The sequence below is a fragment of the Parasphingorhabdus cellanae genome (assembly GCF_017498565.1).
Classification (GTDB): Bacteria; Pseudomonadota; Alphaproteobacteria; order Sphingomonadales; family Sphingomonadaceae; genus Parasphingorhabdus; species Parasphingorhabdus cellanae.
In genome coordinates this window covers 2,306,861-2,419,509 of record NZ_CP071794.1, presented here as the reverse complement: position 1 = coordinate 2,419,509, position 112,649 = coordinate 2,306,861, and the positions used below count along the sequence as shown (strand labels likewise).

The 112,649-nt window shown below is 53.1% G+C and carries 119 protein-coding genes, 3 tRNA genes and 2 pseudogenes (2 of these 124 running past the window's edge); 57 read left to right on the top strand and 67 right to left on the bottom strand.

Translation table 11 applies throughout. From position 1 onward, the window contains the following. Positions 1-184: the end of an HIT family protein gene (locus J4G78_RS11610; protein WP_207990651.1), read on the top strand. 248 nt of this gene lie to the left of the window's left edge; only the last 184 of its 432 coding nucleotides appear in the window; the start codon falls outside the window, past its left edge; its stop codon occupies positions 182-184. A 6-nt stretch (positions 185-190) separates the two neighbouring features. On the opposite strand, the gene J4G78_RS11605 is transcribed toward J4G78_RS11610, so the two are convergent. Further along, positions 191-943 carry a phosphocholine cytidylyltransferase family protein gene (locus J4G78_RS11605; protein WP_207986720.1) on the bottom strand — a complete coding sequence of 251 codons (753 nt, stop codon included), beginning with the start codon at positions 941-943 and terminating at the stop codon, positions 191-193. Between the two features lie 119 nt (positions 944-1,062). On the opposite strand from J4G78_RS11605, the gene J4G78_RS11600 reads away from it, so the two are divergent. Next, a complete protein-coding gene (locus J4G78_RS11600; RefSeq protein ID WP_207986719.1) occupies positions 1,063-2,394 on the top strand; it encodes a lipopolysaccharide biosynthesis protein in 1,332 nt (443 codons plus the stop codon). On the opposite strand, the gene J4G78_RS11595 is transcribed toward J4G78_RS11600, so the two are convergent. From J4G78_RS11595 to J4G78_RS11550, 10 genes are all read right to left on the bottom strand, one after another. Then, entirely contained in the window at positions 2,391-3,221 is an 831-nt protein-coding gene (locus J4G78_RS11595; RefSeq protein WP_207986718.1) for an NTP transferase domain-containing protein, read from the bottom strand. The two genes, J4G78_RS11600 and J4G78_RS11595, sit on opposite strands and share 4 nt — an antisense overlap. Next, on the bottom strand, positions 3,218-4,102 hold the full coding sequence (locus J4G78_RS11590) for an alpha/beta hydrolase (RefSeq protein ID WP_207986717.1): 885 nt from the start codon (positions 4,100-4,102) through the stop codon (positions 3,218-3,220). Before J4G78_RS11590 ends, J4G78_RS11595 begins: the two co-directional genes overlap by 4 nt. An 803-nt stretch (positions 4,103-4,905) precedes the next feature. Beyond that, positions 4,906-5,688, bottom strand: a complete 783-nt coding sequence (locus tag J4G78_RS11585; RefSeq protein WP_207986716.1) for a hypothetical protein — start codon at positions 5,686-5,688, stop codon at positions 4,906-4,908. 138 nt (positions 5,689-5,826) lie between these two features. Further along, entirely contained in the window at positions 5,827-6,132 is a 306-nt protein-coding gene (locus tag J4G78_RS11580) for a hypothetical protein (protein WP_207986715.1), read from the bottom strand. 167 nt (positions 6,133-6,299) lie between these two features. Then, complete coding sequence (locus J4G78_RS11575) at positions 6,300-7,070, bottom strand: phytanoyl-CoA dioxygenase family protein (RefSeq protein ID WP_207986714.1); 771 nt, start codon at positions 7,068-7,070, stop codon at positions 6,300-6,302. A gap of 83 nt (positions 7,071-7,153) precedes the next feature. After that, complete coding sequence (locus tag J4G78_RS11570) at positions 7,154-7,831, bottom strand: nitroreductase (protein ID WP_207986713.1); 678 nt, start codon at positions 7,829-7,831, stop codon at positions 7,154-7,156. Between the two features lie 117 nt (positions 7,832-7,948). Then, a complete protein-coding gene (rpsI, locus tag J4G78_RS11565; RefSeq protein ID WP_243457066.1) occupies positions 7,949-8,509 on the bottom strand; it encodes a 30S ribosomal protein S9 in 561 nt (186 codons plus the stop codon). Next, on the bottom strand, positions 8,509-8,988 hold the full coding sequence (gene rplM, locus J4G78_RS11560; protein ID WP_207986712.1) for a 50S ribosomal protein L13: 480 nt from the start codon (positions 8,986-8,988) through the stop codon (positions 8,509-8,511). Before rplM ends, rpsI begins: the two co-directional genes overlap by 1 nt. A gap of 157 nt (positions 8,989-9,145) precedes the next feature. Then, positions 9,146-9,469 (bottom strand): divalent-cation tolerance protein CutA, encoded by a 324-nt coding sequence (gene cutA / locus J4G78_RS11555; protein ID WP_207986711.1) that lies wholly within the window; start codon positions 9,467-9,469, stop codon positions 9,146-9,148. Next, positions 9,466-10,536 (bottom strand): COX15/CtaA family protein, encoded by a 1,071-nt coding sequence (locus J4G78_RS11550; protein WP_207986710.1) that lies wholly within the window; start codon positions 10,534-10,536, stop codon positions 9,466-9,468. Before J4G78_RS11550 ends, cutA begins: the two co-directional genes overlap by 4 nt. Before the next feature lie 291 nt (positions 10,537-10,827). Between J4G78_RS11550 and J4G78_RS11545 the strand changes: the two genes are divergently transcribed. From J4G78_RS11545 to dxs, 3 genes are all read left to right on the top strand, one after another. Then, positions 10,828-11,235, top strand: a complete 408-nt coding sequence (locus J4G78_RS11545) for a MerC domain-containing protein (RefSeq protein ID WP_243457065.1) — start codon at positions 10,828-10,830, stop codon at positions 11,233-11,235. A 377-nt stretch (positions 11,236-11,612) separates the two neighbouring features. Further along, positions 11,613-12,071 carry a Fur family transcriptional regulator gene (locus J4G78_RS11540; protein WP_207986709.1) on the top strand — a complete coding sequence of 153 codons (459 nt, stop codon included), beginning with the start codon at positions 11,613-11,615 and terminating at the stop codon, positions 12,069-12,071. A gap of 110 nt (positions 12,072-12,181) precedes the next feature. Further along, positions 12,182-14,113, top strand: a complete 1,932-nt coding sequence (dxs, locus tag J4G78_RS11535; RefSeq protein ID WP_207986708.1) for a 1-deoxy-D-xylulose-5-phosphate synthase — start codon at positions 12,182-12,184, stop codon at positions 14,111-14,113. 384 nt (positions 14,114-14,497) lie between these two features. On the opposite strand, the gene J4G78_RS11530 is transcribed toward dxs, so the two are convergent. Then, positions 14,498-16,843 (bottom strand): S8 family peptidase, encoded by a 2,346-nt coding sequence (locus tag J4G78_RS11530; RefSeq protein ID WP_207986707.1) that lies wholly within the window; start codon positions 16,841-16,843, stop codon positions 14,498-14,500. Positions 16,844-16,954: 111 nt separating this feature from the next. Here J4G78_RS11530 and J4G78_RS11525 point away from each other — a divergent pair, with 111 nt between their 5' ends. From J4G78_RS11525 to J4G78_RS11515, 3 genes are read left to right on the top strand one after another with little or no spacing between them, the layout of a single operon-like run. Beyond that, the gene (locus J4G78_RS11525) at positions 16,955-17,611 is read left to right on the top strand and encodes a pyrimidine 5'-nucleotidase (protein ID WP_207986706.1); all 657 of its coding nucleotides are present in this window, start codon (positions 16,955-16,957) and stop codon (positions 17,609-17,611) included. Positions 17,612-17,634: 23 nt separating this feature from the next. Beyond that, complete coding sequence (gene dapD, locus J4G78_RS11520; RefSeq protein ID WP_207986705.1) at positions 17,635-18,471, top strand: 2,3,4,5-tetrahydropyridine-2,6-dicarboxylate N-succinyltransferase; 837 nt, start codon at positions 17,635-17,637, stop codon at positions 18,469-18,471. Then, positions 18,471-19,934, top strand: coding sequence for a carotenoid oxygenase family protein (locus J4G78_RS11515; protein ID WP_207986704.1), 1,464 nt, complete (start codon positions 18,471-18,473; stop codon positions 19,932-19,934). The genes dapD and J4G78_RS11515 overlap by 1 nt, the downstream gene beginning before the upstream one ends. A 164-nt stretch (positions 19,935-20,098) precedes the next feature. Here the strand turns inward: J4G78_RS11515 and ruvB are convergent, their stop codons facing one another. Further along, positions 20,099-21,139, bottom strand: a complete 1,041-nt coding sequence (ruvB, locus tag J4G78_RS11510; protein WP_243457326.1) for a Holliday junction branch migration DNA helicase RuvB — start codon at positions 21,137-21,139, stop codon at positions 20,099-20,101. Between the two features lie 52 nt (positions 21,140-21,191). Here ruvB and J4G78_RS11505 point away from each other — a divergent pair, with 52 nt between their 5' ends. Beyond that, the gene (locus tag J4G78_RS11505; protein WP_207990643.1) at positions 21,192-21,506 is read left to right on the top strand and encodes a GIY-YIG nuclease family protein; all 315 of its coding nucleotides are present in this window, start codon (positions 21,192-21,194) and stop codon (positions 21,504-21,506) included. Positions 21,507-21,685: 179 nt separating this feature from the next. Here J4G78_RS11505 and ruvA read toward each other — a convergent pair whose 3' ends face one another. The 3 genes from ruvA to J4G78_RS11490 form a co-directional block, all read right to left on the bottom strand. Continuing rightward, entirely contained in the window at positions 21,686-22,291 is a 606-nt protein-coding gene (gene ruvA / locus J4G78_RS11500) for a Holliday junction branch migration protein RuvA (RefSeq protein ID WP_207986703.1), read from the bottom strand. 195 nt (positions 22,292-22,486) lie between these two features. Next, positions 22,487-22,957 (bottom strand): crossover junction endodeoxyribonuclease RuvC, encoded by a 471-nt coding sequence (ruvC, locus tag J4G78_RS11495; protein WP_207986702.1) that lies wholly within the window; start codon positions 22,955-22,957, stop codon positions 22,487-22,489. A gap of 10 nt (positions 22,958-22,967) precedes the next feature. Then, complete coding sequence (locus J4G78_RS11490; RefSeq protein ID WP_207986701.1) at positions 22,968-23,717, bottom strand: YebC/PmpR family DNA-binding transcriptional regulator; 750 nt, start codon at positions 23,715-23,717, stop codon at positions 22,968-22,970. A gap of 46 nt (positions 23,718-23,763) precedes the next feature. Between J4G78_RS11490 and J4G78_RS11485 the strand changes: the two genes are divergently transcribed. Continuing rightward, entirely contained in the window at positions 23,764-24,543 is a 780-nt protein-coding gene (locus tag J4G78_RS11485) for a CPBP family glutamic-type intramembrane protease (RefSeq protein ID WP_207986700.1), read from the top strand. On the opposite strand, the gene J4G78_RS11480 is transcribed toward J4G78_RS11485, so the two are convergent. From J4G78_RS11480 to J4G78_RS11470, 3 genes are all read right to left on the bottom strand, one after another. Beyond that, a complete protein-coding gene (locus J4G78_RS11480; RefSeq protein ID WP_207986699.1) occupies positions 24,540-24,860 on the bottom strand; it encodes a heavy metal-binding domain-containing protein in 321 nt (106 codons plus the stop codon). The two genes, J4G78_RS11485 and J4G78_RS11480, sit on opposite strands and share 4 nt — an antisense overlap. A 42-nt stretch (positions 24,861-24,902) precedes the next feature. Beyond that, positions 24,903-25,145 carry a DUF2312 domain-containing protein gene (locus tag J4G78_RS11475; protein ID WP_207986698.1) on the bottom strand — a complete coding sequence of 81 codons (243 nt, stop codon included), beginning with the start codon at positions 25,143-25,145 and terminating at the stop codon, positions 24,903-24,905. Positions 25,146-25,206: 61 nt separating this feature from the next. After that, positions 25,207-25,515, bottom strand: a complete 309-nt coding sequence (locus J4G78_RS11470) for a DUF1244 domain-containing protein (RefSeq protein ID WP_207986697.1) — start codon at positions 25,513-25,515, stop codon at positions 25,207-25,209. Positions 25,516-25,604: 89 nt separating this feature from the next. Here J4G78_RS11470 and pyk point away from each other — a divergent pair, with 89 nt between their 5' ends. Both pyk and J4G78_RS11460 read left to right on the top strand, forming a co-directional pair. Next, positions 25,605-27,056, top strand: coding sequence for a pyruvate kinase (gene pyk, locus J4G78_RS11465; protein ID WP_207986696.1), 1,452 nt, complete (start codon positions 25,605-25,607; stop codon positions 27,054-27,056). A gap of 163 nt (positions 27,057-27,219) precedes the next feature. Next, positions 27,220-28,809: an AbgT family transporter gene (locus tag J4G78_RS11460; protein WP_207986695.1), complete on the top strand. Its 1,590-nt coding sequence runs from the start codon at positions 27,220-27,222 to the stop codon at positions 28,807-28,809. Between the two features lie 16 nt (positions 28,810-28,825). Here J4G78_RS11460 and J4G78_RS11455 read toward each other — a convergent pair whose 3' ends face one another. From J4G78_RS11455 to galE, 3 genes are all read right to left on the bottom strand, one after another. Continuing rightward, positions 28,826-29,452 (bottom strand): HAD family hydrolase, encoded by a 627-nt coding sequence (locus J4G78_RS11455; protein WP_243457064.1) that lies wholly within the window; start codon positions 29,450-29,452, stop codon positions 28,826-28,828. A gap of 9 nt (positions 29,453-29,461) precedes the next feature. Next, positions 29,462-29,587, bottom strand: a complete 126-nt coding sequence (ykgO, locus tag J4G78_RS11450) for a type B 50S ribosomal protein L36 (RefSeq protein ID WP_011415100.1) — start codon at positions 29,585-29,587, stop codon at positions 29,462-29,464. A gap of 105 nt (positions 29,588-29,692) precedes the next feature. After that, the gene (gene galE, locus J4G78_RS11445; protein WP_207986694.1) at positions 29,693-30,697 is read right to left on the bottom strand and encodes a UDP-glucose 4-epimerase GalE; all 1,005 of its coding nucleotides are present in this window, start codon (positions 30,695-30,697) and stop codon (positions 29,693-29,695) included. Positions 30,698-30,846: 149 nt separating this feature from the next. Here galE and J4G78_RS11440 point away from each other — a divergent pair, with 149 nt between their 5' ends. The 8 genes from J4G78_RS11440 (at position 30,847) to J4G78_RS11405 (ending at position 39,285) form a co-directional block, all read left to right on the top strand. Beyond that, on the top strand, positions 30,847-31,449 hold the full coding sequence (locus tag J4G78_RS11440; protein ID WP_207986693.1) for a DUF4136 domain-containing protein: 603 nt from the start codon (positions 30,847-30,849) through the stop codon (positions 31,447-31,449). Beyond that, positions 31,446-32,579 (top strand): M14 family metallopeptidase, encoded by a 1,134-nt coding sequence (locus tag J4G78_RS11435; RefSeq protein ID WP_207986692.1) that lies wholly within the window; start codon positions 31,446-31,448, stop codon positions 32,577-32,579. Before J4G78_RS11440 ends, J4G78_RS11435 begins: the two co-directional genes overlap by 4 nt. A gap of 336 nt (positions 32,580-32,915) precedes the next feature. Beyond that, positions 32,916-33,989, top strand: a complete 1,074-nt coding sequence (gene gmd, locus J4G78_RS11430) for a GDP-mannose 4,6-dehydratase (RefSeq protein WP_207986691.1) — start codon at positions 32,916-32,918, stop codon at positions 33,987-33,989. Between the two features lie 14 nt (positions 33,990-34,003). Further along, positions 34,004-34,408, top strand: a complete 405-nt coding sequence (locus J4G78_RS11425; RefSeq protein ID WP_207986690.1) for a cupin domain-containing protein — start codon at positions 34,004-34,006, stop codon at positions 34,406-34,408. A 4-nt stretch (positions 34,409-34,412) separates the two neighbouring features. Then, positions 34,413-35,552: a DegT/DnrJ/EryC1/StrS family aminotransferase gene (locus J4G78_RS11420; protein ID WP_207986689.1), complete on the top strand. Its 1,140-nt coding sequence runs from the start codon at positions 34,413-34,415 to the stop codon at positions 35,550-35,552. A gap of 17 nt (positions 35,553-35,569) precedes the next feature. After that, the gene (locus J4G78_RS11415; protein WP_207986688.1) at positions 35,570-36,337 is read left to right on the top strand and encodes a class I SAM-dependent DNA methyltransferase; all 768 of its coding nucleotides are present in this window, start codon (positions 35,570-35,572) and stop codon (positions 36,335-36,337) included. Positions 36,338-36,376: 39 nt separating this feature from the next. Further along, the gene (locus tag J4G78_RS11410) at positions 36,377-37,369 is read left to right on the top strand and encodes a hypothetical protein (RefSeq protein WP_207986687.1); all 993 of its coding nucleotides are present in this window, start codon (positions 36,377-36,379) and stop codon (positions 37,367-37,369) included. Positions 37,370-37,575: 206 nt separating this feature from the next. Continuing rightward, positions 37,576-39,285 (top strand): hypothetical protein, encoded by a 1,710-nt coding sequence (locus J4G78_RS11405; protein ID WP_207986686.1) that lies wholly within the window; start codon positions 37,576-37,578, stop codon positions 39,283-39,285. A gap of 241 nt (positions 39,286-39,526) precedes the next feature. On the opposite strand, the gene J4G78_RS11400 is transcribed toward J4G78_RS11405, so the two are convergent. From J4G78_RS11400 to J4G78_RS11370, 7 genes are all read right to left on the bottom strand, one after another. Continuing rightward, positions 39,527-40,198 (bottom strand): class I SAM-dependent methyltransferase, encoded by a 672-nt coding sequence (locus J4G78_RS11400; RefSeq protein WP_207986685.1) that lies wholly within the window; start codon positions 40,196-40,198, stop codon positions 39,527-39,529. Beyond that, positions 40,195-40,350, bottom strand: a complete 156-nt coding sequence (locus tag J4G78_RS11395) for a hypothetical protein (protein ID WP_207986684.1) — start codon at positions 40,348-40,350, stop codon at positions 40,195-40,197. Before J4G78_RS11395 ends, J4G78_RS11400 begins: the two co-directional genes overlap by 4 nt. Before the next feature lie 157 nt (positions 40,351-40,507). Further along, entirely contained in the window at positions 40,508-41,599 is a 1,092-nt protein-coding gene (locus tag J4G78_RS11390; RefSeq protein WP_207986683.1) for a glycosyltransferase, read from the bottom strand. Continuing rightward, positions 41,592-42,881, bottom strand: coding sequence for a lipopolysaccharide biosynthesis protein (locus tag J4G78_RS11385; protein ID WP_243457325.1), 1,290 nt, complete (start codon positions 42,879-42,881; stop codon positions 41,592-41,594). Before J4G78_RS11385 ends, J4G78_RS11390 begins: the two co-directional genes overlap by 8 nt. A 99-nt stretch (positions 42,882-42,980) precedes the next feature. Next, positions 42,981-44,258: a nucleotide sugar dehydrogenase gene (locus J4G78_RS11380; protein WP_207986681.1), complete on the bottom strand. Its 1,278-nt coding sequence runs from the start codon at positions 44,256-44,258 to the stop codon at positions 42,981-42,983. A gap of 19 nt (positions 44,259-44,277) precedes the next feature. Further along, positions 44,278-45,333 carry an SDR family oxidoreductase gene (locus J4G78_RS11375; RefSeq protein ID WP_207986680.1) on the bottom strand — a complete coding sequence of 352 codons (1,056 nt, stop codon included), beginning with the start codon at positions 45,331-45,333 and terminating at the stop codon, positions 44,278-44,280. Between the two features lie 104 nt (positions 45,334-45,437). After that, positions 45,438-46,547, bottom strand: a complete 1,110-nt coding sequence (locus J4G78_RS11370) for a glycosyltransferase family 4 protein (protein ID WP_207986679.1) — start codon at positions 46,545-46,547, stop codon at positions 45,438-45,440. A 147-nt stretch (positions 46,548-46,694) separates the two neighbouring features. On the opposite strand from J4G78_RS11370, the gene J4G78_RS11365 reads away from it, so the two are divergent. Further along, positions 46,695-47,558: an NAD-dependent epimerase/dehydratase family protein gene (locus J4G78_RS11365; protein ID WP_207986678.1), complete on the top strand. Its 864-nt coding sequence runs from the start codon at positions 46,695-46,697 to the stop codon at positions 47,556-47,558. A 65-nt stretch (positions 47,559-47,623) separates the two neighbouring features. Here J4G78_RS11365 and J4G78_RS11360 read toward each other — a convergent pair whose 3' ends face one another. The 6 genes from J4G78_RS11360 to J4G78_RS11335 form a co-directional block, all read right to left on the bottom strand. Then, positions 47,624-48,178 (bottom strand): sugar transferase, encoded by a 555-nt coding sequence (locus J4G78_RS11360; protein WP_207986677.1) that lies wholly within the window; start codon positions 48,176-48,178, stop codon positions 47,624-47,626. 11 nt (positions 48,179-48,189) lie between these two features. After that, a complete protein-coding gene (locus tag J4G78_RS11355; protein ID WP_207986676.1) occupies positions 48,190-49,368 on the bottom strand; it encodes a hypothetical protein in 1,179 nt (392 codons plus the stop codon). Positions 49,369-49,447: 79 nt separating this feature from the next. Beyond that, positions 49,448-51,619: a GumC family protein gene (locus J4G78_RS11350; RefSeq protein ID WP_207986675.1), complete on the bottom strand. Its 2,172-nt coding sequence runs from the start codon at positions 51,617-51,619 to the stop codon at positions 49,448-49,450. A 33-nt stretch (positions 51,620-51,652) separates the two neighbouring features. Beyond that, positions 51,653-52,372, bottom strand: a complete 720-nt coding sequence (locus J4G78_RS11345; protein ID WP_207986674.1) for a polysaccharide biosynthesis/export family protein — start codon at positions 52,370-52,372, stop codon at positions 51,653-51,655. Positions 52,373-52,470: 98 nt separating this feature from the next. Continuing rightward, positions 52,471-53,922, bottom strand: a complete 1,452-nt coding sequence (locus tag J4G78_RS11340) for an O-antigen ligase family protein (RefSeq protein ID WP_207986673.1) — start codon at positions 53,920-53,922, stop codon at positions 52,471-52,473. Between the two features lie 807 nt (positions 53,923-54,729). Beyond that, positions 54,730-54,951, bottom strand: coding sequence for a conjugal transfer protein TraD (locus J4G78_RS11335; protein WP_207986672.1), 222 nt, complete (start codon positions 54,949-54,951; stop codon positions 54,730-54,732). Positions 54,952-55,024: 73 nt separating this feature from the next. Between J4G78_RS11335 and J4G78_RS11330 the strand changes: the two are divergent. Further along, positions 55,025-55,917, top strand: a pseudogene (locus J4G78_RS11330) (MobA/MobL family protein); the annotation flags it as partial. Between the two features lie 112 nt (positions 55,918-56,029). Here J4G78_RS11330 and J4G78_RS11325 read toward each other — a convergent pair. Both J4G78_RS11325 and J4G78_RS11320 read right to left on the bottom strand, forming a co-directional pair. Beyond that, positions 56,030-56,269, bottom strand: coding sequence for a polysaccharide biosynthesis protein (locus tag J4G78_RS11325; RefSeq protein ID WP_207986671.1), 240 nt, complete (start codon positions 56,267-56,269; stop codon positions 56,030-56,032). 116 nt (positions 56,270-56,385) lie between these two features. Further along, entirely contained in the window at positions 56,386-56,859 is a 474-nt protein-coding gene (locus J4G78_RS11320) for a nucleoside-diphosphate sugar epimerase/dehydratase (protein ID WP_207986670.1), read from the bottom strand. 411 nt (positions 56,860-57,270) lie between these two features. On the opposite strand from J4G78_RS11320, the gene wecB reads away from it, so the two are divergent. After that, on the top strand, positions 57,271-58,416 hold the full coding sequence (wecB, locus tag J4G78_RS11315) for a non-hydrolyzing UDP-N-acetylglucosamine 2-epimerase (RefSeq protein ID WP_207986669.1): 1,146 nt from the start codon (positions 57,271-57,273) through the stop codon (positions 58,414-58,416). A gap of 116 nt (positions 58,417-58,532) precedes the next feature. Beyond that, positions 58,533-59,831 carry a UDP-N-acetyl-D-mannosamine dehydrogenase gene (gene wecC / locus J4G78_RS11310; RefSeq protein WP_207986668.1) on the top strand — a complete coding sequence of 433 codons (1,299 nt, stop codon included), beginning with the start codon at positions 58,533-58,535 and terminating at the stop codon, positions 59,829-59,831. Positions 59,832-59,909: 78 nt separating this feature from the next. Here wecC and J4G78_RS11305 read toward each other — a convergent pair whose 3' ends face one another. Both J4G78_RS11305 and J4G78_RS11300 read right to left on the bottom strand, forming a co-directional pair. Beyond that, positions 59,910-61,058 (bottom strand): tyrosine-type recombinase/integrase, encoded by a 1,149-nt coding sequence (locus J4G78_RS11305; RefSeq protein WP_207986667.1) that lies wholly within the window; start codon positions 61,056-61,058, stop codon positions 59,910-59,912. Between the two features lie 154 nt (positions 61,059-61,212). Next, positions 61,213-61,304, bottom strand: a tRNA-Ser gene (locus J4G78_RS11300). 298 nt (positions 61,305-61,602) lie between these two features. On the opposite strand from J4G78_RS11300, the gene J4G78_RS11295 reads away from it, so the two are divergent. Next, positions 61,603-62,442 carry a DUF1134 domain-containing protein gene (locus J4G78_RS11295; protein WP_375140336.1) on the top strand — a complete coding sequence of 280 codons (840 nt, stop codon included), beginning with the start codon at positions 61,603-61,605 and terminating at the stop codon, positions 62,440-62,442. Positions 62,443-62,449: 7 nt separating this feature from the next. Here the strand turns inward: J4G78_RS11295 and J4G78_RS11290 are convergent, their stop codons facing one another. The 7 genes from J4G78_RS11290 to J4G78_RS11260 form a co-directional block, all read right to left on the bottom strand. Beyond that, the gene (locus J4G78_RS11290; RefSeq protein WP_207986666.1) at positions 62,450-63,064 is read right to left on the bottom strand and encodes a riboflavin synthase; all 615 of its coding nucleotides are present in this window, start codon (positions 63,062-63,064) and stop codon (positions 62,450-62,452) included. Between the two features lie 45 nt (positions 63,065-63,109). Then, positions 63,110-64,087, bottom strand: coding sequence for a bifunctional diaminohydroxyphosphoribosylaminopyrimidine deaminase/5-amino-6-(5-phosphoribosylamino)uracil reductase RibD (ribD, locus tag J4G78_RS11285; protein WP_259371336.1), 978 nt, complete (start codon positions 64,085-64,087; stop codon positions 63,110-63,112). Further along, the gene (locus J4G78_RS11280) at positions 64,081-64,485 is read right to left on the bottom strand and encodes a hypothetical protein (RefSeq protein WP_207986665.1); all 405 of its coding nucleotides are present in this window, start codon (positions 64,483-64,485) and stop codon (positions 64,081-64,083) included. The genes ribD and J4G78_RS11280 overlap by 7 nt, the downstream gene beginning before the upstream one ends. Positions 64,486-64,580: 95 nt before the next feature. Continuing rightward, complete coding sequence (locus J4G78_RS11275; RefSeq protein ID WP_207986664.1) at positions 64,581-65,252, bottom strand: energy transducer TonB; 672 nt, start codon at positions 65,250-65,252, stop codon at positions 64,581-64,583. A 169-nt stretch (positions 65,253-65,421) separates the two neighbouring features. Then, the gene (gene gltX / locus J4G78_RS11270; RefSeq protein ID WP_207986663.1) at positions 65,422-66,756 is read right to left on the bottom strand and encodes a glutamate--tRNA ligase; all 1,335 of its coding nucleotides are present in this window, start codon (positions 66,754-66,756) and stop codon (positions 65,422-65,424) included. Further along, a complete protein-coding gene (locus J4G78_RS11265) occupies positions 66,753-68,408 on the bottom strand; it encodes an NAD+ synthase (RefSeq protein ID WP_207986662.1) in 1,656 nt (551 codons plus the stop codon). Before J4G78_RS11265 ends, gltX begins: the two co-directional genes overlap by 4 nt. Positions 68,409-68,462: 54 nt before the next feature. Next, complete coding sequence (locus J4G78_RS11260; protein WP_207986661.1) at positions 68,463-69,020, bottom strand: DUF2306 domain-containing protein; 558 nt, start codon at positions 69,018-69,020, stop codon at positions 68,463-68,465. A 171-nt stretch (positions 69,021-69,191) separates the two neighbouring features. Between J4G78_RS11260 and J4G78_RS11255 the strand changes: the two genes are divergently transcribed. The 9 genes from J4G78_RS11255 (at position 69,192) to J4G78_RS11215 (ending at position 78,924) form a co-directional block, all read left to right on the top strand. Beyond that, positions 69,192-70,001 carry a LytTR family DNA-binding domain-containing protein gene (locus J4G78_RS11255; protein ID WP_207986660.1) on the top strand — a complete coding sequence of 270 codons (810 nt, stop codon included), beginning with the start codon at positions 69,192-69,194 and terminating at the stop codon, positions 69,999-70,001. Positions 70,002-70,112: 111 nt separating this feature from the next. Next, on the top strand, positions 70,113-71,048 hold the full coding sequence (locus J4G78_RS11250) for a ribose-phosphate pyrophosphokinase (protein WP_207986659.1): 936 nt from the start codon (positions 70,113-70,115) through the stop codon (positions 71,046-71,048). Positions 71,049-71,146: 98 nt separating this feature from the next. Continuing rightward, a complete protein-coding gene (hisN, locus tag J4G78_RS11245; protein WP_207986658.1) occupies positions 71,147-71,926 on the top strand; it encodes a histidinol-phosphatase in 780 nt (259 codons plus the stop codon). Then, positions 71,914-72,822: a helix-turn-helix domain-containing protein gene (locus J4G78_RS11240; RefSeq protein ID WP_207986657.1), complete on the top strand. Its 909-nt coding sequence runs from the start codon at positions 71,914-71,916 to the stop codon at positions 72,820-72,822. Before hisN ends, J4G78_RS11240 begins: the two co-directional genes overlap by 13 nt. A gap of 145 nt (positions 72,823-72,967) precedes the next feature. After that, the gene (rpmI, locus tag J4G78_RS11235; protein WP_108811566.1) at positions 72,968-73,168 is read left to right on the top strand and encodes a 50S ribosomal protein L35; all 201 of its coding nucleotides are present in this window, start codon (positions 72,968-72,970) and stop codon (positions 73,166-73,168) included. Positions 73,169-73,213: 45 nt separating this feature from the next. Continuing rightward, positions 73,214-73,576, top strand: a complete 363-nt coding sequence (gene rplT / locus J4G78_RS11230; RefSeq protein ID WP_207986656.1) for a 50S ribosomal protein L20 — start codon at positions 73,214-73,216, stop codon at positions 73,574-73,576. Between the two features lie 191 nt (positions 73,577-73,767). Then, positions 73,768-74,883, top strand: a complete 1,116-nt coding sequence (gene pheS, locus J4G78_RS11225) for a phenylalanine--tRNA ligase subunit alpha (RefSeq protein ID WP_375140335.1) — start codon at positions 73,768-73,770, stop codon at positions 74,881-74,883. Further along, positions 74,880-77,354, top strand: coding sequence for a phenylalanine--tRNA ligase subunit beta (pheT, locus tag J4G78_RS11220; protein WP_207986654.1), 2,475 nt, complete (start codon positions 74,880-74,882; stop codon positions 77,352-77,354). Before pheS ends, pheT begins: the two co-directional genes overlap by 4 nt. Before the next feature lies 1 nt (position 77,355). Continuing rightward, positions 77,356-78,924, top strand: coding sequence for a peptide chain release factor 3 (locus tag J4G78_RS11215; protein ID WP_207986653.1), 1,569 nt, complete (start codon positions 77,356-77,358; stop codon positions 78,922-78,924). Between the two features lie 254 nt (positions 78,925-79,178). Here the strand turns inward: J4G78_RS11215 and J4G78_RS11210 are convergent, their stop codons facing one another. From J4G78_RS11210 to J4G78_RS11200, 3 genes are read right to left on the bottom strand one after another with little or no spacing between them, the layout of a single operon-like run. Beyond that, complete coding sequence (locus J4G78_RS11210) at positions 79,179-79,445, bottom strand: Txe/YoeB family addiction module toxin (protein WP_207986652.1); 267 nt, start codon at positions 79,443-79,445, stop codon at positions 79,179-79,181. Further along, positions 79,442-79,690: a type II toxin-antitoxin system Phd/YefM family antitoxin gene (locus J4G78_RS11205; protein ID WP_243457063.1), complete on the bottom strand. Its 249-nt coding sequence runs from the start codon at positions 79,688-79,690 to the stop codon at positions 79,442-79,444. The genes J4G78_RS11210 and J4G78_RS11205 overlap by 4 nt, the downstream gene beginning before the upstream one ends. A 43-nt stretch (positions 79,691-79,733) precedes the next feature. Continuing rightward, on the bottom strand, positions 79,734-81,527 hold the full coding sequence (locus J4G78_RS11200; RefSeq protein WP_207986650.1) for an SLC13 family permease: 1,794 nt from the start codon (positions 81,525-81,527) through the stop codon (positions 79,734-79,736). Between the two features lie 163 nt (positions 81,528-81,690). Here J4G78_RS11200 and J4G78_RS11195 point away from each other — a divergent pair, with 163 nt between their 5' ends. Beyond that, positions 81,691-81,849: a hypothetical protein gene (locus J4G78_RS11195; RefSeq protein WP_207986649.1), complete on the top strand. Its 159-nt coding sequence runs from the start codon at positions 81,691-81,693 to the stop codon at positions 81,847-81,849. Positions 81,850-82,038: 189 nt separating this feature from the next. Then, positions 82,039-83,988 (top strand): S9 family peptidase, encoded by a 1,950-nt coding sequence (locus tag J4G78_RS11190; RefSeq protein WP_207986648.1) that lies wholly within the window; start codon positions 82,039-82,041, stop codon positions 83,986-83,988. A 5-nt stretch (positions 83,989-83,993) separates the two neighbouring features. Here the strand turns inward: J4G78_RS11190 and metW are convergent, their stop codons facing one another. Then, complete coding sequence (gene metW / locus J4G78_RS11185; RefSeq protein ID WP_207986647.1) at positions 83,994-84,584, bottom strand: methionine biosynthesis protein MetW; 591 nt, start codon at positions 84,582-84,584, stop codon at positions 83,994-83,996. After that, entirely contained in the window at positions 84,581-85,705 is a 1,125-nt protein-coding gene (metX, locus tag J4G78_RS11180; RefSeq protein ID WP_207986646.1) for a homoserine O-acetyltransferase MetX, read from the bottom strand. Before metX ends, metW begins: the two co-directional genes overlap by 4 nt. 113 nt (positions 85,706-85,818) lie before the next feature. On the opposite strand from metX, the gene hisC reads away from it, so the two are divergent. The 3 genes from hisC (at position 85,819) to J4G78_RS11165 (ending at position 89,230) form a co-directional block, all read left to right on the top strand. Continuing rightward, on the top strand, positions 85,819-86,925 hold the full coding sequence (hisC, locus tag J4G78_RS11175; protein WP_207986645.1) for a histidinol-phosphate transaminase: 1,107 nt from the start codon (positions 85,819-85,821) through the stop codon (positions 86,923-86,925). Next, the gene (locus J4G78_RS11170) at positions 86,925-87,833 is read left to right on the top strand and encodes a prephenate/arogenate dehydrogenase family protein (protein WP_207986644.1); all 909 of its coding nucleotides are present in this window, start codon (positions 86,925-86,927) and stop codon (positions 87,831-87,833) included. The genes hisC and J4G78_RS11170 overlap by 1 nt, the downstream gene beginning before the upstream one ends. Positions 87,834-88,351: 518 nt before the next feature. Beyond that, positions 88,352-89,230, top strand: coding sequence for an OmpA family protein (locus tag J4G78_RS11165; protein ID WP_207986643.1), 879 nt, complete (start codon positions 88,352-88,354; stop codon positions 89,228-89,230). Between the two features lie 90 nt (positions 89,231-89,320). On the opposite strand, the gene J4G78_RS11160 is transcribed toward J4G78_RS11165, so the two are convergent. From J4G78_RS11160 to ftsE, 4 genes are read right to left on the bottom strand one after another with little or no spacing between them, the layout of a single operon-like run. Next, entirely contained in the window at positions 89,321-90,010 is a 690-nt protein-coding gene (locus tag J4G78_RS11160) for a lysophospholipid acyltransferase family protein (protein WP_207986642.1), read from the bottom strand. Positions 90,011-90,013: 3 nt separating this feature from the next. Next, positions 90,014-90,547: a YdcF family protein gene (locus tag J4G78_RS11155; protein WP_207986641.1), complete on the bottom strand. Its 534-nt coding sequence runs from the start codon at positions 90,545-90,547 to the stop codon at positions 90,014-90,016. Between the two features lie 9 nt (positions 90,548-90,556). Continuing rightward, positions 90,557-91,483, bottom strand: a complete 927-nt coding sequence (locus tag J4G78_RS11150) for a cell division protein FtsX (protein ID WP_207986640.1) — start codon at positions 91,481-91,483, stop codon at positions 90,557-90,559. A gap of 10 nt (positions 91,484-91,493) precedes the next feature. Then, complete coding sequence (gene ftsE / locus J4G78_RS11145) at positions 91,494-92,204, bottom strand: cell division ATP-binding protein FtsE (RefSeq protein WP_207986639.1); 711 nt, start codon at positions 92,202-92,204, stop codon at positions 91,494-91,496. Between the two features lie 200 nt (positions 92,205-92,404). Between ftsE and J4G78_RS18285 the strand changes: the two are divergent. Continuing rightward, positions 92,405-92,500, top strand: a pseudogene (locus tag J4G78_RS18285) (MJ0042-type zinc finger domain-containing protein); the annotation flags it as partial. 11 nt (positions 92,501-92,511) lie between these two features. Here J4G78_RS18285 and J4G78_RS18165 read toward each other — a convergent pair. Beyond that, the gene (locus tag J4G78_RS18165; protein ID WP_243457352.1) at positions 92,512-92,835 is read right to left on the bottom strand and encodes a hypothetical protein; all 324 of its coding nucleotides are present in this window, start codon (positions 92,833-92,835) and stop codon (positions 92,512-92,514) included. Between J4G78_RS18165 and J4G78_RS18160 the strand changes: the two genes are divergently transcribed. Then, positions 92,825-93,238: a hypothetical protein gene (locus J4G78_RS18160; RefSeq protein ID WP_243457351.1), complete on the top strand. Its 414-nt coding sequence runs from the start codon at positions 92,825-92,827 to the stop codon at positions 93,236-93,238. The genes J4G78_RS18165 and J4G78_RS18160 overlap by 11 nt on opposite strands. Before the next feature lie 55 nt (positions 93,239-93,293). Here the strand turns inward: J4G78_RS18160 and J4G78_RS11135 are convergent, their stop codons facing one another. Then, a complete protein-coding gene (locus J4G78_RS11135; RefSeq protein WP_207986637.1) occupies positions 93,294-93,578 on the bottom strand; it encodes a hypothetical protein in 285 nt (94 codons plus the stop codon). A gap of 243 nt (positions 93,579-93,821) precedes the next feature. Here J4G78_RS11135 and J4G78_RS11130 point away from each other — a divergent pair. The 3 genes from J4G78_RS11130 (at position 93,822) to J4G78_RS11120 (ending at position 96,118) form a co-directional block, all read left to right on the top strand. Further along, a tRNA-Leu gene (locus J4G78_RS11130) sits at positions 93,822-93,910 on the top strand. Between the two features lie 431 nt (positions 93,911-94,341). Further along, positions 94,342-94,854, top strand: a complete 513-nt coding sequence (locus J4G78_RS11125) for a serine O-acetyltransferase (RefSeq protein ID WP_207986636.1) — start codon at positions 94,342-94,344, stop codon at positions 94,852-94,854. 34 nt (positions 94,855-94,888) lie between these two features. Further along, positions 94,889-96,118: a glycosyltransferase gene (locus tag J4G78_RS11120; protein WP_207986635.1), complete on the top strand. Its 1,230-nt coding sequence runs from the start codon at positions 94,889-94,891 to the stop codon at positions 96,116-96,118. Positions 96,119-96,561: 443 nt separating this feature from the next. On the opposite strand, the gene J4G78_RS11115 is transcribed toward J4G78_RS11120, so the two are convergent. Further along, a tRNA-Ser gene (locus tag J4G78_RS11115) sits at positions 96,562-96,649 on the bottom strand. A gap of 107 nt (positions 96,650-96,756) precedes the next feature. Between J4G78_RS11115 and J4G78_RS11110 the strand changes: the two genes are divergently transcribed. The 6 genes from J4G78_RS11110 to J4G78_RS11085 all read left to right on the top strand — a co-directional run bounded on the left by J4G78_RS11110 (position 96,757) and on the right by J4G78_RS11085 (position 102,117). Continuing rightward, a complete protein-coding gene (locus tag J4G78_RS11110; protein WP_207986634.1) occupies positions 96,757-97,866 on the top strand; it encodes a peptidylprolyl isomerase in 1,110 nt (369 codons plus the stop codon). A 272-nt stretch (positions 97,867-98,138) separates the two neighbouring features. Beyond that, complete coding sequence (locus J4G78_RS11105) at positions 98,139-99,146, top strand: peptidylprolyl isomerase (RefSeq protein WP_207986633.1); 1,008 nt, start codon at positions 98,139-98,141, stop codon at positions 99,144-99,146. Between the two features lie 88 nt (positions 99,147-99,234). Then, on the top strand, positions 99,235-100,359 hold the full coding sequence (ald, locus tag J4G78_RS11100) for an alanine dehydrogenase (protein WP_207986632.1): 1,125 nt from the start codon (positions 99,235-99,237) through the stop codon (positions 100,357-100,359). Between the two features lie 14 nt (positions 100,360-100,373). Next, on the top strand, positions 100,374-101,345 hold the full coding sequence (locus J4G78_RS11095) for an oxidoreductase (RefSeq protein WP_207986631.1): 972 nt from the start codon (positions 100,374-100,376) through the stop codon (positions 101,343-101,345). 14 nt (positions 101,346-101,359) lie between these two features. Further along, on the top strand, positions 101,360-101,575 hold the full coding sequence (locus J4G78_RS11090; RefSeq protein ID WP_310737205.1) for a DUF5818 domain-containing protein: 216 nt from the start codon (positions 101,360-101,362) through the stop codon (positions 101,573-101,575). A gap of 5 nt (positions 101,576-101,580) precedes the next feature. Next, positions 101,581-102,117, top strand: coding sequence for a GNAT family N-acetyltransferase (locus J4G78_RS11085; RefSeq protein ID WP_207986630.1), 537 nt, complete (start codon positions 101,581-101,583; stop codon positions 102,115-102,117). A 133-nt stretch (positions 102,118-102,250) separates the two neighbouring features. Here the strand turns inward: J4G78_RS11085 and rpoN are convergent, their stop codons facing one another. The 5 genes from rpoN to J4G78_RS11060 all read right to left on the bottom strand — a co-directional run bounded on the left by rpoN (position 102,251) and on the right by J4G78_RS11060 (position 106,719). Further along, positions 102,251-103,774, bottom strand: coding sequence for an RNA polymerase factor sigma-54 (gene rpoN / locus J4G78_RS11080; protein WP_207986629.1), 1,524 nt, complete (start codon positions 103,772-103,774; stop codon positions 102,251-102,253). A gap of 34 nt (positions 103,775-103,808) precedes the next feature. After that, positions 103,809-104,570, bottom strand: a complete 762-nt coding sequence (gene lptB, locus J4G78_RS11075; RefSeq protein ID WP_243457323.1) for an LPS export ABC transporter ATP-binding protein — start codon at positions 104,568-104,570, stop codon at positions 103,809-103,811. A gap of 247 nt (positions 104,571-104,817) precedes the next feature. Then, positions 104,818-105,363 (bottom strand): LptA/OstA family protein, encoded by a 546-nt coding sequence (locus J4G78_RS11070; RefSeq protein WP_375140368.1) that lies wholly within the window; start codon positions 105,361-105,363, stop codon positions 104,818-104,820. Positions 105,364-105,366: 3 nt separating this feature from the next. Then, positions 105,367-106,011 carry an LPS export ABC transporter periplasmic protein LptC gene (gene lptC / locus J4G78_RS11065; RefSeq protein WP_207986626.1) on the bottom strand — a complete coding sequence of 215 codons (645 nt, stop codon included), beginning with the start codon at positions 106,009-106,011 and terminating at the stop codon, positions 105,367-105,369. Positions 106,012-106,101: 90 nt separating this feature from the next. After that, positions 106,102-106,719 (bottom strand): ribonuclease D, encoded by a 618-nt coding sequence (locus tag J4G78_RS11060; RefSeq protein ID WP_207986625.1) that lies wholly within the window; start codon positions 106,717-106,719, stop codon positions 106,102-106,104. A 163-nt stretch (positions 106,720-106,882) separates the two neighbouring features. Here J4G78_RS11060 and J4G78_RS11055 point away from each other — a divergent pair, with 163 nt between their 5' ends. Together J4G78_RS11055 and J4G78_RS18345 are read left to right on the top strand one after the other, a co-directional pair. Next, a complete protein-coding gene (locus J4G78_RS11055; RefSeq protein ID WP_243457062.1) occupies positions 106,883-107,368 on the top strand; it encodes a DUF4870 family protein in 486 nt (161 codons plus the stop codon). A gap of 188 nt (positions 107,369-107,556) precedes the next feature. After that, positions 107,557-108,234 carry a cold-shock protein gene (locus J4G78_RS18345; protein ID WP_207986624.1) on the top strand — a complete coding sequence of 226 codons (678 nt, stop codon included), beginning with the start codon at positions 107,557-107,559 and terminating at the stop codon, positions 108,232-108,234. 127 nt (positions 108,235-108,361) lie between these two features. On the opposite strand, the gene J4G78_RS11045 is transcribed toward J4G78_RS18345, so the two are convergent. From J4G78_RS11045 to J4G78_RS11035, 3 genes are all read right to left on the bottom strand, one after another. Beyond that, the gene (locus J4G78_RS11045; protein WP_243457061.1) at positions 108,362-108,826 is read right to left on the bottom strand and encodes a Dps family protein; all 465 of its coding nucleotides are present in this window, start codon (positions 108,824-108,826) and stop codon (positions 108,362-108,364) included. Positions 108,827-108,958: 132 nt separating this feature from the next. Next, on the bottom strand, positions 108,959-109,525 hold the full coding sequence (locus J4G78_RS11040; RefSeq protein WP_207986623.1) for a TMEM165/GDT1 family protein: 567 nt from the start codon (positions 109,523-109,525) through the stop codon (positions 108,959-108,961). A gap of 12 nt (positions 109,526-109,537) precedes the next feature. Then, entirely contained in the window at positions 109,538-109,873 is a 336-nt protein-coding gene (locus J4G78_RS11035; protein ID WP_207986622.1) for a hypothetical protein, read from the bottom strand. 216 nt (positions 109,874-110,089) lie between these two features. On the opposite strand from J4G78_RS11035, the gene rpmG reads away from it, so the two are divergent. Then, positions 110,090-110,257 (top strand): 50S ribosomal protein L33, encoded by a 168-nt coding sequence (gene rpmG / locus J4G78_RS11030; RefSeq protein ID WP_066741431.1) that lies wholly within the window; start codon positions 110,090-110,092, stop codon positions 110,255-110,257. A 37-nt stretch (positions 110,258-110,294) separates the two neighbouring features. Here rpmG and J4G78_RS11025 read toward each other — a convergent pair whose 3' ends face one another. Next, complete coding sequence (locus tag J4G78_RS11025; protein WP_207986621.1) at positions 110,295-110,663, bottom strand: response regulator; 369 nt, start codon at positions 110,661-110,663, stop codon at positions 110,295-110,297. Between the two features lie 53 nt (positions 110,664-110,716). Here J4G78_RS11025 and J4G78_RS11020 point away from each other — a divergent pair, with 53 nt between their 5' ends. The 4 genes in view from J4G78_RS11020 to J4G78_RS11005 are tightly spaced (at most 13 nt apart) and all read left to right on the top strand, a layout consistent with a single transcriptional unit that may run on beyond the window. Beyond that, positions 110,717-111,004, top strand: coding sequence for a DUF3572 domain-containing protein (locus tag J4G78_RS11020; RefSeq protein ID WP_207986620.1), 288 nt, complete (start codon positions 110,717-110,719; stop codon positions 111,002-111,004). After that, positions 111,001-111,675 carry an HAD family hydrolase gene (locus tag J4G78_RS11015; RefSeq protein WP_207986619.1) on the top strand — a complete coding sequence of 225 codons (675 nt, stop codon included), beginning with the start codon at positions 111,001-111,003 and terminating at the stop codon, positions 111,673-111,675. Before J4G78_RS11020 ends, J4G78_RS11015 begins: the two co-directional genes overlap by 4 nt. A gap of 13 nt (positions 111,676-111,688) precedes the next feature. Beyond that, positions 111,689-112,156 (top strand): RidA family protein, encoded by a 468-nt coding sequence (locus J4G78_RS11010; RefSeq protein ID WP_207986618.1) that lies wholly within the window; start codon positions 111,689-111,691, stop codon positions 112,154-112,156. Further along, a protein-coding gene (locus J4G78_RS11005; RefSeq protein WP_207986617.1) for a glycerophosphodiester phosphodiesterase family protein crosses the window boundary here: on the top strand, positions 112,134-112,649 show its 5' portion. It continues 246 nt past the right edge of the window; 516 of the gene's 762 nt are visible here — the first part of the coding sequence; it begins with the start codon at positions 112,134-112,136; its stop codon lies beyond the right edge, outside the window. The genes J4G78_RS11010 and J4G78_RS11005 overlap by 23 nt, the downstream gene beginning before the upstream one ends.

The window sequence follows — 112,649 nt, the reverse complement described above, 5'->3', positions numbered from 1 at the left end:
GATGGTCGACCCTCATGTCCATTTTCACCTCATTCCGCGCTATGAGGGCGAACGAGAATGGATGGGGCAGAGCTTTGAAGACACATCATGGCCCGGTCCGCCTGCTCTGGGTGATGCGACAAAGCTATCCGACGACCAGATATCGGGAATGGCCGCCTGGCTGAAATCGGGTTTTGCGGATTAACCGGACCTAGCCCGTCGTTGATCGGGCCAGCCACTGATCGGTAAGCACGGTTGCGGCCTCGACATCATTGAGGAAATCCACCTCTGCCCAGTCATGGCCTTTGATCGACACTGTGCCGACTTTTTCGCTGGGGGCCAGCGCATCAATAATCTTGAGATACCAGTTTTCCACACCAGCGGGCGTGCGCATAAATTCGCGCACCTTTTCTTTGAACAACGCCCCGCCTTCGCCGCGAAACGCCAGAAAACCGATTGATTCGGCATCGCTTTGATCCGCCGTCAGCGTCTTGCCGATAGCCGTCAGCCGATCACCGCTGAGCGACACTTTCATATCATCGCTATCATAATCGTCTTTGATATCCACGGTCACCGTAATCGGCCAATTCTCGGTCTGCTGCGCCGTCGCGATAATCTCCGGGGAAATCAACGTGTCGCCATTCAGGATCATGAAATCGCCATCCATGATATCGCGCACAATCCAGCAGCTGCCAAGATTATCAGCCACTTTGTAGAACGGATTAAAGTGGATGGTGATATTGAGTCCGGTCTGTTGGAGCGTTTTCAGTTCGGCCTCGACCATATCTGTCATAAAACCGGTGACGACATGAAATTCACTAACCCCGCCAGCGGCCAGCATCTCTATCTGCCAGGCAATCAGGCTCTTGCCTGAAAAATCGATCAGGCATTTGGGGCGCTCTGCGGTCAGCGGAAGCAGCCGCGAGCCTTGACCCGCGCTCAATATTATTACTTTGTCGATCATATTGGCAATTGGCCTTTATCGGGATAGGGATGAACTGGGGAGACACTTAGAACGATGGTCATCAAAGCTCAATCCTGTAACATCCGGTTACAGAAGTGTTTTGGAATGCACGCTTAACCATGGCTGAGGAGGCCGTAATCGAACCGGGTAAGGCCAGCGGGGAAAAAACCGGAATCCAGCGGATCATCACCAACACCGGTTGGCTGCTTGGCGGGAAGGGCTTTGGCGGGATCCTGAGCCTGTTCTACCTTGCGATATTGACCCGGACACTCGGCGTCGCGGGCTTTGGTCAATTTGCCCTGATCACCGGCACCGCCCAGGCCATCGCCCTCATCGTCACGTTCCAGACATGGCAGGTCGTCATCCGTTTCGGCGCGCGCCATATCAAGGGCGGAGAGAACCGGCAGAAATTCGGCCGCCTGGTCGGATTATGTACCCTGCTCGATATTGCAGGAGCGGCGGCCGGATGTGTGCTCGCCTATTTCGCGGTCGCCTGGCTCGCGCCCTTTTTCGGCTGGGATCAGGAGCTGGCACAGAGCGCGCTGGTCTTTGCACTCGTCATGTTGCTGTCGATAAAATCCACACCGACCGGGATTTTGCGGGTCGAAAACCGCTTTGATCTGGCGGCATATGCCGAAGCCATTATTCCGACAATCCGGTTAATCGGCACATTGATCGTCTGGTTCACCGAGCCCAGTCTAATCAACTTCCTTGCCGTCTGGGCATTGTCAGAAGTCATCCATGCCATTGGCTATTGGCTGTTCGCGGCCTGGCAAAGCCGGGATGTCATGGCACCGCGAAACCTGTTCGGCGCAAAGCGAGCGGTCCGGGAAAATCGAGGGCTTGGGGAATTTTTATTGATATCCAATCTGGGCTCGACCTTGGCCGGACTGTCCCAGAACGTCGCTCTGTTGATCGTCGGCTATTTTGTTGGACCCACTGCCGCCGGGCTCTACCGGCTCGCCAGCCAGCTTAGCGTCGCGATGACCAAAATTTCCACATTGCTGTCAAAAGCAATCTTTGCAGAGGTCAACCTGACCCGCGCGCAACAGGGGGCCGAGGCAATGCAGACCCTGTTCCGCAAAGCCACCCGGATGCTTTTCATCACGGGTGGAACGGTCATCCTGATTGTCGTGGCCATTGGACAACCCGCCTTGTTCTACATGTCGGGACCCGAGTTCCTGCCAGCTTATCCCTTGCTCATCCTGCTTGCAGCCGCTGCCTCGGTTGACCTTGCTGGCGCGATATATGAGCCGACATTATTATCCGGCAGTGGCGCCCGCACGGCTTTGGTCTTGCAAGCTACTATTGCCATATTGTTCATCACCCTGCTGCTTCTGGGTCTGCAATTTTATGGCGCGACAGGCGCTGCCGGTGCGATGTTGGTTGCCGCCGTCATCCGGCTCTTTCTATTCGGGATTGCCGCTCGCAGAAATCTGGCCAAGGGCTAGATATCGGCAACCTTTGTTTGTGCGGCGATAATTTGCTCCACCATCGCGAGATCGATTTCCTTATCCACATCAATGCAGGCCTCTGCCTGCGTCATCGGGACGATCTTGATGGTCAAGCCCAGCTTCCTGCCAACCCGCGCCGCCAATTGATCAACGGTCAACATTCTGGTCACCGCCAAAAACAACAGCCACGGGCCGAATATCGTCAGGATTTTCCAGCCCTTTTTACGGTCCTGTTCGACCTCGGCCCAATAGCGTAAAATCTGGCGCGCCTGCGGGGATCCGAAATAGAACAGATTGGCCCCGCTATAATGACCGCCACGCAGTTTCAGCCACGTGCGCCGGGATGCCGGATAGCGGCGCAGCAACACGTCCTTTTCCACAACCGCAATGGCAATGTCCGATGCTGTCGCTGCGTTCAGAAAATCAGCGATCATCTCTTGGCTTAACAACACATTGTCCGCCGTGGTGATCAGCAGCGGATAGCGCGCATCTTCCCTTTTCAGCAGCGCATCTACCGAGACGGCAATGGTTGCCCCGCTCTCCTGCACCATCACGCGGCCATTCGCTGCCAGTCCCTGTGTATCGGAATCGGCCCAAAAGGGTTTAAAATCCTGCGCCAGCAGATGCACATTGCCGATCGCCGAGTGGCTTAGCAAAGCGTCGGTGACATGAGCCAGCATCGCTTTGCCCGCAACCGGAATCAGTGCCTTTACGGCGATGCCCCGGCTATCCGCCATCGCATCACCGCCGGGCCGACTCCCGGCCAACACGATCGCGTCAGCACGTGCCAGCACCGCAGCATCACCGGGATTTTCATCTGTCATGGGCGGCTTTCAAAAAACGCGATCATGTCATCCAGCACCGGGCCCTTGTTCCGAAACGGTTTGGAGATAGCCATCATGATTTCGATATGATCCATATCGGGATATTCGACATATTCGGCGTCACCGCCCACTTCGAGCATCTTGTCCCGCAATATCCTGCTGTTGCGCGGCTTCACTTCAGTGTCATCAATCCCGGTTGAGAGCCAGAGCGGCGGCGCATCGGCCCGCACGAAGTTAACCGGCTGAGTCAGTTCAGGCTTATGAAAAGAGCCAAAGCTGTTCTTGGTGGTTTCGGAACTGAACGGATAGAAATCATAAGGACCGGCCAATGCCGCCACGCCCTTGATCAGATCGGTCGTCTTGCCCATCCGCCCCAGCCATTGCGGGTCGAGCGCGAGCATCGTGACATTATAAGCGCCCGCCGACTGACCCGACAGGAATATCCGGTCCGGATCGCCGCCATGATCCGCGATATTATCATGCACCCAGGCGACGGCCTTAGCGCTGTCCTCCAGAAATTCGGGAAACTTCACCTTGGGATAAAGCCGATAGTCCGCGAGTACCGTCAGATAACCGCGATGAGCCAGCGCCCGTCCGGCAAAGGCATATTGGTCCTTTGACCCCGCCCGCCAGCCACCGCCATAGATAAACACCACAACCGGCAACGGCTGATCGGAAACCCTGGTGGGTGCCCAGATATTCAGGCCCAGGCCGAGCTCTTCATCATAGACCTGACCGTTTACCAACAGCTTCGCATCCCGATCGCCCGGAATGATATTATTGACCATGTCCAGCTGCTGCGGGCCAGGCTGCGAGAAAAACCAATAGGCAAAGCCCCCGACCGCAATTGCCAATAGCCCCAATGTGATAAGCCATTTCATAGAATAAGACCTTTATTATTTCTCAGCGCTTTAGCCAGCGGAAGGGATGCTGGCAATGTTGTCGGAGTTTGAGGGTTTATAAAGCTCCTCTCCCCTTGAGGGAGAGGAAAGTGAAGCTTGCGTCCCTGAGCTTGTCCAGGGGCGCTAGCGAAACTTGGTGAGGGGTGGGCGGCACCCACCAAGGGCTGCGATTGTCGCTGCCCCCTCTCTAAGACTTGCTAGACAGCAAGCTGCCAAGCCAAGTCTTTTCTCTCCCTCCAGGGGAGAGAATGGAGACCAAACCGATGCACAGCACTAGTCCGAGCGGCGCGAAGCGGAGGCAAGGGCGCCAAAAATCAAATGACGTCCGCCGCGCCTTATTGGCGCGTAGCCAAGGGCCCGGATGGGCCCGCCCGGCGCCTGAGGTTAAATAAAGACTCCCGCGCGCCGGGTGCCCAACGCCCAATTAAAACACCCTTCCAAAGTTCACACCATTCACACCCCCATCACCCCCCGTCATCCCAGCGTAAGCTGGGATCTCCTCAAAACCTGCCGCTCTGCTGCACGCAGATTCCAGCTTGCGCTGGAATGACGATGGCAAAAGGCGCGCCCTCAAAGTTCACACAGATCACATGGGTTTCTCCCGGCCTTTCACCCAACCGTGCTCCGCACTTGATGCGGAGCCCAGGGTAGACGGGCGTGGCAGCCATCCTGGGCTCCGCATCCAGTGCGGAGCACCAACCGCCAGCTTGGCCCGACTATCTTCCCTTCCCAAAGTTCACACAATTCTCGCACCATCATTTCTCCATGTCACGCTTCAAAGTTCACACAATTCTCACAGGCTCTTGCTTCTCGGCATCCTCGCCTTCCTCCTGCTCATAAAAGCCGCTGCGCTCCAAATACCCGCTGCGCTCGGCGCGTTCCCATTGGAGATCATCCCAGTCCTCACAATCCGCGACATCCAGGTCCGACACATCAATATCCTCCGGTGCCATCGCCTGGATTGTCTCGCGTTCGCTATGGAGAGTGATCGCCGCCAGCAAATCGCTGTTGGACCGCGCATCGCTCGGGGCGCTTGCCATCCGACCAGACGCCTCAATCTTGTCCACCAGCGCTGCGCAATCCTCACCCTTGCCAATGCCGTCGAGCAAATCATCAAAATGCTCTGCTGCCACCCGTGCCGGCTTGCCCGCCACATCCAGCCCATCCGCCATCTTGTCGAGCCGCGCCATGGCGGCCAGAAACAAGGGCGCGCTCCAGCGGGTGCGCATGCCCACTTCCTCGCCCTGATGCCATACCGCCTCGTTCCAGCCATTCAGCCCCTTGTCGAGCAGCGCATCCTGATAGATATCGCGCGCATGGATAAGCGCCGCATCCCACGCCCGGGCAAAGGCCCGGCCATCGGGGCGCCGCCTGAGCTTGTACGCGCTCTCGCGCGACAATCCGGTATAGGCGGCGGCGGCTTTGACATTACCGGTTCTTGCCAAGGCTTCGAGAAACACCACCTGCCGGTCCGGCGACCAGCCATCATGGCGTTCCTTAGGCTGCGCCAGATCATCGGCGGCGGGGATATCGGTGAATTGTTCATATGTTGGGTGGTCGGTCATCTGCTGTTCCTTGTTCTATGAGGGGAACACAGAAGATAACCTATCTGGTTATTTGTAGGAAAGGGCTGATGTGGAATGCTCACAACAGAACAAGCCCTGTCAGACCTTTTTGCAAGCTATCCGAACGCTGAGCGAGGTTCAGCCGAGACAGTCAGATGGCTGGGTTTTGAATGTCGTGATGTAGGTGTAATCTGGACCCTGCAAGATATCGATCGCTGTCCATCCGCTTTTCGAAGCCAGCCCCTGTGCATTGCAATGAAGCTGGGTATGCTGGCGCTGTTTCCGGCTTTGCCATCCCTCATTAAGCAATGCTGGATCGGTCAGAAGTCGCTTCACATAAGTCAGGCTTTTCCCATCGCAACTGCCGCGAACCTGGATAAGTTCGGTCAGTTGATCAATCTGCCTCGGCAATTGCGCGTTTGTAGTGGATTCGAATTTCCGCATTTCCGCACATAGGTCATCTCGCGCTATGACAGGCGTTGATAGCGGGCCTACCAAAAGCGCGGCGTATAAAGGGAGCATCACCATTCCTTTCCAATGTACCTCGTGCCAAAGCCGGTTTACTCTTGTGATTTACAACCCATCCTATGTCCGATCAATTCCCAAGTTAATTAGGAAATACCTTGATCTAACAATTTTGCGGCAACAGCTGTTCTTGGGAGGCGGCAAGTTAGCATCACCCGCGGGGTTTGGGCGGAATTTGGGGCGGGCGTATGAAGCATGCGCAGATCCATGAAATACACATCACCAATTTGGCCGGTAAGTTCCACGACTTCTAGGTCGACATCATCAACGGACCCTGCGGTATCTTCCAGATGTGTAATGGGTTTGCGGTTCGCATCGAAAAGCGATTGGAAATATTTCTCTCTTCCCAATAACCGCTTTAGTTCTTTCGAGCGAAGATGGTGCGAATTGTTCATCAACCGGTGAGACCCAGCTAGTACAAGTGTCCCACCACCTTTCGGCTGAACGTCATCGAGAAATGTAAACATCTGCACGCCAGACGGCCCCAGATCGCCGAGCCGCGGGACATCGACATGCCAGACATCATTTGGGACTGACCATGAGACAGCTTCCGGCAGCGTGAACAGGATCTGCTGTCCGGGTGCCAACGGTCGAACAGGTTCGCCAAGCAAACCTTCCGCAACCTTCACCAGCTCCTCGCTGACCAAATTTGGGAAGTGATCTGCATGATTAAGAGCATTGATTGCTGCGCGAAACGGCTTGGGTATACCGAACCTGCTTTGAGAGCGCTGCCAGCCAGTCGATTGATGCAAGCTATGCTCTGCGGCGATCTCATAGATCAGATCACGCGCAACAATAGCATCCGCTTTTGAAGCCAAACCGTCGCACTTGGTGATACCCCGCGCTTCAAATTCCAATCTATGCTCGTTCAGTGCAATCATGTCGCTGCCGTATTCATAGAAGGAATGGGATATCGCATCTGACGCCCCATCAGCATCCCCTAACTCTCGAAACCGACAAACACAGCGGCTTCATCAACCGATTTTCGTGTGGAAACCACCGCGTTGGCCGGGAAACTTTCGTCTGGCCAGCCTAGCGCGATGCTTTTCATGATCACCTGATCATCAGCGATCCCGGCATGTTCGCGGACCACGGGCGATTGCATGATGCCTTGGCTGTTGATCACGGTGCCAAGCCCGCGCGACCATGCCGCGTTGACGAGCGCCGTCGCCACCGCGCCGCAATCAAACGGCGTATCGTCACTGCCGTCGAGAACCCGGTCATAGGTTATGATCACGCATACCGGCGCATCAAATTGACGGAAGCCCCGCATCACCCAATCCTGCCGCGCGTCCTTGTCATCGCGTGCAATCTCCATCGCGGAAAATAGCTGCTTGGCAACACCGATTTGCCGGTCGCGATGTTGGCCTGCAAAAGCTTCGCCCGTTCGGAATTCGCGCGATTGCGGTACGCCAGCCAGCATCCGTTCGGTATTGCCGCTGCGAATCTTTTCCAGCGGTTCACCGGTAATGATATAGAAATTCCATGGCTGCGTATTCATTGATGATGGCGCGCGCATCGCCAATCCGACAATTTCTTCGATAAGAGTCCGCGCAACGGGATCTGGCTTATATCCGCGTATGCTGCGGCGACCGAGAATAACGTCGTCAAACTGCATGTATAGCTCCGTTCAAAAATATCGATCATGGGCTAGCGCACAAACAAATATATGAAAAGCGCAATAAAAAAGGCGACCCGCGGGCCGCCTCTTTCGTGATTGCGATGATGACTTGGTTTAGCGTTTCGAGAACTGGAAGCTCTTACGCGCTTTCGCCCGGCCGTATTTCTTACGCTCAACCTTACGGCTATCGCGGGTCAGGAAGCCTGCCGCTTTAACCGTGGCGCGCAGGGCTGGCTCATATTTGGTCAGGGCCTGGGAAATACCATGTTTCACGGCACCAGCCTGGCCAGAAAGTCCGCCGCCTTTGACCGTAACGTCAACATCATATTGGCCTTCACGCTCAGTAATCGCGAAAACCTGGTTGAGAACCAGACGCAGGGTTGGACGCGCGAAATAGGTTTCCTGGTCGCGGCCATTGACGGTGATCTTGCCTTTGCCGGGCTTTAGCCAGACACGGGCAACCGCGTCTTTACGGCGGCCAGTTGCATAAGCGCGGCCGAACTTGTCCAGCTCCTGCTCACGCAGTGGCATGGTGGATACGGGTGGCTCAACCGTTTCGGTTGTGCCTTCTTCAGCAGCGGCATCAGCAGCAGGAGCCGCTACGACAGCGTCGCCAGCAATGTCTTTGAGATCAGCGAGATCGGTTTTTACACCTTCTTTTGTATCGGTAGCCATTATGCGCTCACCTTGTTCTTACGATTCATGGAAGCCACGTCGAGCGGCTGTGGGTCTTGGCCGGCATAGGGATGCTCGGTGCCATTGAAGAGGTGCAAAGCACGCATCTGCGCAAAGCCGAGCGGGCCTTTTGGAATCATGCGTTCCACCGCTTTTTCCAAAACACGCTCAGGGAATTGACCTTCAAGGACTTTTTCCGCTGTGCGCTCTTTCAGGCCGCCGGGATAACCGGTGTGCTTGTAATAGACTTTCTGCTTGGTCTTGTTGCCGGTGAACTTCACCTTGCCCGCATTGATCACGATGACGTGATCGCCGCAATCGACATGCGGAGTGTAGCTGGGCTTGTGCTTGCCGCGCAGGATGTTGGCGATGATCGAGGCAACGCGGCCGACAACCAGATCTTCGGCATCAATAATATGCCATTTCTTTTCAACGTCTGCGGGTTTGACCGACTGCGTCTGTTTGGTGATAGCCTTCATGGGCTTGGCTCCTTTGGAGCCCTCCACAAGGGAGGGCGACGAATCAAAATGATAAAAGCCGAGCTGGTGCCCGGCCTTGGTGAGGCGCTATTGACGCCGTTTTCGCTTCAAGTCAAGCGAAACTGCGGTTTTGCTGACGGGTATAATGATACCGCAGCTATTCTTCCAACTGTGTGGAAAGCCATTTCGCATAGGCCGGATCACTATCATCGGCGGCCCAGCTTAATATGGCGGGCGTGTCATAGCTGTGGAGTTTTTTCAGACGTTGCATCGCCGCTTTCGCTTGGCTTTCCGTCGTTTTGAGCAGGACCGGATATTCCTCATCCTCGCAAAAATCGCCGTCCCAGACATATTGCGCGGTTGCCGGGGCAAAATGATTGGCGCAGGCGACCAGCTTTTCGGAGATCAGCGTCTTGGCGACTTGCCTGGCTTCTGCGCTGGCCCCGAACAGCGTGTAGATAAGGACCGGCTGGTCTGTCATGCCCTTGAAAAGGCGCCATCGTCGCGGCCCAGCACATGGATACCCCATGCCGTCGCCGCGACAACCAGTGCGCCAACCGCCTGATGCAGGACCGCCAGTGTGATATCCATGCCGGTCATCACGGTTGCAATGCCCAGCAATATCTGGGTTCCGAACGCGCTGTGAATGGCAATCGATGCCATCCGCGATTGCCCCCGGATTTTCCGGGCCAGCACGACCAGAAAGCCGACCGCAACCCATGCCCACCAACGGTGGATGAAATGGGTGAGATACGGATCATTGTTGAGAGCCGCCCAAGCGCCAAAGGTGAAGTCGATGCCATCAGGCACCAGATTGTCGTTCATCAACGGCCATGTGTTGGAGACATAGCCCGCGTTGAGACCCGCGACATAGGCGCCAAATAGCAGTTGGACGAAAAGCACCAGCGCGACAGCAAGACCAAAGCCGGTCATCCGCGCCGGGGTTGCATTGCCGTTAGCAAGCCGCCGCAAATCGAGCGCCGTCCAGACCAGACAGGCGAGAATGAACAGGGCCATTAACAAATGGGTCGCGAGGCGAAAATGGCTGACATCCGTCAGTTCCGACAAGCCGGAACTGACCATCCACCAGCCAATAAATCCCTGCAAACCGCCGAGGAACAGCAAACCGGTCAGGCGCCAGCCATAGCCCTTGGGAATGGCGCGTTTCAGGGCGAAATAGAGAAATGGCAAAGCAAAAGCCAAGCCGATAACCCGGCCCAACAGCCGGTGCACCCATTCCCAGAAATAGATGAACTTGAAATCCGCCAGCGTCATCCCCGCCGGTCCGCTAATCTCGATATATTCCGGGATTTGTTTGTATTTCTCAAACTCCGACAGCCAATCTGCGTCATTGAGCGGCGGAATCGCGCCCATAATCGGCTTCCACTCGGTAATCGAGAGACCTGATTCGGTCAGCCGCGTGATCCCGCCGACAATCACCATGATGAAAACCAGAAAAGCGACGGATAACAACCAGTTGGAAAGGGCAACCGCCCTGGCAGCAGAGCCCCGCGCGGACGGCATGGCAGAGATGGTCGAGCTCGTCATGGGCGCTATGTGATGCTTTTTGGGCGTGAAGACAAGAGCCACGAAGAGCCGCGGACTACGGGACTTAGTGCAGGTGGGGCTGCTGTCCGCTGTTACACCCATCCGTTTCGTAATCCTGAACGTGTTTCAGGATGACCGCGGGGGATAAGGTAACGGGCAGGAATAGCGCAAATATGGGGCTGTAGCAGCTTAAGCCGAAAAACTAGCACACCGGTACAAATGATATGTTGTATCTTAACACAGTCAAGCCTATATCAGCAGGGCTCAACCGAATGATTGGAACGTCGAGTCGTGTTTACGACATCAAACCTTTGGAACAAAGACGGCCTGCTGGCCAAGGATGGACTATGGGACCGCATTGCGGTGCTCGTATCCGGCCTTTGTCTCGTCCATTGCATATCGACGATGGTGTTTGTTGCGCTGCTATCTTCTGCAGCGGGCGCATTACTTGACCCGATTGTGCATGAAATCGGTATAGGCATTGCGATTGCTTTGGGTATGTTTACGCTTGGCCGCGGTGTCATCGATCATGGCTATGTCATGCCAGCCGCGATTGGCGGGCTGGGCCTCGGTATCATGGCCGGCGCGATCACCATCGGGCATCAGGGCGACCATGGCAGTGCGGAAATCATTTTCACGATGGTGGGCGTCGGGATATTGGCGCTGGGGCATGACCTGAATTACCGCGCGACGCATTGATTCTTTTATTAAACCTCAAGCGCCGGGCGGGCACATCCGTGCCCTTGGCTTTCCTCGCATAAGCTCGGGCGCGCGGTCGCGCTTGCCGACGCTATGCGTCGGATTGGCGCAGATCTAGAGGTCATACAACCGAGCGCAGCGAGGCAAGGCCGACCGGCCGCCGCGCCATATGGCGCGTAGCCAAGCGGGCGGATGCCCGCGCCCGGCGCTTGAGGTTTTATAAGGAATCCTCTCCCCGCGCCCGGCGCCTGAGGTTTAATAAAAAACACAATATCTCTCCACCCACGCTGCACTCAAAATAAGCGTTTCATTTCGAGCGGCGGACACATTTCTCTCCTCCCCTTGCCCTCTCTCACCAAACCCCCTAAATTACACTTATGGGAAAACATGATCATCACGAGCATCACGGCGAGTCTCTCGCCGACGCCGCGCGCCATAATCTGGAAGCGGCGGGCGAGAAATGGACCGATACGCGGGCCGCGATTTTTGAAGCGCTGGCCGGCTTTTCGCGTCCGGCCTCGGCCTATGATATAGCCGAGCTGGTATCAACCGCTCGCGGAAAGCGCGTGGCGCCCAATAGTGTCTACCGGATTCTCGACCTATTCGTCGCCAAAAACCTCGCCATGCGGGTGGAAAGCGCCAATGCCTATCTTGCCAACAGCCACCCCGGCTGTGAACATGATTGCATGTTTCTGGTCTGTGATACCTGCGGAGAGGCGACCCATATTGATGATGATGCCCTGTCCGCAAAAGTGCGCGGTGTCGCCCAGGAACAGGGGTTTAGCTCGATCCGCCCGGTCATCGAAGTGCGCGGCATCTGTCAGAAATGTAGCTAGGCGCGCTTTTGCGTCAGCCCCCGTTCAGGGATTTCCTGCTCTTTGAACGACATAGACATTCGACATTAGCGGCCAGTAGCGCTAAGACTGAGACGAAACAGGGAGTACACATGTCAGGTCCAAACACACCGCTTCTGGACACCGTATCATTGCCAGCGGATCTGCGAAAATTGAAACCGGAGCAGCTGCGGCAATTTGCCGATGAGCTGCGCGCCGAAGTTATCGACACGGTTTCCGTGACTGGCGGCCATTTGGGCGCTGGGCTCGGCGTTGTCGAGCTGACTGCCGCCATCCATTATGTTTTCAACACGCCCGAAGATCGCTTGATCTGGGATGTCGGACATCAATGCTATCCGCACAAGATCATCACCGGCCGCCGCGACCGGATTCGCACCCTGCGTCAGGGCGGCGGGCTATCCGGCTTCACCAAGCGCAGCGAAAGCGAATATGATCCCTTTGGCGCGGCGCATAGCTCCACATCGATCAGCGCCGCATTGGGCTTTGCGGTCGCCAATAAAATGGCCGGCAAACCGGGTCGCGGCATTGCCGTCATTGGCGATGGCGCGATGAGCGCGGGCATGGCTTATGAAGCGATGAACAATGCGCAGGCGGCGGGCAACCGTCTGGTGGTTATTCTCAATGACAATGACATGTCGATCGCACCGCCTGTCGGCGGATTGTCCGGCTATCTCGCCCGGCTGGTCTCTTCCAGCGAATATCTCGGCATCCGGAAATTTGCCAGCAAGATGACGGCCAAGCTGTCTCGCCGTGTCCACAAGGCGGCAGGTAAGGCAGAGGAATATGCCCGCGGCATGGCTATGGGTGGAACCCTGTTTGAAGAGCTCGGCTTTTACTATGTCGGCCCGATTGACGGCCATGATATGGACCAGTTAATCCCGGTGCTCGAAAATGTCCGGGATAATGCCGAGGGACCAGTGCTGATCCACTGTGTCACCGAAAAGGGCAAAGGCTATAAATTTGCCGAAGAAGCGGCGGACAAATATCACGGCGTCGCCAAATTTGATGTGGTGTCCGGCAAACAGGACAAAGGCCCGGGTGGCGGACCGCCGGCCTATCAGAATGTGTTTGGCGAAACCCTCGCCAAATTGGCCGATAGCGACCCCCGTATATGCGCGATTACCGCCGCGATGCCTGGCGGCACCGGTGTCGACAAATTTGCGAAAGCCCATCCCGATCGCGCCTTTGATGTTGGCATTGCCGAACAACATGGCGTGACTTTTGCGGCTGGTCTGGCTGCCCAAGGGATGCGGCCTTTTGCGGCGATCTATTCGACCTTCCTGCAACGCGCTTATGACCAAGTCGTACATGATGTGGCGATCCAGAATCTGCCGGTGCGCTTTGCGATTGACCGCGCGGGTCTGGTTGGCGCGGACGGCAGCACCCATGCGGGCAGCTTTGACATTACCTATCTCGCGACCCTGCCCAACATGGTGGTGATGGCGGCGTCGGATGAAGCCGAGCTCGCCCATATGACTTATACCGCAGTGGAATATGACGAGGGTCCAATTGCCTTTCGCTACCCGCGCGGCAATGGCACGGGCGTGGAGATACCGGAGAAGCTCGAAAAGCTGGAAATCGGCAAGGGCCGTATCGTGCGCGAAGGCAGCAAGGTTGCCATATTGTCGCTCGGCGCGCGTCTCGGCGAGGCCCTCAAAGCCGCTGACCGGCTCGATGCGAAAGGGCTGAGCACCACCGTGGCGGACCTGCGTTTTGCCAAGCCGCTGGACGAAGATCTGATCCGCAAATTGCTGACCACCCATGAAGTGGCAGTGACCGTTGAAGAAGCCGCCGTTGGCGGCCTCGGTGCGCACGTCCTGACATTGGCATCCGACACCGGCCTGACCGATGCGGGCCTTAAAATCCGCACCATGCGCTTGCCGGATATATTTCAGGATCAGGACAAGCCCGACCTGCAATATGCCGAGGCTGGTCTGGATGCTGACGGGATTGTGGACACCGTGCTAAAAGCGCTGCGCCACAATAGCGCGAGTATGGACGAGGAAACGGGTGCACGGGCGTAATTTATTTTACCTCAGGCGCCGGGCGGCGACATCCGTCGCCTTGGCTACGCGCCATAAGGCGCAGCGGACGCCATTTGATTTTTGGCGCCCTTGCCTCCACTTCGCGTCGGTTTGGTGGCGGACTTAAGGCTTCACCAACATTCATCGCTGCCGTGCTCCGGGCGCAGACCCGGAGCCTAGGGTAGACCGGCGTGGCAGCCATCCTGGGCTCCGGGTCTGCGCCCGGAGCACAGATTGAGAGCTAGCCCCCTGTTCTCACCCTAAAGAATATCGTCCGACGCGAAGCCGAGGCAAGCGCGACTGCGCGCCCGAGCTTATACGAGGAAAGCCAAGCGGGCGGATGCCCGCGCCCGGCGCCTGAGGTAAAATAAACAAAAACTCCCCTCAAAATTTCAGCTGAAACCGCACGGCTGCACCAAAGTCATCATTTAACGCCTCAAAATGTCCGGGTTCCTGCCGCCAAAACAGGTTGGTGTTCAAATAACCGCCCCAGAGCGAGGTTGCATAGGCCAGTTCACCGACCAGTTCACGGCCCTTCGGAGCAAGATTGAGCGTGCGCTGGCCAAATTCGGTTTGCAGCGTTTCATAGCTATAGCCAACCGGCAGATTGAGATTGAGCCCGCCCGACGATACCCGCAGCGGTTGCGCGAAACGCAAAGCGATCTGATCAGAGCTACCGAATAATCCCGCCTTGCTGATATCAGCCGCGAAACTGGATGTCCTGAGCGTCCCGCCGGTCACCAGACTGGCACTGTCCACTTGCGTCCAGCCCTGTCGCCAGCTGGCTCCGGCACGCCAGCCATTGCCGATATCATAGCCAGCGCGGCCATCAACAAACCAGCTTTGCGCGCCGCGTGCACCGATGGTATCGACAAAGCGCGAGCCCAATATGCTATCGCCTTCGCTGAGCCAATTCGCCGCGATGCTCAGTGATGCCGCACCGAATTGACGATCAATCGCCAAGCCAAGGCCGCTAAACCGATACCGCTCATGATCTTGCCCTGTCAGATCATCCAGCCGGCTTTCTTCCGAATTCACACGAGCGGCTCCGCTTTCTGCGCTTGCGGTCAGTCCGAAACCGGCAATTTCACGGCGCAGCGCAAGGGCGCTTTTCGCTTGTCCGGTAAAACCGCGTTCGCTGCTCGGCGTTGGCGCGACCAGAAAGGCTGGCGAGCGAGCGCCCTGCATCTGCGCGACCAGACCGCTCGAACTTTGCCGGAAACCGAACGCCACCTTCATCTCCGGTGACACGTGCGTCATGACCGACGCCGCCAGCATCCGCGCCTTGCGGGCGTTGCTGTTCGACAGAGTCAGATTATCGCGGTCGATCAATCCAACAGACGTGCGTCCGATATTCACGGCGATCTGCACGCCATCGCTGGACGCGGTCATATTGCGACGATCACCGCTGAGCGCGCCGGTCAATTTATATTCCGGCACCGCGACTTTCAAATCATGCGCCAGATTCAGTGCAAAGGCACGATCAAAGCCGTCCAGAATCACGGCGCCGACATTCTGCCCTTGCAGCGCGGCATCACCCATCGCTGCCGAGGTTTGGCCGCCCGGCGCGGTCAGATCGACCGCAACCTTGCCACCGGCAAGCGAGGACTGTCCCTGCGGCTGAAAAGCGGCGGCTATATCAAGCACACCGCGACCATAGATCGCGTCGGTCCCGGCATCACCGGCATCACGCGCGCTGGTGAGCAACAGATCGACAATCTGCGCGCCGGTCAAATTGGGAAAGGCCTGCGCCAGCAACGCGACGGCACCGGATATTTGCGGCGCGGAGAAGGATGTACCGCTCCATGAGAAAGTCCTGCCGACATTATCATCCGCCTGCACCCGCTCGCCCAATGCGCTCAGAAAATTGGCCGACTGTGCGCCGGCCCGGTTGCTGAAGGATGAGATATTCTCGCTAGCCCCGACAGACCCGGCGATAATGACATGACCGTTTCCGCTGTCGGCGATACCGGCGGCGAAACCGTCCGGCGTTGCTGCGCCGTCATTGCCCGCGGAAACCACAACCACCACGCCTGCCGCGGCCGCGTTGGAAATGGCATTACGCACCGTGTTGGAAATATCAGGGCCGCCTAATGAGATATTAACCACGCGCGCGCCGCTGACCCGCGCCTGATTAATCGCCGATGCAATCGCACCGCTATTGTGACTGCACCCGTCATCGTCCGGATCATCGGGATCATCCATCGCGCAGCTTCCTGGGCTATCGGTGCGCAGCACCAATATGTCGCTGTCAAAAGCAATGCCGTGGATATCGACATTATTTTTACCGGCGGCGGCAACCGATGTCACGGCCGAACCATGGCCGCCTTCATCGCCAATGCCGCGATTGCCAGCGAAATCGGCGCTGTCAGGATGGATCCGGCCAGAAAATTCCGCGCTATTGGGATTAATCCCGCTATCAATGACGCCTACTATGATGCCGTCCCCGGTGGCCCCCGCATTATAGGCTGTAATAGCGCCATGCTGATTGGGACCATCCGAGCGTCGAAATTCCGCCGTATCAAAATTGGTCGGTGGCGGGGCCGGTGTGGGTGTAGGCGTTGGCGTAGGAGTGGGAGTCGGCGTCGGTGTAGGCGTCGGCGCCGTTGGAGGGGGCGGTGTTGGTGATGGCCTGGAACCGCCGCCACCGCCGCACGCAGACAATATCGCGAGCGGCAATAATGAAGATCCGTAAAACAGTTTTCTGCCGAACCGCTTGCTTTTTATCATGTCACGCATTTCCCCAATTGCATCTGCTTATATAGTACGGAGCGCTTACCGACAGCTTAACAGCGATCAGCGCTTGCGGACACGCGGCGGAGTGATTAGGCGCTTGTGACCATGCCACCGGAATTTTCCCATATCGACCACTGGATTTTTGATCTGGATAATGTGCTGTATCCCTCGGAATGTGATCTGTTTTCGCTCATCGACATTAAAATGGGCGAGTATATCGAACGCGCGCTAAACATTGATTCCACCGAGGCGCGCAAAGTGCAGAAAAATTATTTCCATGATCATGGCACCACGCTTGCGGGGCTGATGCACCATCATGGTACCGATCCGCAGGATTTTCTGGACTATGTCCATGATATTGACATGAGCCGCCTGTCCCATGCACCAGACCTGCACAGCGCGATTGCCGCGTTGCCGGGCGAAAAGCTCGTCTTTACCAATGGCGACCGGCCCTATGCTGAACGCGTGCTGGACAATCGCGGGCTTGGCGGACTGTTTGACCAGATTCACGATGTCGTTGCCACGGATCTGATCCCCAAGCCCGAAAAAGCCGCCTATCACAGCCTGATCAACACCACCGGCATTGATCCGAAGCGGTCTTTATTTGTCGAGGATATGGCGCGCAATTTGCGTCCGGCGAAAGATTTGGGCATGACCACTATCTGGGTCAATACCGGTTCGGAATGGGGCGCGCGCGATCATGCTCCGGACTATATCGATCATGAAATACCCGACTTGGAAAGCTGGGTTACCAATCTCTAGAATAACAGGGAAGAAGCACCGCTATGACCACTGAATTGAAGACCGCCATCGAAGCTGCCTGGGAAAAACGGGAATCGCTGAGCATCACCAGCCAGGGGCCGGAACGTGATGCGGTCAACGCCGCGCTGGCCAGTCTCGACAATGGCAGCGCCCGTGTTGCCGAGAAACAGGGTGACCAATGGGTGGTCAACCAATGGCTGAAAAAAGCGGTGCTGCTGTCTTTCCGGCTCAACGACAATCAGATCATCGAAGGTCCGGGCGGCGCAAACCATTGGGATAAGGTACCAAGCAAATTTGCCGACTGGGGCGAAAACCGTTTCCGCGAGGCTGGTTTCCGGGCCGTCCCCGGTGCAGTCGTCCGCCACGGCTCCCATATCGGCCGCAACACCGTGTTGATGCCAAGCTTTGTCAATATTGGCGCCTTTGTCGATGACGGCGCGATGATTGATACTTGGGCAACGGTTGGTAGCTGCGCCCAGATTGGTAAGAATGTGCATATTTCCGGCGGCGCTGGCATTGGCGGCGTACTTGAACCCCTACAAGCTGGTCCGGTCATCATCGAAGACGGCGCATTTATCGGCGCGCGGAGCGAAGTTGCCGAAGGCGTGCGCGTCGGCGAAGGCGCAGTGCTTTCCATGGGTGTTTATCTCGGTGCATCCACCAAGATAATCGACCGGGTAACGGGCAAGGTTCACATGGGCGAGGTTCCGCCTTATGCTGTGGTTGTACCCGGCACAACGCCGCCCAAGGCCAATGTTGATGGCGTCCCCGGTCCGTCGCTTTATTGCGCCGTGATCGTAAAGACGGTCGATGCGAAAACACGCTCCAAAACAGGTATTAACGAACTTTTGAGGGACTGATGAATATAGCGGTGAACCAGATCAAAACCACGCTCGGGGAAAATGACCATCCCTATCGCAATGGCGCCTGGACACCGGTTTTTGAAGAGCTGGACGCGGACAGACTCGAAGTCATCGGGACAATTCCGACGGACATAGACGGCGTTTATGTCCGCAACACCGAAAACCCGGTGCATGACAGTATTGGCCGCTATCATCCGTTCGATGGCGACGGCATGATCCACGCCCTGCGCATCAAGAATGGCAAGGCCAGCTATCGCAACCGCTTTGTCCGCACCGAAGGCTTTGCGGCGGAGCAAGCCGAAGGCGGGCCTTTATGGTCCGGGATCATGGGCAGACCCAGCGATTCCAAACGACCCGGCTGGGGCGCGCATGGCAGCGTCAAGGACAGCAGCTCCACCGATGTTGTCGTCCATGCCGGAAAAATCCTCTCCACCTTTTATCAGTGCGGTGAGGGGTATCAGCTCGACCCGGAAACGCTGGAAACGCTGGGTACGGCAGACTGGGTTCCGGAAGACGGCATCTCGGCCCATCCCAAGGTGGATGAGAAAACCGGAGAGCTGTTATTCTTTAATTACAGCACCAAAGCGCCGTATCTCCATTATGGCGTGGTCGGTGCGGACGATAAGCTGAAGCATTTCATTCCCATCGAACTGCCGGGCGCGCGGCTGCCGCATGATATGGCCTTCACCGAAAATTACACGATCTTCAACGACTGCCCGCTCTATTGGAAACCGGAGCTGATCGAACAGAATCTTTATGTCCCGGCCTATCATCCCGATGAGCCGACGCGGTTCGGGGTGATCCCACGCATGGGACAACCGGAAGACATCATCTGGTTTAGTGCCAAACCGACCTACGTTCTCCACTGGGCCAATGCTTTCGAGGATGGCGACGAGATTGTCCTCGACGGCTATTTCCAGAACCAGCCGGTACCGCCGCCGCTGACCGATTTCCCGGCGGGCTATGAAAGCATGGGCGCGAGCATTGATCTGCACAGCTTTCAGCCCGAACTCCATCGCTGGCGGTTCAATCTGAAAACCGGCGAGACCCGCGAAGAGACATTATTCGACGACTATCCAGTCGAATTCGGCATGTTCAACCAGCAGGTGGCCGGCAGCCCCTATCGCTATGTCTATAGCGTCACCGGTCATCCCGGCTGGTTCCTGTTCAACGGTGTGGTCAAACATGATCTGGAAACCGGTACGGCGGAACGTCTCTATTTTGGCGATGACCGCTTTGGTTCGGAAGCCCCGTTTATTCCGCGTGCGGGGGCGACCGAAGAGGATGACGGCTATCTGATCAGCTTTATCACCGACATGGCGCAGGACCGCAGCGAGTGCATCATTGTCGATGCAAAAGACATTTCAGCCGGACCGGTCTGCACGATCATCCTGCCGCATCGGATTAGCAGCGGCACCCACGCGACGTGGGCAAGTGCGGGGCAGATTGGGGTAGTTTAATTCCTCTCCCCTTGAGGGAGAGGACAGATTTACTTGCGAACTTGTTCGCTAGAAAATCTTGGAGAGGGGTGGAGAGTGTGCGCCAAGCCAGCCCCCTCTCCAACTCGACTAGGCAGCAAGCTGCCAAGTCTCCGTTTCCTCTCCCTCAAGGGGAGAGGAGCAAGTCAGTCAAACAGCTGCCCATTAACCTCTTTGCCCGGTGGCGGTTTCAGCCCCAGATGCTGCCATCCGCGATCATTGAGTGCGCGGCCTCTCGCCGTTCGGGCCACCAGACCCAGTTGGATAAGGTAAGGCTCGATCACTTCCTCGATCGTATCGCGCGGTTCGCTTAGACCCGCTGCCAGCGTTTCGACGCCGACCGGCCCGCCTTTGTAAATATCCGCAATCATATGAAGATAGCGGCGATCCATCGCGTCCAGCCCAATACTGTCCACCTCCAGCCGCGTGAGGGAAGCGTCAGCGGTTTTCTGATCGACCGTGGCGGTGCCAGCCACATTGGCAAAGTCCCGCACCCGGCGGAGCAGGCGGCCAGCGATACGCGGCGTTCCGCGCGCGCGGCGCGCGACTTCGGTGGCGCCATCGGGCGCGATCCCCAGATCCAGCAATTTGGCCGCGCGGTGGACGACCTTTTCGAGTTCCTCGACGCTGTAGAAATTGAGCCGCACCGGGATGCCAAACCGATCCCTCAGTGGCGTCGTCAAAAGCCCCTGCCGCGTTGTCGCGCCGATGAGAGTGAATTGCGGCAAATCTATCCGCACACTGCGCGCCGATGGTCCTTCGCCAATGATCAGGTCGAGCGCGCGGTCCTCCATCGCCGGATAAAGCACTTCCTCGACCACCGGATTGAGCCGATGAATCTCGTCAATAAACAGCACATCGCCTTCTTCAAGGTTCGTCAACAGCGCCGCGAGATCACCCGATTTGGCAATGACCGGGCCCGAAGTGGCGCGAAAACCGACGCCCAGTTCGCGCGCGATAATCTGCGCCAGCGTGGTCTTACCCAGCCCCGGCGGGCCAAAGAACAACGTGTGGTCCAGCGCCTCACTACGGCTTTTCGCGGCCTCAATAAACACGCGCAAATTGGAACGCGCCGCTTCCTGTCCGATAAATTCGTCGAGTGATTTCGGGCGCAGCGCGGCGTCGATGTCTTCCGGTTGCCGTTGCGGCGTAAGATGCGGATTATCAGTAACGGCCAATACCTCCAAATGCGTCACCCTGAACTTGTTTCAGGGTCCATGGCGATCCTATAAACCGACCATGCCCGATGCCAAGCAACCTTGCGTCTATATATTGGCTAGCAAGCCGTATGGGTCTTTGTATATTGGCATGACTACCAATTTGCTGAAGCGCCTTTACCAGCACCGCAACAACCTTACGCCCGGTCACACGTCCAAATATGCTGTTCATCGTCTCGTTCGTTTTGAAATGTTTGATGATATGGAAAATGCTATAGCGCGCGAGAAGCAATTGAAAAACTGGCACCGTCCTTGGAAGATCAATCTGATTGAATCGGAAAACCCGCAATGGGTGGATTTGGCGGTGAATCTGGGTTTGCCGCCGATTGGAAACTGATGTCCTTGTTTCATCTCTTGAACCGTTCTCCAATCCGTCATGCCGAACTCGTTTACCTTCGGTGGCCTTGCGGCTCAGCATCCATTGCGAGACAAGCACGACCTGCGAAATCCGAGAAATAGACCCTGAAACAAGTTCAGGGTGACGATAACTGGGACCTAAAGCAGGGTATATCTTCCTCACTTCGCCGCCTTCTTCAACGCCAACCGCACCAGCGCATCCAGTGTCACGCCCTCACCCGCCTCGGCATCGGCCGCCGCCACCGCTGCACTCGCCTCTGCCGGTTTGAAGCCCAGATTTTGCAGCGCGCTCACCGCATCAGCGCTGTTATTCGACGGCGCATGGATCGCGCCGCCGGCACCAACTATCGGGTCGGTTGCGATGCCGCCGACCTTGTCTTTCAGCTCGTTGACAATGCGCAGCGCCAGTTTCGGCCCTACCCCATTGGCCCGCGCAACCATCGCCTTGTCGCCGGTGGCCACCGCGCGGGATATCTCTGCCGTTTCCAGTGCGGAGAGGATTGCTAGCGCGACCTTGCCGCCGACACCCTGTACGGAGATTAGCAGCCGGAACCAGTCGCGCTCCGACCCCGAAGCAAAGCCCATCAGGCGCATGTCGGTCTCGCTGACCTGCATTTCGGTATAGATGGTCGCGCCATCGCCAACCCCGCCAATGGCGGTAATGGTCCGCGACGAGGCGAAGACCAGATAGCCGACGCCGTTTACATCCAGCACGATATTGTCCGTGCCGATTTCGTCGATAATGCCGGTGAGTTTTGCAATCATGGTTTCTTCTTACCCAAAAACCATCGTCATTCCAGCGAAAGCTGGAATCTCATCACGTTAGGCACTGTATCTGCAGGAGATCCCAGCTTTCGCTGGGATGACGGGAATATGGAAAAATGCGCTCACCCTGAGCCTGTCGAAGGGTTAGCGCAGAGCCGGACCTTCGACAAGCTCAGCCTGAGCGCAGTGTGTAATTCAACGCCCACGATGATGGGCATGCGTGATCGCCACGGCCAGCGCATCGGCGGCATCCGCCCCAGCGAGCTTCACCCCCGGCAGCAGGATCTTGATCATCGCTTGCACCTGATCCTTATCCGCCTTGCCCACGCCGACGACCGATTTCTTGACCGCCCGCGCCGCATATTCGCCGACCTCAAGCCCCGACCGCGATGCGCCGAGCAGCACGACACCGCGTGCTTGCCCGAGCTTCAGGGTGCTTTGCGGATTGCTGTTGACGAACACTTCCTCAACCGCTGCCGCATCCGGTTTATATTCCAGCAGCAAATCGGTCAGTTCCAGATCAAGCTTCAGCAACCGGCTGGCCAATTGCATTTTCGGATCGGTCTTTATCTGCCCATTGGCGATATGCGACAGCCGATTGCCTTCAGCGCTGATCACGCCCCAGCCGGTGGTGCCAAGGCCGGGGTCGAGGCCCAGGATAATCATGCGCCCACCGTCACCCGGCGTTCAGTTTTTCCATAATCTCGTCGGACACATCATAATTGCCCCAAACCGTCTGAACATCGTCATCTTCTTCCAGCAAATCGATGAGGTTGAGCAGCGTTTCCGCCTGCTCTTGATCCACTTCCACCTGCACTGTCGGGCGCCAGGCGAGTTTTACGCTTTCCGCTTCGCCAAGGGACTTTTCCAGCGCGCCGGCAACCTCATGCAAATCTTCCATCGCGGTCCAGATTTCATGGCCGTCTTCGCTAGAGGAAATATCTTCCGCCCCCGCTTCCATCGCAGCTTCGAGAACCTTGTCCTCGCTGCCCGCTTCGGCTGGATATTGCACATAGCCGACCCGGTCAAAGCCGTGACTGACCGACCCGGTCTCGCCGACATTGCCGCCATTGCGCGACATGATGGTGCGGACATTGGTAAAGGTACGGTTGGTATTATCCGTGAGGGTTTCGATAATCAACGAGACGCCGCCCGGGCCAAAGCCCTCATAGCGAACCTCGTTATAATCATCGCCCTCATTGGCCGAGGCCTTGTCGATTGCGCGCTGTATGCCATCTTTCGGCATGGAAACCGCTTTAGCGTTGTTCACCGCGAGGCGCAGACGCGGGTTCATGTCCGGATCTGGCATGCCCGATTTTGCGGCCACCGTGATCTCGCGGCTGAGTTTTGAAAATTGCGCCGAGCGTTTCTTGTCCTGCGCACCCTTGCGGTGCTTGATATTGTTAAATTTACTATGGCCTGCCATATGATTCGTCCGTACCTGAATTATTGTTATTGAGGCTCTTTGCCGCATGTTCGAACCCAACTCAACCATTGGATGGGCCACCGGCCGTCTGACGGCGACAACACACGATCTGCTGACATTTCTGCGCGCGCCAAAACTGCCGGATAACGATGTTCAGATGACCGGGCAAATGACCGGAAAACCAAGTGACCTTATCTGGCTTTTCTTGATCAATTGCATGATAGTTGCGGCAATCGCGATTGTTCTGTTCCCGATCATGCTCGCCTTCGATGTCTCCATGTCTAACAGCATGGCAGGCCTGTTCCAGCGCCCGGTCTGGCAGCTCTTGCTCATCGTCGTGATTGCCGGGCCAATTGTCGAAGAGCTGATGTTCCGGTCTTGGCTCAGCGGTTCGCCGCGACTCCTGATCCCCTTTTTCGGCCTCATATTGTGGATGGCCCTGACATATAGCTATGAGCAACTGGGATGGCCCGGGCCCGCTGCCATGGGGACAGCGCCTTTATTGGCCGTTATCGCCGGTGCCGTTCTGATCTGTGTGATCGCATTCTGGAAACGGCCGGTACCGAGATGGTATGTCCGGATTTTCCCGTTGATCTTCTGGATCCAGGCGTTGCTTTTCGGCTCCGTGCATATCTTCAACTATGCTGGTGACAATCCCGCCGCACTGCTCCCCTTTGTTTTGCCGCAGACGGTGGGCGGCCTGATCTGGGGCTATGCCAGAATCCGCTATGGCTGGTGGACCAATATTGTGATGCACATGGCGTATAATCTGATCGCAACCAGCGGGCTGGTCTATGTGTTGCTAACACGGCCAGAGCTTCTCTAGTCGGTAACGACAGCGGTGCCCGATGCCGATACCATCAGCATCGATCCCTTTTCACCCACGACCTCATAGTCAAGGTCAACGCCAACTACTGCATTGGCACCGAGTTTCGCTGCCTCGGCCTGCATTTCCAACAAAGCCTCATCCCGCGCGCGCTTCAGGACATTTTCATATTTGCCGGACCGGCCACCAACAATGTCGGTGATGCTGGCAAACAGATCGCGAAACAGATTTGCCCCGACAATCACCTCCCCAATAACAATGCCGCGATAATCGCGTATCGGGCGTCCTTCGATACTGGGGGTTGTGGTCGTAATCATATATGCTCTCCCGCCTTTAAAGCGGGGATGTTAGTCTATTGATTATCCCAAACCAAGGGCCGACTTATAGGTGTCGAGTATCGCTTCCATTTCCTGACGGTCATGGGTTTCCATTTTGCGCAGACGCACGATCTGCCGCATGATCTTCGCATCAAAGCCGGTGGATTTGGCTTCGGAATAGACATCACGGATATCATCCGCGATACCCTTTTTCTCTTCTTCCAGCCGCTCGATACGTTCGATAAACAGACGCAGTTGGTCTGCGGCAACATTGCCTTCGCTCATTCTCAAATTCCCTAGAAATACTATGTTCAGATTCGGATGCCGTCTTTAATCCGCGTCGCTATTAATTGCTAGGCGCGTTTTTGGCTACGCTTTCCTTCATCCGCAAAAGCTTTTCCGGCGTCGCTTCGGTCTGGTAGTTTTTCTTCCATTCTGAAGACGGCATACCATGGATCGCCTGACGCGCTTCTTCCTTGGTCATATTGCCGCCAGCATCATTGGTTGCTTCCAGCACCCAGTCGGCCAGACAGTTGCGGCAAAAACCGGCAAGCCCCATCAGGTCAATATTTTCCGCATCATGGCGGTGCTGCAAATGCTTGACCAGACGGCGAAAGGCCGCCGCAGCCGCTGCATCAGAAATTTGTTCTGTCATGTGAAATGCTTCCGTTGCTTTTTGTTTTTATCCTGTCATGATTTGGCGCTAACAGGCGTGGATTTAAAGCACCAATACAGGAATTTTCGATGGCAGCGCATATGTTCTCTCGCGACCGCAAAGTAAAGGTGCTTGCCACCCTTGGCCCGGCCAGCGGCAGCCCGGAAATGATCGAGAAAATGTATAAGGCCGGTGTCGACGCCTTTCGCATGAACATGAGCCATGGCGAACATGCCGCCCATGCCAAAAACGTGAAATCGATCCGCGCGCTGGAAAAGAAGGTTGGGCGACCCATTACTGTCCTTGCGGATCTGCAAGGGCCGAAATTGCGTATCGGTACTTTTGCCAAGGCCCCGGTTGAACTGAAAACCGGTGCGAAGTTCACCCTCGACCTACAAAAGACCAAAGGCGATGCTAAACGCGTCAATCTGCCCCACCGGGAAATTATCGAAACGCTGGAACCTGGGCATACGCTGTTACTCGATGACGGGAAAATCCGCCTTGAAGTCACTAAAACCGACGGCAAAAGTGTCGAGACCAAAGTGATTGTCGGCGGCCCCATATCGGACCGCAAGGGTGTGAATGTTCCCGAAGTGGTGCTGCCAGTGAGTTCACTGACGAACAAGGATCGCAAGGATTTGACCTTTGCGCTGGATCAGGATGTCGACTGGATCGCGCTGAGTTTTGTACAGCGGCCTGAGGATGTAGCCGAAGCGCGGCGCCTCATTGGCGGCAAAGCGGCTTTGCTCTCGAAAATCGAAAAACCTGCAGCCATCAACCGGCTCGAAGAAATCTTAGAGCTATCCGATGCGGTTATGGTCGCGCGCGGTGATCTTGGCGTCGAATTGCTGCCTGAACAGGTCCCTCCGTTGCAGAAAAAAATTGTTGCTGCTGCCCGTAAATTGGGCCGACCCGTGGTCGTCGCGACCCAGATGCTCGAATCGATGATCACGTCGCCCACCCCAACCCGGGCCGAGGTTTCGGACGTCGCCACCGCCATTTATGACGGGGCTGATGCGATCATGTTATCTGCGGAATCAGCTGTCGGCGACTGGCCGATTGAGGCCGCAACCATGATGGACAGGATTGCAATGCAGGTGGAGAGCGACGCATCCTATGCCGAGCGTGTCCATTTTACAGAAACCGTGCCGGATGAAACAACCGCCGATGCCCTTGCCGCCGCAAGCTATAATATTGCCCGGACGATCAAGACATCCGCCATTGTCTGCTTCACCAAATCCGGGTCCACTGCGCGGCGCATGGCCCGCGAACGTCCGTCGGTCCCGCTGCTCGTCCTCACGCCCGATCGCCACACGGCGAGGCGTGTCGGCCTGCTATGGGGTGCCCATGCTGTTGTCACCCGTGATGTGAGTGATTTCGAGGAGATGATAGCCAAAGCCAAACGCATGGCAATGCGCCACAAGCTAGGCAAAGCGGGATCAAGGCTGATTGTCTGCGCCGGCGTACCGTTCGGGACGCCGGGATCGACCAACCTGCTGCATGTCGTGCGGTTGTCAGGGAACGAACTGAAGCGGGGTTGAATGGGTTGCGGCCTGTAAATCCTGCTCATCAGGATCTCTGGCGATGACATATTATCTTCTTTCTTGAAATCTCGTACCGGTCTCATGTAGTCTTTCGCTCTGTTCGCGCTGGCCTCTCTCCAGTCGCGGTAGTCTTGGATGCGCGATAAACTGGAGACCAGATATGGCTGATGGCCAGCAGCAGGCGGCTGAGCCCCGTCGCAACGGCTTTACCCGCTTTCTCGACGGCGTCGAATGGCTAGGTAATTTGCTACCGCATCCGGTGACATTATTTGCCATACTGGCAATCGGCATTGTCTTTTTGTCCGGCCTGTTGGGCTGGATGGGTCTGGCAGTTGTCGATCCCCGCCCGGCTGGCGCTCCCGGCGTGGCGGAAGATGGCATGATCCGGGCGGTCAGCCTGCTCGATGGCGATGGCGTGCGGCGTATCTTCACGAACCTCGTCACCAACTTCACTAGCTTTGCCCCGCTTGGCGTGGTGTTGGTGGCGATGATCGGTGTCGGTGTGGCAGAGAAATCAGGGCTGCTATCGGCGGCTGTGCGTTCCATGGTCCTGTCGGCACCGCCCCATATGGTAACGGTCGCGATTGTCTTCGCCGGGATTGTTTCCAATACGGCTTCGGAAGTCGGCTATGTTGTTTTGATCCCATTGGCCGGCGCGATTTTCTATGCTCTCGGCCGCCATCCGCTGGCGGGCATGGCTGCGGCTTTTGCCGGCGTCTCGGGAGGCTATAGCGCCAACTTGTTGATCGGCACGATCGACCCGTTGCTGGCCGGGATTACGCAGGAAGCGGCGCGTTTGATCGACCCGGATTATACGGTTGTGGCAACGGCCAACTGGTATTTCATGGTTGGATCGACTTTCCTGATTACGGCCATCGGCTCGCTGGTAACGATCTTCATCGTAGAGCCCAAGCTGGGCAAATATAATCCCTCGGGCGCGGACCCCACCATTCTGGACGACCGGATGATGGAGGCAATAAGTAACAAAGAGCGCAAGGGCTTACGCTGGGCCGGCATCGCGCTGTTGGGTGTCCTTGGCTTGATGGCGCTGACCTTGCTCCCGGATTGGGGCGTGTTACGCAATCCGGAAACCGGCGACCGGATCAACTCCCCCTTCTTCAAAGGCTTTGTCGTCTGGATCCTGATTTTCTTTGTGGTCACCGGTTACGCCTATGGCCGCGTCGTCGGCTCCATGAAAACCGACCGGGATGTGATTGACGCGATGGCCGAAGCGCTCGCATCCCTCGGTCTTTATATCGTGCTGGTTTTCTTTGCCGCCCAGTTTGTAGCCTTTTTTGGCTGGACCAATTTGGGCGCGATCACCGCGGTCACCGGGTCGCAGTTCCTGCTCGACACTGGAATGACTGGTCCTGCGATCTTCTTTTTCTTCATTCTGATCTGCGCGCTGATCAACCTGTCGCTAGGCTCGGCATCGGCGCAATGGGCTGTTACAGCGCCGATTTTCGTGCCAATGCTGATGCTGATTGGCTATGCGCCGGAGGTGATACAGGCGGCCTATCGGATCGGCGATTCGACGACCAATATTATTACCCCAATGATGAGTTATTTCGGCCTGATTCTGGCTTGGGCGACGCGTTATGACAAGAATCTCGGTGTCGGCACTTTGATCGCGATGATGCTGCCATATACGATCTTCTTCATTCTGTGCTGGTCGGTCTTTTTCTTTGTCTGGGTGTTTGCGCTGGGATTGCCCGTAGGCCCCGGTTCGCCGACATATTACACGCCCTGATTCAGAGCAGGCGCGGCTATAGTAGGGACAGTGCTTTTAGTTCCGCCTCTAGCAAAGCCGCATCCTGGAAATGATGACCCTTTATCCCCAGCGCCTCGGCGCCTTCGATATTGTCGAGCCGGTCATCAACGAACAGGCATTGTTTAGCTGAAACACCAAACCGATTGAGCGCCAGTTCGTAAATTGCAGCATCGGGCTTCACCAAATTCTCTTCTCCAGAGATCACAATGTCCTGGAAATGGTCAAAGACAGGCTTGCCCTTACGAAAATGCGGCCAAAATTCCGCCGAGAAATTGGAAATACCGAATAAAGGGATGTCAGCGCCATGCAGCTGTTGAATTAATTCAGCAACGCCTGCCACCTCACCGGGATTGGTTTCATTAAACCGCGACTGAAACAGAGAAATCAGATCTGCATGATCGGGAAACTGCGCTATCAATTCGCGACTGGTTTCGATAAACGGCCGTCCTGCATCATGCTGAAAATGCCATTCTGGCGTAACGACATGATTCAGAAACCATTCCAGTTCCTGCGGATCATCAATCAGTTTTTCGTAGAGGAAACGGATATCCCATCGGGAAATCACATTCCCAATGTCAAAGATAACCGTATCAATTTTGGAAATGGCAGTCACTTCTGCCACGAAACGAATTTAGCCTTGGCGCGCTTTGAACCGGCGATTCGTTTTGTTGATCACATAGGTGCGGCCACGACGACGAATCACGCGACAGTCCCGATGACGGTTTTTGAGCGACTTCAAAGAGTTGCGGACTTTCATTTTGGTACCACGCCTTAATAATTTAAATTTCTTGAAAACGGGCAAAGCCGTATGCAGACGGTGCAGTTAGGGTTGTGATCGGCCAAAGTCAAGCATGGAGCCGACTTATTCCCCGCGAATTTCACCCAATTTACGCTCCCAGGCCAGGGCATGGGTCACAATTTTATCCAAATCCGCATATTGCGGCTGCCACGGGAAGCGTTTCATGATCGCGCGATTGTCCGAAATCAGCGAATCGGGATCGCCCGCGCGGCGGCCCTCCAACTGGCGCGCAATCTTGAGATTCGTGACGCGATCCACCGCGTCGAGCACCTCAAGCACCGAAAATCCACGCCCATAACCGCAGTTAAGTAAGTGATTCTCATCAGGATCAGCAATCAAGGCTTCCAGCGCGAGCACATGAGCGGCGGCGAGATCGGAAACATGGATATAGTCGCGCACACCAGTACCATCGGGCGTATCATAATCCGTCCCGAACACCGCGACGCTATCGCGCTTACCCAGAGCCGCTTCCACAGCGACTTTAATAAGATGCGTGGCACCGGCGGTCGATTGACCGGTTCTTGCTTTGGGGTCGGCGCCCGCGACGTTGAAATAACGCAAGGCACAGAAATTAAAGTCATGCGCCGCGGACACGTCGCGCAGCATATTCTCGGTCATTAATTTGGACATGCCATAGGGATTAATCGGTACTTGCGGCGTTTGCTCGCTTACCGGGCTTTCTTCGGGAATGCCGTAGGTTGCTGCGGTCGATGAAAAGATGAAATGCTTGACCCCGCCAGTCACGGCTGCATCAATCAAATTGCGGCTTTTGGCGCTATTATTATGGTAATATTTCAGCGGGTTTTCGACAGATTCCGGGACGATGATCGATCCGGCAAAGTGCATGATCGCGCCGATATCCTGTTCTTTTATGATTTTTGTTACCAAAGCTACGTCTTCAATATCGCCTTCATAAAAGGCCACATCATCCGGCGCTGCCCACCTAAAACCCGTTGTTAGATTATCGACCACTGCAACCGGCCATCCCGCATCTTTCAGAGCCAATATGGCATGACTGCCAATATAACCGGCTCCGCCCGTAACCAATATTGTGAAGCGATCTGGCATATTTTCTCCTCAGAAATCCGATATTTCAGGGCTATATCGGGGAAAAGTCGTCATTCGGTTAACCATAGAGCCATGCGGATGCAATTATTTACGCTCATGTTTCAGAATTTGGGCTAAGATAGCGCACAGTTGGTCGGGAGTTGGAAATTATGACACTAGAAAAACTTATCGGGATCGCCGCACTTTCTCTATCGATGACTGCTTGTGTCGCGACAACGCCGCCGGTGAATGTCACCCGCTTTCACAATGCCCAGGACGCACCGATCACCACCGGAACAGTCGCGATCATATCATCATCGGAAGCGACCGAGGGCAGGGTATTGGAACAAAGCACCTATGAAGCGGCGGTCCGGCGCGAATTACAACGAGTTGGATTTTCCGATCCGGGCACAGATGCTGCCAATGGCGAATATGTTGCACGCGTCTCGGTTGAACAAAGCCGCCTTTTGGCTGGCGGCGGGCGGTCTCCCGTGTCGGTCGGTGTCGGTGGTAGCACCGGCAGCTATGGCTCCGGTGTCGGTCTGGGTATCGGGATTAATCTGAGCGGCAAGCCGAAAGATAGAATCGCGACCGAATTATCCGTCCGCATTACCCGCCGCGCCGATGGCGAGACCGTTTGGGAAGGGCGCTCCTCCGTTGAAGCCAAAGATGGCTCACCCGCGTCACAGCCCGGTCTCGCAGCCTCAAAATTGGCCGAAGCGTTATTCAGGGACTTCCCCGGAGAGTCGGGAACCACTATCAGAGTGCCATGAGCACCAAAAATATGCAGATCACCGCCGCCTTCGATAGCGGAAACATTAACATCCATGACATTTCCGGTACCAAGGCCGAACTGTCTATCCAGAAAGACAAAGACAGCGAGTTTTTGCAATGGTTCCACTTTCGCGTCACTTGCGAAATTGGGGACACGCTCGAACTCAATATCAACGGCTTGAAAGATTCTGCTTATCCGCAAGGATGGCCGGGATATAACGCCTGTGTCAGCGAAGACCGGGACTATTGGGGCCGCGCGGACAGTCACTATGACGAAGACACAGGCAAGCTCGCGATCCGCTACACCGCGACCAGTAATATAGTCTGGTTCGCCTATTTTGCACCCTATAGCATTGATCGCCATCATGATCTGATTGCTGAAGTGGCATCGGTAGAGGGCGTTACATGCCGGACTTTAGGTCATTCATTGGAGGGACAACCGATCGATTGCCTCACAATGGGTGAAGGCGATAGACAAGTCTGGCTCTACGCCCGCCAGCATCCCGGTGAAACGATGGCCGAGTGGTGGATGGAAGGCGCATTGGAAATGCTCGCCGACCCCGCCGACCCGCATGCCCGTGCTTTGTTGCAGCAATGCCAGTTTCATATCGTCCCCAATATGAACCCGGATGGTTCGTTTAGAGGCCATTTACGAACCAATCACGTCGGTACAAATCTGAACCGAGAATGGCATGAGCCGAGCGCAGCAAAAAGCCCGGAAGTCCTGTGCGTCCGGAACGCTATGGACGAAAGCGGCGTCGATTTCGCGATGGACGTGCACGGCGATGAGGCAATTCCAGCGGTGTTTATCGCAGGATTTGAAGGGATACCCAGCTGGACCGACGAGATGGGCCGCAAATATAACGCTTATCGCGACCGCCTGGCGGCTCGCACACCCGATTTCCAGACCGAGCTTGGCTATCCGACCGCAGCCAAAGGCAAAGCCAATCTCTCCATGTCTACCAACCAGGTGGCGGAGCGATTTGGCGCTGTGGCGATGACATTGGAGATGCCTTTCAAGGACAATCGCGACCTGCCGGATAGCGAACAAGGCTGGTCACCGGAACGCTGCAAGCTGCTGGCGCGCGAGTGTTTGGCGACATTGGCGGAGCTGGTGGATGAGATTTAGGGGATTAGTGGTTATAAGTAGTATTATGGTAAGCGGTTTGAGGTTATTCAGATTATTTATCTCTACAATTAGAAATTCCTCAATTTATCCTGCACACCTATCAGACCAGGTGATCTCAAATCGCTACGTCTTGCTGCTAAAATTAATATCGCCGAATGGTATAGACTGCAATCTCTTATCGTCGATGGAAATAGGGAAACTCCCTAGGCCAAGATTGGGAAGAGAAATGATCCTTTGCCTAACGGATAAATGCAATTGATTAACAATTCTAAGTCACCTAGAGCGGGCGCTCTTAAGCCGATCCTGTCAACCAAACAGTATATTAAAGCGTAAATTATGAAAACAGCCCTAATTTCCGGCATTACTGGCCAAGATGGCGCCTATTTGGCCGAGTTTCTGATCAAGAAGGGGTACCATATCCATGGGATCAGACGCCGCACCTCTTTATTTAACACTGACCGGATAGATCATCTTTATACCGATCCTCACGAGAGTGGCGGAAGCTTAACGCTCCACTATGGAGATATGACCGACTCAAGCAGCCTTCTGAGGGTACTTCAGCAGGTGCAGCCTGACGAAGTTTACAACTTGGCTGCTCAAAGTCATGTTGCGGTTTCGTTCGAGGAACCAGAATATACAGCAAATTCTGATGCGCTAGGCGTGCTGCGGCTTTTGGAAGGAATACGGATATCCGGTCTAGCGGAAAAAACACGCTTTTATCAGGCTTCAACCTCTGAACTTTATGGTTTAGTGCAGGAGACACCACAAACGGAAACAACGCCCTTTTATCCGCGATCGCCTTACGCTGTTGCCAAACTTTACGGATACTGGATTACAGTTAATTACCGAGAGGCATATGGCATGTATGCGTGCAACGGTGTTTTGTTCAATCATGAATCCCCAGTGCGTGGCGAAACATTTGTAACTCGCAAAATTACAAGGGCCTTAGCGCGGATAAAGCTTGGAATGCAAAGCGCATTGTTTCTGGGAAATATGGACGCGCTGCGCGATTGGGGACATGCGAAAGACTATGTGGAGATGCAATGGCTCATGTTGCAGCAAGAAAAGCCGGATGATTTTGTGATAGCGACAGGTGTTCAATATTCAGTTCGCCAATTCGTTGAGGCTGCAGCAGCCGAACTGGACATGCAAATCCGTTGGGAAGGGACCGGTGTTGAGGAAAAAGGTTACCTCCCAGATGGAAGATGCATTATTGAAGTGGACCCTGGCTACTTCCGGCCTACCGAAGTCGAAACATTATTGGGGGATCCTGCTAAGGCACAAGCAAAGCTAGGCTGGTCACCTAAAACAAGTTTCAAGGAGCTTGTGTCGGAAATGGCGCGTTGCGATTTAGAAGAAGCGCAGGCAGAAATACGGTCGCAAAAACAGCAACGAAAAAGTCTGTTCTAGTGACAAAGGCAAACTTGGAAAATCCGTTAGAGATCATCTCGGATGGCGATACGCCGCTTGCTTATATCATTAGTCCGCAGTGGAGACCTGAAAAAACGCAGTTCTTGACACCACATGATTTCGGACAACAAATGGGCATGATAGTGTATAAGGCTGGCGAAGAAATCACACCCCATGTCCACTTACCCATTACCCGTAAGGTTGAAGGAACAACAGAGTGCATCATCGTTCGCGAAGGTAGCTGCCAGATCGATATCTTCAACTCTGAGCGAGAATTCATTGCCGTAAGAGACCTAGAAAAAGGTGCAATCATACTGCTTCTAGGTGGAGGCCATGGCTTCAGGATGAAGTCCGACACGGTTTTGTTTGAGGTCAAGCAAGGCCCCTACGCAGGTGATGCCGACAAGGAGCGATTCTGAACTTATGACCTGGATACCTGTCAACGAACCAGCGCTTCTGCCGGAAGATTTTTTGGCATTGAAGGATAGCTTTGATACCGGATGGATTTCGTCCGCTGGAAAATATGTAGATCAGTTCGAAAGCGACTGGGCCACATATTGCGGACAGGACCATGGTATTGCGGTATCCAATGGAACAGCCGCGTTACAGGTTGCCGTTGAGGCAGTCGGCATCGGTGCGGGCGATGAAGTTATCATGCCGAGTTATACAATCATCTCCTGTGCCTCCAGTGTTGTGCGCGCAGGAGCGAAGCCGGTTCTGGTAGATTGCGATCCGAAGACGTTTGGCATGGTTCCCGATCAAGTCGCACAAAAGATCACGCCACGGACAAAGGCAATCATGGTTGTTCATATGTTTGGCCACCCGGTCGACATGGATCCGATTGCAGAGCTTGCCAGCAAGCATGGACTGGTCATCATCGAAGATGCCGCTGAGGTCCATGGGGCGAAATATCTGTCGGGACGGGACGGCCCGGACCCCGTTTGGAAGACCTGCGGCGGGATGGGGCATATCGCAACATTCAGTTTTTTCGCAAACAAGCTTATTACGACTGGCGAAGGCGGTATGGTGGTGACCAGCAATAAAGCCTATGCTGAAAAAGCACGATCGCTACGCAATCTCTGCTTCCGACCAGATCGGCGCTTTTTACATACCGAGCATGGCCATCAATTCCGTATGACCAACATGCAGGCGGCCATAGGCGTTAACCAGGTAAAGCGGATAGAAACTATTGTTGATCGAAAACGTGCTATCGCCGACCAATATAGCACCTTACTTTCGGATATCGAGGATATCCAACTGCCAATGGAATCGGACTGGGCAAAGAATGTGTTCTGGGTATATTCTATCCTTCTGGGCGAAGGTCATAAGATGGACGCCGTTGAATTCGCAGCGCGCCTCAAGGAAAAGAATATCGAAACTCGGCCATTTTTCCTCGGGATGCATGAACAACCGGTGTTTCATGATATGGGGCTATTTATAGGTGAAAATTACCCGGTAACCGAGAGGATTGCTCGGAAGGGACTATATGTGCCTTCGGGCTTGGCGATCACCGATGAACAGATTGAGATCGTAAGCGAAGCGGTTCGTGAAACTCTAGCTTAAACTGGGTAACATTAAATATGTCGGTTTTCCAAACTATCTATGCCAATCAATATGATACTTTATATACTGAGAAGGACTATAAGGGCGAATGTGACCTCATTGAACAGGTGGCAACAAAATTTGGCTCCAGGCCAGACTCCATATTGGACGTAGGATGCGGGACGGGGAGCCATGTTATGGAAATGGCATCGCGAGGCTATAATTGCGCTGGCGTTGATATATCTCAGGATATGCTGTCCGTAGCTGAAAAAAAGTCGGCCGACAGCATTCTGACGAATAAACCAAAATGGATAGTTGGCGACGCCCGCGATTTTGACGCTAATGGACATTACGATATGGTCACTATGATGTTTGCCGTCGTCAGTTATCTTACAACCAACGACGATTTGTTGGCCGGTCTAAAGAATATCCGCCGTCATCTTAAACCTGGTGCGTTATTTATGTGTGACTTTTGGTATGGGCCTGCCGTTCTTGCAGTGCGTCCTAACGAACGTGTGCGCGTGCTGGAGACACCAAAGGGTCAGACGATACGCGCAGCCTCGACCCACGTAGACAGCTTTCACCATACCGCCGATGTTTCCTTTCGACTGTGGAATATTGAAAATGGCCAATTTTCCGGTGAGACGCAGGAGACTCATCGAATGCGTTATTTTTTTCCGCAAGAGTTTAAGATGATGTTGAAAGCCTGCGGTTTCGAGAGCATATCCATGAGCGCTTTTCCCGATATGGATAGTGTGCTAACAGATGATAGCTGGAACGCGCTGTCGATCGCCCGAGCAGCGTAGGTCACACTATGATGCCTATCTATTAAAAGAAGACAGCAATTGCTTGATTTAACGATAAGGGCGGAAACTCTACTCAACCTTGAGATCTTTCTTCAGATCGCAATTATGGCTTCTCTGGCAGTATGGATAGCGTTTTTCAGAACGCCTATCAGAAGCATTGTTCTGATCTTCGCTATAATAATTTTTATGGTAGGTGGCTTTAGGCCAGAGAATTATAATTCCGACACCCGTAATTATGCCTCATATTTCCATTTCTTGTCCCTCAAAACTGGCTCAAGTTTATACACGCTCACGAAGATTGAACCTATCCATGTTTTCTTGGTGAGTATATCACAGAGCTTCCGTATCTGGCTCATTCTGGAAGGTTTGGCGGCATCAATACTCGCAATTCTGCTCTATATAAAAATAAAAAGAACAGATGTCTTTTGCGTAATTATAGCATTAAGTTCGACATTATATACTTCATCTTTTCGATTTGCGCTATCAATGTTGTTGTTTTCATGGCTTCTTTCGAAATATAATAGAAGTTATATATCATTGGGTGTTATCTCACTATTATCCAGCCTTGCGCATGTAGTGATGTTAATGGGCGGTATCCTCGCAAAGAGAAAACCTTATATCCCAATATTGCTCGTCGCGCTGTTTTACTTGGCCTCGCTGTACGACGAGGGAATAAGAGAACGCAGCGGCGCTGACTTACAAGATATTAAAACAACGGGGTTACGCAGTTTCGCAGCCGGACTTTTGGTGATATTTTACACTCACCTTGAAAAAGGAAAGGTTTTCAACAGGGTTTTGCTTATCGACCTGACCAATATAACAATTCTCTTTCTATCAACCGCCTTTCTTTTCCCATTTCTGAACAGGTTAATTATAGTATTTACATTAGTGGTGGCTCTAGATTTTGCCAATCTGAATAAATACACAACGCTAACTATAAGAAACCGGTTATTTGCGCTCGTCATTTACATGATCATAGCAGTGCCATATATTTATCTTGTTCCACCTCTATTTTATACAAATCGATGGTGATAGGAGTCCGCGCGTGTAGTTAAGCACTATGTTCTTGCTATACCTAAAGATCTGTCTTGACCTCAACTAGATGTGCAGGGGTTGTTGTATTAATTGCAGGGCCTTATTTATTGGTTAGATTATATAATTTTCAAGTCGGCAGATCGAGTTGTTTCTCGACCAAATGGATTTCTTAGTGCCCCAAGTGGTTTTCATTCAATGTACGCTTGATTGTGCGTATTGCCTCTATACGCCGCATTGCGCTTCCTACAGTCGATTGCGTGGTCTATCCCTCCTCTGCGTCTGATAGACAAAGTGTTCAACAAAAAATAGGAGGCAATATATCCGTTCAATATGACCTATCTACCTGCACGATACCGCTCGCTTTACTCAAAAATTTCACTATTTTATTGCCAATGAGACAGAATGAAAAATATAGACGAGAATTCCTGAAGACGGCTTTTTCGATTTTATCTTCTTCGGCGTTTTTCAAAGAAGCTGACCTGCAAGTCGCGCCGGAAGTTAAGCATATTCTTAACGCTAAACTATTCGGACAGGTTAATGTGGAGGATTTTGGAGCTGCAGGTAATGGCATTGCTGACGACACTGCTGCTTGGCAAAATGCCATTAATTACGTCAAAAGGCATAAATTGAAGCTTCGCGCGATGTCGCCCAGCTATTTGATTGGTACATTGACGCTAGATGGCTTTGGCTACGAGATTGTTACAGACAACAATACATTTATTCAAAAGTCCGGAATTCCTGGTGACCACCCCGTTTTCAATATAACTGGTGATGACATTCTTATTGGAGACCTGTCGATTAGAGGTAATATCGCCACTGACACAGATGAATTCTGCCACGGCATACAAGTGCTTTCTGGGAAGAACATCAAGATAGGCGTCGTTACCGGAACGGATATTAGGGGCGACGTGGTCTACATATATGGCCGATCTACCTCAGCAGCAGAAATTTCCCGCAATATTCAAATCGAGGGAGTAGTCGGAAGCAATATCCTCAGATGTCTTTTTGCAGCATCTGGGGGTCAAGGAGAGGTTGGTTTTGTACGTGCCACAGGCGGGGTTGGATATAAGGATGTGGATCTCGAGCCCAATGCAGAAGGCCTATATCAACCCAATAATTGGCACATTGGTCATGTACACGGATCGCGCGTGCAGGTTGTTTCTGCCGATGTGGCCGTTCAGAATGAGAATGCAAGTTTCAGCACATTGGATTTGTCGGGCAACAGGATCATTAACAGCACACCAGCATATTCCGGTCACAGTGGATCCAATGATTTTGCTCTAGCTATAGACGATGTGCGGACATTCCATTGTGACACACTCAAAATCAAGAATTTTGACGGAGTGGCTGTAAAACTTGGTCGTAAGGCCGATAATATCAGTTTTGGAACAGTTGATTTTAGCGCAGTTGGCACGGCTGAAACAACATATAAATCCGTGATACTGCACCTGGGCACGGACCCTGTTGGAACTCTAAGCATAGGTCTTCTTGTAGGCATCTTGCACGATAACTCCCGTTATATTCTGCGCTCTGATACAGAAATGCTTAAAGTCGATATTCGGCGTATTGAGGTGACCGGCGGTTTGTTTGGCGTTCGGGTGACAGGTAACGTTGGGTCAATGGCACTGGATGCGGGGAATCCAATCGGCGGCATACTCTTTTCCAGCTGTAGTGACATGACAATCGGTCATTCAGTTATAACCAATACGACATCCGCCTATGGTTTTTATGATTGTAACAATCTGATTTTAAAAGACTGGACGGTGACTTTTGGGGGTGGTGTTGATTTTTCTTCTCTTTCAACAAATATTGTTGCGATAAATAGTACTATCAACGGGTCTACAGCGGACAGTATCAATTTAATTGTGGACGGTAATATTCGTGCCGACAGACCTAGCATTTTAGGTGCATAAGAAACGGCGCTTGCAGCCGTTGTTGTCAGCTCAACTATCGATAACAAAGCGCATGAATTGCTGGCTTGCTTACCATGCTTTACGCGTAAGGCATCATCGCAAGATGGGCTAAGAACTGATGTGGTGTGAAACCTCTGACCAGGTCCATTTTCATTGATATATCGGACGATTAAAGAGACAGAAAATACGGAGCAGGAATAAAACTCCTGCGACGCTCAAGCTGTGCAACAAGTAACGTTTCTCAGTTATCCGTTGCAGGTTCACCATTCTTCCATGCAAAATTGATATACGCAACATCCCGATAGTCGCTTGGTAGCCTTCCAAAATGCTTTGCGTAATCACGATGATGCTTTGACAGAACGACTTGCCAATCTGACATCTCACTCATCAAATCATGCTTGCTGATGACACTCAAGTTAGCGACACCGACCTTGCGCATTGCACTTTCACCATATTCAGGACAGACTGCTTGCTGTGTATAAAAACTCTGATTTGAAATTCTGATGGGCGTTCGTGCGACATATAATATATGTGCCCGTTGTTTTAGTGTCGCAATAGCTTCCTGCCATTCTTTAATATATTGAAGAGTTCCGACCACTGCCACAATGTCGAATTGGCTTTCAGGGATGTCGGTAGAATAGGTTACCTCCGGAAATAACGATACTCCCAGCTTGCAACTTCGTGCATTATCAACAACGTGGTAGCTTAAACAATTGGCCTTTGCTCCCAACGCGCTTGCGATCATGAAGTAGTTATCTCCAAAACCCCCGCCGATATCCAAAACAGAGGCGGCACCGGTTTCATCGATTTTTTTGTTTATGATTTTGAGCAATGGCACCAAATGCGAGTCGATATGTGCATTGCCATATACAATATTTTTGACCAATCCACGCAAACTAGTTTTCTTGCTCATCTTTTCAAAAAAATGGATGCATAAGCTTCGCAATGTGAAATCCAGCCTGCTGTATCAAAAGGATCATCGGTTTCAGGCATCGGTAATAATGATGCACCGAAGAAATAGGGGGCCTCTGGGATTTCTCCCACTGGACAGGAATCAGGGTTCATAAAAAGCTCCGATAAAATAATGTGATCCGACTGATTGGTGGTGCTCAACTATTACAGCTAATGCTGATATGCGCTTGATCGCAAATCCTTTTCAGATCTACTATTCTAACGCGTTATCCGTCCCGCACATTCCAATTCATGCATCCACCTTTCGCGATCATCTGGTTCTCCACCATTTCCTTAATCCATGCAAAAATGGTAAATGGCTGATTGCAGACAAGATACGCCTGTAACTCAAAAGTCTAAGGAACAAGTCAGCTCGGCTTTCGTGCCTAGCGGTGACTAGGCTCTGATCCGATTTGTCCTTTGTCATAGCTTGAGCGATATATTTCTTATGCTTATTTTCGTGGAGCGAGCGCCATAAAAGTATATGTTGCCGACTATATTCGCGCCAAGAGAACCTAGCCACGGCATTAGTAAGCTCAGTCCGTTCTTCGATTATCTTCTGGAAAACCGCCTCGAGTTCCTCTTGTTCCCAAAACGGATGGGATATGCCTCCAGGCAAGTCACAATGGAACCCCTGAGGCGTGATGATCGTCTTTACTCCAGCCGATAGCGCATCCAGCGTTCCCAATGAACCCTCATCCCTACCCAGATAAAGGTAATAGTCAAAGTTCGGGATGGCCTCTACCATCTCTAGATAATCGTTAGTATAATCATCGGTCCCAGGAAAATAATCTACCACAGCTCCAGCACTTTCAAGCTTTGGTATCATCTTTTCCCACCCAGCCCCAAAAATACGAAAGCGGATGCTATCAAGCGATATTTTTGATGCAAGCTTCTCAAGCATGAATTCCCGTTTTCGTCCATCTGGATAGAGCCGAGTTGTGAGCCCTACGACTATGCGCCTTGGCTTTGCTACAAAATCATGGCCCGGCACGACGAACGCGAGCATTGATGCATCTACGCCTTGTTCACATAAAAATTCTCGATGATGGCTGGAAATGCATATCCCAATATCTATTCCGTTTTGGAGTTCTGACTGCACCAGTCGTATTTTGTACGGGTCGTCCAAATGTGTGATCATCATCGTCGCGGGTGTACTTTGCGGTACATTAGCGAACGCGTAGCTCATCCAGTGATTGACCGAAGCCTCGGGATCTATTTGATCAGAGATCGTCACGGTGGTTCCAAACTCTCCAGCAAACTCCGCTATTCTTTCAGCCATTTTTTGGATAATCCAACCCGAATTTTCGGCGCTTAAGATCAGATGGATATGCAACAGTTCAGTTTGATGCTGGTCATGCATGGAGATATCCTTTGATTCTTAATATGATGACACAAATCACCATTGGCAAACACATAGCGGTGGCAGCACCGACTGCGGCACCATTTGCACCAAATTGGGCACTACCCACTGCAATAACCGAAAGGCCTATTAAGTTTCCAGAAACGCTTGCAGCGGTTTGCAAGTCTGGTCGGCCATGAGACGCAGCAAGCGGGTGCGCCCAGATAATCGGTAATGTGACGAAAATTGCCCAAGCCATCCAGAAAAATAGCGTCGGAACCTGGTCAAATTCTGCGGAATAAAGATATGTGAATACTATCCAGACGCCAAAGATGCCACCGAGATAGAGAAATAGCCCAAGCGCTAGGAGCGCAAGGCTGAGTTTTTTTACCAAGGCCATCAATTCAGCCGAGCGATTCGCAGCGACCAATTCCGCCAATCTCGGCATGATAACAATATAGATGGGATCCCCAAGCCGCCAGATTATAGAAACGCAGCTTTTTGCCAATTTGTACGCCCCAACAGTGGGAAGCGCGACGAATAGTGAAATAACGATGACGTCGAGCTCCTTTGCTATAGACTCTGACGCGTTGGTTACTTGATTGCTTAGAAATATCCGCCGATTGTCCCGGAAAAAATTCCAGCTACTTGCCATGTCCGCCAGCTTCGGGATCTTCGAAGGTCCATCTATTGTACGAGACGCTTGCACGAACATAAACAGGTTGAACACAAGACCTGATAAAGCCTGGCCTATAATCAGGTTCAATATAGTTATCTGATCGATAGACCATAAAATACCGATAGTACCAATACGTAGCGTCCAATCCATCAATTGTGTTTTTGCCACGAGATCCAGCTTGCCTGCCACACGTAACATGCCCGTAGTCAAGCCGTTGGTGGTCTTTGCCAAAAATATAAACACGCAGCCAGCGGCGGCCGGGATTAATCCCTGCGGGTCAAGAAGCAACCGACCTGCAAAGGCGACAAAAAACAACCCGAGCAGAAGGGACAAAAGGCGTAAGGCTAGTTCAATTGAAAGCAATGGACCAAGAAGAGGATGCATCGTTTTCTTGTGCTGTTGTGCATGAAAGTAAATATAGGCTTCCTGCATTCGCGCATCTAAAATTAGGAAGATGATGGTCGGCAGCGATATTACGATACTGTAAAGACCAAATTCGGCAGCGCCCAAATTAGCCGCTACCAATAGGAGGTATAGGGCCCCTAAAACTCCTACACCAATATTCGCAACATATTGCCAACTCAAATTTCTGGCAAAATCCGATTTCTTCGCAGAAGCCAGCATGGCCTGGAATTGAATAAAGCCAATTTTTTTACCTCGATAATTCATTTTCTATCGGAGGCCAACAGCTTCAAACACCGCAGCTACTTTCACAGTGAATGCTCAAAGTCGCCAGCTATTGCCGCTATCGGCCATCTTATTTCTATCAAAAACGGGCATCACTTCTAGGATTACGCCATCACTTTTGAGCAAACCCTTTATGGCATCAGCATTTTCCTTATATTCATCATGCGCTACAGCGAGAATGATCGCATCCAACGAACCCATATCTTCGATGCCGCACAGATCGATTTGATATTCAGATTTCGCATCTTTGGGATTGGCTAATGGATCATGGACTAGCGCTACAATGCCGAATTCCTCTAGCTCTCGAACGATATTTGGAACTTTGGAATTTCGAATATCAGGCACATCTGGTTTGAAAGTTAGACCAAAAATACCAATTTTTGCACTAGCTAGATTGTGTCCTGCGCGGGTAAGCATCTTTACAGTTTTTTGCGCAACATAGCTTGCGATACTGTTATTAATACGGCGTCCAGCCAAAATAACCTCGGGCCGATACCCTGCTTTCTCGGCTACAGATGTCAGATAATAGGGATCAACACCGATACAATGCCCGCCCACAAGGCCAGGAGTAAATGGAAGAAAGTTCCACTTCGTACCCGCAGCTTTCAAAACGTCGCTAGTGTCTATATTCAGCAAATCAAAAATCAACGCTAGTTCATTCATCAAAGCAATGTTGAGGTCACGTTGCGTGTTTTCGATCACTTTTGCCGCTTCTGCCACTTTGATGGTCGGTGCGACGTGCAGTCCGGCTTCAATGATAGGGCCGTAAACGGATTTTACGCGTTCGAGTGAATGGTCATTCTCTGCTGCGACAATTTTTGTGATCGTCTCCAATCTGTGCACTTTATCGCCGGGGTTAATGCGTTCGGGTGAGTAACCCAAAAAGAAGTCTTCTCCGCGCTTCAGGCCAGAAAGTTTTTCCAACAGCGGGCCGCAAATATCCTCGGTAACACCAGGGTAAACCGTTGATTCAAAAACTACGACTGATCCTTTTCTAAGCTTTCGACCGATAATCTCACAGCTAGTGCGGATTGGGTCAAGATCAGGTCGGTTTTCAGCATCAATTGGTGTTGGAACAGTCACAATCAGAAAAGTGCTTTTGGCAATAACATCGGGATCATTGGTAATGCTTAGTGATGAAGAGGACAGATCATCATCCGAAATTTCTCCTGTCCAATCGTGGCCTGATTGCAAAGATTCTACGCGTCTCAAGGACGTGTCAAAGCCAACGACACCATCAAATTCTTTTGACAGAGCGACCGCGACGGGCAGGCCTACATAACCTAGGCCAAGAACGACAATTGTCTCTTGCATTCAGATTTCCTGCTTGGGTTTATGCGGTCTCACCATGAAAACTATGCACGTACCATGGCATAGCAGAATTGATACCGTCTTTAATCCGATGTGTGGGCTCATATCCGATCTTCTCCCGTGCCTTACTGATATCCGCTTGGCTATGTCGGACGTCACCCGCCCTAAATTCGGTATAAACCGGTTCTTTTGCATAGTGAATTTGTAATTCAGCCAAGCTTTCTTTCAACGCATTAAAAAGATCATTAAGCGTCGTGCGATCGCCAATCGCTACGTTGTAAACCTCGTTATGGCAGTCTTCTGAAGACAATGCGGCGCGTAAGTTGGCTTGCACCGCGTTTGCTACAAAGCAGAAATCACGACTAGTTTCGCCATCGCCGTTGATGTGAACATCCCCGTTCGCGATCATCGCCGCAGTCCACTTCGGTATTACAGCGGCATAGGCGCCGTTCGGATCCTGTCGTGGCCCAAAAACATTGAAATACCTAAGGCCAATTGCTTTGAAACCGTAACTTCGCGCGTAGACGCCCGCATAAAGCTCGTTCACATATTTGGTGACTGCATAAGGCGATAGAGGGTTGCCTATACGATTTTCGATCTTGGGTAAGTTGGGTTCATCACCGTAAGTCGAACTGGATGCGGCGTAGACAAAGCTCTTTACGCCCGCCACTCTTGAAGCATCCAACATATTGAGAAAACCGTTGATATTTACTTGATTGGTCATGAGAGGGTCCGCCAACGAGCGGGGCACAGATCCCAGAGCAGCCTGGTGCAAGACATAATCAACATCACGCACCGCATTCAGGCAAATGTCAGAAGAGCATATATCACCCTCTGTAAAATGAAAGCGTGACCAATTATCTCCGCCGACATTTTTTCGAACCTCTTCCAGATTGGCCTGATAGCCTGTCGAAAAATTGTCTAGGCCACGCACATTTTGGTTCGCAAGCAACAACGTCTCAAGAAGATTGGATCCAATAAAACCGGCAACTCCGGTTATTAGCCAAGTCCTTTGCTGCATACTGACGAGTTTTAAAAAAGATTCTGACACTTTGGAACTTGAGTCGATGCTCGTCATCAATGACTTGTCCTTAAAAAGCGATTCTGAATAACTTGGACGTCCTTATATCGGTTGAATTTGAATTACTATTACATTTCAAAAAATACCCGCGAACGTCCATGCTATAGACCGAGGTAGCCGATCAGGGCATCGTTTACCTTTCCAACCGCATACTTCTCGTCACAAAACTCTCGAGCAGCTGCCCCCATCTTTGATCGTAAGTCTGCATCATTTGCTAAAGCCAACATAGCCGCTTCTAAAGCGTTTGCGTCTCTCACCGGTACTAAATACCCTGTTTCGCCATCGACTATCGTTTCCCTACAGCCAGGAACATCTGTCACGATCGCCGCTCTACCCATTGCCGAAGCTTCCAGTACAGTGCGGGGCGTTCCTTCACGGTAGGAAGGTAAAACATAGACACTGGCACTTGAAATCGCTGGTCGAACATCATCGAGATGACCAACAAATTCGATACCGCTGGAAATCCACGAGTCCAATTCCTCCTGACTTATGCTATCGGGGCCATTATCCAAAAACCCTGCAATCAAAAAGCGGCAATCCTGACGTTTAGCTAAAATACTAACGGCTGCGGTCGCGTAGTCTCTAACTCCTTTCGATATAAGCAACCGCGCAACCAACAAGAACACCGGTTTTTCAGGAAGCGGGGTCGGCGAGTAATAATCTGTGTCGACACCTGACCCGTTCACAACTTTCGCCTTTTTAATGTCACTTAGACAACCTTGTGCGGTGAAATCGTTTCGGTCGTCAGTGTTCTGGAAAATCACCGCCTTATTCTTATTGGTTGCAAGTCGATAAAGCTTGTGGATGACCTTTTTACCGATACGTTGTTTGGTACCTCCAGTGGGAACAAACGCATATCCGAGTCCAGTCACCATTACAGCGGAATCGACCTGACATAGGGCCGCCGCGTAGGTTCCCCAGATGTTTGGTTTTATTGTATAACCAAGGACGAAATCCGGCTTCTCCTTTTTTATCAAGGATACGATGTCAAAGAGGTATCTTAGATCTGCTAAAGGGTTGAGACTTCGTCTTTCAAGATTCACATTGTGTGATATGGCACCAAGAGACGATAATGCAGCCGATTCTTGGTGTCTTATATTGGGAGATGTGACATGGACAACATGTCCACGAGCAATCAGATCAGATATCAGAGGACCACGTAAATTTATGAGGTAGTCGGGATGAGATCCGTTGATCAATATAACAGACATTTTTGATTTCGAACCTTTCGGATTTCTTGTTAGATGAACTTGACCAACACAAGCCGGAAGTTGAAAAAGCTACGAGATAAAAAGTGGCCTATCGCGCTTCTATAGCTGAAAGAATTCAATTCTAATGTCACTTAGGAAAGCGACCAAATGAAAATTGCAATCGCAGGCTCTTCCGGTTTTGTTGGGTCATCAATCCGCGACGCCATACGCAAGCGGGGTCATAAAGTCCATGTTATTACGAGGTCTGAGCTAGAACAAAAACCGGAAGATCTTCGGCTATCGCTAGGTCAATGTGATTGGGTAATAAATTGCGCGGGTAGCACTCGCATTGGCAATGCTGTGGACCGTAGAGCGAATACACATCTACCCGCAGAATTATACGATAAATTACACGATTGTATTACTGATGGGTATCTACACATTAGCAGTGTCGCTGCAATCGGGAGCGTCAGTCAACCAGGAGAATGGATTACCGAAGATTATGTTGAAAGTCCGAATTCTGAATATGGCCACACTAAACTTGAAGGTGACAAACGGTTGCGAAATTTGGGCAACAGCGGCATCAAAATATGTATCTTGCGTCCACCGATTTTATATGGAGCCAAAGCCGGTGGAGTCTTTGGAATACTGAGAAAATGTGCATTGAATGGATTGCCGTTACCATTTGCAAACTTAAGCAACCTTCGTCATTTCATGTTCATAGATAATTTTGCGGGGGCGGTAGTAGCAGCGATCGAAGCGCAGCTTGAGGGAATCTACATAACAGTGGATCATGAGCCTCTAAGCCCGGCTAGAATCTATGACCTTATGACCACTATTGCCGGCAAAGGAACAAGGACGTTTAGCCTTGGTCCAATAGTTAAACCTATACTAAAATTGCTTCTAAGAAGCCGCGCATCTAGCTTGCTAGACGATGCTTGCTATCAGGATGCTAAATTTAAGCGGCAGACGGGTTACGTGCCGAGTTATTCAATGCGCGAGGCGTTTGAAATTACGATGCGGCCTTACTGAAACAATTGAAAGACCAAATAGTGAGCGATTGTTTCGTATAAAACAGGCTATAGTTGCCTTGGCCTTTATCGACTAATCGCATCACCTCTCCCTTTGCCGAACGCTGTATTCCAGATGTAGCCAAGATCGCGGCCAAATGATCGTTCTGCTACATAAAATGCGTCTATATCTGCTAGTTTTTCGGGCGTGGACATATCAACATTCGCGATTTGTGCCGGACCAGTAATTCCAGGCGAAACAGAAAATACATTTAAACGCTCTCGTGCGTCGATAAGTTCGTTCTGTATTGGTAGACATGGTCGCGGACCGACAAAGCTCATGTCACCGATAAAGACAGACCAAATTTGTGGTAGTTCATCGACCTTAGTTTGTCTCAACCATTTCCCTGCTCTTGTGATATGTGATGCGGATGTCTCATGGGAAGCCCGGTCACCAGTACCCGATTGCATCGTTCTTAATTTAAGCATCGTAAACGGTCTTTGATGTTTGCCCACACGAATCTGTCTAAAGATGGCCGGTCCTGAACTCTCTAACCTAATCCAAATTACAGCGAAAAATATCAGAATTACGGCCGGACCGAACAACGCCATTGCTAAGAGTATATCAAACAGACGCTTCACCAAAGTCCCCCCTACTGGTTGCGCAACGAAACGGATGTAATTGCAATATCAAATCCATCACCGTGATCTGAGGATCTCCCCGAGATACTTACCCAATAATATTCGCAAGGTGATCCTTGGTTACTGATTTTGCGTGTAGTTATTCTTTCTTTTAGTGGAATGTCTATTTCACTAGGTCTATTTTTAATGTCTTCTGCGCAGGATAGCCCCAAGGATAACTCGGCATTCTCTGGTATGTCTCGCGCAGCCTCGACTTCCATATCAAGAATCCTCTTGGGCAGCTTTACAAGCTGCCGTGCGAACAAACCTCCAGAGTTATGGATAGCGCTTAGATTCAATCTGCCCTTCCCTATGGCAGCTCCATATTCCCCAGTAGAGAAAAGTTGCCAGTCAAATGGGGGATAGACAGGCTCCGAATTGAACTCACTATCTCGAATGAGATGGTCATCTCCGGACGCATTGGTGAAAAGCATATACAGTTGTTCTGCCTTTCCAATACGGTTGTTATTTACCAGTGCGTTGATCAGAGAGTTATCCCGAAAATCCTCGTTTTGGTCATTTTTTTTATATAACAGCCTACGTAGATCGGCAGCATTCGTGATCGCAATAGGTGTAGCCGCGACCTTTGCCCAGAAAAGGTCAGCCCAAGGCGGATTAACAGATAAAATCGCAGCAAAAGGCTCAACAAAATTCTCGTTTTCCAAGGCATTTGCCATTACCGGGATAATTGTGCCAGCAGACGACGTGCTTGTTCTGAGGGTGGTATCGTAGAATTGGAGAATGGATGGGATATCGTTCCGTGATCCACTGTCGGCGATCATCCAACCCGTAACTAATTGCTGGCGTCTTGAAAGATTAAAGGCTTTTTCCATAAGGGATCGGCGTACGTTCCCAGTTTTCGTCAGAGCGATTACAGCGATCGCCGCCGGTGAGACTGGCTCGGTTTCGAAGGCCTGCAAAGCTAGTTTATACCATGAAGGATTGATTTGATCAGGAAATTTGCCTCGATCCTTAACTATCCGCCCGATAACGAGTTCAACTGCCATTTTTTCTGCTGCGAAACCATTTGTTGGCTGGAGCGATAATGCCAGTTCAGGACGTTTGGTTTTAGTAATCGATCCTAATGCCGCTAAGCTCGACACAAGCGCGAGAGATATGGCACCAATCCATAGCAGAATGTTTCTCAGCATAACTCTATGACCTCAACAACTGGAATTTAATGGTATTCAATATAAGAAGTGCAGATAACATATATCATCGCCAATTGTTTCAAGTTTCTACCGCTTGCTCGCTCCCATAGCTGTACTGATAAGAATAACCATATCCAGAATGTTGCGATTGAATCTTTGTCACAATTCCGCCAAATACATGCGCACGTGAACTACGTACTCGCTCCAGCCCGGACTGGATGCCACGTAGTTTCACTCCGCCTGCTTCGATAGTATAAATCACGCCTTCCACTGAGTCGGCTAAAAGCGGGATATCTGCCAGCCCAAGAACGGGGGGAGCATCTATAATAATGGTATCATATATTTCGTTAAGCTTTGCGACCAGTTCATTCATGCGCGGACCACTAAGAAGTTCGGCTGCATTGGGCGGTATAGGGCCAGCTGTCATGATATCAAATTCATGCGCTGTCTTTTTAGATATTAGTTGCTCCAAATCGTTGGTGCCTGACAGAAAATTGCTCAATCCGGCGTCATTATCGGATCCGAGCATTTTGTGCAGAGATGGATTACGCATATCGCCATCGATCAACAAAATACGCTTTCGAGCGCTGGCTAGGACTGCCGCGAGAGCGAATGCAGAGGTGCTCTTACCTTCATTAGGACGTGTACTGGTAAGCAGAAAAGAGCGCGGGACACCATGGTCTGTCAGAAAACCGAGACTGGTGCGTATCGAAAGATAGGCTTCCCAAGCCACTGATTTTTTGTCGGTAAGGCTAAGCAAAATGTCCTCTTTATCGAAATCAGGAATGGAACCAAGTGAAGCAATGCCCAATTTGGACTTGAGCTCAGCCGGATCTTTCACTGTCTGGTCAATTTGCTCGAGCACTAAGACATAAGAAACGGCTAGGCCAACACCTGCAAGCAGTGCCAAAGCTAAATTCAGCAGAAGGTTTGGGCTGGAGGGTTCCTCCGCGGGCTCTGCACGATCGACAACTGAAATATTATTTGATCCGACACCGGCGACACCAATTTCTTTGTATCGCTGTAACAGACCATCATAAAGTTGCCGGTTCGTATCAACTTCCCGCTGGAAAATATTATACTGAATTGAATCTCGGCGTTCGCCACTAAACTGACGCTTCAGTCGATTGACCTCAGTTTGCAGTTTTTGCTCTCGTTCGACAGCCTCTCTATATCGGGCGGAAGTTCCTGCACGAGAGCGCGTCTCTTCCGCGACAATACTTTGACTAAGTGCTGTAATCTGAGATGCCATAGCTTTTACCGCCGGATACTCGGGCTCAAACTGAACCGCGAGTTTGGCATATTCGGCTTGAGCCTTCGCACGTTCTGCACGAAGATTGTTGAGCGCGCTATTTGTAAGAGCGTTTTCATTCCCGGAACTCTGGCGAGCTTCGCTTTCGGCAATAATGCGGTCAGACATCGCTTCTGCCAGTGCGGCGTTAGCCATCTCCAAATTTGCTGATGCCAGTGTTCTCTGCGACACTGTTTTTCCGCTGTCATTTTTTTCTGATGAAAGCGTAATAATTTCTTTTTTATCAGAATATGTTGAAAGATTACGCTCAGAATCTTGCAGTTTCTGTCTGAGCTCATCTAGCTGTTCCAATAGGAAATTTCTCGCGTCTGCCGTTGAATTGAAGCGCCTATCCATATTGGACGCAATAAATTGCTCAATCCAAGCGTTAGCTATTTCGGCAGATAGTCGGGGGTCAGGGCTTTGAAAGCCAACGTCTACGAGGCTAGAACCACGAATTGGTGAGATAGTAATGTTTTTTTGTAACAGTTCGATAGCGAGTTTAAGTGGTTCTTTTCGCTGAGCGGCAGATTGTATGTTATCACTTCCAGACAGCATGCCAGAATCACTAGGATCGACATTAAAGGCTTCAAAAAAACTATCGCGTGTAGAGAGATTTTGAGCGCGAACAACGCGCTCGGCCAGTGAGCGGGCTTCCAATAACGAATATTGCGTCTGATAAAATTCCAGGTTTCGGCTGCCACTATCATCGGCCTGCAAACCTTCGACGTTGGTGACCTTGTCCTGATCCCGGCTAATCTCAATCCGTGAAATCGAGTTGTAATAAGGCGTCATCAGCAGCGTCACGATGATTCCAAGCGCCATGCAGGCTGCTACAATTATCGCAATGGCGAGTTTGTATCGATGAGCCGCCTGCCAATATTGCAATAGTATTGGCGTTACTTGTTCTTGATCCTTATACGGATCTGGTACTAATACAGCTGCTTTTTCGTCTATCATACAAATATTCTTTTCCCGGGACATCGCATCATATTATCTTCTTTGTAACAATATGATTAGCGGTGTTGTTATGAGCGGTGAGGCTTCAATGAGCTGCTGGAACAAGCGCTTGGCCTGAGAATCACCCACTACAATTACATCATTAGCAAAAACCTCTGGGTCGCCATAATTTCCCCGGCGAATGGCTTTTAGATTGTACAGGCCTGCTAGTTGTTGCCCATTAACGTTCCGAAAAATAACCACGTCATTCAACTTTGCGAACTCTCCTGTGCCACCTGCCGTAGCAACCGCGCGCATCAGTGTCATACGGCCAATAACTGGGTACAGTCCGGGTTTGGAAACTTGTCCATCAACCGTAATGACCTGACTAACAGTCTCTTCTAGATTGATCGTTACTTGCGGGTTTCGGACATAGCGGCCTTGCAGTTTTTTTTCTAACTCATCCGCCAGTTCTCCCGGTGTACGGCCGGAAGCTCTCACAACTCCGATGAGAGGAAAAGACAAACGCCCGCTGGCATCAATCTGCACTTCCTTACTCAAATCCTCGATCCCGAAAACGTCAATTTTCAGCTTGTCAAAAGGCCCAATCAGGTAAGGGCGATTAGAACTTAACAAATCAACACGAGTAGGCTCGGGCAAGCCCTCGCTGGACACAAGGGTAACGTTAGGGCTTTCGCCTAGCACCGTCTGGCCCCCGCATGAAGGCAGCAGTAATAGAAAAAACAGCAGCAATAAGCGGTTTATAATCGTCATATAAGTTCCATATTTAGTGATCATCGTTAGACGAAGAGATTCCACAGGTAAACCATTCATGGTTCGCGAATTAGATTTCCAGAATAATTTATTGTTAGTTATTGTAATTGCCTCATTTCGCTTAGCTGAACAGCGCGAACGCTATCGTTGAAAATGCAAGCTAGAACCGCGAATAAGGCGATTACTGAAGGTACTCGAAGAGGATAATCGCCAATACTTGCAGCGAGAAGAAACAGCATTATGGAAATACACATTATTGCGGCATACTTTTCATGGCGGGAGAATCGCCAGTTTTTAGCTAATTGCGTGAGACGTATCAAGAACCAGCAGCCACCAAGAACAGCAATCAAAACGGCTGCGGCTCCTCCTTCAATTGGATATTGAAGCCAGTCGTTATGTGCTTGGTTGAAGTAGCTGGGATTGAGCAATTTCAGTGGTTCATAAATTTTGTAAACGTGCTCAAATGAACCAAAGCCACTCCCCCAAGGCATATAATCCCTGATCATAGTAATTAGCGTCGGCAATACTTGTATCCTCAATTCGTTGATGCCACCACTGTTAAAAAGCCTGTCATATGCTAGTGAACGGGAAAATATAACGGACAGCGCTGCAAAACCAATGATTGCAGAGCCACTTACAAATAAAATGACTTGGCGCGGCGAAACGAACCTTTGTTTTCGATTTCGAGGGCGATTCTGTCGACGAGCGTTGCGTGAATTATATCGTCCGAAATAGATGAAAAATAGAGCAAATAACAAACTCGGTACCATCAACAACAAGCCCGCTCGAGACCCTGTCACAAAAATCAGTGGGATAAAAACAAGCATAGTCGCGATGCTTGCGTAAAGCTTTAATACCGCCAGTTTAGCGTTGGGTTTTTGGGATGCAGCATACCAGCCCAACATTACGATTGCACAGGAAAGCACCACAGCTTGATGATTTCGATTGGCAAAAAGACCAACTCCGCTTCCAAAATTGGTTATTCGGTAGAGGTATAGAGGTCCACGCGATGGACCGACCATTTGGAACACAGCCCAAAGCCCACTAACTGCGCATAAAATGATAATAACAGGGATCGCACGCTTCCGATATTCATTATCGAGGTTGAGATAAAGCATCATCGCTGCGATAGGAACTGCAAGCGAAAACAAACTATTCAAAGTTCTAGATGGTGACAGCGACAGCGGTCGCCAAGGCTGTTCAATTCCGGCAATATTTGCGATATCCGAGAAAATTTGTCGTCCCGGCAATCCGGTCCAGATGGATGGAGGAAGGGGTATCAGTTGGAAGACCATTAGTGCTAACAAACTGCAAGCAATATATATTGGGAATAAACGTTCTCTCCATTGCCCGGGAATCTTTACAGCCAGCGCGTAGGCACAAAATAGAACAGCGAGCGGCCGGAGCATAAGCAACGACTGGATGTCATCCCGCGCACCGCCGCCAGTAAAAAACACTATGGCAAAGAATATCATAAACGCATAGAAACGAATCTCTGGTGCAGACAGTTTTTCCATAAACGTTTTCAGAGTTCTTTTTGAGATTTTCATGGCCTAAATACCTACAAAACTAAGGATTAGATTTAGTCTGCAATTGTTTTTTCGGACTCCAAGGCAATCTGATAAGTCGATTGCAAGTAGCCCTCGTATTTTAACCTTTCAAGCATATTCATTAGATTCGCCAACATAAGATTGCAGACATCTCCATCAAAACAAACTTACTATATCAAAAATGGATCCGCCTCCATCCGCGACCCTTAAATTTATTTTGCGAATTATTCTGGACGGATTGGTGGCAATGATTTGATCGACGTTTCAATCTGCCAGTCTGAGTGGCGGAAAAAATATAAGTTGATGGGATATGATTTTAAACTGCAAGATAAAAGAAGCACAGTCTACGCCATCATGATGGTTGGTTTTCTGCGATAATCTTCGGCCAATAGACATATCTGTTCAGGTGTCGTGAGATTATTCGGATAATTGAATGTATTTGCTGCCATTCAGGCATTGTAGTCGTTAACTGTCAAAGCATAGTAGAAGGTTTGATTGACGACCGCTTAATCATTCACTCTCAAACGTTCGCTTGCCGTTTCGTTGCCAGAGCAACCGCACTTCGTTGCCGCGTTCGCTTCACAGCAATTCGGCCATTCGCAAGAACGCGCCAAAAATCATGGTCCGGCCATCATCGGTGAGTTCGACCAGTCCGGCGCTTGTACCTACCCGCCCAGTTCAATCAGACGGCGGGTGCGCTCCCGGCGTTTCATCACCTAATCCTTTTGTCAGTGCGACGCTGGCTTGCTTTAGGCCGGTGCACCATAGCCTGCGTTTGCTTCATTGCTCGGCGCGTTCGTTTTACCGTTACGAGCCACCCTGCGGGAGGGGCTGTAAAAAACGCACGCGCCTTTTTCTGCGCCACGCTTCCTGCCGACCGGTATCTTTGCTTTGCGCGGCGGCGAGCAATACGCCCGCCAGCATGTCCGCATCCAGCTTGTCGGCGCGTGTGATGAAGACACTATAGAACAAGTCTGTGCGCGACGCTGCAGGGTTGCCGGAACGGTGTGATACGTGCCGGTCCCGCACGGGAATTTTTCATGGGAGGGCGCGCTTATACATCGTACCGACCTCGCTTGAAGAGTGCAAATGAATAGTCCTGATGGCTATCTATCGTTTCTCCGCAAAAATCATTTCGCGCGCCAACGGATCCAGCTCTTTGGCGTCTGGTGCATAGTGAAGTGCTGCTGCCGGGAGGGTGCGCCGGATCATCTGTCGGACCGCGAGCGGCTTTGGAACGCCATCGAGGCCACGTAGAAACGCAGGAACTTCCAGCTTGCCCGTGAAGTGGAATTTGCCATTCCGCGCGAGATGACGGAACAGCAAGGCATCGATCTGGCCCGTGATTTTGTAAAAGCCGAGTTTGTGAACAAGGGCATGATCGCCAATCTCAATGTCCATTGGGATATGGGCGCAGACAGGCTGGCCAAGCCCCATGCCCATGTCATGCTGACCATGCGCGAAGTTGACGAAGACGGCTTTGGCGCCAAGGTGCGCGACTGGAACAAGACTGCGCTGGTACAGCAATGGCGCGAGCATTGGACGGGCCATGTCAACGCGCGTTTAGTATCATTGGACATCAATGTGCAAATTGATCACCGGTCATGGGAAGATCAGGGCATTGATCTGGAACCGCAGAACAAGATCGGGCCTGCCGGAGCAAGAATGTCCGGGCATGGCCTTGGAGGCTGAACGGCTGGCCGAGCATGCCGACATTGCAAGGCGCAACGGCGCAAAGATTATCGCCAGCCCCGGTATTGCTTTGGAAGCTATTAAAAAACAGCAGGCGACCATTACCGAGCGCGATCTTGCCATTTTCGTATACCGCCATTCCGGCGGGAAGGAGCAGTTTGATGCGGCGATGCATGCGGTAAAAATGCAACGGATATTATTGCACTAGGCAAAGATGCGCGCGGCCACGAGCGCTTTACCAGCAAAGAGATGATTTTAGTAGGAGAGCGGCTGCAACGCGCTGCCTCCCTCACGGCGCAACGCGAGGATTTCCTCCACACGATTTGCGTCGGTCACCGACCCCAGCACAGGAATGACCTCCATATTTTCAGAGCCATGTTGCTTGAGATAGTTTTTTGAGCTCTTTTTCAATAGCTTAGAGTGAAAAATCTGACAGCTCGGACAATATGAGTTGGCGTGCCCCGGATTTTGTAATTTGCCCGCAAAGTTCGCTACCAATAGAACCTCCCGCTCCGGTCACCATCACCGTCTTGCCAACTATTGTCCGGCCGAACAGCAGTTCATTCGGCGAGGCTGCTTCGCGGCCAAGCAAGTCCTCGATATCCAGCTCACGGATATCGTTGAATGACACTTTACCGTCGATGATGTCTTTCATGTTTGGCAGGGTTTCGACGTGGACCTTGAACTTCTGAATCTGATCAACAATAGCACGCTTTTTTTGGGAGATGTTCGGAAGAGCCAGCAGGATGTCAGTAACCGCATATCTGTTGATTATTTCCGGCAGGTTACCGCTCCAGAAAATCTTGTCGCCGTCGAGCTTTGGCCATCCAGAGGCTGGTCATCATCAACATAGCCTCGCAATCTCTTGGCTGACTCAGAGCGCATGGACGACGCCAGCTGCTGACCCGCATTGACCGCACCATAAATCAAGACCATCTTAACCTGTCCGCCAAAACGGTTGCGCCCTAATATATCAACCATCAAATATCGCACTATAACACCAGAGAAACCAACCATTATAAAGAAAATAATCGGTTGAATCACACCAATTGTTCTTGGAACGCCTGCTATTCCAATGACCGAAAAAAGGACGACCATGGGAACCCCGTAGAGGATGAGAGCCCTTACCAAGGTCTTCATCATACCGGATCCAGCGTAGCGGAAAATCGCATCGTAAACGCCGACGAAGTGGATTATCGGCATCATCATCAATAGCGCGGCAAGCACAACTTTTTTAATTGCCAAATCCCAATAAATCCAGACGTCAACGTGTAACGAATAGGCTATCCATATCGACTGGATGCAAAGGATCATATCCAAGAGCAGCACGATAACCTGTTTCTGTCAGCGCGAGATATTTGCTATTCTCTCCAATGTGGAGGTTACAAAGGCGGTTATAGTTTCGATTTTACTAAATCCCAGACTAGTCGAACCGCAATGTCAAAAGTGACTGCGGTCTAATAAACGACTTCGCGGTGTTTTCCAAATGTTTCGATTTGACGGTTCGGCTTGTCATGCAGACATGTTAAAATATTAACATAGGCTGGCTTATAATTTTCACCGGATCGCAATAACAAAAGATGGAATATACTATAGAACCACGCCCGATATCAGATGTTATAAAAATTTTAGGCATAAGTTGTTAGCGAATTGACTATGGAAATCCGCAAATCATCGCAACCGAAAGTCGTCACGATTTTCGGAACAAGACCGGAAGCTATTAAGCTGTTCCCCGTCGTCCGAGCCCTGTCAAAACGCAGCTCCTTGCAAAATATCAGCTGCGTCACGGCCCAGCATCGCCAAATGCTCGATCAGGTGCTGGATATTACCGATATCGTGCCGGATTATGACCTCGATTTGATGCGTGCAGATCAAAGCCTCGACGAGTTAACCGGTCGAGTACTGGCAGGTATTGGTCAAACTCTGGATGAGATCGGACCGCAGCGTGTGGTGGTGCAGGGCGATACGGCCACAGCGATGTGTGGAGCGCTCGCGGCTTATTATCGAAAAATTCCCGTCAGCCATGTTGAGGCGGGCTTGCGCAGTTATAATATTTATCATCCCTGGCCGGAAGAGGTGAACCGCAAGATTATTGGCACGATTGCCGATCAGCATTTTGCGCCCACAGAGACGTCGGCCGCTGCGCTGCGTAAAGAAAATGTGCCAGAGGATCAGATCAGCGTCACCGGCAACACGGTGATTGATGCATTGTTAGCCACGGTGCAAAAAAGTCAGGAAAAAGACTTTTTGGATGCCGATCTAAAGGCTCTGTTTGAAAGATTGTCGGGCAAGAAAATAATCGGCGTGACCAGCCATCGGCGCGAGAATTTTGGCGATGGCTTGACCAATATCGCTGCTGCCCTGCGCGAACTTGCGGGCAGGGATGATGTGGCGCTGATTTTTCCGGTCCATCTCAACCCCAATGTCCGGGCCATCATGAATGATGCGCTGGGTGGTCTGAGCAATGTCGCCATGATCGAACCGTTGGATTATCCCAATTTTGTTGCACTTTTAGATGCTTGCACGTTCATGCTGACCGATAGCGGAGGCGTGCAGGAAGAAGCACCGGCATTGGGGAAACCGGTGCTGGTAATGCGCGATACGACTGAACGGCCCGAGGGTGTTGCAGCTGGCACCGCCAAGCTGGTGGGAACCGATAAAGACCTGATCTTGAAAGAAGCGTACGAGCTGCTTGATAATGAGCGATATTATGATGCAATGGCAAAGGCCCATAATCCCTTCGGAGATGGCCAGGCCAGTGAGCGGATTGCTGATGTAATCGAGCAAAGCCTCGTGTCATGAAACTCCGAGCCATATCCCAGAGAATCTGACGACATTACCTAATTATTTACGATGTTTGACTACGCAGATTGTGAACAATTGCGTCCTATCGGGCGCATATAGGAGATTTTGCGATCATGCTTTCCGACGAGAAACCTTCCGTCTGCGTCCTGGGTCTTGGTTATATTGGCCTGCCGACCGCCGCCATCATCGCGCGTTCAGGATGCCCGGTCCTTGGCGTGGATGTGACGGCTCATGTCGTTGACACGATCAATAATGGCAAAATCCATATCGAAGAAGTGGACCTCGATGGCCTGGTGCAAGGCGTGGTGTCTCGCGGTACCTTGCGGGCTTCGTTGCAGGTTGAGGCCGCCGACGTTTTTGTTATCGCGGTTCCGACGCCTTTTGGCGATAATCATGTGCCGGATACGAGCTATGTGATGGACGCTGCCACCAATGTCGCGGCGGCTTTAAAAGCTGGTGATACGATCATATTGGAATCCACATCTCCTGTCGGAACGACCGAAAAGATGCGGGATTTGATCGCGAAGCTCCGTCCTGATCTCAAGATACCAGGCTTGACCAATGACATACCGGATGTTGCGATTGCTTATTGTCCGGAACGGGTTTTGCCCGGCAAGATACTTGAGGAGTTGACCAATAATGATCGCTGCATTGGCGGCATCACGCCGCGCTGTGCCCGAAAGGCTCTGGATTTTTATCGCCGCTTTGTCCGCGGAGGATGCGTCACCACAAACGCGCGAGCCGCGGAAATGACAAAGCTGGTCGAAAACAGTTACCGCGATGTGAATATCGCCTTTGCCAACGAGCTTTCCATTGTGTCTGATGAGATGGATTTGGATGTCTGGGAGGTTATCCGCCTCGCCAATCGCCATCCGCGCGTGAACATATTGCAGCCTGGCCCCGGCGTGGGCGGGCATTGTATCGCTGTTGACCCTTGGTTCATCGTCCACGGTGCACCAGATCATACGCCGCTTATCCGCATCGCCCGCGAGGTGAATGATGGCAAAACTGGCCACGTTCTGGAGCAGGCATCCTTGATGATTGACGAATTGCCCAGCGTCTCAATCGCCTGTTTCGGATTGGCATTCAAAGCCAATATCGATGATTTTCGGGAAAGCCCCGCCCTAAAGATCGCAGCCAAGCTGGCGCGGCGCTATGGCGGACGGGTCAAGGTAGTAGAGCCTTATGCTAACGAACTACCCGCTGCATTTGAAGGTACGGGAGCAGAGTTGGTAGATATTGACGAGGCTCTAGAAAGCTGTCCCGTGATGATCACGCTAACCGATCATGATATGTTCAAATCAATTCCGCTGGACGAGCGGGCCGATAAAGTCGTTTACGACACGCGCGGCATCTGGCCAGACCAGCCGAATAATCTGAAGGCCAGCAGCGATCTTCGGCTTGCCAGCTAAAAACTACAATAGGTAAAACTATTTCACACACGCACAAAACAGTTTGAAGCTCCAAATGGGAAACCATTGAAATGGAATTCAACCAGCGATACAAAATCGCTCCCAGTCCTGCATCAAAGGCCGCCGCTTTTCGAGATAGTCGGTGCGGCGATAAGCTGCTTCTACCTTGTTTGCTATGCTGTGTGCTAGAGCTGCTTCGGCAACCTCGCCGGGATAGCTGGTTTGCTCCGCGACCCAATCGCGGAATGAGGATCGAAAACCGTGTACAGTATACGGTAGTTCCGCAACTCTCAGCACCTTAATCAAAGTCATATTGGACAGCGGTCGTTTCACATTTTTCCCTGGAAAAATCAGATTACTAACCGGAGCGAAATAGGGCCGAACGCGTTCCAGAACATCTAGTGCGCTCGCTGTCAGCGGGATTGTATGCGCTTTACCCATTTTCATGCGGTCGGCTGGGATTGTCCACAGGTGGTTGCAGCTGTCGATCTCATTCATCGTGGCGCCGCGTACTTCGCCAGAACGGGTAGCAGTCAGAATCAGGAACTCCAGCGCCAGACGGCTCACATTTTCCTTGGTATGCAGATATTTTAGAAACTCTGGCACTTCCTCATAAGGCATTGCAGCAAAATGGTTATCCTTCTTCGGTTGTTTGGGCAAACCGCGCCCTACCGAACGGAGAGGTGCTTCAGAAGCACGCAAACCATTGGAATAGGCCCAATCGAGGACAACTCCGATCCGCTGTTTTACCCTTCGCGCTGTTTCTGGTTTTGTCAGCCATATCGGGACCAGTACATCCCGTATAACCGGTCCTTCAATATCATTGACTAGCCGATCGCCGATTTTGGGAAAAACATGCTTTTCGATCGTCGTCATCCATTGCTTTTGGTGCTTGCCGCTCTTCCAGGCGACACGACGCTCGGCATGGACCTGTTTCGCAGCGTCCCTAAAGGTCGGAATGACAAGCTTCGCTTTTTTGCGCTCGGCAATCGGATCAAGGCCGTTGTGGATGTCTTTACGGATCAGATAGGCTGCTTCACGAGCTTCGGCCAATGACATAAGACTGAGTGAACCAAGGCCAATATCACGCCGTCGTCCATTAATCTGGCAGCGAATAACCCAATAGCCTTTACCCGAATCCCCTATTCTCAGAAACAATCCGTCGCCATCGCCATAATTTCCGCGTTCTTTGAGCTTACGAATTTTTGTTGCAGTCAGCTTTCCCATTTTATCACCTTTCCATATTTGTCCCACAATCTGTCCCACACTTATTGCGGGCTTTTGTGGAACATCATAAGAACATATGAAAATCACATAAGCCGAAAAATCAAGCAAAATCATTGCTTTAGGGATAATATGAGACTTTCTGGGATAATATAAGTGGCGGACACGGAGGGATTCGAACCCTCGAAGGACCGTGAGGCCCTTGCCTCCTTAGCAGGGAGGTGGTTTCAGCCGCTCACCCACGTGTCCGCATGACTGGCTTGGCCAAGGCCATGCGCTATAACGGGGCATTGCACCGGCTGCAATGGGTAAAGTGGCTGCGATAGTGACGATGGCATAAGGCAACGGAAAAAAGGCGCGAAGCCAGTTAATCCGGACAAATTCAATCAACTGTGAACCGAAAACCCACAAAAACACTCAACAGGCCGCAAAATCGACTCGGGTCGTCGTCCGTTCATTGCCTAGTCATCGCGAAACGCCATGGTCAGAAGCGGCTGGTATGGGAAGGAGTTTACCCATGTCTAAGTCGTGCCCAAAGGAAATGTTTGTGAAAAAAAATACCCGCGAGACTCTCGGTAAGAGATTGCTTGGCCTTTTTGCTGTCGCCGCGCTTTCCTGCGCACCGGCCATGTCTCCCGCTTTTGCGCAGGTCCAGACGATTGATCCCAATGACGCCATAGATGCTGATCTCGACAATCCCGATTATGACGGGAATTTTGAAGCGCCGGTGTCCGAGCAAGACACTACCGTGACCAGTGATGTAGACGGTGATATTGATAGCGATCTGGACCAATCCGGGACGATTGACGACGGCACGAATTACGACGATCCTGCAAACCAAAACAGCTATGATCAAAATAATACTGATCAAAATGGCAATGCGATTGCCAATGTGGATCAAGCGACCACTTACCAGGATGATGATTTGATCGGCGCAGCCGAAGGCGTGTTTGGCAAAGGTGCCAAGGGTCTTGCTGGTGTTATTGAGGATATTCTGAAAAAACAGGGCCGCCCCAATGCTTATATCGCAGGGCGTGAGGCATCTGGTGCCTTTGTGGTTGGTCTGCGCTATGGGTCTGGCAAATTGCATCATAAAATTGAAGGCGAAAAACCGGTTTACTGGACCGGGCCATCCATCGGCTTCGATATCGGGGGCAATGCAGCGAACAGCTTCGTGCTCGTTTACAATCTCTATGACACCGAAGATCTCTATCAGCGCTTTCCTGCGGGGGAGGGCGCGGCCTATTTTGTTGGCGGCTTTCACGTGAGCTATTTACGCAGCGGCGACAAAGTGTTGATCCCGGTGCGACTGGGTGCAGGGCTAAGGCTAGGCGCGAATGTGGGCTATATGAAGTTCAGCAAAAAGCAGAAATGGCTGCCCTTCTAAGGCATAATCAGGCGGTAACGGCGCGTAATTTCTCCATCCGGGAGAGATAGCGCGCCAATATATCAATCTCCAGATTGACCTGGTCGCCGGTTTTCAGGTCGGCGAAAGTCGTCACGCTCGCTGTATGCGGTATGATGTTCAGGCCGAAAATCGTGCTGCCATCCGGCTGGTCGTCAACCATATTCACGGTCAGAGATATGCCATCAACTGTAATCGAGCCCTTTGGCGCGAGATAGGCCGCGATTTCCTTAGGCGCGTGAATACGGATCGGATGTGAATCGCCTTCTGTTTCCACCGAAACCACATCACCTACGGCGTCAACATGTCCGGTCACAATATGGCCACCCAGTTCGTCGCCCACTTTTAATGCGCGTTCGAGATTCAGCTTCCGCCCTTCCGCCCACATGGATTCCGCGGTTTTCGATATACTCTCAGCCGAAACATCCACGGCGAACCAGTTCGATCCCTTGTCTACGACTGTCAAACAAGCCCCGGAACAGGCAATGGAAGCGCCAATATCAACGCCGCTCATGTCGTAGTGGCAGGATATCACCAGCCGCAGGTCACCGCGTTCTTCCACCTTGGAGATCGTGCCGATATCGGAAACTATGCCTGTAAACATGGGAAGCCTTTGCAAAATTTGCGCTGTTAAAAGGAAGAAAAGAACCTAGGCGGCGCGTTCATATAACTCAAGCATATCCTGCCCCAGATCACGGCGATCAAGCCGAACCCATTGACCATGGGCGACGTCAAGACTGCCGAGTCCAATATCGCCAATAGCTTGTAGGCCGCCGCCGATCATAATTGGCGCGCGATAGAGTAGTAGCCGGTCGACGAGGTCAGCCTTCAGAAAGGACGCCGCAGTCGCAGCGCCACCTTCGACTAACAGCCAGCTTGTCTGGTCCAGCTCCGCAATGGCTTCCGGTTCCGAAATTTCGGTCCAATGGTCTGCAACCTCTGCTTTGCCGAGGACCACCGGTTGGGGTGATCGGCCCTCCAGCCCGGTCAGGCGAACGTCGAGTCCGGGATTATCGGCCACTACCGTACCTGCACCAACCAAGATAGCATCACAACGCGCCCGTTCAAGATGGGCATGGGCTCTCGCCCGTTTACCGGTAATCCATTTGCTAGTGCCGTCAGCCATGGCGATGCAACCATCCAGTGACATCGCGAGTTTTAGGGTCACATGGGGACGCCCTTTTTCCATCCGTGTGAAAAAACCTGCCATCGCGCGGTGCGCTTGCTGTTCCAATACTCCGACTGATACCGAAATCCCGGATTCGCCAAGCCGGTCAATACCTTGTCGCCGCGTACGCTCGTCAATATCGAGAGTCGCAACAATGACCCGCGCAGGTGCGGCTTCTTTGACCAGATCGACACAAGTCGGCCCGCGCTTGCTCTCATGTGCACATGGCTCCATCGTGCAGTATATGTCGGCGCCCTTCGTGGCCTTGCCCGCTTGCTCCAAAGCCATAGCTTCGGCGTGAGGCCGCCCGCCGGGCTGGGTCCAACCACGACCGACAATGATACCGTCTTTAACAATGATACAACCGACATTGGGGTTATCGCCCGTACGGCCGCGGCCGCGTTCGGACAATGCTATGGCTGCAGCCATAAAACGGGCATCGTCATTGTCAGCTAGCATGTGACATCAGCGGGCCGTTCAACTTCTATTTCGCCGCGAGCCACCCGATCCGCTTCGGCCTGGCGCTCAATTTCTTCGACATCCATACCGGACATTCGGCCCAATGATTTCATCGCATCGCGCCGTTTCGCATCGCGCTTGTCTTTGAGGCATTGCACCGCCCAACGATCTCTCATAATCTCTTCGTCGGAGCGCTCCAATGACCAGTTTTCTACATAGACAACTTCTTGCGGGACATAGACATCTGTGTTGATCTTCGGGTCGATGATGAAGAGAAAGAAAATGAATCCGGAACACGCAAACGCCAGGAGCGCAGGCATGGCCTGTTCCTTGGGACTACGCCGCAGCATGGTGAACAGGTCCTTCAAACCGCCGCCGACGGAAACATCTTTTAACATCTTCATGATTGCTAAATAGGGAGCAAAAGCCGGGATGACCAGCCCCGAAGCGGCAGAATATCCGCTTTGCAGGGCTGATCTTATCACTTTAAGGGTCAGCTATTAATCTCAAACCGGACTTTCAGGGTGATCCAGCTTTCAAAGGCGGCTCCATCCTTGGTCGCGGGCTCAAACCGCCATTTTTTGAGCGCATGCCGTTTGGTCGCGGTCCAAAATCCTTCATGCGGGCTATCAATCAGCTCGATTTGCTTGGCCCGGCCGTCTGTTCCCACCAGCACGCGCACGGTTATCATGCCCTCTTCACCCATTCGCAAAAGGCCGGAGGGATAGGGTGGCTGAAACTGGCTGCTATAGCGCGTGTTAAGCCTGGCATCTGCGATGACTGGATCAGGGATCGCCTCAACGGGCGTTACCGGGATCTCGGTACGATCACCAAGGCCGCCAAAATCTATCCCGTTCTCAACAGTGTTGAAAGCTTGGGCCGGCGGATCGTTGAATATCGGCGGCTTAACCATCGGCGTTACTTTTACAGTATCTTGCGCCTTCATTGGCGTTTCCACTTGCACATCCTTTGGTTCGGGTGGAACTTCTATCGGCTCCGGCTTCACTTTGACGTCATATGTTTCGATAACAGTCGGCAGTTTCCCGGGTAAATCAATGCCTGGCATCGCCATAATCCCGGCGATGATCAAAGCATGTACCCCGACGGCCATGCCGACCCCTTTATAATTGGGCGGTTTCTGCGCGTAAGTTGATGTGAAGCTCATAAGTCTGTCCTTTCATCCGTCTCCTCGGATGACAGTGCAGTTGCCCCATTATGTGGCGCTATAGTTCCGCACCGTCATTTGTTATGTTATACTATTACATATATAAATCAAGGGCATGGGATTTCTGGTGCTCTACCTGGCACGAAACAGCGGATTATGAACCTGCCTATTAAGAGACGTTTTTCAGCCGTTCGAGAGCGGATTCCCGGCCTATTAACGGCAAAAGCGCGCCCATGTCCGGGCCATGCCCAAGCCCTGTCAACGCTTGCCGTAGCGGCATAAACAGCGGCTTACCTTTGCGGCCGGTGCTTTCCTTCAGCGCTCCCGTCCAGTCTTTCCAGATGGTCTCCGACCATTTTAGATTCTCCAATGCCGCGTGTGCTTGCCCCAAAAATTCAACGTCTTCGGCGGTAAGTTCCGCGGCGGCCACAGGCCCTGTTACCACCTGCCACCATCGCTCCACTTCGCCCATATCATGCAAATTCGGGCGAATGACCGCCCAAGCCTCGGCGGACATAGCGCTCGGCAAGCGATCCTTTACATCAATATATTCCAAAAGATGCACGATCTTCTGGTTCAGCTGCGCCAGCTCTTCCTCGTCGAAACGCGCTGGCGCGCGTCCAAATCGTTCAAAATCAAAGCCTTCTACTAGCGTCATAACGTCGGCAATGGGTTCAACCGGGTCACTGGTACCGATGCGAGCGAGTAGCGCCACAATCGATTGCGGCTCGATGTGACGCTCACGAAAACCGCCGACGCCCAGTGACCCCAATCGTTTGGAAAGCTTGCCCTCCGTGCCAACCAATAAGGCTTCATGGGCAAACTCCGGTGTGTCGGCACCAAAGGCCTGAAACATCTGAATCTGGACTGCGGTATTGGCGACGTGATCCTCACCGCGCACGACATGGGTAATGCCCATATCCATGTCATCGATGGTGGAGGGCAACATATAGAGCCAGCTGCCATCCTCGCGCCGGATCACCGGGTCAGAGAGCAAAGCAGGATCAAAATGCTGGTCGCCACGGATAAGATCCGTCCACTCTATCGGCGTATTGTGATCCAGCTTGAAGCGCCAATGCGCCTTGCGGCCCTCGGCTTCAAACGCGGCTATTTGTACTTCGGTCAGATCGAGTGCGCCCCGGTCATAGGTTGGCGGCTTTCCACGCCCAAGCTGCACCTTACGTTTAAGATCGAGTTCCTGCGCCGTTTCATAAGCGGGGTAAACCCGGCCCGCCGCTCGCAATTCCGCGAACCGCTCTTCGTAACGGTCAAAGCGCGCGGACTGCCGCTCTTCGCTATCGGGATGGATGCCGAGCCACGCCAGATCAGCGCGAATCGCGGTGACATATTCCTCCTTGGAACGCTCCTTGTCGGTATCATCCAGCCGCAACAGAAATTCGCCGCCCTGTTTCTTGGCAAACATCCAGTTATGGAGCGCGGTGCGGATATTGCCGACATGAAGATGGCCCGTTGGAGAGGGCGCGAAGCGGGTTTTTACGGTCATATTGTCCTAAATGCATTGGTGATGGGATAGCGCCGGTCACGGCCAAAGTTTCTGGTGCCCAGTTTCACGCCGGGCGGCGCCTGACGCCGTTTATATTCGGCTATATAGAGCAATTTCTCGATCCGTATCACGGTTTCGCGATCAAAGCCGCGTTCAACCAGATCGGATACCGATAGCTCTTCTTCTATCAGGCCGTGAAGCAAGGGGTCGAGAATGTCATATTCAGGCAGGCTGTCGCTGTCTTTCTGGTCTTCCCGCAGCTCGGCCGTTGGCGGTTTGGTGATGACGGTTTCCGGCATAACCGGACCATCTGGCCCCATGCCAAGGGACGGTTTGTTGCGGTTGCGCCATTCCGACAGCTTGAAACAGGTCAGTTTATAAGCATCTTTAAGCACCGAATATCCGCCGGCCATATCGCCATAGATGGTCGCATAGCCAACGCTCATCTCGCTCTTGTTGCCGGTGGTCAGCAGCATATGACCAAATTTGTTGCTCATCGCCATCAGGGTCACGCCCCTGATGCGCGACTGAATATTCTCTTCGGTGATATCCACTTCTTCATCGGCAAAACTGCCTTCGAGCATGGCGTCAAATCCTTCGACCGCCGGCACAATTGAAATCGTGTCGAGCCGCGTGCCAAGCATCTCGGCACAGCCTGCCGCATCGTCGAGGCTTTCCTGGCTGGTGAAGCGTGACGGCATCATCACGCACCACACCCGGTCCGCGCCGAGAGCATCAACGGCAACGGCCGCAGACAGCGCGCTATCGATGCCGCCAGACAATCCCAATATGACGCCAGGGAAGCGGTTGGCATTCACATAGTCGCGTAAGCCAACTATCATCGCGTTATAAATATCGGCGGGATGATCATCGAGCTTGTGGATTTCGCCTGGAGCGCAAGTCCAACCGTCAGCGCCTTTGGACCAATGGGTATCGACAACCGCTTCATCCCAATCTGGCAATTGATGCATAACGCTCGTATCACCGTTAAGGACGAAGCTCGCCCCATCAAAAACGACTTCATCCTGCCCGCCAATGCGGTTGAGGAAAAGCAAGGGCAGCGCCGTCTCTCGCACACGCTGCGTAGCAACTTGGCCTAATCGGCGGTCGTCTTTTTCAATTTCATAAGGGCTGCCATGCACCGAAATCAGCATCTCCGTGCCCTGCGCTTTGAGATGTTTGCAAACGGTTGGAAACCAGACATCCTCACAAATTGGCAAACCGATTTTGCAGCCGCGAAAATCTATCGGGTCTGGCATGGGGCCAGAAGCAAACAGACGCTTTTCGTCAAACGTGCCGTAATTGGGTAGCTCCACCTTATAGCGTACGTCTTTTATCTGACCGCCTTCAAGTAAGGCTATGCCATTATAAAGATTGCCATTCTCGCGGAAAATTGATCCCACCAACATTGCTGGCGCGCTGCCTGTTGTGGCGCCGGCTAATCGTTGCAATTCTGTTTCAGCGCGCTCGACCACCGCGGGTTTCAGCACCAGGTCCTCGGGCGGATAGCCAATCAGCTGCAGCTCCGGGAACACGACCAGGTCGCTATCCGGCTTTGACTGATAAACCGCGATCATCGCGTCGGCATTGCCGCGCAGATCACCAACCGCTTGGGTCATCTGCGCGAGGGTAATGGTAAGCTGTGCTGTCATCTCGCTCTGATAGAAAGCAGCGCTGCATGGGGCAAATGAATTGTGCGAAATGATTTAACCGAAAACTAACGACCCCAAGACCCGGCCAGGAATGAAGGCAAATAGTCCTGCAATCAGCAAGCCGATATAAGGGCCCTGCATCGCCCGGTAATGCTCTTGGGCATTGCCGCGCCGGATCTGCCAGATACCATAAGGAATGGACACCAGCGTCACGACCGAGAAAATATGGATGAAGCTGAACCCGGTTCCGGCAATGCCAGTGCCGGGCCGGCCGATCCAGAAACTCACAATGGCAGTGGTGACCATCAAAACAGCCCAGATGCGTCCCATATGCTTGTGGAGCCGGTCACCTTTTTTGCGCCACAGCACATAAGCGCCCAATGGAATGGCAGGGATGACAGTCGCCAAGTGGAGCTTGACCGGCAGGCTCATTGAGCGCTGTTGCAAGGCCTCGGTCTGTGCGTTGTAAGCAAAACCGCCGGACAGGGACGATAATGCCATCAAAACCAGAGTTGCTAATAATGTGGCACCAACAACCAGAATGATATTCTGAATATGATATCCGCTTCTTTTCTGGACATCTGATTCTATTGCTTTTTCCGGCTTAGCCATTGTTCATTCCTCGTTTGTAATCGTTGTTGGAAACGAGATTGATCATCGAGGACATTAATTCCAGCTTGCTTACGCGGTTGGTTGTGGCTTATTCGTAGAACGCGCCGAAAACCTAAGGTTTGCCCATTCACGAAGCGTCAATGGGCAGGGGGCAACAATTGGGGGGTAACGATGAGTAACGGTAAAACAAAGTGGTCGGCCCAATGGATTGCCGTCGAATTGCTGATCATGGCGCTCATTGGGCTCATCTTCGGGTTTCTGGGTCCCTTTGGCACCTATGCCATGCCGGTAGCGCTGCGCCTCGCTTACTGGGTCGGCTTTATCATCGTCGGCTATGCGATTTTCCGGCCCGTTTCGATTAGCGCCGGGTGGCTAAGAGAGAGCATCGGCATTTCGGTTTGGGCAGCTGAGTTAATGGCGACAGCGGTCGCCACCTTGCCGCTGACCTTCCTCATCGGTTTCGCTATTTCAGGCATGCGGTTTGATCCTGATTTTCTTGGTGACCGCTTCGTGCTGCTCTATCTGCAATGTGGAGCGATAGGCTTTGGTATTTTCCTGTTCATGCGGCTGTTATTTGGGCCGGACGAGGCCGTTGAACAAGCAGACCATGACCTTATCCAATCGGACAACCGCAAAATAGTGCCAGCCTCAGAGCCAATCAAACTCGTCAGAACTCAATTGCATGACCGGCTACCGCAGAGCTTTCCAGGTATGATCATCGCGCTGGGCGTCGAAGATCATTATGTCCGCGTACATGCTGCTGAACGTACCGAAATGCTGTTACTTCGGCTCAGCGACGCGATAAAGGAAATGGAACCGCAAGAAGGCATGCAGGTCCACCGCAGCTGGTGGGTCGCGCGCGATGCCATAGTGACGTCAAAACGAGAGGGACGGAACCTGCGCCTGTCGCTATCCGGCGGGCTGGAAGTCCCGGTTTCGCGCGCCTATGTCACAAAGTTGAAACAAACGGGCTGGATTTGACGAAAAGGCGCTTTTGATTTGCGGCGCACCTGTCTAACAGAGTCGCGAATCATTCACATAGGGTCCGCGATTCTGATGCAATGGCTGGCCTTCTCGAGGGGAAGCCACGCAATGAAACTCATGTCCGGCAACAGCAATTTGTCGCTTGCGCAGTCCGTAGCCGACTATCTGGATATTCCGTTGACCGATGCCAGCGTGAAACGCTTTGCAGATGATGAGATTTTTGTCGAGATTCACGAGAATGTGCGCGGTGAAGATGTGTTCATCATGCAATCAACCAGCTTTCCGGCGAACGATAATTTGATGGAACTGTTGATCGGCATTGATGCCCTGCGCCGCGCCTCTGCCAAACGTATTACCGCCGTCATTCCTTATTTTGGCTATGCGCGGCAAGACAGAAAACCGGGCCCAAGAACGCCTATCTCAGCCAAGCTGGTCGCCAACCTGATTACAGAAGCGGGTGCGGACCGCGTACTATCGGTGGACTTACACGCAGGACAGATTCAGGGTTTTTTCGATATTCCGACCGACAACCTTTACGGCGCGCCAGTTATGTCAGCCGATATTCAGGCACGGTTTTCCGGCCATGAATTGATGGTCATCTCACCAGATGTTGGCGGCGTGGTGCGGGCCCGGGCGCTCGCCAAACGGCTCGACAATGCACCGCTCGCAATCGTCGACAAACGCCGCGAACGGGCCGGTGAATCAGAAGTGATGAACATCATCGGTGATGTCTCCGGGCGTTTTTGTATCTTGATTGATGACATAGTCGATAGCGGCGGAACCCTGTGTAATGCTGCGGACGCTTTGAAAGCAAAAGGCGCAACCGAAGTCGTGGCCTATATCACACATGGCGTATTATCAGGCGGGGCGGTGGCGCGGATTAATGATAGCGGGCTTAAGGAACTGGTGATCACCGATTCCATCGGCGCAACCGAGGCGGTCAAGGATTCGGACAAGATCCGCCACCTGACCATAGCGCCTCTATTGGGCGAAGCGATTAAGCGAATTGCTGATGAAACGAGTGTTTCCAGTCTGTGGGATTGATCTGTGCTCCTGCGTAGGCAGGAGTCCATCTCCCGCGGTTCCAAATTTTGCACCGCCGGGAGATGGACCCCGGATCAAGTCCGGGGTACACTAGACAAATGACCCCCAAAGATATTGCCCTCGCTGAAAAACTTGCTGAAGCTGCCGGAGAAGCGATACGACCGTTATTCCGCGCAAAATTTGATCAAGAATCAAAAAGTGATTCCACGCCCGTAACCGAAGCCGACCGCGCCGCCGAAGCCGCGATGCGCAAGATTATCGAAACCGAATGTCCGGAAGACGGCATTATCGGTGAGGAATATGGCACCATAAACGAAGGCGCTTCCCGTCAATGGGTGCTGGATCCGATTGATGGCACCACCAGTTTCATTGCTGGTCGGCCGATTTTCGGCACGCTGATCGCGCTGATGCAAGATGGCTGGCCGGTTATCGGGATTATTGATCAGCCGATAGCACGCGAACGTTGGGTCGGCGTGGTCGGACGACCAACCACGTTTAACGGCTCAGCGGCGAAATCCGCGCGGTGCCGGGACCTGAAAGACGCCGTGCTCGCCACCACTACGCCGCATCAATTTGACGAGAATGATGCCGAGCATTTCATGGGTCTTGCCAGCAAAGTGGCGCCGCGCAAGATTATCTATGGCGGCGATTGCTATAATTACGGACTGGTCGCCAGCGGGCATGTGGATGTCGTCTGCGAAGCGGGTTTGATGCTGCACGATTTTGCCGCGCTGGCCCCGATAATTGACGGCGCGGGCGGGATGATGTGCGATTGGAATGGCGAACCGCTTCATGCGGAATCGGACGGCCATGTATTGGCTATTGGGGACCAATCCCGCGTTGATGACGTCTTGGAGGCAATTGCATGCAACCATTAGAGCCCGTCAGTAAAACACGATTTGTAGCGCCGCCCCCGCCGCTGCAACGTTATCTGACCACCTATTATTTTTCAGAGATAGAGAGCCCGGACGAGTCGGAGATATCGGACCTGATCCTGCCGCAATGGGCCAGCATCCGCTATATCTATCGCGGAAGCGTAAAAATGATGGCCCCTGATCAAAAACCGCAGGATTCGCCTCGGGCGGCCATGACGGGACCGACCAGTCTGGCGGCACCTATATCGAGCAAATCTGCACATATTGCCGCTTTTGGCCTATTACCGCTGGGCTGGTACAAATTTGTCGGGCAACCGGCATCCCGCTGGGCCAATAAAGTCATAGACACCGAAGCAGCCCATAAATTTGAGCTATTTGCCGAAATCTGGAATGCCATCCGGAACTTGGAATTCGAATCAGAGATGGTCGATACGTGCAATCACTTGCTGCTCGAAGCGATGGCGCCAGCCGATCCGGAAGAGGAGCTAATCGAGGCCGCACATCTTGCGCTCACCGACCCCATGATTGATAGCGTCGGTGCGCTGTGCGAACGTCTCGACATGGATGCCAAACAGCTGAGCCGATTCTCTAATCGCGTTTTTGGCTTTCTGCCCAAATTGTTGCTGCGGCGACAGCGTTTTGTCCGCACATTGGGCGAAGCTCTAATGAACCCTTCACAAAGTTGGAGCGAATGCGTCGACCTCAACTATTATGATCAAGCCCATTTCAATCGCGACTTCAAACGCTTCATGGGACTCACACCGAGACAATATATGGCGCAGCCGCATCCGATTTTTGGCATTGGTGCTCGGGAACGGACCAAGGCCTTGGGTCGCCCCCTGCAGGCTATGGACAGGCCCGAAGACCCTGACTCGGAAGATAATTGTAACGCTGCCTGACCAAACGCTGCACAAAGCGGCGATGAAACTGCTTTATTTCTTGCATTTCGGGCGAATCTAGCTATTGCCGCCCTTCCGATGTGACGCACTGGCCAGTGTTGGGCTGCCACATGTGTCCGTAACGGTACTTTTAAAGGAGACCAAAATGCCCAAGTTGAAGACCAAAAGTGGTGTGAAGAAGCGCTTCAAAATCACCGCAACCGGCAAGGTAAAGCACGGCGTAGCCGGCAAACGCCACCGTTTGATGAGCCATAACAGCAAATATATCCGTCAGCAGCGCGGCACCAAGAAATTGTGTGATGCCGATGCGCGGACAGTCAAGAAATGGGCACCTTACGGGCTTTAATAGCACCGAAGATCCCATCGCTTTAAAAATTCAAGGATATAGAAAATGGCACGTGTAAAACGGGGTACGACCACTCGTACAAAACATAAAAGATTATTGGTACAGGCGAAGGGCTATTATGGCCGCCGGAAAAATACCATCCGCGTCGCGCGGCAGGCGGTCGAAAAAGCCGGCCAATATGCGTATCGCGATCGCAAAGTTAAGAAACGCGCTTTCCGCGCCATCTGGATTCAGCGTATCAACGCTGCGGTTCGCGCAGAAGGTATGACATACGGCACATTCATTCACGGAACCAAGCTTGCTGGCATTGAACTCGACCGTAAAGTCATGGCCGACCTGGCGATGAATGAACCTGCTATGTTTAGCGGCCTCATCAAACAGGCGCAGGATGCTCTAGCGAAAGCTTAAGTGTTTATATAATTTCAAAGAAGCGCCGGAGAGCAATCTCGCGGCGCTTTTTTATTGGGTTTTTCGAGCGGGTTGCCTAGACGGGCAACAGAAAAGGACATCGTCATTCCAGCGAAAGCTGGAATCTCTTGGAGGCAGAACGGTTCCGGTATGAGATCTCAGCTTTCGCTGGGATGACGGAGGGTAAGAATATGAGTGACATCGAAGCAATTAAAGAGAATTATCTCGGACAGATAGCAGCGGCCGGTGATGGCGATGCTTTGGAAGCGATCCGCGTTGCTGCGCTGGGCAAGAAAGGCGAGATTTCGCTGCTGCTCAAAACGCTTGGCAAAATGACGCCCGAAGAACGCCAGAGTGAAGGCCCCAAAATCAACGGCGCCCGTCAGGCCGTGGCCGATGCGATTGCCGCGCGAAAGGACAGCATTGAGACGGAAGCGCTGAACGCACGGCTTGCGACCGAAAAGCTCGACATGACCTTGCCGCCGCCAAGCGCGCCAAAGGGCAGCATTCATCCGGTTTCGCAGGTGATGGATGAACTGGCTGAAATATTCGCCGACCTCGGCTTCTCGGTTGCTACCGGTCCGGAAATCGAAGATGACTGGCATAATTTCACCGCGCTCAATATTCCGGAAACCCATCCGGCGCGCGCGATGCATGACACCTTCTATTTCCCGCAAACCGACGATAAGGGCATGCCGAAATTGCTACGCACGCACACCTCACCCGTGCAAATCCGCACGATGATGGATGTGGCGAAACAGACTGATGGTGAGGGCGCGCCGATATATATTATCGCGCCGGGCCGCACCTATCGCAGCGACAGCGATGCGACACACACACCGATGTTCCATCAGGTCGAAGGCCTGGTGATCGACAAGAATATTCACATGGGTCATCTCAAATGGACGCTCGAAACCTTTGTTCGTGCGTTTTTCGAGCGGGACGATATCGAACTGCGCCTGCGCCCAAGCTATTTCCCGTTCACAGAGCCTTCGGCAGAAGTCGATGTCGGCTTCTCGGTCGAAAAAGGCCGCCGTATAATCGGCGGTGATCCGCGCGGCGACAATGGCGGCTGGATGGAAATTCTGGGTTCCGGCATGGTCCATCCCAATGTCATCCGCAATTGCGGGCTCGACCCCGATATCTGGCAGGGCTTTGCCTTTGGCTGCGGCATCGACCGGCTGGCGATGCTGAAATATGGCATGGACGATTTGCGGGCGTTTTTTGACGGTGATCTGCGCTGGATGGAGCATTATGGATTTGACGCGCTCGATGTACCGACGTTAAGCGGAGGAGTGGGCGCATGAAGTTCTCGCTAAGCTGGCTCAAAGCCCATCTCGATACAGATGCAAGCCTGACCGAAATTACCGAAAAGCTGACAGCAATCGGATTGGAACTGGAAGGGTTGGAGAACCCTGCCGATGCCTTGCGCCCGTTCCGTGTAGCCAAGGTCATCGAAGCCGGGCCGCATCCCAATGCGGACAAGCTGCAACTGCTTAAGGTTGATGATGGGTCCAATGACCCGTGGCAGGTCGTTTGCGGCGCACCCAATGCGCGCAAGGACATGGTTGGCGTCTTTGGCCCGCCCGGCACCTATATTCCGGGCAGTGACTTCACGCTGAAACCCGCGAAAATCCGTGAGGTCGAGAGCTTTGGCATGATGTGCAGCGCGCGGGAACTGGAACTGGGCGACGACCATGACGGGATCATCGAACTGCCCGCCGATGCCGCATCGAAAGTTGGCACAAGCTATGCGGATTATGCACAGCTTGATGACCCGATTGTGGACATAGCAATCACACCCAATCGTCAGGATTGTATGGGCGTACGCGGCATTGCCCGTGATCTGGCCGCGGCGGGCGTTGGCTCGCTGAAGCCACTGGATATCGATTCCGTGGCGCGCAGTGGCGCTGGCCCGGATGTACACACGGATGATACGGAAGGTTGTCCCGCCTTTTATGGCTGCACGGTAACTGGCCTGACTAATGGTCCGTCACCGGACTGGATGCAGGCGCGGCTGAAATCCGCAGGTCAAAAGCCGATAAACGCACTCGTTGATATCACCAATTATGTGATGCTCGATCACGGACGGCCATTGCACGTCTATGATGTGGCCAAGCTCAACGGCGGTCTGGTTGCGCGCAAGGCCAAAACGGGCGAAAAACTGACGGCGCTGAACGACAAAGAGTATGTGCTTGATGAAAGCATGACCGTTATTGCCGATGACAATGGCGCGCATGACATTGGCGGCATCATGGGTGGTGCCGACACCGGGTCGGAAGAGTCCACCACCGAAGTCCTGATCGAGTGCGCCTATTTCGATCCCGCTTCGATTGCCAAAACCGGTCAGAAACTGATGCTCACCAGCGATGCGCGCCAGCGTTTCGAACGCGGTGTGGATCCGGCCTTTTTGGACGATGGCCTTGATATTGCGACCGCCCTGGTGCTCGAGCTTTGCGGCGGCAAGGCCAGCGACATAACCCGCGCAGGAACACCGCCGACGGATATGCCCACGATCAGCTATGATCCCAAGCAATGTGCTGCTTTGGGCGGTATCGATGTTGCGCCGGAAAAACAGAAATCCATATTGGAAGCGCTGGGTTTTCAGGTATCGCTGTGCTCCCGCGCAGGCGGGAGCCTATCTCCCGAAGCTGCAGCTGGCGAGGCGGTGGAGATGGATTCCCGCCTACGCGGGAATACGGATGGGGGTGATGCTCCCCGCTGGAATGTCACGCCCCCGACCTGGCGTCGTGACGTCGCAGGCTGGCAGGATCTGGTCGAGGAAGTCGTTCGGATTGAGGGGCTGGACAGCGTTCCCTCCACGCCACTGCCACGCAAGCCCGGCGTCGCCAAACCCACGGCATCGCCGGAGCAACTGGCCGAGCGTAAGGCGCGCCGCGCTGCGGCCGCGCGCGGGTTGAATGAAACCGTGACCTGGAGCTTTATCTCCGACAAGGAAGCCGCGCCCTTTGGCGGCGGCACCTGGTCGCTTGCCAATCCGATCAGCGAAGACCTGAAAGTCATGCGCCCCTCGCTGCTGCCCGGTCTGATTGCCGCTGCCCAGCGTAACGCCGATCGCGGTGCATCGTCCATTCGCTTGTTCGAAGTAGGGCGCCGCTATCTCGAATCCACCGAGCATCAGACCATTGGTTTCGTGCTGGCGGGCGAGAATCGGGCGCGCAGCTGGCAATCCGGTGCAGCGACCAAATATGATTCGTTTGACGCCAAGGCCGAAGTACTTGCGATTTTGGAGGCCGCTGGCGCACCAACCGAGAAGCTGATGGATTTTGACGAAGCGGGTGATCATTATCACCCCGGCCAATCCGGCACGCTGCGTCTGGGGCCAAAGAAAATTCTCGCCGCCTATGGCGTGCTACACCCGTCCGTGACCAAGGCATTGGGTTTAAAAGGCACGGCTGTCGCTGCCGAGATTTTCCTCGACGCCATTCCGGTGAAAAAAGCCACAAGCCACATGCGCGCGGCCTTTGCCCCGCCGGCGCTGCAAGCCGTAACCCGCGATTTCGCGTTCATCGTCGATGCGGGCTTACCCGCCGGCGATCTGGTTCGGGCGGTGAAAGGCGCGGACAAGAAATTGATCACCGCCGCGCGCCTGTTCGATCTGTTCGAAGGGGCCAGTGTTGGTGAAGGCAAGAAGTCGCTGGCGGTGGAAGTCACGCTGCAGCCGGTGGATGCGACATTGACGGAGGAGGATTTGAAAGCCGTTTCGGACAAAGTCGTCACCAGCGCCGCGAAACTGGGCGCGGAGCTAAGAGGGTAAGATGAGCCGGACCAATCCCCGACGTACATTCGCCATCATCTCTCACCCCGATGCGGGTAAAACGACCCTGACGGAAAAACTTCTGTTGAAAGGCGGGGCGATTCACTTGGCGGGTGAGGTGAAGGCGCGCGGGGATAACCGGCGTGCGCGGTCCGACTGGATGAAGATCGAGCAGCAGCGCGGGATTTCCGTGACCAGCTCGGTCATGACGTTTGAACGGAACGGCATTACCTTCAACCTACTCGACACACCGGGGCATGAGGATTTTTCCGAGGATACGTACCGCACGCTGACCGCCGTAGACAGCGCGATCATGGTGATTGATGCTGCCAGCGGGATTGAGGCGCAGACGCTGAAACTGTTTGAAGTGTGCCGGTTGCGCAGCGTACCGATCATTACCTTTGTCAACAAGGTGGACCGCGAAGGGCGCGATCCGTTTGAACTGCTCGACGAGGTCGCCGATAAACTGGCACTCGATGTTTGCCCGATGAGCTGGCCTACCGGCATGGGCGGGCAGTTTGAGGGTATTTACGACCTCAATCGCAACCAGCTGCACCAACCCGATGGCGACAGCAAAAATTATGATGGCAAGGTTCAGCAATTTGAGGGGCTGGACGACCCCAAGCTCGCCGATGTGCTGAGCGACGAAGCGCTGGAACGGCTCACCAGCGAAGGCGAACTGGCGCAAGGCGGCTATAGCAGCTTTGACCTGGAAGCTTATCAAAATGGCGACCTCACCCCGGTTTTCTTTGGTTCTGCGCTCAAGCAATTTGGCGTGGAAGAGCTGATCGAAGCGATCGCTGACTATGCGCCGAGCCCGCGGCCACAGCCAGCGGAACCCGCTCCGATTGCACCCGATAGCAAAGATGTCACCGGTTTCATTTTCAAGATTCAGGCGAATATGGATCCGCAGCATCGCGACCGCATCGCCTTCATGCGGCTGTGCTCCGGCGAGTTTAAACGCGGCATGAAACTGACGCCTTCGGCGCTTGGCAAACCGATTGCCATCCACAGTCCGATATTATTCTTCGCGCAGGACCGCGAAATTGCTGATACCGCGCTGCCCGGCGACATTATCGGCATTCCCAATCACGGGACATTGCGGGTCGGCGATACGCTGAGCGAAAAAAATCAGGTGCGGATTACCGGCCTGCCGAACTTTGCGCCGGAAATCCTGCGCCGTGTGATCCTGAAAGATCCGACACAGATCAAGAAGCTGCGCAAGGCGCTGGATGACCTCAGCGAAGAAGGCGTCGTGCAGGTTTTCTATCCCGAAATCGGCGCCAACTGGATTATCGGCGTGGTCGGTCAGTTGCAGCTCGAAGTGTTGGTGAGCCGCCTGTCAGCAGAATATAAGGTCGAGGCCGGCCTCGAACCCGCTCCCTTTGAAACCGCCCGTTGGATCAGCGGCGATGATGAGGTGCTGAACGCTTTCGCCAATATCAACCAGACCAGCCTTGCCAAGGATCGCGACGACAATCTGGTATTCCTCGCCAAATCCGCGTGGGATGTGAATTATCAGGAAGAACGCAATCCGGAGATTAAATTCAGCGCGACGAGGGAGCGGTGATCAACGCAGCGGGGAGCAGGATCAAATAGGCTATCAAGCCGCATATGCTGAACGGAACGACAGTTCGGACCACAACTGCTTGTTCTGTGATATTTGACAATCGAAATCCCCCGAAGAGCATTGCGACCATGCTGAAAAATGTCAGTAAAATGGCAGGTATCGAAACCAGTGGGCTAAGCAGGCTTGCGATGTAGAAATGAGATGCGCAAAGCAGCCAATAAGGTCCGAGCAACAGCTTCCACATTTTCATTTCTTCAATAATGATACCGGCACTGCGCCACTTCCAACACTTGGGCGCCACCTTCGCCGCGTACCCGATAAACCAGTCGGTGTTCCTGCGTAATCCGCCGCGACCACCAGCCTTTTAGCTGGCCGCGCAAGGGTTCGGGTTTGCCTGTGCCCTCAAATGGGTGCCGCCGACATTCTTCCAGCAAAGCGTTGATACGCTTGAGCGTCTTTCGGTCTTTGTCTTGCCAGTAAAGATAGTGATTCCAAGCCTTTTCGGAAAAGGCGAGCTTCATGGGTCAATTAGCTCACGTTCCTGGCCCTCGCCGGCATCAAGTTGTGCGATTGATTCTAACAGTTCTTTGGCGTTGGCGGGAGAGGATAACAAATGTATCGTCTCCTCCATACCAGCCCATTCGCTTTCGGCTATCATGACCACTGCTTCTCCGCGCTGACGCGTGATCTTTACCGGCGCACGATCGGCGACAACACGGTCCATCAGCGCTTTTAGATTGGCACGAGCGTTTGAAAAGTTTTCCATCAACATTTGTAAAATATGTACCGATTATCGTACAATGTCAATCTCAAAAAATATAATAGATCGCAAAACAGGCCGCTAGCCCTACACCGATATTAAGCGGCAGGCCGATTTTCACAAAATCCGAGAAGCGGTATGCGCCCGCCGTATAGACGAGAGTGTTGGTCTGATAGCCCACCGGCGTTGCGAAGCTGGCCGAGGCGCCGAACATCACCGCGACCAGCAGGCTGCGGACATCCACGCCAGTTTGCTCGGCAATGCCGATGACCAGTGGCGTCATGATGACAGCCACCGCGTTATTGGTCGCCGTTTCGGTGAGCAGCGAGGTGAGCGAATAGACCGCGATGATCAGCCAGAGCGGCGATATCATGTTGAGCAGCGGCAGCAGCGTGTCGATAATCAGTTGCACCGTTCCGGCATTTTCCAGCCCCTTGCCCACCGCCAGCATCGCGAAGATCAGCACCAGCACATTGCCGTCTATCGCCCCCCACGCCTCTTCGCTGTCGATACATTTGGTCAGCAAGACGGCTGCCACGCCCAGCATCGCGAGTGCAGCGATGGGCATGACGCCCAGGCTGGCCGCAATGATGATGATGGCCAGTGTGAGGATGGCGACCGGCGCGCGGCGGCGGCGGTAGGCTTTGGCATCCGGTTCCTCCAGGTGCACCAGATCGACATTTTCCTGTAAGACCCCAACAGACAGGTCATCGGTCTGTACCAGCAAACTGTCACCGTGCCGGATGCGCGCATCGGCCAATGTGGGTCCGGCGACATGGCGTGGTCTGGAAAGGCCGAGAACACGGGCAGGTACACGGGATAAAAAGGGCAGGTTGGGGAGGGTCTTGCCGACTGATCGATGGGACGGTCCAATTACCAACTCAACCAACCGGGTATGTTCGTCAGCCAGCGGAATCGTTGGTTGCTTGACGCCAGCATAACCCAATAAGATACCATCAATTTCTGCGAGGGATAACAGCTCTTCCTGGGTCACAGAAGCCACCAGTGTTTCCCCTCCAATCACGACATGGTCAGCAAACTGAAACCGATCAATACCAGTGCCGACCCGGCGGCCCAGTATCGCCACTCCCGACGGCGTAAAAGCGCCAATGTCGGAAATTTTCTTGCCCACAAATTCGCTTTCCTCGTCGATCCGTATATCGGTCAGATATTGCGACGCCGGTATCTGGTCGGCCAGGCTTTCGCTATCCCGCTTTGGCAAAAATAGCGGCCCTAATATTGCGATCATCACAATGCCGGTTACCGCGGCAATCAAACCCACTTGGGTTATTTCAAACAAGCCAAAGGCGGCCTGGCCATTTTCTTGAGCAACACCGTCGACCAACAAGTTTGTCGATGTACCGAGCAAAGTCAGGCTGCCACCCAATATCGAGATGTAGGAAAGCGGAATGAGCAGCTTGCTAGCCGCGATGCCCGATACCTTGGCAATTCTGCGCATGATCGGGATCAGGATGATAACCACAGGGGTATTGTTGACAAAGGCCGATGAGGCAAAAGTTCCGCCCAGAAACCCGCCTATCGCCATGAAAGGCCGGGTTTCCGCCTTGCGCGCCGCGAAGCCGGCGAGTGCCTCGATCACTCCTGTCCGGACCAGTGCACCCGACAAAATGAACATCGCGCCGATCGTCAGCGGCGCAGGATTGGAAAAGACCGACAGCATGTCATCGCTGCTGAGCAATCCGATCACCATCATCAAAGCAGCAGCAACCACTGCGGTCACCGCTGGCGGGCGGCGCTCACCCACAAAGGCTGTAAATAAGGCAAATAATATCACCAATCCAACATAAGGCTTCGCGATATCCCAATAACTAGCCCAATCCAAATTTTGCTCCTGCGTTATCGGTTACTGCTCCGATACTCTAACAGGAAGATGTCGCGTTCTGCCAGCAAATTAGCCCGACAATCTGGGATTTTTACCGTCGCCAAGGAACCAAATCGGCGGCCCAGCGTAAAAAGAACAGACATAAAATTCACGGAGTATGGACATGACCAAGAAGTTTATCATCAGAAGCCTCGCAGCCACCGCTGTTTCCTTTGCCGCAAAAATTATTGTGAAAAAGCTGCAAGAAGAAAGGCAAACCACCAAAAAAGAGCATCAGGACCCCGACACAAATGTCTATCCTCCACAGGGTGCCGGGATATAAATTAATCTCGTTCAAATTCGCGGCTGACTTTCATTGAGTTAACAAGAAAGCCCTGGTCATTGGCTGTTATCCAAAGGGGGTATCCAGCTTGGCTAAGGAAGATTTATTAGAAAATAATCTATAGTTGAATAGATGTGATTTACCTCTATTGCCATTGATATAGTTTTTCGTGTCATTTTGGGGGTATTAATGCGCGCAAGTCATTTGTTTGCTATTCTTATTTTCGGTTTGAATATTGGGCTGGTTCAACCATCAGTTGCTGCAGTTGAAAAAATTCCAACAGAAATATTTGCGGCCGAGGGTGATGTTTATCAACCGAAACTATCACCTGACGGATCACAAATGGTGTATCGGCAAAACTCGGATGGAAAATCCTACCTGACCATACGATCGCTATCTGGAGGTAAATCTTTCCGCAAACAAATGCCAGAAGATACCGATCTCAATTGGTATCGCTGGGCAGGTAATGATCAAGTCCTATTCAGCGTTTCCAGTCTAAAGGAATATCACGGGCCCCGCACTTATCTTGGTGACGAATTTCGTCAGGTAGAGATGTACCTCATAGACACAAATAGCGGAGGCTCGCGTTTCATTGGCCTTGAAAAAGGCGCACCGGATGGGGACAATATCCTGCATCTAGATCATGACGGACGTTTCCTTTTATTGGAGACCAGGGAATCCATCTATAAATATCCCTCGGTTTACAAAATAGACTTGGCCACTAATCAAGCCGAGCAGGTGGTGAAAGAACAGATGAAAGTCTGGGACTGGATTGCCGACAATGAAGGCACTGTTCGCATGGGATTGAGCTATCGCGCCAATTCTACCTTGGTATTTTATCGCCGAACAGGGGATTCCCCATTTAAACGTATAGACAAGGTAAAGGATAAGAAGGTCGTCAATGACGAACAGGAATCATTGCTGGATGGGTTTAACATTCTTGCCGGTTCGGATGACGGTTATGTTCTTTCGAATGAGAAAACGGGCCGCTTTGGCTTGTACAAATTTAATCTGCTGACGCGAGAGATTGGTGAGAAGGTCTTTGACCACGACAAAAATGACGTGACCAGATTCTCGCTCAGTGATGACGGAACCGCGCTCGAAGCCGCCTATTACACGGACTCTCGCGATCGCATTCACTGGTTTGATGAAAACTTTGCCGGGCGACAAAAAATACTGGACCGGTCGTTGCCGGGGCAAGAGGTGTGGATTTCCTCCTCCACCCGCGACAAAAGCAAGATGATAATCTATTCAACCTCCCCACAGGATCCGGGCAGCTATTATCTTTATGAACCAGCGGCCAAAAAAATGGACCGGTTTGCCGGCGTCAACGACCGGATTGATCCCACCATTATGGCGGAAACCAAATATGAAACATATACGGCGCGCGATGGCACAAAGATTCCGGCCTATGTGACACTTCCCAAAGGGCAAAACGCAGCGAAACTGCCCCTGGTGATTATGCCTCACGGTGGACCCTATGGCGTGCGCGATACGATGGATTTCGACATGGAAGTGCAGTTTCTTGCCAATCGCGGATATGTGGTCTTGCAGCCCAATTTCCGCGGATCGGGCAGCTATGGAGAAAGTTTTTACAAGCTCGGCGAAGGGCAAATGGGCCGATCCATGCAAGATGATCTGGATGACGGCATGGACTGGTTGGTCGAGCGGGGGATTGTTGATCCCCAGAGGGTCTGTATCGTTGGCTCGTCCTATGGTGGATATGCCGCTCTTTGGGGTGCAACCCGCAATCCTGAGCGTTATCGCTGCGCCGCGTCATTTGCAGGCGTTACAGATTTTAACAAGCAACTGCGCTATGATCGTCAGTTTTTCAAGAGCCGTTACAGTAAGAAATGGAGAAAAACGGTCGAAGGAGAGGATGACTTCGACCTTGATGATGTCTCACCGGTCCGGAAAGTGGATCAATTGAGACGGCCAATCCTGCTCGTTCACGGTAAGAAGGACAGCAGAGTGCCATATAGCCAATTTACGCTATATAAAGAGAAGCTTGAAGATCGCGATGCGGATGCCGTATTTGTCACCTATGAAGAAGAAGGCCATGGCTTGAAAGACTTCGAGAACCGCAAGGACTGGCTGGATCAGCTGGAGCAATTTCTAGAGAAACATAACCCGGCTTAATTGCTTTACCGCCGCAACAAGAAAACCGCATGTTCGGCGAGAAGATTAGCCATCGCCCGGCTCGTCTGTTTATCACCGCTCAGGAACCATTCCCCCTGCTGCGTCAGATTGGCATCGCGCACCAATGCACGGAAATCATCAATCGTCACATGGTGAATATTGGGCGTGTCATACCAGGTTTGCGGCAATAGCCGGGTGACCGGCATCCGGCCGCCGACGAGCAGCGACATGCGCACGCGCCAATGGGCAAAATTCGGAAAGCTGACAAAGGCCTGCTTGCCAATGCGCAGCAATTCTTCAAGAATAGCATTGGGCCGGTGGGTGGTTTGCAATGTCTGGCTCAGGATCGCATAGTCGAAACTGCCATCGGGATAGGCGGACAGATCCGTATCGGCATCGCCCTGCACCACAGAGAGGCCCTTGCTCACGGCGCTGGCCACATTGGCCGGTTCAATTTCCAGACCACGCGCATCGACCTGCTTTTGATCGCGCAAGGCCGCCATCAATGCGCCATCGCCGCAGCCAATATCGAGCACACGGGCTTTAGGGCTGATATTGTCAGCGATAATCTGCAGATCAGGGCGAAGCTTGTTCACAGGCTCTCCCCCGCTTTCAAAAACCCGTCAACAATCCGGTTCATCTCGGGATTTTCGAGCAGGAAGCTGTCATGGCCAAAGGCGCTCGACAATTCGACAAAGCTCGCCGCTGCCCCGGCTGCATTAAGTGCATGCACGATGGTCCGCGATTCACTGGTGGGGTAAAGCCAGTCGGTGTCAAAGCTGATCAGACAAAAACGCGTCTTGGATCCCTTGAACGCATGCGCGAGCGTACCGCCATGAGCCTCGGCCAGATCAAAATAGTCCATCGCCCGTGTGATATAGAGATAGCTGTTCGCATCAAAGCGATCGACAAAGCTGATCCCCTGATGCCGCAAATAGCTTTCGACCTGAAAATCGGCATCGAAGCCGAATGTCTTGGCCTCCCGGTCCTGCAAGCGCCGACCGAATTTTTCAGTCAGACCGGCTTCGGACAAATAGGTGATATGCGCGGCCATGCGTGCCACCGCGAGGCCGCTGCTCGGCGGATCATCATCGGCATAATAAGCCCCGCCGCGCCAGCGCGGGTCGGCCATAATCGCTTGCCGTCCGACTTCGTGAAAGGCGATATTTTGCGCCGAATGCCGCGCGGCAGACGCGATAATCACCGCTGATTTGACCCGTTCAGGATAAAGCGCGGTCCAGCTTATCGCCTGCATTCCGCCCATCGACCCGCCGATGACGGCATGAAGGCACGCAATGCCGAGATGGTCGAGCAGCAACGCCTGCGCGCGCACCATATCGGCGATGGTCAGCACCGGAAAATCCATCCCCCAAGGTTTTTCCGTGGCGGGATTGATGGTCGCAGGCCCGGAGGAGCCCATGCAGCTGCCAATCACATTGGCGCAGATGACGAAATGCCGGTCGGTATCGACAGGTTTCCCCGGACCAACCATATCCGTCCACCAGCCACCTTTGCCGGTAAGCGGGTGGGTGGAAGCCACATATTGATCCATGGTCAATGCGTGGCAAATCAGAACCGCATTGCTGGCATCCGCGTTGAGCGCGCCATAAGTCTCGTAAGCAAGCTCCACAGGTGCCAGTTCGCCGCCACTATCCAGCGGCAACGGGCCCAGCAAACGGACGCTTTTATCCAATCCAAAACGCGCATCTTCACTCATAAATTCAGTGGCTAAGGCCCGATTCGCCGCCGGTCAAACGATATTGCGGTTGACTGACAAGCTGTGGCGGCTAGTCCGGCTGCATATTCAGATACAAGCATTGAGAGTCTGTTATGGGAAATCAAACACCACAGCCAAAAGACTGGATCCTGGACATAGCCGCTTATGTCCCCGGCAAAGCGGGCAGCGATGATGGAAAAAAGCTGATCAAATTGTCGGCCAATGAGAATCCGCTGGGGTGCAGCCCGGACGCGACCGATGCGATGAAAGCCGCTGCCGCCAGCGTGGATCGCTATCCCGATGGCGGTTCCAATGCCTTGCGCGCGGCCATAGGGGCCAAATATGGTCTCGATCCTGCGCGGATTATCTGTGGCACGGGTTCCGATGATGTGTTGCAACTGGTCGCCAACGCCTTCACCGGACCGGGCGATGAAGTCATCTATGTGCGCTATGGCTTTGCGGTCTATGAAATTGCCGCCAAGCGCTATGGCGGGACACCAGTGGTTGCCGATGACAGCGATTATGGCACAGATGTCGATGCGATACTCGCCAAGGTCACCGACAGGACCAAACTGATCTATCTGGCAAACCCCAATAATCCGACCGGTACATTAATCGGCGCGGCCGAGGTGCAGCGTCTGCATGACGCGCTGCCTGGCAGCGTTCTGCTGGTGCTGGATGGTGCCTATGCCGAATATTTGGAAAGCGATGAAGATGATGGCGCGCTGGAGCTGGCCAAAACGGCATCCAATGTCCTCATCACCCGAACCTTTTCCAAGATTCACGGGCTAGCCGCCGAACGCATTGGTTGGGGCTATGCTTCTGCGGCGATTATCGACGCGATGAACCGTATCCGGCAACCGTTTAATGTCACAACGGCTGGCCAGGAGGCTGCGCTGGCAGCATTGGCCGACGATGATTTCATAAAAAACAGCCGCGATCATAACCGCCTATGGCGAGACTGGATGACCAGCGAGATTGAAGCGCTGGGCAATCACGGGCTGCGGGTCATTCCCTCCCATACCAATTTCCTGCTGGTATTGTTTGAAGGCGCGCTCTCGGCAGAGGCAGCGAACAACGCTCTGATGGACAAAGGCTATGTTGTGCGCTGGCTGCCCGGACAGGGTCTCGTCAATGGGCTGCGCATCACCATCGGCACCAAAGAAGAAAACCGCGGCTTTATGGACGCCCTGCGCGGGATATTGGAAGCTGCCAACTGATGCTGCCTTTTGCGAGTATCACGATTATCGGTCTTGGCCTGATCGGATCTTCCATTGCTCATGGCGTTAAGGCCAGCATGCCAACAGCGCGCATCACCGGCTATGACGCGGACCCGTCCGTTCGTGCACGCGTGCAAGAGCTTGGCTTTTGTGATGATGTTGCGGATAGCGCTGGCGCGGCAGTCATTGACGCCGATCTTGTCCTGCTGTGCGTGCCCGTTGGCGCCATGGCGGCAATTGCCGCGGACATGGCAGAAGACCTGCCCGAAGACGCGATTATCAGCGATGTCGGATCGTCCAAGGGCAATGTGATCGCTTCGCTGCAAGCCGCCCTGCCCCGTGCCCGGATCATTCCCGCGCATCCGGTGGCCGGAACCGAGCATAGCGGGCCGGACGCCGGTTTCGCGACGCTGTTCAACGACCGCTGGTGCATATTGACCCCGCCGGATGACGCGCAGGAAGGTGATATCGAACGCGTGCGCGCCTTCTGGGAAAAGCTGGGCGCGAATATCGAAATTATGGATGCAAAACATCATGATCTGGTGCTCGCGGTAACCAGCCATTTGCCGCATCTCATCGCCTATACGATTGTCGGTACCGCATCCGACCTTGAAGACGTCACGCGCAGCGAAGTGATCAAATATTCCGCCGGCGGTTTCCGCGACTTTACGCGGATCGCGGCGTCCGACCCCACCATGTGGCGCGATGTGTTCATGTCGAACAAGGATGCGGTGCTGGAAATGCTGCAGCGTTTTTCCGAAGACCTCACCGCCCTGCAACGCGCGATCCGCTGGGACAAGGGCGACGAACTGTTTGACCTCTTCACCAAAACCCGCGCCATCCGCCGCCGCATTATCGAAGAGGGCCAGGACGATGCCGCGCCCGACTTTGGCCGGAGTCACGAATAGGCCCAGAGCCAGGTTTTTCTGCTCAATCCAGGTTGCCGTCACCCTGCATCAGCGGCGGATATGGAGCGATGGCATGATTCTCTTGGAATATCGGGCTTCCGCAACGCTGAAAACCAATCTCTCCGCAGCTATGACCCCGCTTGATCTTGAGAAAATATTATTATTTTTCAAAGAGGTGAAGCCTATATTCGCATTCCTTCGTCAATTATGATGCTTGTGCCATTATGAGCCGCGCCAAGGCGCGTGATCGTGCACCAATATGGCACAGCTGATAACTGTTCGTCGCACGATCCGCTCGGATTATCCATAGAACAGGTGGTCATACCGGCTGCGTTCATGCGCCAGAAAGGATGATCTGACCACTCAGGCAATCGATATGTTCATGTGCGGCATCGGTGCCGCCTCATATTGTGGTGCGGGTTTAAGGGAGCCTGACAGATGAGCGACCATCTCCGGTCCGATCAGATGAAACACCACAGCCATGCGGGGCAAACGCTATTGTTTGAAGGAGAAAATTTATGAGTGACATTTCCAAAGGTTCGAAAATCACACTAATGCTTGCTACACTTGCTGTAGCAGTCCCGACCAGCGTGTCTGCGCAGCAGGACATGCCAGAGTCAGAGAGCGATATTACTGTAACCGGTTTACCTCCGGCTGATCTGTCCGGCTTGCCAGAAGGTCCAGAAATTGAAGGTTTTATTTCCGCGCGTGACGCTGACAGAATGCAAGTCACAAGCGATAACGGCAGCAATACGGCCATTACTGTTGCTGAAGCCACTCAAATCCGGGCGAGCAAAGGCTTTTTGGGCATTGGTCGCAGCGAACTTGGTGCCGATTCGCTGCTCAACGGTCTGCCAGTTACGGTGGAAACGGTAGAATGGGGCGATAACCTGGTGGCGAGCAAGATCAAGCTGCGTAACAACGACCTCAAAACCGCCAGCATGATCCGCAACGGTACCGCTCAGGGCTTTGCCGAACAAACAGCGGCAACCGAAGCACTGCGCGGCCGCGTCGGTGATATCGATAAGTATAATATTAAAGGCACGACAAATGTGAACTTTGATACAGGCAAGGCCGTGCTGTCCGCGCAGGATAAGGCCGAGCTGTGCAACACAGCTGCCCAAGCCGAAGCGATGGAAAACTCGCTATTGCTTGTTGTCGGTTATACGGACTCCACTGGAGACTATGAATTTAACCAACAGCTGAGTGAAAAGCGGGCCAGCCGTGTGGTCAACTATATGCAGCAAGCCTGCGGCTGGAAGCCGTATCGTATGCTGACGCCCACCGGGATGGCCAAAGCTGATCCGATTGCGAGCAATGACACCCCTGAAGGTAAGGCACAGAACCGCCGCGTTGCCGTGAATATCATGGTCAGCAAGAGCGTTGACGGCATATAAGATGCGCGGGGTGGGCCAGGTCCACCCCGACATTCTTTTCCGGGCGTCACCAGTTTCGTCCTGAAAAATCTAATCGCCGCAATATTGCGATCAATCATTCAGTACATTAATCGCGTTATGCACGCGGTCCCGAATATCATCGCGATCAAGACCCGGTTCAATCTCGTCCTGCACAGCGTAAGTAATGACCCCGCTTTTCTGGACAAATGTATCGCGCGGCGAAATAACCCCGCTGTCGAGGGCTACCGGCACTAACGGCAAGCCCATGAGTTTGTAGATACCGGCAAAACCTGTCTGCAATTCCGGTCGCTGCCCATGGTGCGCGCGGCTTCCTTCTGCAAAAATAACGATCGGACGGCCTTCCGCGACTGCTTTTTTGGCCTGTTTAATGATCTGACGCATCGCCGCGCCGCCGCCATTGCGGTCGATACCCAAAAGCCCGTGCTTTTTGGCAATCCAGCCCCATAGCGGGATAACCAGCAGTTCCTTTTTGGCAATCACGACCGGCTTGTCAAAAATCCGCAGTAAGTCGATCGTTTCGAACATGCTCTCATGCTTGAAGACGTAAAGCAGCGGTTCGTTGCGGATTTCGCCCTTGATCTCAACGCGTATGCCAAGAACAAGGCGCGCACAGAGATAGTGATAGCGGCTCCATAGCTGCGCCATATAATGGGTGCCGCGCACCGAAAATACCGCAACGATAAACGCCATGATGATGATCGGTGTCGATCCGCCGTAGAATAGCGGAATGAACAGGATTGAGCGGATCTTTGCTAGCATGACTTAAACCCCGGCAAAGGCCGCCAGTCGGCGCATCAGAAATTTATTATATTCCTTGAACAAGGTGCCCAATGAGGGCGCGCTGGGGACAGCATCGGCGATGATCTTGATATCTCTTGGTACCGCACGTTCCAGTTCCAGCTTCGCCCGCCGCATATGCCAGTCCGATGTCACCAGCCGCAGCGATCCGTCTTCCCTCCGCGCTGTCCAACGTGCAGTTTCCAGAGCATTGGAGCGCGTGTCCACGGCCTGGAGCCCAAGATCGATGCAACATTCAAACAGGCTATCCGGGCGATCATATTCAACCGCCAATTCCCCTGGTTTTACATCGCGATCGACGCCCGATATCAGCAAATATCCGGCTTTTTTTGCCTCCAGCATCTGCAACGCATGTTCAATCCGCTTGGGACCGCCGGTTAGCACAACAATCGAATCTGTCCGCACGTCGTCCGCAGCAGGGCGCGGCAAATCGACGGCAAACCAAACAAACCCGATCATCCAGAACAGCAGCAAAAAACAGAGGGAACGAAGGATCATAAAAGGTGACTACAATATTTTTCTTAGCGCGCCCATGACTGTCATCCGCGCAGTCACCATGGCCAGGGTCATTCCCAATATCGGAACGGCGCCGATAATCAACCAGCTATACCAAGAGAGGCCCAGTGATTCCACCAGCCCTGACCCAAGAGCCGATAACTGCATGCCGAGCAGCAGGATGATTGCGGTGCCGCAAATCAGGCCCAATATCCCGCCGAGCAGCGCATCCAGCGCAATGCGCCGTTGAAACAGGCGGCTAATCTGTCGGTCGGTGCCGCCCAGCAAATGGATGACCCCTATGGTTTCCTTATGCGTGTTGAGCGCTGCGCGCGCTGATATAATCACCGCCGCCGCTGTTGCCATGGCGAGCAAGGCGACAAGGCCAAAAGCAATCCATTGCAGCGATTGAACGAGCGCAATGACCGGCGCAATCAGGCCGCTACTGGGTTCCACCCGCGCGCTGTCAGCCAAAGGCCTGACCGCCGCCCGCAATTCGTCCAGCTCTTTTGGACCAGCAGGACGCACCAGTTTCAGATCAATAAGTGCAGGCAATGGAATATCTTCCAGCAGACTGCCGGCTTCCAGCTCGTCCTGCGTGCCAGCCGTCTGTCCCAGCCATGGCGCAATCAGGTCTTCAATTTCTTGTGGTGGCAAGACCCGCACTTCCTCAACCAGCGCCATACCCCGCAGCCGCGCCGCCGCATCATTCGATTGCCGTGCTTTGAGATCGGGGTTAGCCTCGACAATCTGTACCGTCGCCCGGCTGGAAAGTTGATCGGAAACATTGCGCCCTGCCTCGGCAAAGGCCAGCCCGGTTGCCGTTGCCAGCACCATCAGAAAGATCATGATCGCAATCACCCACGGCATCGGGCCGGAAAGCCGTCCCTCCGGGATCAGGCGGCGATCATGGCCGGGGATGACAAACAAGCTGAGCATCAGGCCGTCTCTAGGCTCTGTCGCGCGGCAAGGGCGGATTGCGCAAGGAACCGGTTGGATCGGAAAGTCCGCCCTTTTCCAGCTTCATCATCTGCGCTCCCGGCACTTTGCTAAGCAGGTGTATGTCATGCGTGGCCACCACAATGGTCGTACCCAATGTATTGAGCGCCTCAAACAACTGCAGCAGCCGCACTGCCATTTCAGGGTCGACATTGCCGGTTGGCTCATCAGCCACCAATATTTCGGGCCGCCCGATCACCGCCCGGGCAATCGCCACGCGCTGTTGCTCTCCGCCAGACAAGGTGGCGGGACGCGCCTCTGCGCGGTCACCAAGGCCGACCCAGTCCAGCATTTCGGCGACAGGTGTAGTAAGATCCTTCTCTTTCACCCCCGAAACCCGCAGCGGCAGCGCGATGTTATCAAAGGCCGACAGATGCGGCACCAGCCGAAAATCCTGAAATACCACCCCGATACGCCGCCGAAACCCCGGCAAGCGTTCTCGCGACATGGTCACGGCATCCTCGCCAAATAGCCGGATGAGACCGCGGCTGGGCCGCTGCGCGAGATAGAGCAGTTTCAGGAGCGATGTCTTGCCGGCCCCCGAAGCACCGGTCAGAAAATAAAAACTGCCCGGATAGAGCGTGAAACTGAGGTCTGACAGCGTTTCCGCGCCCGCCCCATAGCGCAGGCCAACATTTTCAAATTGAACAATTTCATTCATCGGGATTTTTCAAATCATTTGATCAGGTGGAACGCTAAATATTTCCCCGCTTCAATAGGACGTTACCTCCCCTGAAATCAACTGCCGCGTATCGCAGAGCCGATCAAACCGGCCCCAAGACGCGGAAAAAAAGGCTCTTGTCTCAAAAGCATGCAGCGCAGACTTGCAGTTTCATGGATTGCCGTGTTTAGAAGAACGTCATGATATTGAATTGCCCGGCCTGCAAGACACGTTATCTCGTGCCCGACAGTGCGATTGGCCCGACCGGCCGGTCCGTGCGCTGCGCGTCATGCCGTCATAACTGGTTTCAGGAAGCGGCTCCGCCGGAACCGGTCAAAACACCCCCGCCGACCCAGCAACCCTTGCCGGGCGCGGCTCCTGCTTCCCGGTCTGACGGCCCACAAGCTCCCGAATCTGCAACGCCGGACCAACCGGGCCATTCGGAACCTCCCGCCACTTCGCCGGTGTCATCGTCAGCTGCATCGCCCGGGTCCTCTTCGGCCGCATCGTCAGCCGCACCGGCTCCGCCACCAACTGCCGCAGCAACACCGCCTTTTGTATCAGAAACCAGCAGCTTCGCCCACGAACCCCCGTTCAAACCGCGCCGTAACCCGGCCAAATTGTGGACCATAGCAGCCATTGCTTTTGCAAGTCTTGTCATCATTGGTGGCGGTGCGCTTTATGCGTTCGGTCCATCAAACTTGTTTAAAAACTATCAAATGGCGTCCGTGGACGACACCCCGTTACTGATCGAACTGAGTGAGAAACAGGATCGCCGGACGCTACAGGATGGTACGGAATATTTCGCCGCCAGCGGAACGATCATCAATCCGTCCGATACCGAACAATCGGTGCCATCCATGCTGGTCATCCTGCGCGATGCCAGCGGCCGGATTGTTTACAGTTGGAAAATGAAGGCTCCTGCCAAATCGCTCGCGCCCGGGGCAAGAATCAATTTTAACGAAGCCAAACTGGATGTGCCGCGTGCCGCTAGCCAGCTGGAAGTCGGCTGGGCGGACGTAACACGCGAATAGCGGTTATTCAGGGGACCTAAGCCAATAGTTTATGGGGGCAATAATAGCCCGTGGGTCAGTGAAATTCGGTTACCAGCACATGCGGCCCGCCCTTGAGAAGGATTTCTCCGCGCGTGCGAGCCAGCGGAAATATTTGGCTGTTTTTGCCGTTCAACCCTTGCTTCGCCGGTCCCTTCGGCACGGTCGCTCCAAAACGTATCGATTCTCCGCCGATAATGCGTGCGGAGGCCGTGACCTGCGTACGCGCGCCAGATTGTGAGGCCTGTTGCGCGGTGGCGGGAGTGCTGGCCAGCATAAAGGCCAGCATGGTCAAAACAGGGAAGCGGTTGCGCATAAACATAGAAAAGACCGCAAAACCGCCCTCTGACAAGGTAAATAAAAGGTTAATGCGCCTGTTTCCCGTTCTCTTCCCCTATAAAACGGATGAAGCGAATGAAATTGTACGAGAAAGAGACAATTTGGTACGGTGCGTTAAGGCTTTGCTCCAGCAATATCCGCAGCAACAATATCTGTTGCGGGCCTATCCACCCTTTGCTAAGGGCACGCGCCTACCAAGGGCTTATGGCCCGGTTCGAATGACAGTGCGGTCGTGGCGGAATTGGTAGACGCGCAGCGTTGAGGTCGCTGTGGGGTTAATACCCCGTGGAAGTTCGAGTCTTCTCGACCGCACCAGTTTCTCGACAGATGCGCATCTTTGGTTCTGAAGCCGCGTTGAACCAGAAGACGGCATTCAACAATATTTTGCTATCACCTATATTTTTGCGAAGCGGATGAGATATTGCCCTCGAAAAGCAAGAAATCCGATGTCGGATCGGTTTGCGACCCACCCTTTATAGCTCCTCTTCTGCCATTCCCCCGGTCAGAAGAGCCGATCCGACAATGTCTTTTTGCAAAGTTTGCGGGTTTTAGAAACATGTCACTTGGTGCACCGTCAAAGATCACCGCCTGCTGCACCGCTTGATTGTTGGCCAGTCACCGGCGTCGAGCAAATTAATTATATTTTGACGCTAACTATCTAAATTCGTTACTGTGTTGTTTAGCACAATGCGTGCTCTAAGTTGAGCTACCACATGGCAACCACGGCAAATACAAGGATCATTCCATTGGCCCTCAGAAATCGCGACAACGACTGGCGGTCGGATTTGGAAAGAGTGGATGGCGCACGTCCCATGCTGAAGGAACAGTCGCTTTGGGCCATCAAGGTCTATCGTTATGGCCGGTCTGTCGACAGGCGCAATGGCGGCTTTCGGAAATGGCTCGGGACAAAACTATACTGGTTGTCGTTTCGGTTTGTCGAAACGCTCTTTGGTATCAGCCTGCCGAAAGAAGCCAGCGTCGGACCGGGTCTAAGGATCTGGCACTTTGGCGGTATTTTTATCAATCCGGGAGTCGTTCTGGGATCAGGCTGTACGCTGCGTCAGGGCGTGACAATCGGCAATCGGATGGACGGCGGCGGCGTTCCGCATATTGGCGACAATGTCGAAATAGGCGCCTATGCACAGATATTGGGCGACATTCGTATCGGGAACAATTGCAATATCGGCGCATCGGCGGTGGTGCTTTGTGACGTGCCTGACGGCAAAACGGCCGTCGGCAATCCGGCCAAGATTATCTAGAACCGGAATCAGCAAATTTTTGAAAGCCTGCCCCATGAATGCAAATGATGATCCCGCTGATCGCACCAAAATAGCGTATTTGGTCAATCAATATCCGACGATCAGCCACACATTTATCCGAAACGAGATTCTGGAACTTGAGGAACAGGGTTTCGATGTGACCCGAATCTCTGTCCGCGGATGGGATGCGGAGCTCGCGGATGAAGCGGATTTGGCTGAACGGAGCAAGACATCCTACCTTTTGCGGGGCGGTTTGTGGCCGCTGGTCATGGGTTTTATCAAGATGCTGTTCTCCCGGCCGGGCGCGCTTTTGTCAGCATGTAAACTGGCGTTAAAAATGGGCCGCGCCAGCGAACGCCCGATGATGGTACACCTTGTTTATTTGGCTGAAGCCTGCATGCTATTCGGCAAGATGCGCGAGGCCGGTGTAACGCATGTGCACTGTCATTTTGGTACAAATGCTACCGAAGTGGGTATGTTGTGCAGTGCGTTGGGACAGACCTCTTATAGTTTCACCGTGCATGGCCCCGAAGAATTTGACAAAGCCCATAGCCTCAATCTTCGCGAAAAAGTAAAGCGGGCGCGCTTTGTCGCCGCCATATCAGCCTTTGGGCGCAGCCAAATCTTTCGATTTGCCCGCGAGCAGGACTGGCAAAAGGTCAACATCATCCATTGCGGGCTCGGCAGCGAATTTATCAACAGCACCATTTCAAATCCGCCAGCAGCGCCGCATTTGGTGACGGTTGGCCGGTTCGCCGAACAAAAAGGACAAATCATATTGATCCGGGCATGCCATTTGCTTGCTGAAAAAGATGTGTCATTTGAACTGACAATGATTGGCGATGGCGAAATGCGTCCTCAAATCGAGCGAGAAATCGCGCAATATGGTCTGGAAAAATCGATCACGCTTGTTGGCTGGAAAAGCGGTGCCGAAATCAGGGAGATTACGGGCACCTCCAAAGCTCTGGTTGTTCCGAGTTTTGCAGAAGGCTTACCGGTCGTCATCATGGAAGCGATGGCAATCGCGCGGCCGATCATATCCACTTATGTCGCGGGTATTCCGGAACTCGTAAGAGACGGCAGCGAGGGTTTTCTCGTATATGCAAGCGATGCCGAGGGACTTGCCGGCGCGATGGAACAGCTTTTACAGCTCGACGACAGCGCGCTGATAGAAATGGGCGAACGGGCGCGCGAACGGGTTCGGGAACGGCATAATGCCGTGACGGAAGTTGCGAAGCTGAAAGAGCTTTTTCTGGCAATCTAAAAGTGGCGGCTAATTCAGCCGTTACACGCACACCCTTTGCCCTTAGTGCACGTTCTGTCACGAGCAATACAGCTGTCACCGCAGGCTTTGCCTTTACGGCAAACCTTGCAGCAAGCAGAAGTCTGAGCCAACGCAGCGCCAGACGCGCACGGATTAATTTCCGTTGGTCCCAGCAGACCAACAACAAGTGTTACGGCAAGTGCCATAGATTTCATGATATGAGCCCCCAATTAAACTCCTGATCTCCCTTAAAATCAGGTGCAGTTAAAAACTGCGCATCAATGTGTAATGTAAATCATGCCATAAAGTCGACAAGTGAAACACCCAGAATGGTTGGATGCTCACAGCCAACGTCCATTAACTGCTATATGGCCATCAAAAAGGCTTACGGGATACTCAAGACATAGTTAATGTCTACAAAACAGGGGCTTATATCATGGCAATGGCGGAGTCGGAGGGATTCGAACCCTCGATAGGTTGCCCTATACACGCTTTCCAAGCGTGCGCGATCGACCACTCTGCCACGACTCCGCAATGCTTATCAGAATCATCTGGTTGGTCGAAACTCTGACAGCGACGCTTCCCCTAGTGCGCGAAACGCTCTTTCGCAAGAGCTTGGTTGGGGTTAGGGTGCTCGGATGAGAAAAAATATCCTGCTCGCGCCTCTGGCTGCGCTACTCACCATGTCTCCTCTATCGGCGCAAGAGCCACCAAAACAGGAGTTTCCCAGCCCCAATGCGATAGTCGATGCGGCCCCGGCGAGCGACTGGAAAGCCATAGCGGCCAGCGATCTGCTGGTCATGGATCTGGCCCCGGATGCGAAGGGAGACACCCGCCGCGTGATCATCCAGTTGATGCCGCCGCCTTTCTCGCAAGGCTGGATCGGCAATATCCGCAAACTCGCCGCCGCGAAATTCTGGGACGGCACCAGCATCAACCGGGTGCAGGACAATTATGTCGTGCAATGGGGCGATGCCGGCTACGACAATCCGGAATCAGGAGAGGTGGAGCAGAAGGCTTTGCCGGAGGGCTTGGTTGAAGTGCCGGAGAGTGAGTATACCACCCCGACACTACCCGATTTCGCGGGCCCAATAGGCTTTGAAGGTGCTACCGAGCGACAAATTGCTTTTATCAAGACTGCCATGTCTATAGCGCGTCTTCATATGGGTCATTTGGATATCTTCGGGAAAGATCGAGATCCAGATCAAGACGTCAACAACTTTGTTATGGCTCGGATGGCGGATCGCTACTCTGACATTAATTCCTTTGCTGAAGGCTGGCCCGTGGGCGGCAAGCGCGATGACGAAACGCTCAATACAAAATTCTGGCCCGTCCACTGCTATGGCGCGGTTGGTGTAGGTCGCAACCTCTCGCCCAATACCGGCAGTGGTGCGGAACTCTATACCGTCATCGGCCATGCGCCCCGCCATCTGGACCGCAATATCGCGGTGGTCGGACGGATAATCGAAGGCATAGACCATCTTTCCAGCCTGCCGCGCGGCAAGGGCAAGTTGGGTTTTTATGCCGATGCCAGCAAGCGCGTGCCGATCCAGTCGATCCGCATCGCCACCGATATGCCAGAGGCCGAACAACCCCGATTTGAATATCTCAGCACCGAAAGCAAACCTTTCGCGCGCTATGCCGATGCCCGCGCCAATCGCCGGGATCCGTTTTTTATCAAACCGGCAGGCGGCGCGGATATTTGTAATATTCCGGTGCCGGTGCGGCGGGTGAAGGCGGAAGAATGAGATATAATCTACAGGCCTGGTGCCCCTGCGCAGGCAGGGGGCCATCTCGGACGCCATCGATTAGCCGCAACGGTGGGAGATGGACTCCCGCCTACGCAGGAGCACAGACCAAGTGCTTTTCCCCTTTCCTACATCGGGTCAAATCGGCTAGCTTTCTCCCATGACGCATTCATCAATCCTTATGGCTCCACCAGCCGCTGACCCGCTTTTTTCAGCCCTTTCCGGGCGCAAAGATTTTTCCGCTTTAGGGGGTGTGACCCTGTGTGACCCTGATGTATAATTTTAAAAATTTTGCATTGCCGGGCGCCTGTCTTCGCAGCAGCATCTCAGCCCTGTCGGCTTTCCTGCTGCCCGTCGCCCCCGCCATCGCGCAAGATCAAGATGATCCCGCCATCGAGCAACCCGCGCCCACGCCGCAAGAGATACTGGCAGCCGCGCCCGCCGACCATTGGCTGCCGATTCCGGTTCGCGATTTGATGATCCTCACCCTGCCCGATGATGCCGAGGGCAATAAGCGTCAGGCGGTGATTCAGCTGGTCCCGGCCGAGCTTTCGGGCGCGCATGTTCGCAATGTTCGCAAATTTGCCGCCCAGCGCTGGTGGGATGGCACGAAAATATACCGTGTCTCCAAGGATTTCGTCACCCAATTTGGCGGCAATCCCGACAATAAGCAGGTTCCCGAGAATCTCGAAACCGTGCCGGAGAGCGACTATTTCAACGCGGCGCTCGGTGCCAAGCGCGCTACGGACGAAGCCGCGCTGGATGCGGCGGTCGCTTACAGCAACGAATATCAGGGCACGGAAATCCGGCCGCTGATGAAGACAATCTATGAAAACTATGGCGCGAAAGTCGGCTTTGGCGCAGGCTGGCCGATTGGCACCAAGGACGGCAAGGCCTTTCCGATCACCTGCCGCGGGTCCTTGTCTCCGGCCCATTATGATCCGCCCGATGCCGGCACCGGCGCGGAAATCTCGATCATCACGGGCGAAGCGGCGCGTAGCCTGGACATGACCTTTGGCATGGTCGGACGGGTGATTGATGGCCTGGAGCATGTCACCAACCTGCCGCTTGGCACGGCTGCGGGCGGATTTTATGCCGACAAGTCACAGTATATCCCGATCACCTCGGTGCGTCTGGCGAGCGAGCTGCCTCTGGCCGAACAACCGCGCTATGAATATCTCGCCAGCTATAGCCCGTCGCTGCTGCAATATATTGAGGCCCATGGTGGTTATGGGAATATTTGCACCGTTCCCGTGCCGATAAGAAAAGTTGCGGAGTGATGTAATTATATTACGCAAGCCACTCGCGCACGTCACATTTTACTGATATTGGACGCGGATAAGACTCGGCAAAAACAGGAGCCTCCCCATGCGTGTCGGTACCCCGAAAGAAGTGAAAAACCATGAATATCGCGTTGGACTGACGCCGGAATCGGTGCGGGAACTATCCGCCCATGGTCATGATATGCTGGTCGAAACCGGCGCCGGTCTGGGCATTGGCGCGGAGGATGCCGAATATGTCGATGCGGGCGCAACCATTGCCGCCAAGGCGTCCGAGATTTTTGAAAAATGCGACATGGTCGTGAAGGTCAAGGAACCCCAGCCCGCCGAACGGGCGATGCTGCGCGAGGGACAGATTTTGTTCACCTATCTGCACCTTGCCCCCGATCCGGAGCAGACCGCCGATCTCGTCAAATCCAAAGCCATTTGTATTGCTTATGAAACCGTTACCGGCTCGGGCGGATTGCCGTTGCTCAAACCGATGAGCCAGGTTGCGGGACGCATGTCGATACAGGCGGGCGCGACAGCCTTGGAAAAAGCCCATGGCGGCCGCGGCATATTGCTCGGCGGCGTGCCGGGCGTATCGCCGGGCAAGGTCACCGTCATTGGCGGCGGTGTGGTTGGTTTTAACGCGGCGCAAATGGCCGCTGGTCTGGGCGCGGACGTCACCATCCTTGATCGCAATCCCGAAGTGCTGGAAACACTCGGCAACTATTTCGAGGCGCGGGCGAAAACGCGATTCTCGAACAAGGCCAATCTGGCCGAATGTGTCGCTGAGGCGGATCTGGTCATCGGCGCGGTGTTGATCCCCGGAGCCGAAGCACCCAAGCTGGTGACCCGCGATATGCTCTCGACCATGCGGCCCGGTTCGGTGCTGGCCGATGTGGCGATTGATCAGGGCGGCTGTTTTGAAACGTCCAAGGCGACGACCCATCAGGACCCGACCTATGTTGTCGATGATGTGGTCCATTATTGCGTCGCCAATATGCCGGGCGCGGTATCCCGGACATCCACCTATGCGCTGAACAACGTCACCCTGCCCCATGCGCTGGCCATTGCCAACAAGGGTTGGGAGGCGGCCTTGCGTGACGATATCCATCTCGCCGAGGGATTGAACGTGTGGAACGGCCATGTCACCTATCGCGCGGTGGCCGAAGATTTGGGCTATGATTATATGCCGGTGTCAGAGATAGTGGGGCATAAACCCGAATAGAAGGATTTTTCCAAATGGCAGCAGCAGATCAGAAACCACTTGGCTCCGGCTTTCCGGCGAAGAGTGAACCGCAGGACGTGCTGGCTGACATTGACCTGACCGGCAAGATCGCAATTGTCACCGGCGGCTATTCCGGCATTGGCCTGGAAACCACAAGGGCGCTGGCCGCCAAGGGTGCGAAAGTTATCGTGCCGGTGCGCGATGAGGCCAAGGCAGCCGACAATCTGTCGGGCGTGGAGGGCGATGTTTCTTCTGCGACGATGGATTTGTCGGACATTGCTTCGGTGCGGAAATTTGCCGATGCCATGTGTAGCAGCCTGAGTCAGTTGGACCTGCTGATCAACAATGCCGGGATTATGGCGACGCCGCTTGAGCGTGTCGGACCCGGATGGGAAAGCCAGTTTGGCGTCAACCATATGGGTCATTTTGCCCTGACCAAAGGCTTGATGCCCCTGCTCGAAAAAGCCGAAGCGCCACGCGTCGTCGCGCTGTCTTCCATCGCCCATAAACGCAATGGCATTTTGTGGGACGATATTCAGTTCGAAAAGAGCGACTATAATAAATGGACCTCCTATGCGCAGTCCAAGAGCGCCAATGCCCTGTTCGCCAATGCGCTCAGCCGGCGGATGGAGAGCTTTGGCGGACGCGCTTTCTCCGTGCATCCGGGCGGCATTTTCACGCCGCTGCAACGCCATTTGCCGGTGGAGGAGCAGATCGAACTGGGCTGGCTCGACAAAGATGGCGAACCATCGGAGTTGGCGAAAAACGGCTTTAAAACCCCGGCACAGGGTTGCACCACCAGCCTGTGGGCCGCGACATCGCCGCTGCTGGACGACAAGCACGGGCTTTACTGTGAGGATTGCGATGTTGCCCAGTTGATGGACGAAAATTCTCCGCCATATAGCTGTGTCGCACCGCATGCGTGCGATGACGACGACGCTGAACGGCTCTGGGAGCTCAGCGAAACATTGCTGGCTGCGGCGTAAGGAGAGGCCCGGTCATGATGAATGAGCATCTGGGCGACGCCGAATATTCCGGCTTGCTCGTCCGCGATGATGGCGGGTTTGCGCTGCAATCCGATGATGGCCGGCGCTATCGGCTTGAGCTGCTCCGCACGCCGATTGATGAAGTGGAAAAACGCGTGATTGTCACCGGACGGCTCATTTATGATGACCAGATCGAAGCCGAAGGCGTGCGACTGGCGGATGGCGGCTGACGATCATGGGCTTGCAAGAGACCATGCGGCCCGCGCGCGCTGAAGACCTCCCTGCCCTGCACGGCTTGGTGGAAAGCGCCTATCGGGGAGACAGCGCCAAGCGCGGCTGGACGCACGAAGCCGATTTACTCGGCGGGCAGAGAACCGATTTGGAGGCTCTGCGGGAAATATTGGCGGATGAGGATCAGGTCATCCTGCTCGCTATGGACGGTGCTGATATGGCTGGTTGCGTGCAACTCATGCGCGTCAAAGAAGGAGTGGCCTATCTCGGCCTGCTGACGGTTGACCCCGACCGCCAAGCGGGCGGACTGGGCAAGAAATTGCTGGATGCGTCGGAACATTATGTTGCCGAAAACTGGCAGGCGCAGGTGATAGAAATGACCGTCATCCGCCAGCGCGCCGATCTGATCGCCTATTATGAACGGCGGGGATATGGCCAAACCGGCGAGCGGCGCCCGTTCCCGCTTGATGACCCGCGCTATGGCCTGCCGAAGACGCAAGAACTGGAATTTGTGGTGTTACGGAAGGAGATTGGAGAGTGAAGATAGTAATGTGCGGCGATGTTCTGCCCCCATCCCGCGCTCACCCTGAGCTTGTCGAAGGGCCTCAGAGGCGGCTTCGACGAGCTCAGCCTGAGCGCGGCCTTACCCAGCGCGGTTTGTTGATTTGACCTGCCTAAGCCGCCTTGCCCTCAAGCGCCTTTTGCCGGCGGCGCTGCACCGAACTGCCAAGCCCCAAGGCTTCGCGATATTTGGCGACCGTCCGCCGGGCAATGTCAAAGCCCTTGTCCTTGAGCAGCGCGACCAGCTTGTCGTCAGAGAGGATCTTCTTGGGATCCTCGTTATCGATGAGCGCCTTGATATGGCTCTTCACCGCTTCCGCCGAAGCTGCCTCTCCGCCGGTTGATGACTGGATGCCGCTGGTGAAGAAATATTTGAGCTCAAACGTGCCGCGAGAACAGGAGAGATATTTGTTGGACGTTACCCGGCTGACCGTCGATTCATGCATCTCGATCTTGTCCGCGACATTCTTCAACGTCAGAGGCCGCAAATGCGCCACCCCTTCGCGGAAGAAATTCTCCTGCTGCTTCACGATTTCGGTTGCAACCTTGATGATGGTGCGCTGCCGCTGGTCGAGCGCTTTGACCAGCCAGCTCGCATCGGCAAGACAGTCATTGAGCCATTCCTTGGACGCCTTATCCTGCGCCCCGTCTTTCAGTTCGGTGAAATAGGTACGGTTCACCAGCACCTTGGGCAGCGTCGCGCTATTGACTTCGATCAGCCATTTTCCGCTGCGCTCGGCAATGAAAATATCCGGCACAACCGCCTGCACATCGCCGCCGCCAATCTTGCAACCCGGCTTGGGGTCATAGGCGCGAATTTCCGCGATCATGTCCATCAGATCTTCATCATCAACACCGCACATGCGTTTCAGTTGTGGCAAAGCCCCTTTGGCTAACAGATCGAGATTGTCTATCAACCGCGCCATCGCCGGATCATAGCGATCCGCTTCCTTCGCCTGAAGCGCAAGACATTCCGCCAAATCGCGAGCGCCAACACCAACCGGCTCCAGGCTCTGGACCTCGGTCAGGATACGCTTCACATCATCCAGCTGCACGCCCAATCGATGGGAGAATTCCAGCAGATCAGCCTGCAAATAGCCGCATTCGTCAATCTGATCGATCAGATGTTGGGCGATAAACAAATCCGCACCCGACAATATCGCCCCGGCTTGTTCCATGAGATGTTCCGCCAGTGTTGTTTCGGCCACCAGCATATTCTCAAAATCAGGGGCTTCCCCGCCAACAGCACCGCTACCCGAGGAAGCCGTGCCGTTCAAACCAAGGCCCCCGTCCAATGCACCATCGCTTTCACTCAGGCTATTGTTGGAAAATTGATCAGCATTATCCGCCATATCCAGAGTGGATTCGGCCTCAGCCGGACCAGAGGACAATATCTCGTCACTCCCTTGGGTTCCCGGCTCCGGAGGAAGGTCAGCACCATTATCACCGGCATCATCATTCTTTGCGTCAGCGTTCAGCTCACCAGTGTCGAGCAACGGGTTTTTCTCAATTTCTTCCGCAATATAAGTTTCGAGTTCGAGATTAGACAAAGCCAGCAGCTTGATCGCCTGCTGCAATTGCGGCGTCATCACCAATGACTGGCTTTGCCTCAGATCAAGACGGGGGCCCAAAGCCATTATTCTGGCCGTTTCCTGATCATGGGGCGCCTGATCATAGAGCGAAGCCCTCACCCAGATATAACCGCCGAACATTTTCGTCTTTGACCAGCGCTTCAGGGCTGCCCGCAAACAAGACCTGGCCATCATAAATGATGCAGGCGCGGTCAACAATATCCAGCGTTTCGCGGACATTGTGGTCCGTAATCAAAACGCCGATGCCGCGATTCTTCAGCTGCACGACAAGATCGCGAATATCGGAAATTGAAATCGGATCAATTCCGGCAAACGGCTCATCAAGCAATATGATCGAGGGGTCTGCGGCCAAAGCGCGGGCAATTTCACAGCGACGGCGTTCACCGCCGGACAATGCCATCGCCGGAGAACTGCGCAATTTGGTAAGACCAAATTCGTCAAGCAGCCGGTCGAGCGTTTCAGCGCGAACGGCTTTATCATTTTCCACCATTTCGAGGACGGCGAGGATATTCTGCTCAACCGTCATTCCGCGAAAGATCGATGTTTCTTGCGGCAAGTAACCGAGCCCCAATATCGCTCGCCGATACATTGGGAGCGGCGTAATATCTTCACCATCCAACATGATCCGACCGGCATCGGGTCGCACCAACCCCATGACCGAATAGAAACAGGTCGTCTTACCCGCACCATTGGGGCCGAGCAGCCCGACAACTTCGCCTCGCCCGACCGAAAGCGACACATCCGACAATACGGAACGCTTGTCATAGCTTTTCGCAATCGACACAACCGCAAGGCCGTGCTCCATCGCATCGCTTGCCATTGCGGAACCGCGATCGGCCATGGCTGATGTTTCAATTGTGGTCGCGTCGTTCATTGTGGTCCTTTGGTTCCGGTCCTGTTTGAACCCGATTAGATTATGTAATGGTTAACAACATGGCCCAATTTACTCGAAATTGGCAAGCTTTATGCATGATTGATCGAAAATGGTTCTTTTTGGCGCGATTGCGGGTCTGACTAACGCTTACCAACACATTCAGCCATGGAGCAGGCCGATCCGAAAATTAACCTCACTCCATATTGGCTTGCATCTAATCGTTGCGTTGAGGGACAGTGAATGTACCTGAAACACGGCCATTGGAATTTTGCGTTCCAGTACTTGACCCACCGGCCGAACGACCATCAATTGTTGACCGTCCTGAGGCGAGATCGATAATCACACGCCCGCCGGACAATCGATTGGTGTCTTGCGTCAGTGTGACATTGCCTACCAGCGTTATAAGACGCCGGTTCAAGTCATAAATCGCAACATTGCCGGTCGCTGTATCGCCGTCTTTCCGAATGGTCACGCCGCCGGAGGCATCAATCCGGTCGACCTCAATCCCGCCGGTGTTTCGATAGGCCACCGTCATCCGGGCGGAGTTCAAAACAAGCCCGGCTTGTTCGACCCGCACGGCGCCAGATAACACAACACGGTCGGCCCGGTCCTGCACTTCAATCCGGCCGGCGTCGAAATTTACCGGAGCATTGCTGTTATGACCGCCAAAAACCTGTGCAGGGGCTGGCATTGCAAATGCAATGATTGCTGCAGTGGCGATCACCGCACCAGTGGAGGCCGCAAGAAAGGAAGTTTTGATCATCTATTGAACTCTTAATCCGTTTTGAACGATACGCAACTTCGCGTTGCCATCCAGCGTCACCGTGCGTTCCGACATATTGGCTTTCAGGCTGTCTGCTCGAAATGTTCCGATATTGGTCCGCCCCTCGACAGGAGCATCACTTTTCAAAGTCCGGCCTTTCAAATCCACCGTCACATTGTTCGTGGTCAGCCGATATCCGCTGGCACTTTCCACCTGAACGGCCCCCGGTACTTTGACATCTTCCCGGTCCATATCATAACGGCCTTCACCCGCCCGGATCTGGGCCGGGCCATCATTCAACAATATCCGAGCTGAGAGATCTTTCAACTGGACCACCGCTTCACGTGAGCTTTTTTGAACCGCTGATCCTGCTTTGATTGAAAACGGCCGGCCTTGGCTGTCTTCGCCGCGATAAAGGGCTTCGGTCACGCGCATGCGTTCTTTCGCGACATCGACGCTATCCTTGTCGAGAACAAAGCTCAGCTCCCCGCTCATGGTGAAAGGCGCGAGTGCCAACAATGCCCCCAAAGCACCGACGCCCAGTGGCAACAACACCCGTAGCCACCGGATATTGCGATCATGGCTTCCGCCGGGCGAAGCAAACTGCTGGCGTTTCGTTTTGATATGTTCGGTCGTGACGGTCATCTTTATCTATATTTAGGGCACCGGTTAGAATGTATGAAGGCTGAACCTTGTAGCATCTTCAGGGTTGGGAAAATTCAAGCAGGGGAAAATTCAAGCATGGGCAAATATATCTGTTTCGGGCCAACCCGCGATATCAAGACGCGCCCGGTGCGGTAAAAAGTCAAAGCAGGCCTGAGCCATTGCCGTCCGCCCTTCTCTCTCCAACCGGATTTCGAGTTCATCCTTCAGCCGGTGAAGGAAACGAACATCGGATGCCGCATAATCGCGCTGTGCATCACTCAATTCAGGACCGCCCCAATCGCTGGATTGTTGTTGTTTGGATATATCCTGACCAAGCAATTCCCTGACCAGCTCTTTCAAACCATGCCGGTCAGTATATGTACGGATTAGCCGGGATGCGATTTTCGTGCAGAAAACCGGTTCAGCCATCACGCCCATATAATATTCTATCGCCGCCAGATCGAAACGAGCGAAATGATATAATTTTATCCGGTTCGGATCGGCCAATATCCGCTTCAAATTAGGGGCGCTATAGTCGCTATCAGGATTGAAACGAACAAGATGCTCATCACCATTGCCATCTGATATTTGCAATAAGCAAAGCCGGTCGCGCAATGTTTGGAGGCCCATAGTCTCGGTATCAACGGCAACCGCTCCGGTGCCTAATACGCCTTCGGGCAAATCTTCTTCGTGGAAAAATACGGCCATTATGTCTCGCTTTTCTGGGTGTGGCTTGATTGAGTAGCTATGAATAGCCGCTTTTTTTGAACTGAACGACTTCGAATAAAATTTTCCTTGGGTAGAGACACAGTAAACCAGCCAATGACCAGTATCAAAACCAGCGCAATCTGTGCAGCCTGCACGGCAAGTGTTGAAATTATTTCAAAAAATACTTCCATTGGTTATAGTATCTGCCGCAGCATGGACCAAACAGCAAGAACAAGATTGCCGTTTCTATAGTGTTTTATGCGCAGGGATAAAGGGGAAGAATAAGATGACAGACCAATCACCACCGCCGGCTTCAAGCGGGTTTGATATGAACAAAGCGACCATTATTTCTTTGCTTTACATAGCAGGCTTCATCGTTGGCATAACTGGTCTGGTCGGCGTCATTCTTGCCTTTGTTTGGAAAGACGAAGTCGCCGGCACTTGGGAAGAAAGCCATTTGCAGTTTCATATCATGACTTTCGTAATCGGTCTTATTGGCAGTGTAATCGGTGCTATTTTATCCATCATCCTGATCGGAATACCGTTGCTCATTGCCCTAGCGATTTGGGTTTTGGTTCGTTCGATTCTCGCGCTTTTGAAAGCTCAAAAACACGAGCCAATCGACGATCCGAAGACATGGCTATTCTAGATAACCTGTTCGCGCGTGAGCGAGATTGAATAGAAATTAACCCTGTGCGGATTTTTATTCGCATAAGCCTTGGTTTTTCTATATAGTTATGCTGCGCGATATAGGGATTCGCGTAAGAAAATGCTCGTGCCATCGTCCGCTACGACATTTGATTTGATTTATCGGACGAAGTGAAAGACGATTCAAGAATGGGTTTTGATAGAAACCGGCGTGGCAGAGGCCGGGATAAGCGTGATAGCTTTGGTGATGAAAATTTTGATGGATACCAAGGCGATAGCGGTCCACCAGTAGAACGATATACACGACCAGATACCGGTTATAGCGGCGGGCAACGTGGCGGCGGCGGCCATGGAGGCGGGATGCCGGACCAGGTTGTTGGCGAAAGCACCGGCAAGGTGAAATTCTTCAATGCCCAAAAGGGTTTTGGATTCATTGTGCAGGATGCTGGCGGTGAAGATGTGTTTGTTCACATCAGCCAAGTCGAACGCGCTGGCCTGAAAGGCCTCGCCGAGGGTCAAGGCCTGCGTTTCTCTCTGGTCGATCGCGGTGGAAAAGTGTCCGCATCTGATATTCAAATTGAAGGCGATTTGATCGAAGTGGCAGAACCGGCAGCGCGGGAAGATCGCGGTGGACCGCCACAACGTGAGTTGACGGGTGAAAAAGCAACCGGCACCGTCAAGTTTTTCAATAGTATGAAGGGCTTTGGCTTCATCCAGCGTGATGATGGTCAACCCGATGCATTCGTTCATATCTCGGCTGTGGAACGAGCGGGTATGAGCGGTTTGGAAGAAGGTGACAAACTGGAATTTGAATTGGAAGTTGATCGCCGCGGTAAAACTGCAGCTGTTAATCTGATCTCCAAATAATCATCTACTGATATTGTGGAATTTGGCGAGCTAACCGTTCGCTATCTTTGCCGATAGGTAACAAAAATCAAAAGGGCCAACGGATGATTAATTCGTTGGCCCTTTGTTGTGGCTTGTTGTGGCTGAATTACGCGTTTTGAGAACTTTCTAACAGAAACCAAGCACGCTGCTCAGCCTGATCGGTCCAGTCGTCCAGCATACCATCTGTCGCATTGTCACCGGCCTCCCCAGCCAGCTCCTTGGCCGCACGCAAATTTCCCACCAGCGCCAAATTATCTTCGCGAAGCTCTTTGAGCATGTCATCGGCGGACACTTTGTCAGCATCGTTATCGGCTATATTTTGTCGTTTGGAAATATCGCCAATAGATGTCAGTGTTCGCTGACCATTTTTCCGCACCCGCTCGGCTATCATATCCGTCGTCAGCAATATTTGCGCGGCCTGCTCGTCGAACATCAGATGATAGTCGCGAAAATGGGGGCCGGACACATGCCAGTGGAAGTTTTTGGTTTTAAAATAGAGCGCGTAGCTATCTGCTAAAACCGCATTTAGCGAATCTGCCAGCGCTTTTCTCGCATTGTCACCAGTTGTCATATCAATCTCCATCACATTAAGTGGTTTATGAAAACGATATAAGAAGCCAGTCTGATCGAAGCAAACGGATAACATGGCTCTGTCTCATCGGATTTTCCGATATATGCTGTAAAATCAATCGATATTTTATCACTAGACTATGCCCCATGCGCTTAGCACCATTGCAGTACCAATCATCAGAAATATGCCGCCGCCAATATAGCGAATGGACTTGATAGGCAGCATCTCGGCGAGCTTTTCTTGTAACAATAAAGCGGGAACACAGGCCAACATGACACCGACCCATCCGCCGGCGACGGCAAATGCCCAGGCATCAGTCCGCGCTGCCGTCGCCGCCAATATAAACTGCCCTTTGTCACCGAATTGCAAGATGAAAAGACCCAGAAAGGCAGTCCAGAACGGACCCAAAGTCCATTTTTCAAGCAGATCAACAGGCCGCCGCCATAGCACCATGCCAAATCCCGCAAAGAGCAAAGAGAGAGCGTAAAAGAGCCGTAACGGTTCCTCGCTAATCCATTGATTTACCACCGAACCACCCAGTGCAGATATCAAGCAATTGAGCAATGTCGCCAATCCGAGACCCCAGATTATGGGTGTTACTCGGCCATAGCGGATGGCCAGAGCCGCGCATAATATCTGCGGCCGGTCACCAATTTCCGCGATGAGCAACGCAAATAGGGAAGTTAGAAAAGCATCCACAAAGATCGGCCGTTAAGGCTGCCCGCCCAGACGTAGCGCCACATTCGCCAGTAAAGCCTCGGCCATGACGCCGGTAATCGGTCCACATTTCAATGCCTCTCGCATGGCTGCAAGATACGAGTCTGCCACAAGAACACCTGTGCCGCTTTGCAACGCTTGCTGCAGCGCAGATTCACACGCACAGCTTAAATCGTGCAGCGCGGTCAAATGATGTTGTACAGCCTTCTGCCGCACCTGATCGAGATGCATCAGAAATTGCACAGGATGCTTTTCCACCAAAGAAGATGGCATGCCATCCAGTAGGGCAAGCATTTCTGCCTGAACGAGTAAGTTTTGATCGTGATCCATAAAGATGCCTTATTTACCAGCCTACCATGCAAAAATATGGTTAAAGGGCAGTAAATGACGGTCTGACAGTTTCGGCCAAAATATCCTACCGAGTGGATAGCGGCTTTTTCTTGACAATCGCCGTCACTTTCAGCATTAGCGCGCTCAATTACAGCGGATTGCGCCAGGTTTTTGGGCAAATCGCACTTTCGAAAATCTGCTTTTAAGGAATGCGCCATGGCGAAACCAGCCAATGTAAAAATCAAACTCGTCAGCACGGCGGATACCGGCTTTTTCTATGTAACCCGCAAAAACCCGCGCAACTTGACCGAAAAAATGGTGCAGCGGAAATATGACCCGGTCGTGCGCAAACATGTCGAGTTCAAAGAAGCGAAGATTAAATAAGCGCTTTTTGCGAAAAATCTGAAAATCTGAATTGTGATTACCGTTGCAGGACGCCCTGTACCGATTCGATAAACTTCGCCACCGATATAGGCTTTGAAACATAAGCCTCAGCCCCGGCGCTCAAAATTCGGTCTTCATCGCCTTTACCGGCATAGGCCGTAACCGCCATAATCGGGATGATTTTAAGCTGCCCGTCGCTTTTGATTTGCTCGATCAGTTCCAGTCCACTCACATGGGGGAGCTGGATGTCCATAATCACCAGATTAGGCACGAAACTGCGGGCTTTGTCTATTACCTCGCGGCCATCCTTAACTGGTTCGACGACAAAATCATGCGCGCGCAGCAGGTCACAGAACAGTTTCAGGTTCAGCTCATTATCTTCTACGACCAGAACTCTTTTTGCCACGGTGTGACTTGCCCCTTCCAAACGCCCAGTTAACCCTTTAGGCGAAAGCCGGAATGGAAACAAATAGCAATATCTCCGCAGAAACCGAAATATTGGCGCTAAAGGCGCTTGGCTGGGTCTTGCAGGATGAAGATCGCGCCCAACGACTATTGGCGTTAACTGGACTGGATCCCAGAGAATTACGCTCTGGTTTGGAAGACCCGGCAATGCTGTCCTCGCTCTTGGGTTTCCTTGCCAACCATGAACCCGATCTCGTTGCTTGCGCGGAATCTATCGGTGTTTCTCCTGATAAACTGGCTGCTGCAGCCCATTACCTAAACAATCCCGGAGATTTTTCATGAGTCAAAAGCCGCTCCTTATCAGCGACTGCGACGAAGTTTTACTGCATATGGTTGTGCCTTTCCGTGAATGGCTGGACGCTGACAAGCACATAAATTTCGATCTTGAATCTGGCAGTTTTGTCGACGCCCTGCGCCACAAACATGATGGTACATTGGTGCCTCAGGATGCCGTCTGGCCGATGCTAAAGGAATTTTTTGACAGTGAGATGTATCGGCAGGGCGCAATAGATGGCGCGGTGGAAGCGATAAACAAGCTCGCGAAAACAGCTGATGTTGTGATCCTCACCAATTTGCTCGACGACCGCCGTGAAGCCCGCGCCGAGCAATTGCGAGCCGTCGGCATCGATTTTCCGGTCTATTGCAATCAAGGCGGCAAAGGTGAACCGCTCGCGAAAATTGTCGCTGACCATGACCCCAGTGTGACGGTCTTTGTCGATGATCTAGGGCATCAGCATGGCAGCGTCGCCAAACACGCGCCTGATGTCTGGCGATTGCAGATGGTTGGCGAACCGATATTGACCAAGCATATCAAGACCAACCCTGCCGCGCATAGCCGCATAGACCTTTGGTCCGATGCCCTTGAATGGATTATCGATAAATTTGAGACTGGAAAACCGGCCCCAGCCATTGATTTGACGCCGGAAGAGCTTGACCAGTTTGCGAAGACATGATTGATTTAGCGCCATGACAGATAATATTGAAAAAGCATTGAACGACAAGGGCATAGAGCTTCCCAAAGCCGCTGCGCCAGTCGCATCCTATGTCCCGGCCGTCGAAGTAAACGGCCTCTTGCACATTAGCGGTCAGGTATCGATGGCTGATGGCAAGCTGATTACCGGTCGGCTCGGCGATGGCATGACCCTTGAAGAAGGGCAGCAAGCGGCCAAAGCCTGTGCCTTGATGATTGCAGCGCAGATAAAGCTGGCCTTGGGTTCGCTCGACCGGGTTGACCAGATCGTCAAGCTTGGCGTCTTCGTCAACAGCACAGCTGACTATGCAGACCATCCGAAAGTGGCCAATGGCTGTTCCGATATGATGGAAGTCATTTTCGGTGCTGCCGGACAACATGCCAGAGCCGCAGTTGGTGTCGCTTCGCTACCGCTGGGCGTTGCGGTAGAGGTGGACGCTATTGTCGCTATCAAGCCGGCTTGATGCGCTGCTGGCGCCGGCACCCGAATCGGCCCGGGTCGCGTTTCTGAAAGGTCAGCCCTATGCCCATCGCGGACTTCACGGCAAGGGTGTATTGGAAAATAGCCCTGCGGCCTTTGATGCAGCGATAAAACTGGGCCATGGCATTGAATGTGATGTGCAGGCCGCCGAAGATGGCACTGCCTTTGTTTTCCATGATTTTGAGCTGAGCCGGCTGACGGCGCGAAAAGGCCAGCTTGCAAAAATGCGCGCAAGCGACATCGACCAGATCGATCTGAATGAAGGTCATGGCAAAATCCCGCGCTTGCGCGCCACATTGGCGCAAGTGGCTGGCCAAGTACCAATATTGATTGAGATTAAATCCAACGATATGCGCGTTGGCCCGCTTTGCCTTTCGGTGCGTCGAGCGCTTGAGGGCTATACGGGAAAAGCGGCGATTATGTCATTCAATCCTTTGGTATCCGCCTGGTTTCGCAAAAATGCGGCGCATATCGTG

Coding starts and splice junctions, on each gene's coding strand:
- hisC (WP_207986645.1), top strand. CDS start 85,819: ATGGGAAATCAAACACCACAGCCAAAAGACTGGATCCTGGACATAGCC.
- J4G78_RS11390 (WP_207986683.1), bottom strand. CDS start 41,599: ATGCATGACCAGCATCAAACTGAACTGTTGCATATCCATCTGATCTTA.
- galE (WP_207986694.1), bottom strand. CDS start 30,697: ATGCCAGATCGCTTCACAATATTGGTTACGGGCGGAGCCGGTTATATT.
- J4G78_RS11440 (WP_207986693.1), top strand. CDS start 30,847: ATGACACTAGAAAAACTTATCGGGATCGCCGCACTTTCTCTATCGATG.
- J4G78_RS11515 (WP_207986704.1), top strand. CDS start 18,471: ATGAATATAGCGGTGAACCAGATCAAAACCACGCTCGGGGAAAATGAC.
- J4G78_RS11605 (WP_207986720.1), bottom strand. CDS start 943: ATGATCGACAAAGTAATAATATTGAGCGCGGGTCAAGGCTCGCGGCTG.
- dxs (WP_207986708.1), top strand. CDS start 12,182: ATGTCAGGTCCAAACACACCGCTTCTGGACACCGTATCATTGCCAGCG.
- J4G78_RS11120 (WP_207986635.1), top strand. CDS start 94,889: ATGAATGCAAATGATGATCCCGCTGATCGCACCAAAATAGCGTATTTG.
- J4G78_RS11530 (WP_207986707.1), bottom strand. CDS start 16,843: ATGATAAAAAGCAAGCGGTTCGGCAGAAAACTGTTTTACGGATCTTCA.
- J4G78_RS11110 (WP_207986634.1), top strand. CDS start 96,757: ATGAGAAAAAATATCCTGCTCGCGCCTCTGGCTGCGCTACTCACCATG.
- J4G78_RS11370 (WP_207986679.1), bottom strand. CDS start 46,547: ATGTCTGTTATATTGATCAACGGATCTCATCCCGACTACCTCATAAAT.
- J4G78_RS11415 (WP_207986688.1), top strand. CDS start 35,570: ATGTCGGTTTTCCAAACTATCTATGCCAATCAATATGATACTTTATAT.
- J4G78_RS11525 (WP_207986706.1), top strand. CDS start 16,955: ATGCCACCGGAATTTTCCCATATCGACCACTGGATTTTTGATCTGGAT.
- J4G78_RS11020 (WP_207986620.1), top strand. CDS start 110,717: ATGGAAACAAATAGCAATATCTCCGCAGAAACCGAAATATTGGCGCTA.
- J4G78_RS11305 (WP_207986667.1), bottom strand. CDS start 61,058: ATGGGAAAGCTGACTGCAACAAAAATTCGTAAGCTCAAAGAACGCGGA.
- J4G78_RS11420 (WP_207986689.1), top strand. CDS start 34,413: ATGACCTGGATACCTGTCAACGAACCAGCGCTTCTGCCGGAAGATTTT.
- J4G78_RS11490 (WP_207986701.1), bottom strand. CDS start 23,717: ATGGCAGGCCATAGTAAATTTAACAATATCAAGCACCGCAAGGGTGCG.
- rplM (WP_207986712.1), bottom strand. CDS start 8,988: ATGAAGGCTATCACCAAACAGACGCAGTCGGTCAAACCCGCAGACGTT.
- J4G78_RS11190 (WP_207986648.1), top strand. CDS start 82,039: ATGCGCGCAAGTCATTTGTTTGCTATTCTTATTTTCGGTTTGAATATT.
- rpmG (WP_066741431.1), top strand. CDS start 110,090: ATGGCGAAACCAGCCAATGTAAAAATCAAACTCGTCAGCACGGCGGAT.
- J4G78_RS11485 (WP_207986700.1), top strand. CDS start 23,764: ATGTTCGAACCCAACTCAACCATTGGATGGGCCACCGGCCGTCTGACG.
- wecC (WP_207986668.1), top strand. CDS start 58,533: ATGCTTTCCGACGAGAAACCTTCCGTCTGCGTCCTGGGTCTTGGTTAT.
- J4G78_RS11505 (WP_207990643.1), top strand. CDS start 21,192: ATGCCCGATGCCAAGCAACCTTGCGTCTATATATTGGCTAGCAAGCCG.
- ykgO (WP_011415100.1), bottom strand. CDS start 29,587: ATGAAAGTCCGCAACTCTTTGAAGTCGCTCAAAAACCGTCATCGGGAC.
- J4G78_RS11010 (WP_207986618.1), top strand. CDS start 111,689: ATGACAGATAATATTGAAAAAGCATTGAACGACAAGGGCATAGAGCTT.
- J4G78_RS11570 (WP_207986713.1), bottom strand. CDS start 7,831: ATGCAGTTTGACGACGTTATTCTCGGTCGCCGCAGCATACGCGGATAT.
- J4G78_RS18165 (WP_243457352.1), bottom strand. CDS start 92,835: ATGGTCCACAATTTGGCCGGGTTACGGCGCGGTTTGAACGGGGGTTCG.
- J4G78_RS11255 (WP_207986660.1), top strand. CDS start 69,192: ATGAGTAACGGTAAAACAAAGTGGTCGGCCCAATGGATTGCCGTCGAA.
- J4G78_RS11340 (WP_207986673.1), bottom strand. CDS start 53,922: ATGAAAATCTCAAAAAGAACTCTGAAAACGTTTATGGAAAAACTGTCT.
- J4G78_RS11400 (WP_207986685.1), bottom strand. CDS start 40,198: ATGAGCAAGAAAACTAGTTTGCGTGGATTGGTCAAAAATATTGTATAT.
- J4G78_RS11385 (WP_243457325.1), bottom strand. CDS start 42,881: ATGCTGGCTTCTGCGAAGAAATCGGATTTTGCCAGAAATTTGAGTTGG.
- J4G78_RS11325 (WP_207986671.1), bottom strand. CDS start 56,269: ATGAAAGACATCATCGACGGTAAAGTGTCATTCAACGATATCCGTGAG.
- J4G78_RS11585 (WP_207986716.1), bottom strand. CDS start 5,688: ATGACCGACCACCCAACATATGAACAATTCACCGATATCCCCGCCGCC.
- J4G78_RS11165 (WP_207986643.1), top strand. CDS start 88,352: ATGAGTGACATTTCCAAAGGTTCGAAAATCACACTAATGCTTGCTACA.
- pyk (WP_207986696.1), top strand. CDS start 25,605: ATGGCAGCGCATATGTTCTCTCGCGACCGCAAAGTAAAGGTGCTTGCC.
- J4G78_RS11380 (WP_207986681.1), bottom strand. CDS start 44,258: ATGCAAGAGACAATTGTCGTTCTTGGCCTAGGTTATGTAGGCCTGCCC.
- J4G78_RS11355 (WP_207986676.1), bottom strand. CDS start 49,368: ATGCTGAGAAACATTCTGCTATGGATTGGTGCCATATCTCTCGCGCTT.
- rpoN (WP_207986629.1), bottom strand. CDS start 103,774: ATGGCTTTGGGCCCCCGTCTTGATCTGAGGCAAAGCCAGTCATTGGTG.
- cutA (WP_207986711.1), bottom strand. CDS start 9,469: ATGACAGACCAGCCGGTCCTTATCTACACGCTGTTCGGGGCCAGCGCA.
- J4G78_RS11090 (WP_310737205.1), top strand. CDS start 101,360: ATGATGAATGAGCATCTGGGCGACGCCGAATATTCCGGCTTGCTCGTC.
- J4G78_RS11375 (WP_207986680.1), bottom strand. CDS start 45,333: ATGACGAGCATCGACTCAAGTTCCAAAGTGTCAGAATCTTTTTTAAAA.
- J4G78_RS11550 (WP_207986710.1), bottom strand. CDS start 10,536: ATGACGAGCTCGACCATCTCTGCCATGCCGTCCGCGCGGGGCTCTGCT.
- J4G78_RS11095 (WP_207986631.1), top strand. CDS start 100,374: ATGGCAGCAGCAGATCAGAAACCACTTGGCTCCGGCTTTCCGGCGAAG.
- J4G78_RS11345 (WP_207986674.1), bottom strand. CDS start 52,372: ATGACGATTATAAACCGCTTATTGCTGCTGTTTTTTCTATTACTGCTG.
- J4G78_RS11480 (WP_207986699.1), bottom strand. CDS start 24,860: ATGATTACGACCACAACCCCCAGTATCGAAGGACGCCCGATACGCGAT.
- J4G78_RS11205 (WP_243457063.1), bottom strand. CDS start 79,690: ATGGAAAACTTTTCAAACGCTCGTGCCAATCTAAAAGCGCTGATGGAC.
- J4G78_RS11105 (WP_207986633.1), top strand. CDS start 98,139: ATGTATAATTTTAAAAATTTTGCATTGCCGGGCGCCTGTCTTCGCAGC.
- J4G78_RS11060 (WP_207986625.1), bottom strand. CDS start 106,719: ATGGCCGTATTTTTCCACGAAGAAGATTTGCCCGAAGGCGTATTAGGC.
- lptC (WP_207986626.1), bottom strand. CDS start 106,011: ATGACCGTCACGACCGAACATATCAAAACGAAACGCCAGCAGTTTGCT.
- J4G78_RS11085 (WP_207986630.1), top strand. CDS start 101,581: ATGGGCTTGCAAGAGACCATGCGGCCCGCGCGCGCTGAAGACCTCCCT.
- J4G78_RS11015 (WP_207986619.1), top strand. CDS start 111,001: ATGAGTCAAAAGCCGCTCCTTATCAGCGACTGCGACGAAGTTTTACTG.
- ruvC (WP_207986702.1), bottom strand. CDS start 22,957: ATGATTATCCTGGGCCTCGACCCCGGCCTTGGCACCACCGGCTGGGGC.
- gmd (WP_207986691.1), top strand. CDS start 32,916: ATGAAAACAGCCCTAATTTCCGGCATTACTGGCCAAGATGGCGCCTAT.
- pheT (WP_207986654.1), top strand. CDS start 74,880: ATGAAGTTCTCGCTAAGCTGGCTCAAAGCCCATCTCGATACAGATGCA.
- J4G78_RS11135 (WP_207986637.1), bottom strand. CDS start 93,578: ATGTTTATGCGCAACCGCTTCCCTGTTTTGACCATGCTGGCCTTTATG.
- J4G78_RS11210 (WP_207986652.1), bottom strand. CDS start 79,445: ATGAAGCTCGCCTTTTCCGAAAAGGCTTGGAATCACTATCTTTACTGG.
- hisN (WP_207986658.1), top strand. CDS start 71,147: ATGACCCCCAAAGATATTGCCCTCGCTGAAAAACTTGCTGAAGCTGCC.
- J4G78_RS11275 (WP_207986664.1), bottom strand. CDS start 65,252: ATGAGCTTCACATCAACTTACGCGCAGAAACCGCCCAATTATAAAGGG.
- J4G78_RS11160 (WP_207986642.1), bottom strand. CDS start 90,010: ATGCTAGCAAAGATCCGCTCAATCCTGTTCATTCCGCTATTCTACGGC.
- J4G78_RS11475 (WP_207986698.1), bottom strand. CDS start 25,145: ATGAGCGAAGGCAATGTTGCCGCAGACCAACTGCGTCTGTTTATCGAA.
- J4G78_RS11290 (WP_207986666.1), bottom strand. CDS start 63,064: ATGTTTACAGGCATAGTTTCCGATATCGGCACGATCTCCAAGGTGGAA.
- J4G78_RS11350 (WP_207986675.1), bottom strand. CDS start 51,619: ATGATAGACGAAAAAGCAGCTGTATTAGTACCAGATCCGTATAAGGAT.
- J4G78_RS11215 (WP_207986653.1), top strand. CDS start 77,356: ATGAGCCGGACCAATCCCCGACGTACATTCGCCATCATCTCTCACCCC.
- J4G78_RS11150 (WP_207986640.1), bottom strand. CDS start 91,483: ATGCTCAGCTTGTTTGTCATCCCCGGCCATGATCGCCGCCTGATCCCG.
- J4G78_RS11260 (WP_207986661.1), bottom strand. CDS start 69,020: ATGGCTAAGCCGGAAAAAGCAATAGAATCAGATGTCCAGAAAAGAAGC.
- gltX (WP_207986663.1), bottom strand. CDS start 66,756: ATGACCGTAAAAACCCGCTTCGCGCCCTCTCCAACGGGCCATCTTCAT.
- J4G78_RS11045 (WP_243457061.1), bottom strand. CDS start 108,826: ATGACAACTGGTGACAATGCGAGAAAAGCGCTGGCAGATTCGCTAAAT.
- J4G78_RS11590 (WP_207986717.1), bottom strand. CDS start 4,102: ATGAAATGGCTTATCACATTGGGGCTATTGGCAATTGCGGTCGGGGGC.
- J4G78_RS11035 (WP_207986622.1), bottom strand. CDS start 109,873: ATGGATCACGATCAAAACTTACTCGTTCAGGCAGAAATGCTTGCCCTA.
- J4G78_RS11540 (WP_207986709.1), top strand. CDS start 11,613: ATGGGAAAACATGATCATCACGAGCATCACGGCGAGTCTCTCGCCGAC.
- wecB (WP_207986669.1), top strand. CDS start 57,271: ATGGAAATCCGCAAATCATCGCAACCGAAAGTCGTCACGATTTTCGGA.
- J4G78_RS11250 (WP_207986659.1), top strand. CDS start 70,113: ATGAAACTCATGTCCGGCAACAGCAATTTGTCGCTTGCGCAGTCCGTA.
- metX (WP_207986646.1), bottom strand. CDS start 85,705: ATGAGTGAAGATGCGCGTTTTGGATTGGATAAAAGCGTCCGTTTGCTG.
- J4G78_RS11580 (WP_207986715.1), bottom strand. CDS start 6,132: ATGCGGAAATTCGAATCCACTACAAACGCGCAATTGCCGAGGCAGATT.
- J4G78_RS11195 (WP_207986649.1), top strand. CDS start 81,691: ATGACCAAGAAGTTTATCATCAGAAGCCTCGCAGCCACCGCTGTTTCC.
- J4G78_RS11395 (WP_207986684.1), bottom strand. CDS start 40,350: ATGAACCCTGATTCCTGTCCAGTGGGAGAAATCCCAGAGGCCCCCTAT.
- ribD (WP_259371336.1), bottom strand. CDS start 64,087: ATGCTAGCTGACAATGACGATGCCCGTTTTATGGCTGCAGCCATAGCA.
- J4G78_RS11240 (WP_207986657.1), top strand. CDS start 71,914: ATGCAACCATTAGAGCCCGTCAGTAAAACACGATTTGTAGCGCCGCCC.
- J4G78_RS11265 (WP_207986662.1), bottom strand. CDS start 68,408: ATGACAGCACAGCTTACCATTACCCTCGCGCAGATGACCCAAGCGGTT.
- J4G78_RS18345 (WP_207986624.1), top strand. CDS start 107,557: ATGGGTTTTGATAGAAACCGGCGTGGCAGAGGCCGGGATAAGCGTGAT.
- ftsE (WP_207986639.1), bottom strand. CDS start 92,204: ATGAATGAAATTGTTCAATTTGAAAATGTTGGCCTGCGCTATGGGGCG.
- J4G78_RS11595 (WP_207986718.1), bottom strand. CDS start 3,221: ATGACAGATGAAAATCCCGGTGATGCTGCGGTGCTGGCACGTGCTGAC.
- dapD (WP_207986705.1), top strand. CDS start 17,635: ATGACCACTGAATTGAAGACCGCCATCGAAGCTGCCTGGGAAAAACGG.
- J4G78_RS11435 (WP_207986692.1), top strand. CDS start 31,446: ATGAGCACCAAAAATATGCAGATCACCGCCGCCTTCGATAGCGGAAAC.
- rplT (WP_207986656.1), top strand. CDS start 73,214: ATGGCACGTGTAAAACGGGGTACGACCACTCGTACAAAACATAAAAGA.
- rpsI (WP_243457066.1), bottom strand. CDS start 8,509: ATGGCTACCGATACAAAAGAAGGTGTAAAAACCGATCTCGCTGATCTC.
- J4G78_RS11155 (WP_207986641.1), bottom strand. CDS start 90,547: ATGATCCTTCGTTCCCTCTGTTTTTTGCTGCTGTTCTGGATGATCGGG.
- J4G78_RS11600 (WP_207986719.1), top strand. CDS start 1,063: ATGGCTGAGGAGGCCGTAATCGAACCGGGTAAGGCCAGCGGGGAAAAA.
- J4G78_RS11460 (WP_207986695.1), top strand. CDS start 27,220: ATGGCTGATGGCCAGCAGCAGGCGGCTGAGCCCCGTCGCAACGGCTTT.
- J4G78_RS11170 (WP_207986644.1), top strand. CDS start 86,925: ATGCTGCCTTTTGCGAGTATCACGATTATCGGTCTTGGCCTGATCGGA.
- rpmI (WP_108811566.1), top strand. CDS start 72,968: ATGCCCAAGTTGAAGACCAAAAGTGGTGTGAAGAAGCGCTTCAAAATC.
- J4G78_RS11365 (WP_207986678.1), top strand. CDS start 46,695: ATGAAAATTGCAATCGCAGGCTCTTCCGGTTTTGTTGGGTCATCAATC.
- ald (WP_207986632.1), top strand. CDS start 99,235: ATGCGTGTCGGTACCCCGAAAGAAGTGAAAAACCATGAATATCGCGTT.
- pheS (WP_375140335.1), top strand. CDS start 73,768: ATGAGTGACATCGAAGCAATTAAAGAGAATTATCTCGGACAGATAGCA.
- J4G78_RS11470 (WP_207986697.1), bottom strand. CDS start 25,515: ATGACAGAACAAATTTCTGATGCAGCGGCTGCGGCGGCCTTTCGCCGT.
- lptB (WP_243457323.1), bottom strand. CDS start 104,570: ATGGCCGATCGCGGTTCCGCAATGGCAAGCGATGCGATGGAGCACGGC.
- ruvA (WP_207986703.1), bottom strand. CDS start 22,291: ATGATTGCAAAACTCACCGGCATTATCGACGAAATCGGCACGGACAAT.
- J4G78_RS11280 (WP_207986665.1), bottom strand. CDS start 64,485: ATGTTAAAAGATGTTTCCGTCGGCGGCGGTTTGAAGGACCTGTTCACC.